Here is a 114,270-nt window from a genome sequence, read left to right on the forward strand (position 1 = left end):
CCGGCGGCTGTCCATCGTCTCCTTCCGCATCCGCCACGGCGCGCACGCCTATCTGCACCACAACTACGTCGTCGCCCTGCTCAACGACCTCTTCGGCATCCAGGCCCGCGGCGGCTGCTCCTGCGCCGGCCCCTACGGCCACCGGCTGCTGGCCATCGACGCGGTCACCTCCCACGCCCTGCTGGACGAGATCACCCGCGGCTGCGACGGCATCAAGCCCGGCTGGGTCCGCCTGAACTTCAACTACTTCATCAGCGACGCCGTGCGTGACTACCTCGTCGACGCGGTCGACCTGATCGCCACGCACGGCCACCGGCTCCTGCCCGACTACCGCTTCGATCCGCACACCGGACAGTGGCGCCACCACCACGGCCCCGCCGAACCCCCGCTGCGGCTGACGGACGTGCGCTTCGGCGCCGACGGGCCGATCATCGCCCCCGCCGTCCGCCGCCCGCACCTGGGCGAGGAGGCACTGGCCGATCAGCTGGAACAGGCCCGCGAGGCGCTGGTCGCCCGCCCCGGCCGTCTCGACGCCGGCCCGACCGGACTGCCCGCCGACTTCGAGCGCATGCGCTGGTTCCCGCTGCCGCCCGTCTGCCTGGAACAAACCCGGCCAGGGGCCGGTTGAGCCGAGCGAACACCCTGCCCGACGTCAGCAGTCCGCTGCGGCCAGAGGCACCTCGCGCCGCCCGCGCGAGGTGCCCCGGATGCGCGGCCTCAGCGGGTGCGCAGGACGGAGAGGGCGGCGTCCAGGTCGGCCGCGCGCGGGCGGTTGTGGGGCAGCTTGCCCAGCACGACCGCCATGCCGCACGTGTTGGTCAGGGCGGAGAAGACCAGACCGCCCGCCATGGCGGCCGAGATCAGCAGCAGGGCCGGATGCACCAGCAGGCCCAGGGCGAGACCGAGGAGGACCAGCGTGCCGACGGTGAAGCGCACCTGGCGCTCCATGCTCCAGGCGGAACGGGTCGCGCAGGCCGCGGGCGTGTGCAGGTCGTGTCCCTCGGCGGCCCAGGCACCGGTGCCGCCGGCCAGGGTCGCCGTGGCGATGCCCTCCTCGGCCAGCAGCTTGCAGGCGTTCTCGGAGCGGGCCCCGGAGGCGCACACGACGAGGACGTCGCCGCGCCCTGCGGCGTGCCGTATCTCCGGCAGCGCCCGCCGGACGTGGTCCAGCGGGATGTTCAGCGCCCCGGGGAGGTGACCGGAGGCGTACTCGGCGGGCGTGCGCACGTCGATGACGGTGAACTCCTGCAGCCGGGTGCGGGCCTGGTCGGGGCCGAGGGAGAGGGGGGAGGTGGGGTGGGTCATGACAGGTGTGATCCTTAATGGTCGACGCCGTCCCGAACCGGGACGTACAGTACCCCTAGGGGTATTTCTAGGAGTGATCGTGGAACTTGAACTCGAGGGTGCGGATCTCAAGGCCGTGCTGAACCGGCTGCGCCGCGCACAGGGTCAGATCTCCGGAGTGATCCGGATGATCGAGGAAGGCCGTGACTGCGAGGAGGTCGTCACCCAGCTCGCCGCCGCGTCCCGAGCGCTGGACCGCGCCGGTTTCGCGATCATCGCGACAGGGCTGCAGCAGTGCGTGACGGACATGGAGTCGGGGCGCAAGAACGGCGAGGACCCCGAGGCGATGCGCGCCCGCCTGGAGAAGCTGTTCCTGTCCCTGGCCTGAGGACGCCCGCCGCGCGGTCGCTCACAGCAGCCCGTCGACGAACATGAAGACCGCCACGGCCAGCAGCACCACCGCGAAGATCCGCTGGAGCGTATGCCCGGAGACCTTCGCGGACAGCCGCTTGCCGTCCCAGGCGCCCAGCACGGCGGCCGCGATGAACGGCCCGACGACCGTCCAGTCGAGGGTCTCGACCGTGCCGGCGCGCATCGACAGGGCGGCAAGCGAGTTGACGGTGATGACGAGCAGGCTGGTGCCCACGGCGTTGCGCATGCGCATCCCGAGCACCCCGACGAGTGCCGGAACGGCGAGGAAACCGCCGCCGACACCGAGGACGCCGGTGACCGCGCCGAGGCCGGCGCCGGCCGCCGCGGCCCGCCCGGGACGCACCGTCACGGTGCCTTCCGCGGCCGGCCGGGAGCGCAGCATGCGCACGGCGGCCACGCCCGCGACCACGGCGAACGCCGATGTCAGGACGGCCGCCGGGATACTGGAGGCGAGTGCGCCGCCCAGCATCGCCGGGCCGATCCCGGCCGCCGCGAACAGCAGTCCGGTGCGCCAGCGCACATGGCCGTCACGGGCGTGGGCGACGAGCGCGGTGACCGAGGTGATGGTGACGATGACCAGGCTGGCGGTCGTCGCCCCCACCGGACTGAAGCCCAGCAGATAGATCAGCGCGGGGACGGCCAGGACGCTCCCGCCGCCGCCGAGCGCGCCCAGCGCCAGGCCGATCACGGCTCCGGCGGCCAGGGCGAGGACGACCGCGCTCACGCTATCGTGCCGTTGCCGCCGCGGGCGTCCACCACCGGCAGCCCCGCCGCGACCCAGTCCCGCATCCCGCCGATCACGTCGACGGCCTCCGAACCGCGGGCCACGAGCAGTTCCGCGGCCTGCCGGGAGCGGTTGCCGGACCGGCAGATCACGATCAGGGGCCGGGCCTGCGCGCGGGAGGGCAGTCCCGCCCCGGCGGCCAGCGCGGACAGCGACAGATGCACGGCACGCGGCGCGTGCCCGGCCTGCCACTCGTACGGCTCCCGTACGTCCAGCAGTACGGCGTCGGCGCCACCGTCGCCGTGCCCGGTGCGTTGGGCGGCCACCTGCACGCTGACCCGGCCCGGACCGCCCCGGTCCCGTCGGAAGATGCTCATGTCGGTTTCTGGCTCCTGTTCTCGCCTGTGGTTCAAAAGTCCGGTACGCCGGTACGGCATCAGGGGGTCCGGACGGTGAGGCCCGCCTTGCCGGCGGCGTCGAAGGAGTCGTCGACGGCCACGACGTCCCGGCCCGCGGCGTCCAGCAGGGAGGCCGCGACGGCGGCGCGCATGCCGCCGGCGCAGTGCACCCACACCTCGCCGTCGGGGATCTCGGCGAGGCGGCGGGGCAGTGTGTGGACGGGGATGTGCACCGAGCCCTCGATGTACCCGTCGGACCGCTCCGACGCCCGGCGCACGTCCAGGACGACGACGTCGTCCCCGGCCCGTCCGGCGAGGTCGGCGAAGGTACCCCGTGCGAAGGCGGCCGGCTCTTCGCCCTCGCGCAGCCACTGGGCGGGGCCGCCGGTGGCCGCGGCCGCCGGACGGTCGATGCCCACCCGCACCAGCTCGCGCTGTGCGGCGGCGAGCTGCTCGGGCGACTCGGCGAGGAGGGTGACGGGCTTGCCCCAGGGGATCAGCCAGGCCAGGTAGGTGGCGAGCTGCCCCTCCGCCTCGAAGTTGAAGGAGCCGGCGACATGGCCCTGGGCGAAGGCGACTCGGTTGCGCAGGTCCACCACCCACTCCCCCGCGGCCAGCCGGGCGGCGATCTCGCCGGCGTCCGCGACGGCGGGCGGGGTCAGGTCGACCGGCGCCGGACCGGTGGCGTTGGCCGGTCCCATGTGCGTGTAGTAGGCGGGGACGTCGTCCAGGCCGGCCAGCAGGTCGGCGACGAAGGAGTCGACGTCCCGGGTCAGGGCCTCGTTGGACACCTTCTCCTTGCCGATGGTGGTGTCACCGCCCTCGGACTGCGTGGACGAGCAGAAGCTGCCGAATCCGTGGGTGGGCAGGACGGCCGTCTCGTCGGGCAGCTCGGCGGCCAGGCGGCGGGCGGAGGCGTGCTGCGCGCGGGCCAGGCCCTCGGTCAGCCGGGGCTCGACCAGGTCGGGCCGGCCGACGGTGCCGATCAGGAGCGAACCGCCGGTGAACACGGCGATCGCCGCGCCGTTCTCCTCCAGGACGTAGGAGGTGTGGTGCGGGGTGTGCCCGGGCGTGGCCAGCGCGCGCAGGGTCAGGCCGGCCTCGGCGTCGATCTCCGTCCGGTCGCCGTCGGCCACCGGCACCCGTGCGAAGGAGACTCGGGCGGCGGCGGGCACCAGGTAGGCGGCTCCGACGACCCGGGCCAGCTCGAGGCCGCCGGTGACGTAGTCGTTGTGCACGTGCGTCTCGACCACGTGCGAGATCCGCACCCCCCGTCGGGCCGCCGCGGCGATCACCTGGTCGATGTCGCGGGGTGGATCCACCACCACCGCGGTCCGCTCACCTCCCGCGAGATAGCTGCGGTTGCCGAGTCCGGCGACCTCGATCGTGTCGACGAAGAACACGAGGTACTCCCTTCCGGTGAAGATTTACCCCTGGGGGTATACCTACGACGGTAGCATGAGTACCCCGGGGGGTATTTTTGAGGGCAGGTAGACCCCAGTCATCACGACCCGAGTACCTCGCCCGTGCCCGGACACCCGTCCCGCGCCGCGCGAACGACGAGAAGAAACGGATCACCGCCATGCGCTACGACCGCACAGTCCGCCTCGACGCCGACTTCGCCACCGCCGTCGCCCGCACCCGTGAGGCGCTGGCCGAGCAGGGCTTCGGCATCCTCACCGAGATCGACGTCACCGCCACGCTCAAGGCCAAGCTGGACCACGACATGGAGGACTACGTGATCCTCGGCGCCTGCAACCCGCCCCTCGCGCACCGCGCCCTGGACACCGACCGCTCGATCGGGCTGCTGCTGCCCTGCAACGTGGTCGTCCGCCGTGACGGCGACGGCACCGTCGTCCAGGCCCTGGATCCGAACACGATGGTCGCCCTCACCGAACTCGACGCCCTGCGCCCGGTCGCCGAGGAGGCCACCCGCCGCCTCGACGCCGCACTCGCCGCACTCGCCGCGACGGACGGGCAGAACTGACCCCGCGCAGGGCGCGGGGTCAGGGGTTCCTCAGCCCACCACGGGCGGGGTGCTCGGCGACGACGGGGGAACGCCGGTGACCGAGGGGGCGGATGCGCCCGCACTCGGGCTCGTCGAGACCTCACCGGAGGCGGTAGGCATGGAACCGGGCCCGCCGGTCGGCGACGACGACGGCCCGTCGGTCACTGCGGGCGACGAGGTGGCGGCCGTCACCGACGGCGAGGCGCCGCGGGCCGGTCCGGTGGGCGTGGGTGACGCGGGCACCCTGCCGAGCGGCCTGAGGACCGCGTCGGTCACCAGACCCTGGCCGTCCGTCGTGAGCACCACGGGGTTTCCGGAGCCGAGCAGCCGGTCGCAGCCGAGGTTGGTGAACGTCTGGTTGGCGCGAGAGGCCAGGAAGCCGAAGAGGTTCGGTGCGGTGGCCGGGTCCGGCGAGGGCGCGGTCCGCAGGAGCGAGCGGTCCTTGAAGACGCGGTGGATGCCGGACGGCCCGGCGAAGAGCTTCCTGCAGTACGCGGCCCCGTTGCCGTCGTCGCCCGCTCCGACCGGGGGCATGTCGACTCCGGCCCGGTAGAGGTCGGTCTTGCGGACACTGGCGTGGCCGTCGACGAGCGTCATCGGGTCGTTCTGCGGGATCAGGGCGATCGGCGCCCGCTGACGGGCCGCGGCGGACAACTCGTCCAACGGCAACGCCGACGAGGCCCGGCCGTCGCTGGACTGGTCGGGCGCGGTGAAGGGCGTGCAGCCGAGCGCGGGGTCGATGAAGTGGGTCAGCAGCAGGTTGTCGCTGCCGTTGGTGAGGTCCGCGGGCTTCGCGCCCGCCCGGCGCAGGACCGCCCGGCTCGCGGCGTTGTTCTGGGCGGTGCGTCCACGGGCGTCGGCGAGGTAGTGGGTGACCACGTTGTCGCTGCCGTCCTGGTCCACGACCGAGAAGTCCCGCGTGGTCGGACAGGGCAGGCCGTCCCTGGCGGTCCCGAGTGGGGGAATCCTCAAGTGCTTCTGGGCCTTCTGCACGTCGGCGGCGCGGAAGAAGGCGGGTGCGTTGCAGTACGCGAACTGGCCGAAGGGGGAGCCCGGCGCGCCGTTGACGCACCTGCCCTGCGCGAGGCTGTCGGCGCGGCCGCTCGACTTCAGGGTGAGCTGGGCGGCGTTGAACCCGAACCATATGCCGACCGTCGAGCCCTTCGGCACCCTGGGCCGGACGGTCCTCGCGGCCGGCCTCGTCCCCCGGTCGATCACCAGCGGGTCGTAGACGGTCAGCTTGCCGTCCCTGGTCAGGATCGCGGCCTCGACGAAGGCCGCCTGGCCGGGATCGGCCTCGTGGCAGGGGCCCTGGCGCGGGTCCGTCGCGACGAGCCGGTAGGGCGTGGCCAGTCCTCGGGCGGTGAGGGGGTGCTCCGGAACCACCAGCGTGCAGTTCGGGTCCGGTTCTGCGGCCTGCGTCGACCGCGCGGCAGTTCCCCCGCCGGGCTGGTGCCGGTGGTGGCCGCCGGCCGCGAACACCGATCCGGCGACGACGGCCAGGATCATCGGCCCTCCGACGACGGCGAGCGACCACTTGGACCGCGCACGGCGCCGGGCGTGCTCGCGCCGTACGGTGTGCGGCGCCTGCGACTCGTTCCGGGGCACTGTTCTGCTCCTCACTGCGCTTCCCACCCGTGGGCCAGCGACGTTAACAGCGCGTACGTGGACAACTCACAGCTCTTTGCCAACGAAACGAACGTCCGGCACCGCGGCAGGCGGGTCACCGGCGACCTGAAGTCGCCGGTGAACAAGAAGGATTCAGTTGATGCCGTCCGGATCGGCTGTGACGCACGGCTGTGGAAGACGCGGCGAATTTGCGGTGGCCACGGCGCGCGGTACGCGTCAGGGCCGGCGCGAGCGGGCCGAGGACTCCGGTCGGAAAGCGCCTTCGCCCTGTCGGGTGGAGACGCGGTACAGCTCCTGCGAGGTGCTGATCAGTTCCTGGCGCTCCTCGGGCGAACCGACCATGGGCTGCGAGCCGTTGAGCGGGACCTGCGCGGTCTCGGGCAGGAACTTCACCGTCACCAGGCCGATCACCCCGGCCAGCATCAGGTAGTAGGCGGGCATCAGGTCGTCGCCGGTGACGTTGACCAGTGCTTCGGTGACGAGCGGGGTGGTGCCGCCGAACGCCGCGACCGCGATGTTGAAGCCTATGCCCATCGCCGCGTACCGGACGGCCGTCGGGAAGAGGGCGGGCAGAGTGGCGGCACTCGGCGCGGCGAAGCAGGCCAGCAGGGTGGAGAGGATCAGCACGCCGAGGATCGGCGGCCACGTTCCCGACATCTTGATCAGCTGGAAGGAAGGCACCGCGAGCACGATCATCGCGGCCGCCGAGACCCCGTAGACCGGACGCCTGCCGATCCGGTCGCTGAGGCGACCGATGAAGGTGATCAGCACGACGATCCACACCATGCCGGTCAGCACCAGCACGTCGGCGGAACTGCTGGACCGGTTGAGCGTCTCCGTCTGATACGTCGGCAGGAAACCGGTGACCATGTAGTTCGTGACGTTGTAGAGGAGCACCAGCCCCATGCAGATCAGCAGCGGCCGCCAGTGGCGGGTGACGATCGACTTCAGCTCGCTGCCCGCCGACTCCTGGGCGATGCTCCTGTCGTGCTCGTCCAGTTGCTGCTGGAACGCCGGCGACTCCTCCAGCTTGAGCCGCATGTAGAGGCCGATCACGCCCAGCGGGCCGGCGATCAGGAACGGCAGACGCCAGCCCCAGGCCAGCATCTGATCGTCGGTGAGCGCCAGGTTCAGCACGGTCACCAGCGCGGAACCGAGCGCGTAGCCCACGAAGGTGCCGAAATCCAGCCAGCTGGAGAGGAATCCGCGGCGCCGGTCCGGTGAGTACTCGGCCACGAACGTGGTGGCGCCGCCGTACTCGCCGCCGGTGGAGAAGCCCTGCACCATCCGGGCGACGAGCAGCAGGATCGGCGCGGCGATGCCGATCGTCGCGTAACTGGGGATGAGGCCGATGGCGAAGGTACCGATCGCCATCATGATCATCGTGGTGGCCAGGACCTTCTGCCGGCCCAGGCGGTCGCCGAGGGGGCCGAAGACGAGCCCGCCGAGGGGCCGGACGACGAACGCGGCCGCGAACGTGGCGAAGGAGGAGACGACCTGCGCGCCGGGAGAGGCGCCCGGGAAGAAGACCTTGCCGATGGTGGCGGCCAGGTAGCTGTAGACGCCGAAGTCGAACCACTCCATGCAGTTGCCGAGCGCCGAGGCGCCCACCGCGCGCCGCAGCAGCGGCGGCTCGACGACCTGGACGTCGTCGGCGCCGAAGGCGTGCTTCTTGCGCCGCAGCCGGCGCGTGAGTTCCTCGCGCACCTGCCGAGGCAGTTCCGCGACCGCCTTCGGCACCTGCGCCGGCCTCGGATCGGACGCTCCGTCGGGCACGGCCCCGGTCACGTTTCCACCCTCTTTCGACCACGTGCTGCTTCGCTGAGGCGAATTCTGCGGCAGGCGCGAGCCCGCCACACGCCAGGCTTCTGCCCGTGATCACTGAGGTCATACGTGTGAGATCGCCGCCCGGGGCGACTCCGCGCCCCGCCCTGGCGCACGGCAGTGGCGCAAAGGGCGGGTGCCGGATCGCGGGGAGTTCAGCCCCGGGGGCGTGGGTGCCGTCGTCGTGTACGACCGTCACCGGTCACGGCTTGCGGGCGAGACCCCCGTGCTCCGCGACGACCTCGGGGGCGGGTGAGCCGGGCTCGGGACGCCACTGGGTGACCGACACGACGCCGGGGTCGACGAGTTCCAGACCGTCGAAGAACCGGGTGATGTCCTCGACGGTGCGCAGGTTGTACGGGACGGCTCCGCTGTCGTTGTAGGCGTCCTGGGCCTCTTCGAAGACAGGGTCGATGCCGCGTGAGCCGTCGTTGACGCAGAGGTAACTGCCGGACGGCAGAGCGTCCATGAGCCGGCCGACGATGGCGCGGGCCTGGTCGTAGTCGGCGACGTGTCCGAGGATGTTGCTGAGGATGAGCGCGGTGGGGCGTTCGAAGTCCAGTGTCTCCGCGGCCGCCGCGAGGATGCGCTCCGGGTCCGTCACGTTCGCGTCGATGTAGGCCGTCGCGCCCTCGCGGGAGGAGTAGAGCAGGGCGCGGGCGTGGGCCAGGACCATGGGGTCGTTGTCGACGTAGACGATCCGCGCCTCGGGGGCGATCCCCTGGGCGACCTCGTGGGTGTTCTGGGCGGTCGGCAGGCCGGTGCCGACGTCCAGGAACTGCCGGATGCCCGCCTCGGACACCAGATGGGTGATGGTGCGGCGCAGGAAGGCCCGGCTGCTGCGGGCGATGGTGACGATGCCGGGGAAGACGGCGGTGTAGGCGTCGCCGGCCTCCTCGTCGACGGGGTAGTTGTCCTTGCCGCCGAGCCAGTAGTTCCAGATCCGTGCCGAGTGCGGGACCGACGTGTCGATCGTCTGGCTCAGTCTGTCGGGCGTCGCCCCGGGATCGGTCATCTGCCGGTCCGCCTTTCACCGCGTTGTGATCGAGTCACAGCACAACCTACGCCCCAACACGCCCCGATCGCCTTCGGGTTCGGCCTTTCCGACGGGCACGGTGGAGCCGGTGGTCACGAGGGCGCAACCAACCTTCCGTCCGTGTCAGTCGTCACCCATGACGACGTGTACCGCTTTCACTCGATTCCACCCTCGGCCAACCCCCCACAGTCCACGAAAGAGGCCGCATGCTCCGCATCCACTTCACGCCCGAGGACTTACAGAACATCCGGATCTCCCGTCGCCCCGATCCCCTGTGGGAACTGGTCTGCGCGACCTGCCGGCTGAGCACGCATCAGGGACCGCTGGAGTTCGGGGCCTGGCGCCGCTCCGTGCGTGAACGGCTGGCCGGCGACCCGATGTCGCAGCGCGCCGTGCTCGCCCTGCAGACGCTCGTCCCACCCGTCGGATACATCCCCGACTTCCTCACCCCGTCCTCCGTCCCCGAGGGAGGTCTGGCCGCGGCCCTGGAGGTGGTGGGGGCCACGCCTGCAAGGCGTCTGCGACACGAGTTGACCAGGCTGGGCACGGCGCGGCCGCTGCCCGCGTGGACCACGGCTCTCGGCCGGCCGGAAGGCCACGGCATGCGCTCCCTGGTGAAGGCGCTGGAGATCTCCTCCGGGGCGCTGCTCGGACCCCGCTGGCCGCACGTCCGCCGGGCCATCCACGACGAGATCGACGTGCGGTCCCGGATACTCCTCGACGGCGGCGTCCTGGCCCTGCTGGAGAGCCTGCGCCCGCACGCCCAGTGGAAGGCGCCCGTCCTGGAGGTGGACTACCCCACCCACCGCGACCTCCATCTGGAGGGCCGCGGCCTGCACCTCGTCCCGTCCTACTTCTGCTGGCGCCGGCCCACCGCCCTCGCCGATCCCGCCCTCGGCCCCGTCCTCGTCTATCCCGTCACTGCGCGGCCGCTCGACGTGACGGCCCTGCGCCACGGCGGTCTGGACCGCCTGCTGGGCCGCACCCGGGCCTCGGTCCTCACTGAGGTCGCCCGTGGACGCGCCCGCACCACCTCCGAAGTCGCCTCCGCCGTCGGCATCGCCCTGCCCAGCGCCAGCTACCAGCTCACCGTGCTGAGGGACGGAGGGCTGGTGGCGAGCCATCGCGAGGGGCAGTACGTCCGTCACTCGGTGACGCCCATGGGCCACCGGCTCCTGGACGGGGACGCGAACAGACTGCAGGAGACGGGCGTCGCCTCGGGTCTCGGCCGGTCTTGAGGACCGAGCCGCGGCCTTCGACGTTTCGAGCAGGTTCGAAAGGCTTCGGCCCGCCGGGGGGCCGGGCCATCATCACCGACGGGACGCGGCACGGCGGAACCCGTGCCGCGCACATCGCAGATCACACGGGGGAACCATGAGCCTGATCCGCGCACACCGCCTGGCCCGTCGCGCCGCGACGGCGGGCGTCACCCTTCTGACCGCCGCGGCCCTGGGGACCGCCGGAGCCACCGCGTCCAGCGCCGACACCGCGGCACCACAGACCCGGCAGATCGCCTCGTCGGTGCTCGGCAGCACCTACAAGATCACCCTGACGGCGGTGCGGTCGACGCAGGACGAGTACGCCGCTTCCGTGCGGATGCAGGTGTACACGCACACCACCGGCGCCTGGAAGGAGTCCGACCGGGTCACCGTGGGCGAGGCCGACGGCTGGTTCTGGTACCCGCTCACCGGGGACGGTGCCGTGTGCGAGTTCTCGACCGCGAGCACCGAGCCCGCGCCCGTCGCGGTCAGCCTGCTGGTCACACCGTCCCTCGGCTGCTCCGGCTCGGCGCACTACGTGGTGAAGCAGGGCAAGGTGTACGCCGGCTGAGGGGGGCCGGGGGGCGGCCGGTGCGCGGGGCGACCTCTCGTCCCGCGCACCGGCCGCCGCGGCTCAGGCGCCGGCGCTTGCGGGGCCGTAGAGCGCCGCGATGTCCTTCGACGCCGCCCAGCGGCTGTAGGTGGGCGACTGGGGCCAGCCCTCGGGCGAGTCCTGCCACTCCTCCTGCCGTCCGTGGGGCAGCAGATCGATGAGCGCGAACGTGTGGCTGAGCTGCTCGGTGCCCCGGCCGTCGGTGTGCCAGGTGCGGTGGACCCGGTCGCCGTCGCGCAGGAAGACGTTGACCGCGAAGCCGCCGCCGGGCGGGGCGCCGACGTCCGCGCCGAAGGGGCTGTCGGCGGTGGAGTACCAGGTCATACGGTTGCCGACGCGCCGTTTGTAGGCCAGTGCCTCCTCGATGGGGCCCTGGGTGACGACGACGAACCGGGCGTCGTAGGCGTCCAGGAACTCCAGGCGGGTGAACTGCGAGGTGAATCCGGTGCAGCCCGGGCACTGCCATTCCTGGCCGGCGAACCACATGTGGTGATAGACGATCAGTTGCCTCTTGCCGTCGAAGACGTCCGCCAGCCGGACCGGGCCCTCCTCGCCCCGCAGGACGTAGTCGGGCATCTCGACCATCGGCAGTCGCCGGCGCTCGGCGGCGATGGCGTCGAGTTCCCTGGTCGCCGCCTTCTCGCGGGCACGCAGTGCCTGCAGGCGGCGTTCCCATGTCGCGGCGTCGACGACCGGGGGCAGTGCTTGGGCTGTCATGGTTCCCTCACAGAACTCGTAGGCGCTCGTCCTCCAGGGCGGTAGACCCCTGTCGGCCGCGAAACTCATCGGCCGGCCGCACCACGGTTCTCCGATGCGGGGATCACTCCACCGGGTGTCCGGGGTCGATGTCGAGCGCCTCGCGCAGCCGCAGCAGCTGCCCCTCGGTCCGGCCGCCCCACGCCACGGGTTCCAGGACGAACCCGGTGTGGTCACCGTCCTCGACGCGGCGTACGACGCTGCCGACGAACCACGCCGCGGCGTCCTCCAGCAGGACCGTCCCGCCGTGGCCGCTCCGCCAGCGCACGCGGGCGAACTTGTCGGTCCGCGCGCCGCACTCCCCGCCGAACAGCTCGGCGAGGTCGTGCTGTTCGCGGTCGAGGAGGTGGACGGCGAGAAAGTCCGCGGCGCGGGCGACCTCGTAGGTGTGGTTGGCCGTGGACAACCACACCATGAACCGCACCGGCCGCATGGAGCACTGGGAGAAGAAGCCCACCAGGCATCCCGACCGCCGCCCCTCGGCGGCGGCCGTGACCACGCACATCTCCGGGTCGAGCCGGTCCGTGAACGCGTCGGCCCCGTCCACCTGCCATCACTCCCGTCCTGCGGTGCGGACTCTGCCCCACCAGCTCACCACACGTGTGCCCTGCCTTCCCGCCCCTTCACTTCCCGAAGCGGAGGGCGCCATACCCCCAGGCGGCAACTCACTTCCCTCAACTCTTACTTCACATCTTGACGGAAGTGGTCCGTACCTTTAGTTTCACCGGGCGACCCACCCCCCACGAAAGGGCGCCCGCCATGGCCAGACCCTTCCCCCTGCCCGCGTCCGCCGTCCTCGCGGTCACCGTCCTCACCCTCTCCGGCGGCCTGCTCGCCGCCTCCCCCGCGCAGGCCGCCACCGGCACCGTCACCGGCCTCGCCGGCAAGTGCCTGGACGTGGCCGGAGCCAACTCCGCGGACGGCACGGCCGTTCAGCTCTACGACTGCAACGGCACCGCCGCCCAGCAGTGGACCGTCGGCGGCGACGGCACCGTCCGCGCCCTCGGCAAGTGCCTGGACGTGACCGGCAATGCGACCGCGGACGGCGCCAAGGTGCAGCTGTGGACCTGTACCGGCGGCGCCAACCAGAAGTGGACGGTCACCGCCGCGCACGACATCGTCAACCCGCAGGCGAACAAGTGCCTGGACGTCACCGACAACTCCTCCGCCAACGGCGCCCGCGCCCAGATCTGGAGCTGCACGGGCGCGGCCAACCAGAAGTGGAACGCGCCCGCCTCCGACAACGGCGGCACCCCGTCCTCCCCCATGGCGGTGGCGCCGTACCTGTACAACGGCTGGGGCAGCCCGCCGAACCCGGCCACCATCACCGACGCGACCGGCGTGAAGTGGTTCACGCTCGCCTTCGTGCTCAGCAACGGCTACTGCAACCCGCAGTGGGACGGCGGCCGCCCGCTGACCGGCGGGGTCGACCAACAGACCGTGAACACCGTGCGGGCGGGCGGCGGTGACATCATCCCGTCGTTCGGCGGCTACAGCGGCAACAAGCTGGAGAGCTCCTGCTCCAGCGCGGGCGAACTCGCCGCCGCCTACCAGAAGGTGATCAACGCCTACGGGCTGAAGGCGATCGACATCGACATCGAGGCCGACGCCTACGGCAACCCCACCGTCCAGCAGCGCACGGTCGACGCGCTGAAGACCGTCAAGGCCGGCAACCCGGGCCTGAAGGTGTACATCACGATCGGCACCGGCCAGAGCGGCCCCGACACCAGCCTGATCAACCGGGCCGCCTCCTCGGGCCTCGCCGTCGACGCCTGGGCCATCATGCCCTTCGACTTCGGCGGCGCCGGCCAGAACATGGGCAACCTCACCGTCCGGGCCGCCGAGGGACTGAAGAACGCGCTGAGGAACGCCTACGGCTACAGCGACGACCAGGCCTACCGGGACATGGGCATCTCGTCCATGAACGGCGTGACCGACGACAACGAGACGGTCACCGTCGCGGACTTCCGCACCATCCTCGCCTACGCCCAGCAGCACCACCTGGCCCGTCTGACGTTCTGGTCGGCCAACCGCGACCGTCCGTGCACCGGCGGCCCGGCCGACAGTTGCTCCGGTGTCGGCCAGTCCGACTGGGACTACACCCGCGTCTTCGCGCAGTACACCGGCTGAGACCCACCCCCGGCTAGGAGAACCCATGCTTTCCCTACCGCGCCGTGGCAGATCCCTCGCCGCCGCACTCGTGGCCGTGACGGCCGCGTCCCTCCTCGGCACAGCGCCCGCGCAGGCTGCCGCCTCCGCCCTGCCCACCGGCTTCGCCACCGTCATGAACGCCGCGAGCGGCCGCTGCCTCGACGCCAAGGCCGCCGCCACCGCCAACGGCACCGCCGTCCAGCAGTACGCCTGCAACGGCACCAACGCCCAGCGGTGGAGCTTCACCACCACCGACAGCGGCTACGTACGGATCAACAACGCCAACGACACGGGCCAGGTCGTGGACGTGGCCGACGTCTCCACCGCCGACAACGCCCAGGTGCACCTGTGGAGTTACGGCGGCGGCGCCAACCAGCAGTGGCTGCCCGTGGCCGACGGGGGCGGCGCCTACCACTTCGTCAACCGCAACAGCGGCAAATGCCTGGACGACCCGAGCGCCTCGACCGCCGACAGCGTGCAGTTCGTGCAGTACAGCTGCAACGGCTCCGCCGCCCAGCGCTTCCAGGTCGTCCCCGTCGACCAGTCGACGGCCGCCCCCGACCTCGGTCCGAACGTCGTCGTCTTCGACCCCTCGATGTCGTCCTCGACGATCCAGAGCAGGCTGAACTCGATCTTCCAGCAGCAGGAGACCAACCAGTTCGGCTCCCAACGCTACGCGGTGCTGTTCAAGCCGGGCTCCTACGACGCCGACGTCAACGTCGGCTTCTACACCCAGGTGCTGGGCCTCGGCCTGTCCCCCGACGCGGTGACCGTCAACGGCGCGGTGCACGCCGAGGCCGACTGGTTCCAGGGCAACGCCACCCAGAACTTCTGGCGCGGTGCGGAGAACCTGTCGGTCAACCCGGCCGGCGGCAGGGACCGTTGGGCGGTCTCGCAGGCGGCGCCGTACCGCCGGATGCACCTTCGCGGCGGCCTCGCTCTCGACGACGGCGGCTGGTCCAGCGGCGGCCTGCTCGCCGACAGCAAGATCGACGGACAGGTGGACTCCGGCAGCCAGCAGCAGTGGCTGACCCGCAACTCCCAGCTCGGCAGCTGGACCGGCTCCAACTGGAACATGGTCTTCACCGGCAGCACGGGCGTCCCCTCCACCACCTTTCCCAGCCCGCCGTACACGACGGTCGCGCAGAGCCCGGTGACGCGCGAGAAGCCCTTCCTGTACGTCGACGGCAACGGCGCCTACCAGGTGTTCGTCCCGTCCGTGCGGTCCAACTCCACCGGCACCAGCTGGGCGGGCGGCAGCCCCTCGGGCTCCTCCCTGGCGCTCGACACCTTCTATGTCGTCAAGCCGGGCGCCACCGCCGCCCAGATCAACTCCGCACTCTCGGCGGGCAAGAACCTGCTCTTCACACCGGGCGTGTACCACCTCGACCAGACCTTGCAGGTCAACCGCGCCGACACGGTCGCCCTCGGCCTGGGCCTGGCCACCCTCGTCCCCGACAACGGCGTCACCGCGATGAAGGTCGCCGACGTCGACGGCGTGAAGATCGCGGGCCTGCTGTTCGACGCCGGGACCACCAACTCGCCCTCCCTGCTGGAGGTCGGGCCGGCCGGCTCCGCCGCCTCCCACGCGGCCGACCCGACCTCCCTGCACGACGTCTACTTCCGCGTCGGCGGCGCGGGCGTCGGCAAGGCCACCACCAGCCTGATCGTCAACAGCGACAACGTCATCGGCGACCACATGTGGATCTGGCGCGCCGACCACGGCAGCGGCGTCGGCTGGACCAGCAACACCGCGGACACCGGGCTGATCGTCAACGGTGACGACGTCACCATGTACGGCCTGTTCGTGGAGCACTTCCAGAAGTACCAGACCATCTGGAACGGCAACGGCGGCCGCACGTACTTCTTCCAGAACGAGATGCCGTACGACCCGCCCAGCCAGTCCGCCTGGATGAACGGCTCGACGCAGGGTTACGCCGCCTACAAGGTCGCCTCCGGTGTCACCAGCCACCAGGCCTACGGACTCGGCAGCTACTGCTACTTCAACGTCAACCCCTCCGTCGTCGCCGCCCACGCCATCGAGGCACCGAACACCTCCGGCGTCCGCTTCACCAGCATGGTGACCGTCTCCCTCGGCGGCACCGGAACCATCAGCCACGTCGTCAACAACACCGGAGGACCGTCCAACTCCGCCACCAACGTGGCCAACCTGACCAGCTACCCGTAGGAGTCGATGTGCGTCATCCCTTCTCCCGGTCGGGCAGGTCCTCGTCGGGGAGGTCCTCGTCGGGGAGGTCCGCGCTCTCCGCCGTCCTCGGCGCCCTGGCCCTGGCCGTCGCCCTGCCCGCCCAGGCGAACGCCGACGTGCTCACGCTGCTGCCGCAGAACGCCGACGGCCTGGAGCAGACCTTCTCCCCCGCCTACGACTACGACGGCGACGGCTGCTACGCCACGGCCGCCATCGGCGCGGACGGCACGATCAACCCCGGCCTGAAGCTCGGCGGCGACGTCAACGGGCACTGCCACGACTACGCCCAACTCGCCAACGCCAACACGTACTCACGCGAGAAGTGCAACAACGGCTGGTGTGCGGTGATGTACGCCAGCTACTTCGAGAAGGACCAGGCCACCCTGGGGCCCGCGGCCATCGGGCACCGCCACGACTGGGAGCACGTGGTGGTGTGGATCAACGACGACCAGGTGCGGTACGTGTCGGTCTCCCAGCACTCGGGCTACCAGGTCGCGGCCGCCTCGTCCGTCCGCTTCGACGGCACCCACCCGAAGATCGTCTACCACAAGGACGGTGTCTCCACCCACGACTTCCGCTTCGCCAACGGCAATGACGACCCGCCGGAGAACGTCACGGGCGGCTGGTTCTATCCGCGTCTGGTGGGCTGGAACGGCTATCCCGCCGGCTACCGGGACAAGCTGCTGAGCGCGGACTTCGGCGCCGCCACCATCAAGATCAAGGACGGCGACTTCCCGTACGCGCTGGCCCACTCCATGCCGTCCGGCATCCCCTTCGATCCCAACGCCTGATCCCGCCCGAGACGACCGCCGGTCCCCCAGGGACCGGCGGTCTTTTCGTGTCCTGAGGTCAGGATGTACTGGAGGTTGTTGAAGCGCTTCAACAACTCCATTAGCGGCCCAGGACGGTCAACGAGCCCGCCAGGGAGAAAGTTTCGCGGTGCTACGGCTCTTGTTTCGACAGAAACATGTCATTACCGTTCGCGGGCAGATGAAGCGCTTCGACGATCGCTTCGCCGATCCAGAACGGAATCGACCGAGTGTCAGACACACCGCCGTCGCCCACCACCGTGTCCAACCCCGTGATCCCCGGTTTCCACCCCGATCCCAGCGTCTGCCGGGTCGGCGAGGACTACTACCTCGCCTGCTCCAGCTTCGAGTACTTCCCCGGCGTGCCCGTCTTCCACAGCCGGGACCTGGTGCACTGGACGCAGATCGGCAACGCCCTGGACCGGCCGGGACAGCTGCGCCTGCCTGCGGACTCGCCCTCCTCGGGCGGCATCTACGCGCCCACCCTGCGCCACCACGACGGCCGGTTCTGGCTCATCGTCACCAACGTCAGCGCCGACGGCAATCTGCTGGTCACGGCCGACGATCCGGCAGGCCCCTGGTCCGATCCGGTTCTGCTGCCCGGCGTGCGGGGCATCGACCCGGACCTGGCCTGGGACGAGGACGGAACGTGCTGGTGCACGGTCGCCGGAGTCTCCCAGATCCGCCTCGACCCCCGCACCGGTGAGACCCTCGGCGCCGCGCGGCGGCTTTGGTCCGGCATGCCCGGCGCCAAGGCCCCGGAGGCGCCGCACCTGTACCGGATCGGCGACTGGTGGTACCTGCTCATCGCCGAGGGCGGCACCGAGCGCTGCCACGGTGTGTCCGTCGCCCGCGCGCGCACGCCCGAGGGCCCGTTCGAGCCCTGCCCGGCCAATCCGGTCCTCACCCACCGCGGCACCGACCGTCCCGTGCAGAACACCGGCCACGCCGACCTGGTCCAGGCGCCCGACGGCTCCTGGTGGATGGTGCTGCTCGGGGTGCGTCCCGGCGGCGGCACCCCCGGCTGGCACGTCCTGGGCCGCGAGACCTTCCTGACACCGGTGACCTGGGTGGACGACTGGCCGGTCGTCGGCGAGGTGACTCTCGACCTGCCCGCGCCCCCCTGGCCGCTCGTGCCCGGTCCGGCGGAGCCCGTGCGGGACGACTTCGGCCTCGGAGCACTACGGCCCCAGTGGATCTCCCTCCGGGACCGTCCGGCGGAGCACTGCACCACCACGGAGCGGTCCGGCTGGCTCACGCTGCACGCCCGGGGCGGCTCGCTCGACCAGCCGGACGTCGTCTTCGTCGGCCGCCGCCAGCAGCACCTGACCTGCGAGGCCCGCACCCTGATCGACGCGTCGCAGGGGCGCGGCGGGCTCGCGGTCCGGCTGGACGAGGAGCACCACTACGAGATCGAGGCGTCCGGGACGGAGGTACGGCTGCTCAGCCGCATCGGCCCGCTGCGCACCGTCGTGGCGTCCCGGGCGGTGCCCGCCGGGCCCGTGGTCCTCGCCGTCCGGGTCTTCGGCACCCCGCTGCGGGACGCCCGGACCGGGCCGGACGTCGTCACGCTCGGCGTCGAGGAGCCGGACGGCACGTTCACCGGGCTCGGCACCCTCGACGGGCGCTATCTGTCGACCGAGGTGGCCGGCGGCTTCACCGGCCGGGTCATCGGCATGTACGCCGCGGCCGGCACCGTCCACTTCGACTGGTTCGACTACGAGCCCCTCACCCCCTGACACCGGCCCGCCCCCCTCACTCGGCCCCTGTCCTCACCCTCCCCCCACGGGCGGAACTCCGCTCGGCCAACAGAGAAAGGTCGGAGATGAAGGGAACGAAAGACCCCGGTCACCGCAGCCGCGGACCAGGCCGTGTGCTCGCTCTGCTCCTGACCCTGGTCGCCGCCGTCGGGCTGACCGGCACGACCGCGCTCGCCGCACCGGGCCACGCCGGCACCTCCGCGGCGGCCACCGCACGGGTGCTCGGTCCGAAGGGCGTCGTCGCGGCGATGCAGCCCAGCTGGAACCTCGGCAACACCCTGGACGCCATCCCGGACGAGACCTCCTGGGGCAATCCGCCGGCCACGAAGGCCCTGTTCGACACCATCAGGGCCCAGGGCTTCCGCAGCGTCCGCCTCCCCGTCACCTGGAGCGGCCACCAGTCCGCCACCGCTCCCTACACGATCGACGCGGCCTGGCTGAGGCGAGTCCGGCAGGTCGTCGACTGGGCCCTGTCCGACGGCCTGTACGTGGTGATCAACGTCCACCACGACTCGTGGCAGTGGATATCCTCGATGCCGACCGACCACGACAACGTCCTGGCCCGCTTCAAGGCCACCTGGACCCAGGTCGCCGCCGAGTTCAGGGACTCGCCGCACACCCTGCTGTTCGAGAGCATCAACGAACCGCAGTTCAACAACGCCACGGACACCCAGGGCAGCCATTACCTCGACGAACTCGACACCACGTTCCACACGGTGGTGCGCCAGTCCGGCGGCAACAACGCGACGCGGCTGCTGGTGCTGCCCAGCCTGGGCTCCACGCCGTCCCAGGAGCGCATGGCCCCGCTGGCCGACGAGATCGGCTCGTTGAACGACCCCAACCTCGTGGCCACGGTGCACTATTACGGCTGGTATCCGTTCAGCGTCAACATCGCCGGCGGCACGCGGTTCGACGCCACCTCGCAGAAGGACATGACCGACACCTTCACGGCGATCGGCAACACGCTGATCGCCAAGGGCATCCCGGTGTACATGGGCGAGTACGGCCTCCTCGGCCACCCCGACTTCAACCACCCTGCGCGCGTCGAACAGGGCGAGGCTCTCAAGTACTTCGAGATGCTCGGGTACGAGGCCCGCACCACCGGTGTGACCACGGCCCTGTGGGACGCCTTCAACTTCCTGAACCGCACCACGCTGCAGTGGCGCGACCCCGACCTGATCGGCCAGATCAAGTCGGCCTGGACCACCCGCTCGGGCACCGCGTCCTCGGACCGGGTGTTCCTGGCGAAGTCGCAAGCGATCACGGCCAGGACCCTCACCCTGAACCCCAACGGCCTGACCTTCAAGGGCATGTGGCAGGGCGGCACGAAACTCGCCCAGGGCAGGGACTACACCGTCTCCGGCAACGAACTCACGCTGACGGCCTCCGCGCTGACCCGGCTGGCGGGCAACCGCGCCTACGGGACCAACGCGACCGTCGAGGCCCGGTTCTCCGCCGGGCTGCCCTGGAAGATCTACGTGACCACGTACGACGCACCGGCGCTGTCGGACGCGACCGGCACCACCGGCGGGCTGACCGTCCCGGCCCGGTTCAACGGTGACCTGCTGGCGACCATGGAGTCCACCTACGCCGACGGCAGCAACGCCGGGAACACAAGCTGGACGCCGTACCAGGAGTTCGACGTGGCCTTCTCGCCCGACTATCCAGGCAACGCGATCACCCTGAACGCCGACTACCTCAATGCTCTGCGCGACGGCGCGCAGGCGACGCTCACGTTCCATTTCTGGAGCGGAGCCACCGTCACGTACCACCTCACGAGGTCCGGAAGTTCGGTGACGGGCACCGTCGCCTGACGGCCGCCCCGGGTGCCGCACGGCCGGCACCCGGGGTTCCGGGCCGGCTCTTCGGCGGGGCCGATACTCTCGCTCACTCCGGGGCGGGTGCGGTCCGTCCCGGAGCGAGGACACGAGGTCAGGCGGCGCCGGTCACTCCGGGAGCGACGAAACGCCTGTGCAGCGGGGTGAACTCGCTCACGGGCGCGCCCGCGATCCCCGCCTTCTCGACCGCCGAGGCAAGCCGTTCGGCGAAGAAGGCCTGGAAGGCCTGCTCCGACTCCCACACGTCCAGCACGTGCAGTCCCGCCGCGTCGAACCAGGCGACGTGCAGTTCGGAGCCGGCCGGCGCGGCCTCCTCCCAGTTCACCGCGTCCCGCACCAGGTCGTACTGCTCCGGAGTGACCCCCGCCCACCTCATCGACAGCACCACAGCCATGCCCCACCCCTCTCGTCGTGTTGCGAGCTTGAGAATCGTCCCGCCCGAGGGCGCCGCCGACGTAGAGCGCACCGGGTCGCGCGGCGGCCCGCCCGCGTCCCCTCACGCCCTGCGCGCGGGCCTGCGAGCCTCGGCACGGACTGTTTCAATGGGCCTACAGCGGCGTTCCGCCGGGAGCGCCGTCCGACGCTCACCGAAGGACCGCCCATGGCTGACGATTTCGGCGTCGTGGTCAGCGCCGGGAGCCTGCGCCCCGGCGACGGGCGCGCGGTGCGCTTCCCGCATCGCTGGACGCCCGAGGGTGTGACCGTCGAGGCCGACTTCACCGGGGCGCACCTGCTGCATCTGGCAGCGGCGGGCTGTGTGCTCAACGACCTGTACCGCGAGGCGGCCGGACTGGGGATCACCCTCGACGGGGTGCGGGTCACCGCGTCCGGAGGGTTCGACACCGACCACTGGGCGTCGACCGGCATCGGTTACTCGGTGACGCTGGACTCGGCCGCCCCCGCCGCGGACCTGGACCGGCTGCTCGACGTCGTGGACGAGGTCGCCGAGATCCCCAGGGCGCTGCGCGCGGGCGCGTCCGTCGGCCGTCGTACGCGGTGAGGCGCACGGCACACAAAGAACTCGTATGGTCTAGACCAAGAAGTGGTTTGGTCTAGACCGAAGCATGGACGCGGCTGGGGCGGCGGCCCGAAGCTTGGGCTCTTCCCCCACCCCACCGGAGGCACACCGTGAGACGTCTTCGCGCATGTCTCGGCGCAGCCGCTGCCGTCGGACTCACCGCCGCAGGGGCCACGGCGCTCGTGGCGGGCAATGCCTCGGGCGCGACCACCGCGCTCAGCAACCGCTGGTACGCGGCCGCGCCCTATCTGATGCCCCTCGACAACGACCCGCCGGACCCGGCCGCCATCATGGACGCGACCGGCCTCAAGGCCTTCCAGCTCGCCTTCGTCCTCGCCCCCAACGGCGGCGGCTGCTCTCCCACTTGGGGCGGCACCGCCCCGGTCTCCTCGGACACCGCCGTCCGGTCCGTCATCGACACCGTCCGCGCCAAGGGCGGCGACGTGTCGATCTCCGTCGGCGGTTACGGCGGCACCAAGCTCGGGCAGACCTGCGCGGACCCGTCGGCCACCGCTGCCGCGTACCAGCAGGTCATCACCAAGTACGGTCTCCACGCGATCGACTTCGACCTGGAGGAGCCGGAGTACGAGAACACCGCGGCGATCAGGAACGAGATCGGGGCGGCCAAGATACTCTAGCAGAACAACCCCGGCCTGTACGTCTCCGTCACCACCGCCGGCACAGCCGACGGCACGGGCTGGTTCGGCAAGCAGATGCTGCTGGAGGCCAAGTCGCAGGGCTTCACGCCCGACAACTTCTCCATCATGCCGTTCGACGGCGGCTTCAGCGGAGCGGCCTCGCAGACGAGCGCGCTGACCAACTTCAACGCGATCCTCCAGTCGACGTTCGGCTGGGACCAGGCGACGGCCTACGCCCACGAGGGCTTCTCCGGCATGAACGGACGCAGCGACACCGGCGAGGTCTTCTCCCAGGCCGACTTCCAGACCGTCCTGGACTACGCCACCAGCCACAACATGGACCGGTTCACCTTCTGGTCCCTCAACCGCGACCGCCCGTGCACGCCGGTCGACAACGGCGGACGGACCTCGGGCACCTGCTCCAGCGTGGCCCAGAATCCGTGGGACTTCGCCAAGTACTCGGTCCGGTTCGCGGGGGCCACTCCGCCTTCCACCACCCCCACCCCGACGCCCACCCCCACGCCGACGCCGGCGGGGTGCAAGACCGCCTGGAGTCCCACCGCCGTCTACACCGCCGGTGACGAGGCCTCGTACAACCACCACAACTGGAAGGCCAAGTGGTGGACGCAGAACGAGACGCCGAGCGCCACCGACTGGGGTCCGTGGCAGGACGAAGGGGCCTGCTGACGCCCCTCATGCATCGCGGTCCGCGCTCCCCCGGGGGAGCGCGGACCTTTCCGTCCCCCGGCCCGTGCTTCCGTGCGCCCGCGCGTGTGGCCGAATGACTCGCCGGAATCGAACAACCGGTCCCCCGCTGGGTATCTCTTCAACACGGTTGATTGCAGGCGGTGTTGAGGGGGCGGACACTGTGGCACGCCGATCGAGCACGTCCGGGCCGACGTTCCGCGAGGTGCTTCCCGCTCTCGCGGTGGTCGTCCTGACGGTGTGCGCCCTGGCCGCCGCGCTCGCCGCGGGCTACCGCGCCGCCGGGATCGGCGTGCCCCTCGCCGGTGTCGTCATCCTGCTCCTGATCACCACGGTGGTGCTCCGGCGCAGGCGCCCCGGGATGCGACGCCGCCTCGGGTACTACACGCCGGACGAACTCCTCGAACTCGACACGCAGGGCCTTGCGTTGGCCGTCGCGCGCATGCTGCGCCGGGACGGGTGGCGGGTCCGCCTGCTGCCGGCCGCGGACCGGCCGCGCTTATGCGCCGAGGACCGTGGCGGCCGTCAACTGGACGTGGTCTTCCGGCCGGTGGCCGAACCCCTGCCCGACGAGGATCCGCCGCATCCGCACCGCCATCGCGGAGACACGCAGAAGCCCATTCAGCTGATCGTGCACCGGGGGAGCTTCCGGGCGCGGGACATCCAGTGGGCCCGCCGCCAGGGCAACACCCGCCTCCTCGACGGCACCGCCCTCAGACGCTGGGCCGAGGGCACGTACTTCGGCGAACTGTTCTTCCCCGGGTCGTGACCCGTCGCCGCGTCCGTTGTCGGTGGCCCGGCCTACAGTCGGCGTATGGCTATGTCACGCGAGGAAAGTGAAGCCTTTCTGGCCGAGCCGCATGTCGCCACCCTGGGCGTCGCGGCCGGCGACGGCCGCGGACCCCTGCTGGTCCCGATCTGGTACGCCTACGAACCCGGCGGGCTGCCGTGGATCCTCACCGGCGCGAACTCCCGGAAGATGCGGCTGATCGAAGCGGCGGGCCGCTTCAGCCTGCTGGTCCAGCGCACGTCGCCGACCACCCGGTACGTGTCGGTCGAAGGGCCGGTCGCCGGCGTGGCGGAGGGAAGCGGCGCGCTGCACCGGGAGATGGCCGGACGGTATCTGTCCGGCGAGGCACTCGACGCCTTCGCGACGTTCGCGGAGGCCGAGCTGGCCGATCACGTCGTGGTGCGGATGCGGCCGGAGCACTGGCTGAGCGCCGATCTCGGCGCGGTCGGCTGAGAGAAGACGCCGCGGCGGCCCGGGAACCCGTCGTGTCCCGGGCAGCCGCGGCGGAAACGACTGCGGTCAGCCCGCGGCCAGGAGCTCGAGGGTGTCGATCACGCGGTTCGAGAAGCCCCACTCGTTGTCGTACCAGGCGACGACCTTCACGTGACGGCCGTCGACCCGGGTGAGAGCCGAGTCGAAGATCGACGACGCCGGGTTGCCGGTGATGTCGGAGGAGACCAGCGGGTCCTCCGAGTACTCGAGGACGCCGGCGAGCGGGCCCTCGGCCGCCTTGCGGTACGCGGCCAGCACGTCCTCGCGCGTCACCTCGCGCGCCACCGTGGTGTTGAGCTCCACGATCGAGCCCACCGGGACGGGCACGCGGATCGAGTCGCCGGACAGCTTGCCGTCCAGGTTCGGCAGCACGAGGCCGATCGCCTTCGCCGCGCCCGTCGTGGTCGGCACGATGTTGACCCCGGCCGCCCGGGCCCGGCGGGCGTCGCGGTGCGGGCCGTCCTGCAGGTTCTGCTCCTGCGTGTAGGCGTGCACGGTCGTCATGAAGCCGTGCTCGATGCCGGCGAGCTCGTCCAGCACCGAGGCCAGCGGTGCCAGCGCGTTGGTGGTGCAGGAGGCGTTGGAGACGATCGTGTGCACGGCCGGGTCGTACGCGTCGGTGTTGACCCCGTACGCGAGCGTGACGTCGGCGCCGTCCGACGGCGCGCTGACCAGGACCTTCTTCGCGCCGGCGTCCAGGTGGGCGCGGGCGGCCTTCGCCGAGGTGAACCGGCCGGTGGCCTCCAGGACGATGTCCACGCCCAGTTCCGCCCACGGCAACTGCGCCGGCTCGCGCTCGGCGAGCACCGTGATGCGACGGCCGTCCACGACCAGGGTGTTCCCGTCGACGGTCACCGGGCGGCCGAGCCGGCCGGCCGTGGAGTCGAAGGCCAGCAGTCGCGCCAGCGCGGCGGGTTCCGTGAGGTCGTTGACGGCGACGATCTCCAGGCCGGTGTCGCGTTCCAGCAGCGCGCGCAGCACGTTGCGTCCGATGCGGCCGAATCCGTTGATGGCGATGCGAGTCATCAGCTGTGTCCCTTTCGTTCACCCCCAGGCTCGCTCGCCGCGGCGGCCGCTGACAGTGGCGCGATCGCCATGGTTCAAAAGGATCGCGCCAAGGCTCGGGGAGGCGCTGCGGGGCGGTCCCGGCTACTCGCCCTGGGCGAAGGTGCGCCGGTATTCGCTGGGTGTGGTGCCGAGGATGCGGTGGAAGTGCAGTCGCAGGTTCGCGCCGGTGCCCAGACCGACATCGGCGGCGATCTGCTCGACGCTGCGCTCGGACCGCTCCAGCAGGGCGCGGGCCATGTCGATGCGGGCCCGCATCACCCACTGCATGGGCGTGTATCCGGTCTCCTCCACGAAGCGGCGCGAGAACGTGCGTGGGGAGACCGCCGCCTGCCGTGCCAGGGTCTCCAGGGTGAGGGGCTCGTCGAGATGGTGCAGTGCCCACTCCCGGGTGGCGGCGAACCGCTCGCCCAGTGGTTCGGGCACGCTGCGCGGCACGTACTGCGCCTGACCGCCGCTGCGGTAGGGGGCCGCGACCAGGCGCCGGGCGGCGTGGTTCGACGCGGCGACTCCGAGGTCGCCGCGGAGGATGTGCAGGCACAGGTCGATGCCCGAGGCTGCACCGGCCGAGGTCAGGACGCTGCCCTCGTCCACGAACAGCACGTTCTCGTCGACGCGGACGAGCGGGTGCCCGGCCACCAGCGCGCGCGTGTAGTGCCAGTGGGTGGTGGCCCGCCGGCCGTCGAGCAGGCCGGTGGCCGCGAGCGCGAAGGCGCCCGTCGAGATCGCGGCCAGTCTCGCGCCCCGGGCGTGGGCGGCCCGCAGCGCCTCGACGACGGTCCGCGGCGGGTCCTCGCGGTCGGGGAAGCGGTAGCCGGGCACGAAGACGATGTCCGCCCACTCCAGCGCCTCCAGGCCGTGGGCGACGTGGTACGACAGCCCGTCGCCCCCGGTGACCAGGCCGGGCGCCGCGCCGCACAGCCGCACCTCGTACGGCATGCTCGCGCGCGTGGTGAACACCTGCGCCGGGATGCCGACGTCGAGCGGCTTGGCTCCTTCGAGCACGAGGACGGCGACACGGCGCAGACGGGAGGCTGACACCCGGACACGATACGCAACACACGACGTGCGGCCCGTACGAGGCCGTCCGGGCCGTGGAGGCGGGCGCGGTCCGCCCGGTGGTCAGCGCGTCCGTGCCGTGCGGGACCGCGAGGGCACCGAGCGCCTCGAGATCGTGGTCGTGCCGCCCGCGGCCGCGCGAGCCGGGGCGTCCGGCAGGGTGAAGGCGAAGACGGCGGTCACCGCCGCGAGGGCGGCCAGCACCAGATAGGCGTCCTGGTAGGCGCTGACGGGCGGGTGCGCGGCGGCGGCCGCGGGGGTGTTCAGCACCAGGGCCGTGATCACCATGGCCGGGGCGAGAGCGCCTCCGGTCTGCCGTACGACGGTGTTGAGCGTGGAGGCCTGTGCCAGGTCGCTCCGGTCGACGGTGGCGAGCGAGGCCACCGTCGTGGGCATGAAGACCCCGCCCATGGCGACGCCGAGCAGGAACATGTAGGCGCGGAAGGTCCACAGGCCGGTGTGCTCGTCGCAGGTGGCGAAGAGCAGCAGGACCAGGGCGACGCCGGTCAGGCCGCAGCCGACGATGATCCGGGGACCGACCCTCGCGTAGAGGATGCCGGCGACCTGCACGGTGAGCAGGACGCCGAAGGCCTCGGGGAAGGTGCTGGTGCCGGACTCCAGGGCGGTGCGGCCCTGTGCCTCCTGGAGGAAGAGCGGGCCGAGGAACATCGCGCCGAGGATCGGGACGAGACCGACGAGGTTGATCAGGTTGGTGTCCCGGAACAGCCGGTTGCCGAACAGGCGCAGCTTCAACAGCGGTGCCGGGGTGCGCAGTTGATGGACTGCGGCGGCCACGAGCAGGAGGGCGCCGACGACCAGGGAGGTGACCACGGCCGTGGAGGACCAGCCGCGGTTGGGGCCCTCGCAGACGCCGAACATCGTGGTCCCGAGTGCCGCGGCGCTCAGCAGCAGGCCGGGCAGGTCGAAGCGGGGCGGCCGGTGCCCGCGGTGCCCCGCGAGGAACAGCGCCCCGAACAGCACGGCGGGCAGTCCCACCGGCAGGTTGACGTAGAACACCCAGCGCCAGGAGAGGTGGTCCACCAGCAGGCCGCCGAGGATGGGAGCGGCGGCCGGGGCCATCTGCTGCGGGACGATCATGTAGCGGGCTATGCGGACCTGTTCGGCGGAGCTGAAGGTGGAGTAGAGCAGGGCGGCCGACGCCGGGAAGAGCACGCCGGCGGAGAGGCCCTGGACGGCGCGGGCGGCGACGAGTTGGGAGAGGTCGGCCGCCGCACCGCACAGCAGGGAGGAAGCGAGGAACGCGGTGAGGGCGGTGAGCAGGACGCGTTTGCCGCCGAAGCGTTCGACCAGCCAGGCGGAGGCGGGGATCGCCATGGCCAGGCAGACCGGGTAGACCACGACCACGCCGTCCAGGGCGGCCGTGGTGAGCCGGAACTGGCGGGCGATGGAGGGCAGCGCCACCGTGGTGATCGCTCCGTCGACGATGGCGATGAACGTCACGCTGACGCACATCACGGGGACGACGAGACGCTGGTCCAGACGGGCGGACAGGGCGGACAGACGGGTTCGGCGGGGGAACGACAGCACATGCTGAGCATACTCACTATGTGCGTGCTCATAGAATTGGGTTTTCCGGTGCAGCGTGGAACGGGGAGCGGCATGGCAGTACAGGGCAGCAGCGACGTCCTGATCGACGAGCTCTACGAGACGACCCACCAGCTGCGCAACTTCGTGGAGGCGCGACTGCGGACCGGCGGGGCCTCCGTCGCCCGGCTGCGCACCATGCGGATGCTCGCCCGTGCCGAACAGCCGCTGCGTATGCGGGACCTGAGTGAGATGACGGGCGTCGCGGCGCGGACCGTGACCAGCATCGTCGACGCGCTGGAGCGCGACGGCCTGGTCGAGCGCCTCCGCCATCCGCACGACCGCCGCGCGTTCCTGCTGCGGCTGACCGACGAGGGACTGCGCTGCCACCGCGAGGCCGAGGAGGTCGACCGCCGCGCCCTCGCGGAGGCGACGGCCGGGCTCGACGACGAGGACCGCGAGCGGATGCGCGCCCTGCTGGCGCGCATCCGCAGCGCGACCTCCTGACGCCGGCCCGCTTTGCGGCCCGGGTCAGCGTCTGCGGCCGCGCACGTTCCAGCCGCTGCCGACGCCCGCCAGGTGCAGGGCGAGCGCGGTGAGGCCGAGCAGCATCACGTTGGTGGACGTGAAGGTGTCGTTCGTCGAGATGTCCGCGGCGTTGATCAGGAAGGCGATGAAGAACAGGATCGCCGAGACGATGGCCAGCATGATGTGTGCGTCCTTTCGACCGGTGGGGCTCCCCCGCGGGATGTGAGGTCCGGATGCCCCCAACTCGGCCGTGCACACGGGGCGGACGCCTCGGCGACGGGTGCGACGGCGGTCGCGGTGCCTCAGTGGCCTCGCCCGCTCTCCAGGCGGTCGAGCACCGCCTGCGCCATGGCCGCCTCGCCCTTGGCGTTGGGGTGGGCGGGGGCCGCGGGCGAGGCCGGCCGCAGCGGCTCGATCCAGCGGTCGGCGGGCGCCGTGCACATGTCGTGGCCGCGGGTGGGGCCGTAGGTGTCGACGTACTCGGCACGGTTGAGCGCGGCCGTCAGACGGAGCATCAGGTTGAGACGCTTCTCCGTGTCGCGCAGGTAGGGGAAGTCCTTCGCGGCGAAGGGCACCGAGGGGTAGCAGCCGCTGCCGTCGTCGGGCAGGAGGTCGGGGTAGCCGACGACGACCACGCGTGCGTGCGGCGCCCGGTGGTGGACGGCCCGCAGCACCTGGGTGACCTTGGGGGCCGTTCTCAGGACGGCCAGCGCCAACTCGTCGTAGCCGGATGCCGCGTAGTGCGTCTGGCAGGGGTTGCCCGCGAGGTCCTGCGCGGCGAGCTGGGCGCAGGTGGCGATGATGGAGCCGAACCCGACGTCGTTGCCGCCTATCTGGACCGTCACCAGGTCGGTGTCCCGGTCCAGCGCGTCGAGCTGGGGCGGGTTGGTGCCCTGCGGCTTCCACATCTCCTCGGTGGTCGCCCCGGCGCAGCTCACGTCCTCGAGCTCGGTCGCCGTCCGCTGCGCCGCCACCAACGAGGGGTAGTTGTGGTCGGAGCGGGCGCAGTTGGCGTCCACCTGGGTCGGGATGAGCGGTCCCGAGGTGTAGGAGTCCCCCAGGGCCACGTACTGGCGCTCGTGTCCGCCGTGGGAGTCGTGCGCCACCGCCGGTGTGCCCGCGGCCAGGACCAGCGCACAGCCGCTGACCGCCGCCGCGGCCGCCCTCGCCCGTCGACGTCTTCGCGGCTCAGCGGCCGGGTGCGTGTCACGCGTCATGGAGAGCCTCCTCCTCGCGGCCGTCACGGCGGGGCGTACCCCGGTACGGCCGTCACCGGTTCAACTGCGCCTGTATACCCGCGAGTAGCGCATTCGGGCCAGAGCCGTACAACGACCAATTTCCGGTGACGGCTCGCGGAGCGAGGAGGAGTTCGCGAACGCGGGGATTGCTACCGGGAGTCGGCGGCGGCGATGCGGGTCGGCCTGCCCAGGGCCCAGAACAGCACGCCGAGGAGCATGAATCCGGCGAGCGGGACGGCCTCCGTCAGCAGGTACCGCCCGCGCTCGCCGTGCGTCCAGCCGTCCGGCGCGTAGGCGGAGCCGAACCACTGGTCGCCGGCGCCGGGGGCGATCAGCTGCACGGTGGCGAACAGGACGAGTGCGGTGAGCACCACGCTGATCGCGAGCGGGAAGGGCGCCCGGTAGGGGCGGTGCACGTCCGGGGCCTTGCGGCGCAGCACCGCGAGGGCGGGGAAGATGCCCAGGTAGCTGACGAGGGTGGTGGAGACGGCGAGGCCGAGGACGGCGCCGAAGAGCTTCGCGGCGCTGCCGTGGGTCAGCTCGTGGGCCAGGACCAGCACCAGGGTGGAGACCAGGCCGCTGAGGACGTTGACGCGGACCGGGGTGCCGAACCGGCTGGAGATGACACCGAGGAAGCGCGGGGCGGCGCCGTCGTAGCCGGAGACGGCGAGGGCCCGGTCGGAGCCCATGACCCAGGTGACCCCTGAGGACAGCACGGTGAGGATGAACATGATCGCGGCGAGGTCGCCGAGCAGGCTGCCGGCTCCGCTGAGGGTGGCGGTGCCGTCCGTGGCGACATGGCCGCCGTAAACGGTGAAGACCTGGCGGATCGCGTCGATGAACCCGCCGAGACCCGTGATGGCCTTGACCGGCAGGACGAGCAGGATGCCGAGGATCGGCAGGGCGTACAGCGCGATGGCGAGGCCGGCGCTGCGGAAGATGGCGAAGGGGACGTCCTTCTGGGCGTCGGTCATCTCGTCGCCTGCGGTGTTGGGCAGCTCGAAGCCGACGTAGTTGAACATCAACACGGGGACGAGGGCGACGAAGCCCGCGTACGACGGCGCGAAGTCGCCGAGGCCGAAGCCGTGCAGGCCGTGCTTCACGCCGTAGATGACGACGGTGACGGTGAACAGGCCGAGCAGGAGGAAGCGGCTCCAGGCGCCGATGGTGGGGATCCACTTGCCGATGTCGAAGGAGAGGATCGCGGCGAGCACGCCCACCCACACGAAGACGAGGGTGAAGGCGTAGAAGGCGGGGGTGCTCAGCTCCTTGCCGTCGTTGAAGAAGGTCGTGTACGCGGTGACGGCCGAGACGGAGAGGGTGCCGCCGAGCCAGACGGGGTTGGTGATCCAGTACAGGAAGTTGTTGACGGCGCCGGCCAGGCGGCCGAAGGCCCGGCTGGTCCAGATGTAGGGCCCGCCCTCGTCGGGGAACGCGGCACCGAGTTCGGCGGTCAGCAGCGCGGAGGGCACGAAGAACACGGCGGCCAGGACGATGAGCCAGGTGAATGCCTCGGCCCCGGACGCGGCCACCGTGCCGATGGTGTCGACGCCGACGATCGTGCACAGCAGAAAGAAGAGGATGTCGAAGCGGCCGAAGTGCTTGCGCAGTTTCTGGCGTTCCGTCTGCGCGGCTGCCGGCGTGCCGGCCGATTCGGGTGCTATGGGGCCAGCGGTCACCGGACGCTCCTGTGTGCTTGTGCCGGGGGCGAGATTTGGCCAATGATCCGTGGCACCCCAGGACCGCACAAGCGCGGCTGTACAAGTTTTGACCATTGCTTCGCCGTATCAATACGGCGGAAACCGCACGGAAACAGTGCGTGGAACGCCGCCTGTGGCGGGGTGTCGGTCAGCCCGGCAGGAGGTAGCGGGAGAGGCGCGCTTCGGCATCGGCCGCGTTGATGCCGAGGGCCCTGCCGATCGTCTCCGGCGCGAGCTCGTCGGCCCGGGCGGCGTAGGCGGCCTCCTGGCCGATGCGGCGGGCGAGGCGCTCCAGCGCGGCCACCGATTTCAGGGCGGCGACCGGCGCCTGGTCGGCGAGGACGGTCAGCCGCTCGTCCAGCCGCCGCAGCAGGTCGGTGACCTCCTCGGGCAGGGGTACCGTCTGCCGTTCGACAGCCCGGACGTGTGCACGCCATTCGTCGAAGGCCGGCGAGGTGTCGAGGTCGTCCAGCGGGTCGTCCGCGATCCATCGCGCGTCGAGGGGGTGACTCACGCCCCGCCAGCCGCACGCGCAGGCGGCGCGGAAGGCGGCCGCCCGGGGCCGGCCCAGTCGCCCGTCGTAGGCCCACAGCTCGCGGGTCTCACGGCCCGTGGCGCCACCGCCGATGTCGAAGGACACCGGCGCGGGCTCGGCGCCGTCCGCGAGGACCGCGCCCACGATGCCCTCGTGCGCGTCGCCGAACTCCTCGGTGCGCCACCCCACGGCCACTCCCCTTTCCCCTGGGGCCGCCCCGCGCCCCCGCTGGTCCGAGGATGCCGCAGGCCGTCCGCGCGCGTGCGGGGATTTGCGGCAACCGACCGGATCGCCGGGCCTCGCCGGCCGTCCGAAAAGGTGTCGTCAACTTTCCACGAGGTGACGGGGGTTGAGGGCGCCGCGCCGAGAGTGATTGACGATCTCCCGCTCGGGGCATCAGGACTGGACAGGGCCGGCCGCGCGCGAGGTGCCGCGGCCCCGGTGGGCGGACAGACCGCGGGGATACCGGATGCGCCTGGAGGGGATGTGATCCGCCATGCGTGCGCAGGGGCGTACCCATCGGCGTTCCGTACGAGTGGAGTACCTCCTGCCCGACGAGGCCGCGTCGGCCGGCCGGGCGCGGGGACTGACCTCGAGATTCCTCACCCACTCCCGTCATCGGGCGACGCGGGTCACGGCCGAGCGGATCGACGACGTGAAGCTCGTCGTGTCCGAGCTGGTCGCCAATGCCACCGAGCACGGCAAGAGCGGCTGCCGCCTGCGCCTGCAGATGACGGACGGCCAGGTGACCGTCGAGGTCTACGACGACAACCCGGTCGCGCCGCGAGTCCGTGCGTTCACCGCCGAGGGCGAGAGCGGGCGCGGCCTGGCCATCGTGCGCTGCCTCGCCCAGCGCCTGGACGTCCGATCGGTCACCGGCGGCGGCAAGCGCGTGCGCGCCGTCCTGGCCCTTCCCGCCTAGAGCCTGCCGTCTGGATCAGCTCGGCGTCGCCGGGCCCGGCACGCACATGTGCCGCGTCGTCGCCACTCGCCGGCTCGTCCCTTCGGCTCGCAGCCGCACGCTCCGGACTCCGCTCGGGTCGGCCATGACGCGTTGCCCTCAGCAGCCGGCCTGATCCGGACGACAGGCCCCGGCCGACGGAGACCGCCGCTCGGCGGTTTCGGCCGCGTGACCGGCCGCTCTGCGGCGCAGCGTGACCTCGGTGACTGCCCGGGGCATGAGGCAGCGGCTCAAGGGGTCGTACGACTGCGTCCGCCACGTGAAGTCACGCGGGCCACGCACCTGCCCCCGCTCTCCGGAGAGGTCACCCGTGCCCCGCGTGCAGATGGCTGTGGGACGCCTCGGGCGGGCACGGGGTGTCCTCGCCCCGGCGGTCGCGCCGCCAGTCGTGCACCGCGAGGGCGAGGGAGCACAGCACCGGCAGCACGCCGAGACCGACGGCGGTCGCCACGGCGAGGTGGTAGTCGTGCCCGCGCCCGCCCAGTACGACGTAGAACAGGCCGGGCAGCGCGGCCGTGCCGACGGCCCCGCCCAGCCGCTGCCCGGTCTGGAGCGCGCCGCCGGCCGCGCCCGCCATCCGCACCGGCACGTCCCGCAGGGTCATGGTGACGTTGGGCGAGATGACGCAGCCGCTGCCCAGACCGCCGACGAGCAGGACGGGCGGGGTGAGCCACACGGCCAGGCCCTTCGGTGCCAGCCACAGGATCAGCGCGGTCCCGCCGAGTCCCAGGGCCACACCGGCGAGTCCGCAGACGGTCAGCAGCCGGCCCAGCCGGTCCACCAGCCGCCCCGCCACCGCCGCGGCCAGCGCCGAGCCCAGGGCGAACGGCGTCACCGTGAGGCCCGACCGCAGCGGTGAGTAGTCGAGGCCGTTCTGGAAGAAGAGGGCGAAGACCAGCCACACACCGCTGAAGCCGACGAAGTAGAGGGTGGCGATGGCGGCGCCGACGGCGTAGCCGCGGGTCTCGGTCAGCAGCCGGGGGTCCAGCAGGGGCTGGCCCTCGCGGGCCGCGACCCGGCGTTCCCACCGGGCGAAGGCCACCAGCAGGGCGGGTCCCACGAGGAACAGCCACCACAGTCGTCGTACGCCGCCGGACTCGGCCAGCACCAGTGGCAGCATCAGCGCCAGGACTCCGCAGCCGAGGAGGGCGACGCCGCCGAGGTCGAGGCGTTCACGGCGGCCGGGGACCGCCCTGGGCAGCAGGCGGACGCCGAGCAGCAGGGCGATCGCGCCGACCGGGACATTGACGTAGAAGATCCAGCGCCAGCCCTGGGGGCCGTCGGCCAGCGTGAGGATGAGTCCGCCGACGACGGGGCCGACGGCGCTGGAGATGCCCACGGTCGCGCCGAACAGGCCGAAGGCGCGGCCGCGTTCGGCTCCGCGGAACATCTGCTGGATCAGTGCGGAGTTCTGCGGGGCCAGGCAGCCGGCGGCGACGCCCTGGGCGATGCGGGCGACGACCAGGAAGGTGATGGTGGGGGCGGCGCCGGCCGCGGCGCTGCACAGCACGAAGGCGGTGAGGGCCAGCAGGAAGATGCGGTGTCTGCCGAGCGCGTCGCCGATGCGCCCGGCGGTCACCAGGACCAGCGCGAAGGCGAGGGCGTAGCCGGAGACCACCCACTGGATGGCGGGCGCGCTCGCGTGCAGGTCGCGCTGCATGGACGGCAGGGCCACGGCGACGATCGTCACGTCCAGCAGGCTCATGAACCCCGCCACCAGGGTGACCCACAGGGCCTTCCACCGCCGGGGGTCGCTCCCGCCGTCCGCGTTCCTCGGCACGGTGCCTCCTTCGCCCGATCACCTACCCGATCCGGTGAGGGTTCCCGTATCCGCCGCGAATCATCGGCTTTCGGCCACGTGCTGCCGGTGCAGTTGATCCAAATTCATATTACTGAAACGTAACCTACCGAGGGGTACCCCCGGTAACACCGGCCTCGGTACCGTCCTGACACTTCGTCTAAGAACGGCGCGAGGTGCGGTGGGACGACCGCGCCCTCGTGCCGTCGGCACCTGCCCCACCAGGTCACCAGCCGCCGCCCGAGCCGCAGCCCGAGGCTCGGCCTCCCCCTGCCCCGGAGGCTCGTCATGCCCGTTTCCGCACGCCAGCTCGCCGTGGCCGTCACCACCGCCGCGTGCCTCGGCGCCACCGCCGTGCCCGCCGCGTCGGCGTCCCAGAACGACGCCGTCGTCTCCCGTGGTGTCACGATTCCGGAGTTCTACAACCCGCCCGCCGCCCTGCCGTCGGCCGACGGCGCACTCGTGCGCAGCGAACCGCTCCCCCTCGCGCTGAGCCTGCCGGGCGTCGACGGGCCGCTGCCGGGCACGGCGACCCGGCTGATGTACAAGTCGACGGACTCCACCGGCCGTCCCATGGCGGTCACCGGCGCCTACATCGAACCGGCCGCCGCCTGGAAGGGCGGCGGCGACCGGCCGCTGGTCGTCCTGGCGCCCGGCACCCTGGGGCAGGGCGACCAGTGCTCGGCCTCCCTCGGCCTCGAGCACCCACTGCTGCTCAACGGCCAGACGGTGTCGGTCGGTTACGAGGACCTGGCGGCCTACCGCCTGCTGTCCGAAGGCGTCGCCGTCGTCGTCACCGACTACGCCGGGCTCGGCGCCACCGACCGGCTGCACACCTACGTCAACCGGGTCGACGAGGCCCACGCCGTGCTCGACGCCGTCCGCGCGGCCCGCTCCCTGCCCACGGCGTCGATCACCGCGGCATCGCGGGTGGGCCTGTACGGCTACAGCCAGGGCGGCGGGGCGTCCGCGGCAGCCGCCGAACTGCAGCCCTCCTACGCCCCCGACGTCACCCTCTCCGGCACCTACGCGGGCGCCCCGCCGGCCGACCTGGTCCAGGTGACCAGGGCCATCGACGGCAGCGAACTCGCGGGCGCGCTCGGCTGGTCGGTCAACGGCTTCCTGCAGTCCGACCCGGCGCTGGTGCCGATCGCCGAAGCCCATCTCAACGCGGCCGGCCGGGCGGCCCTCAAGGACCTGTCGACGATGTGCGTGGGGGACGCGCTGTTCTCCTACGGCGGCGCGCACAGCACCAAGTGGACCACGGACGGCTCGTCCCTCAGCGACATCATCGCCTCGGAGCCGGCCCTGCGGAACTTCCTCGCCGACCAGCGCATCGGCACGATGCGGCCGGCCTCGCCGGTCCGGGTGGCCACCGGGACCAAGGACAACCTCGTCCCGCACGCCCAGGCACGCCGGCTCGCCGCCGACTGGTGCGCCAAGGGCGCCGACGTGACGTACAAGCCGGTCTCCCAGCTCGACCTGGGCAGCGCCCTGCTCAACCACGTCACCCCGCTGCTCACCGACCAGGGCGCCGCCATCTCCTGGCTGACCGACCGGCTCCAGGCCAAGCCCGCCACCTCCAACTGCGCGGACCTGCCGGGCCTTTCCTGACCCGCCCTAGGTCGTGTCTTCAATTGATCTTGCTTGGTGGATCATGGTCGGGTGATTCGTCGCCATGAACTGTCCGATGCGGAGTGGGAGTTCGTCCGACCGCTGTTGCCCGCGTCCCGACGGGGCCGGAAGCGGTTGGACGACCGAAGGGTCCTCAACGGGATCGTGTGGAAGTTCCGCACCGGTACGGCCTGGCGGGATGTGCCCGAGCGGTACGGGCCGTGGCAGACACTGCACACCCGATTCCGGCGCTGGGCCCTGGACGGAACCTTCGAGCGGATGCTGCGGACCGCGCAGGCCAGGGCGGACGCCGCTGGGGACATCGATTGGCTGGTGTCGGTTGACTCCACCGTCGTGCGAGCCCACCAGCATGCGGCGGGGGCCCGAAAAGGGGGCGCCGCAGCCCCGCGCTCGGACGCTCCCGGGGCGGCCTGACCAGCAAAATACACCTGGCCTGCGATGCCTTCGGGCGCCCGCTGGCCTTCGTCGTAACAGGCGGGAACACCAACGACTGCACACAGTTCACCGCCGTGATGGAGGCGATCCGCGTGCCCCGCACCGGAGTGGGGCGGCCCCGGGTGCGGCCCGCGCACATTCTGGGCGACAAGGGCTACAGCTCCCGCGCCATACGGACCTGGCTGCGCCCGGGGCATCCCACACACCATTCCCGAGCGGGCCGACCAGGTTCGCAACCGGCTCCGCCGCGGCAGCCGCGGCGGGCGTCCGCCGGCCTTCGACAAGCAGCTCTACAAGCGGCGCAACGTCGTGGAACGGTGCTTCAACCGTCTCAAGCAGTGGCGCGGCATCGCGACCCGCTACGACAAGACCGCCGAGTCCTACCAGGCAGCCGTCACCCTCGCCTCGCTCCTGATGTGGGCGTGACAATTGAAGACAACTCCTAGAGCTGTACGGCGCCGTGCGCGGCGCAGGCCTCGGTGGCCAGGCCGCCGGGGCCGGGGTCCGGGCGCAGCATCTGGGCGACCAACTCGGCCGTGGCCCGGTGCCAGGCGCCGCTGCGCCGGAGCATCGCGTGGTCCCCGCCCCGGACCGTCACCAGGCCGGCCGGCGTGCCCGCCGCCCGGGCCCGGCGCACGAAGTCCGCCGACTCGGCGGGCGCACACACCCGGTCGTGGTCGCCGTGCACGAGCACGATCCGCACGTCGCCGAGGTGGGCGACGGGGTCCGCGGGCGGGCACCAGGGCGCCAGGGCCAGCACGCCCCGCACCAGGGGGTGGGAGGCGGCGCGCAGGGCGGCCCTGGCTCCCATCGAGTGCCCGACGAGGACGACGCGCGCGGCCTCGGCCCGCTCCGCGATTTCGTCGAGGGCACGCAGGGCGTCGTCGGCCGGGTCGCCGGTGTTCCAGCCCCGGTGGCGGTAGCGGACCTGCCCCAGCAGGGCGTCCGGGGGTGCCGTCGCGGCGGCGGCGCGCAGCACCGGGTGCATGCGGAGCGCGGCCGGCTGCCAGGGGCGCACCGCGCGGCGGCTGACCTCCTGGCCGCCGTGCAGGGTCACGATCGCGGCGGAGACGGGCTGCTGCGGAGCGCGCCGCACGATCAGTGCGGACTCATTGCGTGGCACCCTCCCACCATGCCCCATCGCCCCGGGCCCCCGGCCACCCGGTGCCCGCACCTCCGCACGGCAGGGGGCGCACGCACAGGCCAGTGAGCCCTACATGCGCCCGCACCCCGGCGGGGAGGATGTGCCGTGTCGGCGGCCGCTCGGCCGGGACACCGCGTACCCGAGCTTCACCTCGTCGAGAAAGCAGGTCGGCTCCGTGCTGTTGCGTCTGCCCGAGTCCGTGTCCGAAGCGCAGGAGTGCGTCGCCGAGGGGGCGGTGCCCGTCGGCGGGGCCACCCTGGTGTGGGCGGGCTGGCAACGCGACGGCTTCCCCGAGCGGGCCATGTCCCTGCGCAACGTGCCGGAGGCCAACGGCGTCGAGCCTGGCAGGCTGGGCGCCGCCGTGGTGCTGAACCGGATCGACGAGCGGGTCCCGGAGGTACTCCGGCAGGCCGCCGCCCGGGTGGGGACCGGCGCCGTGCGCCGGACGGCCACCGTCGGGGGCAACATCGTCGGCAGCACGCTGCGCTGCCTGCTGCCCGCCGCCCTGGTGCTGGACGCCCGCGCGACGGTCCTGGAGCGGGACCGGGTCTTCGAGACCGATCTGGCCGAACTCCTCGCCAAGCAGCACCTGTTGCTCAGTCTTCACTGGCCGGAGCCGCTGGTCAGCGCCTACCGCAAGGTGGAGGGGGAGGCGGGCGGTCCCCCGCCGCTGGTCGTCGCGGCCGCGGTGCACGCGGGGCAGGAGGGACCGCCCCGAGTACGCGTCGCGGTGCGCGACGGCTACGACGTCCTCGCCGCCGAGATCGCCGGTGGCGACGGTGCCGGGCAGATTCTGGACCGCCTCCGGGAGACGGCCGTCGGCACGCTGCACGAGACGGGCTGGGAGATCGTGCGCGGTCACGTCGCCGAGCTGCTGGCGCGGCCGACGCCGTAGCGGCGGCGGCATACTGGGCCCATGCGTCTCGGGGTGGTCACCGCGATCCTCTACTGCGTGCAGTTCAGCCCGGAGTTGAACGACGCCGAGGTCGAGCGCATCGCGGACATGGTTCTGGAGCGGCCCTTCTACGACCTCACGGTCGAGGAGGAGTACGCCGGCATCGAGGCGGTGCTGGCCGCCCCGGACTGGGAGGACGACCTGTCCTGGCAGCCGCACGCCGAGGCGGCCGTCCGGGACTTCCTGCGACGGCTGCTCCAGCGCCTGGACGCGCTGCGGCCGTGGCGGGAACCGCCGTTCCGCACCCTGGAGTGGGAGCGCTGGGAGGAGTACCGCACGGGTCGGCTGCTGGCACACGTGCGGCTGTACCCGCCGCCCCAGGACCCGCTGTTCTCCCGTCTGCGGCCGGTGCCCGGGGACGAGCACGAGCTGCGGGCGACCCTGCTGCGGCTGCGCTCCGGCGACGAGGTCGCCCTGATCGCACCGCCGTCGTCGGGCACGGGGGACGCGGTGCTGATGGCCGTCGCCCCGCACCGACCCGCCCCGCAGGTCATCGAGGCGTTCGTCACCCACACCGGATACGCGCGCGAACGGGTGACCCCGGTGGTACGGCGGTGGTGGCGGCGTCCGGTCCTGCCCGCGGGCGTGCGGCCCGCCGGGTGAGCCCCGGCCCGCCCGTCAGTCGGCCGTCTTGCGGGCGAGGGCGTTGTTGTCGATGGAGTTGTGCACGCTGAAGCTGACGGCGTCCGAGCGGTAGCGGTCGTCCGACCACTCCACGGGGCGTCCCTCGCGGGTGGTGGTCACGCGGCGCACGCGCAGCAGCGGGCTGGTGCGGCGGATGCCGAGGAGTTCGGCGTCCTGCGCGCTCGCCGCGACGGCGTCGATGACGTGCTCGCCGTAGGCGAAGACCAGACCGGTGCTCTCGTAGAGCAGTTGGGTGACGGAGGCCGCGTCGGGGTCGACGGTCTCGACGGCGGGCGAGATCCAGTCGGCGTACACGGTCCGCTCCACCAGGACCGGCTCCCCGTCCAGCCCGCGCACCCGGAGCACGTGCAACACCGGTGTGCCTTCGCGCAGTTGGAGGCGGGCGGCGTCCTGGGCGGTGGCGGGCAGGTACGCCTGGGACACGACGTGGCCGGTCGCCTCGCGGCCCATCGCGCGGGCCCACTGGGCGAAGCTGCGCAGTTCGGCGAAGCTCTGGCTGCGGCGGCTGGCGAGGACGACCCGGCGGGCGCCCTGCCGGGAGCCGATGAGTCCCTCGGCCGTCAGCGCGGCGACGGCCTGGCGGACGGTGCCGCGTGAGACGCCGTAATGGGCGGCGAGCTCCGTCTCGGGGGGCAGCCTGCTCCCCACCGTGTACTGCTCGCGGTCGATCGCCCGCCGCAGTTCGTCGGCGATCTCCTCGTGTCGCGTCGCCACCGTGCCCCTCCGAGTCTGCCGCTGTGCACAGCGTGACCACCCTAAACGAGGCCGGCGGCGGATCGCGCTCTGCCCGAAGTGTGCAGGGAATGACAGGTCACAATTTCGCCACTGTTTACGAAGGCGTCACCACAGGAAGCCTTACTGAGGCCAACTTGTTCAGACAAGTTCTCAGTCTTTGTGCGTCCTCCCCTGCGCCCCTCCTGGAGTCCCCGTGTCCCAGCCGAGAACAGCCGCTCTGGCCTGCTCCCTCGCCGTCGTCGCCGCGCTCGCCCTGAGCGCCTGCGGCGCGGCACCCGACAACGCGTCGACCACCGCCGACGGCAAGAGCGCCGCCACCGCCACCTCCGCCGCCGACTTCGGCGGCCTGTCCAAGCTGGTGGCCGCGGCGAAGAAGGAGGGCACGCTGCACGCCATCGCGCTGCCCCGCGACTGGGCCGACTACGGCGCCCTCATCGACGGGTTCACCAAGAAGTACGGCATCAAGATCCAGGTGGAGAACCCCGACGGCTCCAGCCAGGACGAGATCAACGCCGTGACCTCCCGCAAGGGTCAGGACCGCGCCCCGGACGTCCTCGACCTCGGCTCCTCCTTCGCCCTCAGCGCCGCCCAGCAGGGCCTGCTGGCGCCGTACAAGGTGGCCTCCTACGCCGACATCCCGGCCGGCCAGAAGGACCCGCAGGCCCGCTGGTACAACGACTACGGCGGCTACATCTCCATCGGCTGCGACGCCAAGCGCGTCAAGACCTGCCCGACCACCTTCGCGGACCTTCTCAAGCCGCAGTACAAGGGCCAGGTCGCCCTCAACGGCAACCCGACCAAGTCCGGTTCGGCCTTCGGCGGCGTGTACGCGGCCGCGCTCGCCGGCGGCGGCTCCTTCGACGACATCCAGCCCGGCCTGGACTTCTTCGCCAAGCTGAAGAAGAACGGCAACTACACGCCCGTGGAGTCCACTCCGGCGACCGTCGAGAAGGGCGAGACGCCGATCAGCATCGACTGGGACTACCTCAACGCCGGCTACGCCGACGAGTTCAAGTCCAAGGGCGTCGACTGGAAGGTGGCGGTGCCCACCGACGGCAAGTTCTCCCAGTTCTACTCCCAGGCCGTCAACAAGGACGCCCCGCATCCGGCGGCCGCCCGCCTGTGGCAGGAGTACCTCTACAGCGCCGAGGGCCAGAACCTGTGGCTCAAGGGCTACGCCCGCCCGGCGCTGATGACGGCCATGGACAAGGCCGGCACCCTCGACAAGGAGGCCGCCGCCAAGCTTCCCGAGGTCTCCGGCACGCCCTCCTTCCCGACCGAGGCCCAGCAGTCCAAGGCCAAGACGGTCATCGCGCAGGGCTGGGCGAAGGCCGTCAGCGGATGACGGCGACCCTCACGGGCGTGGACGTGGCGCCGCCGGTCACCTCGGTGAAGCGGCGGCGCCGTGCCCCCGGCTGGCTGGCCGTCGTCCCGCTGCTCGTGTTCACCGCGATCGCCTTCGGGGTGCCGGCGATCGCCATGCTGGACGGCGCCTTCAGCGTCAAGGACCAGGCCACCGGCGTCAGTTCGTACAGCTCGGAGAACCTCACGACGTCGCTGCACGGCGCCTATCTGACCGCGCTGCTCGGCAGCGTCAAGCTGTCGGCCGTCTCCGCGGGCATCGGCACGGTGCTGGGGCTGCCGCTCGCCCAGGTCGTGGTGACCTCCCGGTTCCGGGCGCTGCGCGACGCCGTGCTCACCGCCTCCGGCGTGCTCGCCAACTTCGGCGGCATCCCGCTGGCCTTCGCCTTCGTCGCCACGCTCGGCAACGCCGGTGTGCTGACCCGGCACCTGGGCCTGGCGCAGGCGGGCTGGGACCTCTACAGCTTCTGGGGCCTGGTCGTCGTCTACCTGTACTTCCTGATCCCGCTGATGGTCCTCACCATCACCCCCGCTCTGGAGGGCCTGCGCTCCCAGTGGCGGGAGGCGGCGCAGAACAACGGGGCCACCTCCGTGCAGTACTGGCTGCACGTCGCCCTGCCCGTGCTGCTGCCGTCGCTGCTGGGCGGGTTCGTGCTCCTGTTCGGCAGCGCGTTCGCCGCCTACGCCACCGCCGCGGCGATGGTGGGCAGTTCGGTGCCGCTGGTGACGCTGCAGATCGCCGACGCCATCTCCGGCAACGTCCTGGTCGGCCAGGAGAACGTGGCCCTCGCCCTCAGCCTGGACATGGTCCTGGTCGCCGGCCTCGTCATGGCCGTGTACCTGCCCCTGCAACGACGGAGTGCGCGATGGCTCGCCTGAATCCGTGGCGGTGGGTCGTCCTCGGCCTGGCCGCGCTGTACTTCCTGGTGCCGCTGGCCTCCTCGGTGATCTTCACCGTGGACGTGCCCGGTCAGGGCGTCACCTTCGACGCCTACACGCAGATCGTCTCCACCGACGGCTTCGTCTCCAGCCTGCTGCTCTCGCTGGAACTGGCCCTCGCGACCATCGCGATCGTGCTGCTGCTCATGGTGCCCGCGATGGTGGCCCTGCGGCTCGGCGCGCCCCGGCTGCGGCCGGTGGTCGAGGTGCTCTGCCAACTGCCGCTGGTGGTCCCGCCGATCGCCTTCGTCGCCGGCATCTCCACCGTCCTGAAGTGGGGCCCGGACCATCTCTCCCGCACCCCGCTGTTCCAGACGTTCGTGGCGATCCAGAACCCCGGCTTCCCGTTCGTGCTGGTCATGGCGTACGTCGTGATGGCGCTGCCGTTCGTGCACCGGGCGCTGGACGCCGGGCTGCGCTCGATCGACGTGCGCACCCTCGTCGAGGCCGCCCGCAGCTGCGGCGCGAGCCGGCCGCAGGCCCTGCTGCGGACCGTGCTGCCCAACCTGCGCGGGGCGCTGCTCAACGCCGCCTTCCTCACCCTCGCACTGGTCCTCGGCGAGTTCACCGTGGCCCAGCTGCTGGGCTTCCAGCCGTTCGCCGTGTGGATCTACAGCGTCGGCGGCTCGCAGGCCCAGCTGTCCGTCGCCGTGTCCGTGCTCAGCCTGCTCGTCACATGGGCCCTGCTCCTCGCGCTCGCCGGTGTCGGCGGCCGCACCCGTACCGCTTCGTCCCGGGGATGAACCATGACCGCCACCACGCTTGAGAAGGCCGCCGTCGACAAGGCCGCCACCGTCGAATTCCGCGGTCTGCGCCGGGAGTTCGGGCCCACCGTGGCCCTGGACGGCCTCGACCTGACCGTGCGGCCCGGGGAGTTCCTGGCGCTGCTGGGCCCGTCCGGGTGCGGCAAGACCACCGCGCTGCGCATGCTCGCCGGGTTCGAACACCCCGACGCCGGTGAGGTGCTGGTCGACGGCAAGGACGTCACCGACGTGCCGGCCCACCGCCGCGATGCCGGGATGGTCTTCCAGTCGTACAGCCTCTTCCCGCATCTGAACGCGCTCGACAACGTCGCCTTCGGGCTGCGCATGCGCAAGGTGGGCGCCGCCGAACGCCGTTCCCGCGCGGCCGAGTTGCTGGAGCTGGTCGGTCTCGCAGACAAGGGCATCCGGTTCCCGCACCAGCTCTCCGGCGGCCAGCAGCAGCGCATCGCGCTCGCCCGCGCGCTCGCTCTGCGGCCCCGGGTCCTGCTGCTGGACGAGCCGCTGTCCGCACTGGACGCCAAGGTGCGCCTCACGCTGCGCGAGGAGATCCGCCGGCTGCAGCAGGAACTCGGCATCACCACCCTGTTCGTCACGCACGACCAGGAGGAGGCCCTGTCGATCGCCGACCGGGTCGCCGTGATGCACGCGGGCCGGCTCGAACAGTGCGCGGAACCCGCCGAGTTGTACGGGCGGCCCGCGACGGCGTTCGTCGCCGAGTTCGTGGGCACCATGAGCCGGATACCGGGGCACCTGGCCGGGGACACGGTCGAGGTCCTCGGGATGCGGCTGCCCGCGGAGGGGACCGTGCCGCAGGCGTCGGAGGTCGACGTCCTGGTGCGGCCCGAGGCGGTACGCGTCGAAGCCGACGCCACCGGCTCGGCGACCGTCATCGCGACCGCCTTCCTGGGCGCCGCCACCCGGCTGACCGTGCGCCTCGCCGACGGCACCGAGGTCAAGGCCGACCTGCCCACGCACGAGGCGGCCCCGCTGGGCGCGGGCGCCGCCGTCCGGGTGTCGCTGCCCGAGCGGCCGGTGCTGGTCGCCGAACGCGCACGTTGAGCACACCCGAAGCGCGCACGTTGAGGACACCCGACGCCGGCTCCCGGCACCTCCCCCACGCACGAAAGAAGAGACCGTGACCCGACCCCCGCTCCAGGCCGTCCTGTTCGACATGGACGGCACGCTCGTCGACACCGAGCGGCTGTGGTGGGAGGCGGTGCAGGAGGTCGCCACGGGCCTCGGCCGGCCGTTGACCGAGGCCGACCAGCCGGAGGTGCTCGGCCGGCCCGTCGAGCACACCGCCGACTGGCTGGGCCGGCTCACCGGCACGCCGGGGCTCGCCGGCCCGCTGCACCGCGAGTTCTCCGACCGCGTCCGCACCGGCATCGTGCCCCGCCCGGGCGCGCTCGCCCTGCTGGACGCCCTCGATCGCGACGGCGTCCCCACCGCCCTGGTCACCGCCTCACCGCGATCGGTCGCCGACAGCGTGCTGGCCGTGCTGGGCGCCGACCGGTTCCGGGTGTCGGTCACCGCCGACGACACCGCCAGCACCAAGCCCGCCCCCGACCCCTACCTCACCGCCTGCCGCGCCCTCGGCGTCGAACCGGCCCGCTGCGTGGCCGTCGAGGACACCCCCACCGGCGTCAGCTCCGCCGAGGCGGCGGGCTGTACCGTCCTCGCCGTGCCCTCGCTCGCGCCCATCGAGGCCGCGCCCGGGCGGACGGTCGTGGCCAGCCTGGAGGAGGTGACCACGGAACGGCTGCGCAGCCTGGTCCGGCCGCGGCTGCGCGTGCTCAGCTGGAACCTCTGGCACGGCGGCGCGAAGGTCGACGACCACCGTGCCAAGCAGCTCAAGGTCATCCTCGACACCGAGGCCGACGTGGTGGGCCTGCAGGAGACAGCGGGCACGGCGGCCCGGGAACTCGCCGAGGCGCTGGGCTGGCACCACCACCAGGCCGGCGAGAACCTCGGCATCATCAGCCGCCACCCCATCACGGCCCGCCTCGGCGACCCGGCCGTCGGCTTCTACGGCGCGGCCGGAGCGCGCATCCGCCTCGACGGCACGCGCGAGCTGGACGTGTGGACGGCCCACCTGCACTGCACGCCGTACGGGCCCTACGAGGCCGCCTTCGACGGGCTCTCGCCGGCCGAGCTGATCGCCCACGAGGACCTGCGGCTCGCCCAGATGCGGCAGGCCCTGCGGCAGATCGCCGAGGCGGCCGGCGCGACGACACCGGTCGTCCTCACCGGCGACTTCAACTGCCCTTCCCACCTGGACCGGACGGACGTCGCCTGGCCGGCGACCAGGGCGGCCGAGGAGGCCGGGCTGCGCGACTCCTACAGGGAGGCCCGTCCGGACCCGGAGCGCGACCCCGGCCACACCTGGTCGCCGATCCACCCGCGGCACGAGGACGACCCCGCGCTCCCGGAGCCGCAGGACCGGATCGACTACGTGCTGCACAACGGGCGCGGCCTCGGCGTCCTCGACGCGCGCACGGTCGTCACCGGCGTCCCGCGCGCCTGGCCCGACGTCGCCGGCAACGACTGGCCCTCGGACCACGCGGCGGTGCTCACGACGTTCGAGCTGAGCCCGCCGGACTGACCTGGGCCTGACGCCCGGACTCCGTCATCCGGCGGCGTTGTCGACCCGCATCCGCACCTGCTCCTCCAGCCGCTCCAGGCTGTGGTCGAGGGCCTCGCAGGCGGCCGCCTCACCCGGGTCGTGGGCGTCTTCGAAGAAGGACAGGTGCACGGTCACCTCGCTGGTGCCGGTGTCCATGCCGGCGACCTGGAGCCAGCCGGCGTAGCCGCCGTCCTCCCGGGTGCCCCACTCCAGGCGCATCTGGTCGGGGCGCGGCCGCAGGAGGGCGGGCGTGTCGCGGTCGCTGCCGTCCTCGTGGACGGTGACCGCCGGCGGGTCGTCGGGGCGGACGTGCAGCTCGCCCGGCAGCCAGCTGTCCAGCTGGCCGACGTTGGCCGCCTGGTCGAAGACGTGCTCCGGCAGGGCGGGCATCGTGCGGGAGCGTTCGTACTCGGTCATCACGCATCACCTCCGCGGTCATGGCACAGCATCACGACGCGTGCCCTTTTTGAGGTGATTGAACCCACGACCTCGGCATCGGCCGGCCAGGGCGGCCGAAAAGCTCCGGACCGGGCACCGGACGACAAGTTGTCTCCTTCGTAAGCCAGTTACCGCCGTCCGAACGGTCTTACGACGTCGATTCCCGTCCATCATCCGTCAGTCCCGGAGACTCGCGTCCCGCGCCCCGGCTCCGCGCCTACCTTCCGAGGACCGGGCGGGCCGTCGGTCCGTCGCAGCCGACAACGCATTCGAAGGGGTGGGCGCCATGGCGGGCGTGGAAGTGTCACTGAAGGAAATGATGGCCGGTGTCGAGGGATCGGTGGGGGCCGCGGTCGTCGACTACACCAGCGGGATGGCCCTGGGCACGCTGGGCGGCGGGAAGGACCTCGACCTGACGGTCGCGGCGGCCGGCAACACGGATGTGATCCGGGCCAAGGTGCGCACGATGGAGCAGCTGGGACTCAAGAGCGGGATCGAGGACATCCTGATCACGCTCGACCGGCAGTACCACCTGATCCGCCTCGTCGCGGGCCGCAACGGCAACGGCCTTTTCCTGTACCTCGTACTCGACAAGGAGCGCTCCAACCTGGCGATGGCCCGCCACCAGCTCAAGCGCGTCGAGGAACAACTCGAGGTCTAGATCCCTCCGCCGTCCGGGTGTCGTGCGCCCACGATGTGAAGACTTCTTCAACTCACCACATCAGCATGATCCCAATTCGTGCCTGCGCACGGCCCCGGGCGGCCAGGATCGGTTCCGAAGGGCAGCCGCGGCGGTGACCTCGGGGCCGCCGCCCCATGGCAACCGCACCCGACCCGGCAGGGAGAGAGCACTGATGCAGGTCCCCCTCTACCAGGCCAAGGCGGATTTCTTCCGCATGCTCGGGCATCCCGTGCGCATCCGGGTCCTGGAGCTGCTCCAACACGGTCCGGTCCCGGTACGGGACCTGCTGGCCGACATCGAGATCGAGCCGTCCAGCCTCTCCCAGCAGCTGGCCGTGCTGCGCCGCTCCGGGATCGTGGTGTCCATCCGGGAGGGCTCCACCGTCACCTACGCCCTCGCCGGCGGTGACGTCGCCGAACTGCTGCGCGCGGCCCGCCGGATCCTGACCGAGCTGCTCGCCGGGCAGAACGAGCTCCTCGCCGAGCTGCGGCAGGCCGACACCGCTCCCCCGCCGGTGTCCACGAGCGGCCGCCTGTGACGCCCGGCGGAGAAACCGCGACCGGCGTGTTGCGCCGCCCGAGTGGTGGATGCACGCGCTCGGCCGTAGCGTCGAATCCGGGACGGACGATGGTGGCTCGCGCTCGGGAGCGGTCATGCGCGGACAGGTAATCAGCACGGCGGTCGCACTCTTCTTCGCCGCGTCGCTCACGGCGGCGGCAGCGGCACCTCCGTCGGCGGCCCGGCCCGCGTCGGAGCCCGCCGCGCGGGCCGCACGGCCGGCTCCGGTGCTCGTCGACTGCTTCTGGCACGCGCGGGTCCGCCCGGCGAACTTCATGCTCGCCTGCGGGGACGGCAACAGCCGCCTGGCGTCGCTGCATTGGACGACGTGGGGCCGGGACGGGGCGAGGGCGCAGGGCGTGAACTGGGTCAACGACTGCAAGCCGTACTGCGCGGCCGGCCGGTTCCACGCCTATTCCGTGGTGGTACGCCTGGACCACGCGCGGCCCTGGAAGAAGCACCCTCGGCTGCGGCACTACACGCGCATGACCCTCGTGTACAACGCCGACCGGCCGCGCTCCTTCCCGCAGACCGTGGTCTATCCGCTGTGGGACTGATCCCTCTCCTCGCGTGAGCCCCGGTCCCCGGTGTCCAGCGGCGACCGGCCCTGGACGGACTCACCGGCGGTGAGGTGTTCCAGGACCTCGACCAGTTCCCTGCATGCCTGTTCCACCGAGCGCCTGGTGTGGAGCTGTTCGGTGATCACCGCCGACAGCAGGAGGGCGGTCAGGGCCATCGCGCCGTTGAAGGCCTGGAGCTTGACCATCACCTCGATGCGGGACATCCGCTCGAAGGGGCCGATCTGATCCGTGGCGGCGACCGTGGCCATGACGGAGGCCAGGGCGGCGCACAGCATGCTGCCGGCGAGCTGGAAGCGCAGCGCGGCCCAGATCACCAGCGGGTAGACGAGGAACAGCAGGCTGACGTCGCTCCGGGTGGCGAAGGGGATGACGCTGCCGGCGACGACGGCCAGACCCACGGCCTCCTTCCAGCGCGGTGTGCGCGGGAGCCGGTGCACCCGCCACAGCACCAGCAGGACGGGGGTGACGATCAGGACGCCCATGGCGTCGCCGACGTACCAGGTCGACCAGACGAGCCAGAAGCCGTCGGTGGCGAGCTTGCCGGTGAGGACCAGCAGACCGGCACCGGCCGTCGCGCTGACCAGCATGGCGGTCAGCGCCCCGAGGAACACCAGGGCGAAGCCGTCCCGCAGTCGGGCCAGGTCGGTGCGGAAGCCGACCCTGCGCAGCAGGTAGTAGGCGCACACGGGGGCGGCGGTGTTGCCTACCAGGGTGCCGATGACGGCGGGCTGGATCGGGCTGATCGACATGACGACCAGCAGGGCGCCCAGGGTGATGCCGGGCCAGAAGCGCACCCCGAACAGGAGCAGGCAGGCCACCGCGAGGCCGGTGGGCGGCCACACGGGAGTGACGACGGCGCCGTCCACGACCAGCTGCCGCATCAGCCCCAGCCGTCCGGCCGCGAAGTAGCAGGCGGCGACGGCCGTCACCTGGAGGGCGTAGCCGCCCCCTCGGCGCAGATCCTCGGTACCCACCACATCTGCCATCACACACCGGCCGGCCCGTCTCTGCGAGGCGAGCGCGTCTCCCGCCCGCTTAGGGCGCCTACGGTGGCGTCGCGACCCCGTCGTGGCCCACCACGAGTACCGCCGCGTCGTCCTCGTGGCCCACCCGCTCGGCGACCTTCATCACCGCGGCGGCGAGTGCGCCCGCCTCCATGCCGGCGACCGCGGCGAGGCCGGCGAGGCGGACCACCTGGTCGAGGCCGTCGTCGACGCTCAGCGAGGGCCCTTCGACCACGCCGTCGGTGAGCAGGACGAACACGCCGCCGGTGGTCAGTCGCGACCGGGTGACCGGGAAGTCGATGCCCGCCAGGACGCCCAGCGGCGGGCCGCCCTCGTCGTCGGCGACGCCGGAGCGGCCGTCGGCGGTGGCCCAGATGTGCGGGATGTGCCCGGCCCGGGCGCTCTCCAGGACGCCGGTGGTCGGGTCGAGCCGCATGAAGGTGCAGGTGGCGAAGAGGTCGGTGCCGAGGGACAGCAGCAGGTCGTTGGTCCGGGACAGCAGCTCTCCGGGCTCGCTGGTCACGGAGGCCAGCGCGCGCAGTCCGACCCGGACCTGGCCCATGAAGGCGGCGGCCTCGATGTTGTGGCCCTGGACGTCGCCGATGGACAGGCCGATCTGCCCGTCGGGCAGGGTGAAGACGTCGTACCAGTCGCCGCCGACGTTGAGCCCGTGGTAGGCGGGGGCGTAGCGGACGGCCAGGTGGAAGCCGCGGGCGAGGGGCAGGTCCCGGGGCAGCATGCCGCGCTGGAGGGCGATGGCCAGCTCGACGCGGGAACGCTGGACCTCGGCGAGCTCGCGCGCCTGGGCGGTGAGCGAACCGAGTCGGGCGAGCAGTTCGTCGCCGTCCTCCGCGTCGCGCATGGTGGGCATCGATCACTCCGGCGGGGCCATGGGCCGTGGCCCCTTCAGGGCGAAACCCCCGACTTCACATCTAAGAGGATGATAGCGACATACGGGGGTGGACCGACGGCCTTCCGTCGGTCCACCCCGGTGCACACCCGCCGCGTCAGCCGCCCAGGGCCGCCATGACCACGTCCTTCGCCTCGTCCTGCACCTGTGCGAGATGCTCGGGCCCGCGGAAGGACTCGGCGTAGATCTTGTACACGTCCTCCGTGCCGGAGGGCCGGGCCGCGAACCACGCGTTCTCGGTGGTCACCTTGATGCCGCCGATGGACGCGCCGTTGCCGGGCGCCTCGGTGAGCACCCCGGTGACCGCCTCCCCGGCGAGGGTGTCAGCGGTGACCTGCGCCGGGGAGAGCTTGCCCAGCAGCGCCTTCTCCTCCCGTGTCGCCGGGGCGTCGATGCGCGCGTAGGCGGGTTCGCCGAAGCGGTCCGTCATGGCGGCGTAGTGCTGCGAGGGCGTCTTCCCGGTGACCGCGGTGATCTCGGAGGCGAGCAGCGCCAGGATGATGCCGTCCTTGTCCGTGGTCCACACCGAGCCGTCCCGGCGCAGGAAGGACGCACCCGCCGACTCCTCCCCGCCGAAGCCGATGGAGCCGTCGACCAGCCCGTCCACGAACCACTTGAACCCGACGGGCACCTCCACCAGCCGTCGCCCCAGGTCGGCGGCGACTCGGTCGATCATGCCGGACGACACCAGGGTCTTGCCGATCCCCGCCTGCGCGGGCCACTGCTCCCGGTGGCTGTAGAGGTAGGAGATCGCGACGGCGAGGTAGTGGTTGGGGTTCATCAGGCCGGCGTCGGGGGTGACGATGCCGTGCCGGTCCGCGTCGGCGTCGTTGCCGGTCGCGATCTGGAAGCGGTCGCGCTGCTCGATGAGCGAGGCCATCGCGTAGGGCGAGGAGCAGTCCATGCGGATCTTGCCGTCCCAGTCCAGCGTCATGAACCGCCAGGTGGGGTCGGCAAGCGGGTTGACCACGGTCAGGTCGAGGCGGTGCTGCTCGGCGATGCGGCCCCAGTAGGCGACGGACGCCCCGCCGAGCGGGTCGGCGCCGATGCGGATGCCGGCGGAACGGACGGCGTCCAGGTCGAGGACGTTCGGCAGGTCGGCGACGTAGGCACCGAGGTAGTCGTGGCGCCGGGTGGTCTCGGCCGCCAGCGCCCGGGTGTACGGGATGCGGTTCACGTCCTTCAGACCGCCGGCGATGATCTCGTTGGCGCGGTCCTGGATCCAGGACGTGACGTCCGAGCCGGCCGGTCCGCCGCTGGGCGGGTTGTACTTGAAGCCGCCGTCGGCGGGCGGGTTGTGCGAGGGGGTGACCACCACGCCGTCGGCGAGGCCGGAGGTACGGCCGCGGTTGTGGGTGAGGATGGCGTGCGAGACGGCGGGGGTGGGCGTGTAGCCGTCGGCGCTGTCGATGAGCGCGGTGACGCCGTTGGCCGCGAACACCTCCAGGGCGGTGACCCGGGCCGGCTCGGACAGGGCGTGGGTGTCGGCGCCGAGGAAGAGCGGCCCGTCGGTGCCCTGCCCGGCGCGGTACTCGCAGATCGCCTGGCTGGTGGCGGCGATGTGGTCCTCGTTGAACGCGGTCGTCAGGGACGATCCGCGGTGCCCTGACGTGCCGAACGCGACCCGTTGCCCCGGGTCGGCCGGGTCCGGGTGCAGCGCGTAGTACGCGGTGACCAGCCGGGCGACGTCGACGAGGTCCTCGGGGCCGGCCGGGCGGCCCGCTCGCTCGTGCTGCATGTGCCCGCTCCTCCACATCGGTTGTCCAAACTGCTTGCCGCCCCATCTTCCCTCGTCGGGGCGGCTCGCAGCGAGAGCGGGTCAGTGCCCGGACCGGCCGAGCAGCGCGCAGACGAAGTTCTCCTGGACGGCGCGCAGCCGCTTCAACAGGTCCGGCTTCAGGGCCTCGTTGATCTGGGTGGTGACCGAGAAGGTCAGGGAGCGGCGGCCGTCCGGGGTGGCGGCGACGAGCTGGGTGTAGCCGGGGAAGTTGCCGGTGTGCCCGAGGACGACTCCGCACCGGGTGGTGTAGCGGAACAGGGCGAGTCCGGCGGAGTTGCGCCCGGGACCGGCGGGCTCGGAGGCGCCGTCGATCCAGTGCCGTTGCTGCCGTACGACGTCCGGCCCGTACAGGTGTCCGCCCGCGTAGCCGCGGATGAAGCGGGTCATGTCGGCGGGGGTGGAGATGATGCCTCCCGACGCCCAGGAGCCGGAGGCGCCGAGGAGTTCGCTGACGTCCTGCGGGGGCGCGGGCGGGGTCACGTCGTAGCCGTGCAGATAGGGCTCGGGAATGCGGTAGCCCTGGGGCAGACTGGTGTCGCGCAGGTGCAGGGGACGGTAGACGAGCTCGCGCAGGAGCTGTTCGTACGGGGTGCCGGTGGCGGCCTCCGCCATGAGGGCGACGGCGATGTTGTCGGAGTTGGAGTAGTGGTAGCGGCTTCCTGGGCGGAACTCCAGGGGCCGGTCGGCGACGAAGTCGAGCAGCCGCCGGGAGTCGAACCGGTGGTGCGGGTCGGCCGCGAGGATGTTGCGGAACGCGGGCGAGGCGGTGTAGTCGGGCAGACCGCTGGTGTGGGCGAGCAGCTGACGCAGCGTCACTGCGGCCCAGGCGCGCGGGAGTCGGGGCAGGCGTCGGCCGATCGTGTCGTCGAGGCGCAGCACGTGCCGGTCGACCAGGGTCAGCGCGACCGCGCCGCTGAAGGCCTTCGCCGTGCTGGCGATCCGCATGTGGTCGCCGGGACTCGGACGGCGGCCGGTGGCGAGGTCGGCGACGCCCGCCCGGATCACCCGGGTGTCCCGGTCCCGGCGCAGCACGGCGATGACGGCGGGCGGACCGCCGGGCTCGTGCGTGAGCTGCTCGGCCTGGCGCCACAGGTCGTCGTGGTGCGGGGCGGGGGTCACGGCGGTGCCGGTCGCGGCGGGACCGAGCGCCGTGACGCAGAGCGCGAGGCAGCCGGCGATCAGCAGGCGGGAACGGACGGTGAGGCGGCGGGGCATGGGCACTCCAGGCGGGGGCGGGACTGCGGTGCAGGCCCAGCCTCGCCGCTCGCCCCCGCCCCCGCCCCACGGCGCTGCTGCATCCGGCCGAACGACGCCCCGCCTGCCGTCACGCGCCGGCCGGGTACAGCTTCGTGACCTTGCCCTGCGGGGTGGCTACGAGGTAGCCGGTCTCGCCGTAGTCGTCGGTGAGGTAGACCCGGATCGAGGCGGGCTCGCCGAACAGGGTGCTCGGGGGCTCCACCAACAGGTAGGTCAGTGTCGGCTTGTCGACATGGAGCTTCTTCCGGGCGAGGGCGAGCAGGTCGGGCACCGCGTCCCAGTTGTAGTTCTTCAGGCTCACCGGGGTGTCGCCGCTCATCAGGGTGCCCTTGATGATGCTCTTCTCCACTCCGCCCCCGGAACGGTAGGTGTAGGAGTCGTAGCGCGTCCGGCTGCCCGGGACCATCGCGTCCGCCGACACGTACGTGGGGTAGACCTTGAAGTCGCCGAAGGTGTTTCTGCCCGTCTCGTCCTCGATGGCCTTCAGGGCCTTGCGGATGGCTGTGGGGGTGAGCATGCCGGTGCCGTCACGCGACGTCGCGTCCTGCGCCGCAGACGGCGACGGCGACGGCTTCGTGGGCGCCGCGCTCTGTCCCACCGTCGTGTGCCTGCTCGGTCCCGCGAAGCCCGAAGGGCTGTCGCCCTTGCCGTCGCCGGACAGGGCCACCCAGGTCACGCCGCCCACCAGCAGCGCACCGGCCGCGGCGGAGGCGATCAGGGCACGGCGCGAGCGCCCGGGGCGGGCCACGACGGTCTCCACCGGCGGCGGCGCCTTGGGCCGCGGAGGCGCGAGGGGGTAGGAGGTCGTGCCGGAACCGCCGGCGTCCTGCGCCACCGCGGCGAGCAGGGCGTCGATCGTCTCCGCGTCCGGCCGCGCCGCGGGGTCCCGCACCAGCACACGGTCCAGTACGGGCGTCAGCGGCCCGGCCTGCTTGGGCGGCGGCACCTCCTCGTGGAGTACGGCGGCCAGCGTGGCCAGGGTCGTTCCGCGCCGCAGCGGGTGGTGGCCCTCGACGGCCACGTACAGCATCATCGCCAGCGACCACAGGTCCGCCGCGGGACCGCCGTCGCCGCCCGTCACGCGTTCCGGGGCCATGTAGTCGGGGGTGCCGATGATGGAACCGGTGGCGGTCAGGGCGGTGGCCTCGCGGACGGCGGCGATCCCGAAGTCGGTGAGCACGGGGCGGCCGTCGGTGCGCAGCAGCACGTTGGCGGGTTTGACGTCGCGGTGCTGGACGCCCGCCGCGTGGGCGGCGCGCAGGGCGTCCAGCACCCCGCGGCCCATGCGGGCGGCCTCGGCGGGCGCCATGGGCCCGCGGGCCAGCCGGTCGGCGAGCGAGCCGCCCTCGACGAGCTCCATGACGATCCACGGATAGGTGCCCGGTCCGCCGTCGACGATGTGGTGGATCGTCACGACGTTCGGGTGCTGGACCCTCGCCAGGGCGCGGGCCTCGCGCAGCACCCGCTCGCGGAGCATGCGCGCGCTGTCCGGGTCGTACTCGGCGAGGTCGGGGTCCGCGGGGCGGACCTCCTTGACGGCCACGGCGCGATGCAGCAGCAGGTCACGGGCGCGCCAGACCGTGCCCATGCCGCCGCCACCGAGCCTGGTCTGCAACTCGAAGCGGTCGTCGACGATGCGTCTGCCGCTCTCCCCGTCGTTCATGGCGAGGAGCTTAAGGGACGCCTCGGACAGTCCGTGCCCCGCACCGGGGTCCGGTGCGGGGACGCGGGCGCCTGTCTGCTACTCGGCGCCGACCAGCGCTCTGACCTGGAACTCGTCGAAGGTGTCGGGCTCTTCGTGGCGTGCCATGACGGTGCCGAGCCAGCCGAGGACGAACCCTGCCGGGATCGAGACGATGCCCGGGTTCTGCAGCGGGAACCAGGCGAAGTCGGCGTCCGGGTAGAAGGAGGCCGGGGTCGAGGAGACGACCGGGGAGAAGACGACGAGGAGCACCGAGCACAGCAGGCCGCCGCAGAGGCTGAGCAGGGCGCCGGTCGCGTTGAAGCACCGCCAGAACAGGGTGTAGACGAGGGTGGGCAGGATGGCGGAGGCGGCGATGGCGAAGGCGAGGAACGCCAGGGTGGCGGTGTTGGCACCCCAGGACACCAGGGCCAGCAGCATGCCGAGGACGCCGATGACGACCGCGGAGAGGCGGGCGACGACGAGTTCCTCGGTCTGCTCCGCCCTGCCCTTGCGGACGACCTCGCCCCACAGGTCGTGGGCTAGGGAGGAGGCCGCGGCGAGGGTGAGGCCGGAGGCGACGGCGAGGAGGGTGACGAAGGCCAGGCAGGACAGCAGGGCCGTCAGGACCCCGCCGCCGAGCTGGTGCGCCAGGAGCAGGACGGCCGAGTCGCCCTTGCGGTCCGTCTGCTCGATGGTTCCGCGGCCCACGACGGCCGTGGCGCCCAGGCCGAGGATGCCGGCCGCGAGGCAGACGAAGCCGACCAGACCCATCGCCCAGACCACCGAGGAGCGCAGGACGCGTGGGGAGCGCGGGGCGAGCAGCCGCATCATGACGTGCGGGAGGGCGGCCAGGCCGAACACGATGGCGAGTTGCAGGCTGAAGAAGTCCAGCTTGCTGGTGGTGCTGGCGCCGTAGCGCAGGCCGGGTTGCAGGTAGCGGGTGCCGAGGCCGCTGTGGTCGGCGGCCGAGCCCAGCAGGGCGTCGAGGTTCCAGTGGAAGCGGTGCAGCACCATCACCGCCGTCACCGCGATCCCGGAGATGAGCATGACGGCCTTCACCATCTGGATGAACGTCGCTCCGGGCATGCCTCCGATCGCGGCGTACACGATCACGATGGTGCCGATCACCACCACGCACAAGGTGCGCGTGGTCGCGCTGGGTTCGCCGGTGAACTGTGTCAGCAGGGCCACGCTGCCGACCAGTTGGGCCACCAGATACAGGGTGGTGACGGCCAGGGTGCACAGGGACAGCGCGAGACGGACCGACCGCCGCCCCTGCGGCAGACGCAGCGCCAGGGTGTCGCCGAGGGTGAACCTGCCCGCGTTGTGCAGGGGTTCGGCGATCAGCAGCAGCACCGTCATCCAGGCGACCGCGGTGCCGCACAGGTAGAGGAGGCCGTCGTAGCCGGTCAGCGCGACCAGGCCGGTGCTGCCCAGGAGAGTGGCGGCGGAGATGTAGTCGCCGCACATCGCCAGTCCGTTGCGCAGCGGGGTCATCTCGCGGTTGCCGAGGTAGAACTCGCTGATCTCGTCGCGCTGCGGGGCGAGCAGCAGCGCGGTGAACAGGGTGACCACGACCACGCACAGGAAGAGCAGGAAGGTCAGCTGCAGACTGAACCGGTCCACGACGCCGGCGCCGCTCGTCACCATGTGCGGTACTCCTCGGTGCGCTGGCGGGGCACCGACGGGTGCCGGGCGGCGCGGCCCGGTGCGTCGGCGGGCGGCCGGTGGAACTGGGTGCGGAAACCGCGGGCGACCGGGTCGACGCGTGTGCGCATGCGCACGACGTAGCGCCGCGCGATGACGGCCATCAGGACGAACTGCCCGAGGCCGAGGGCGAGCCCGAGGGTCAGATGGCCGCTGAGAGAACTGTTCATGAGGTCCGGCGCGAAACTCGACAGCAGCACATACAGCAGGAAGCCGCCCACCCCGATAGCGGTCATCGCCACGCCGGAGCGGCGCTGCGCGCGCTTCAGGGCTTGAAACTCTGGATTGTCGGATATCGCCTGCCGTCGCAGTTCATCGGCAGCCGTGGGGGAAAATCGCGGGGGCGGTTCGAATCCTTCATGGTTCCTTGACACCAGAGCACCTTCTTCGCTGCTTCGGGCCGCGCACGCAATTCCGTCGAACATTCGAAAGACCAGCTCACCGAGCCAGAGAGGGAGACGGAAGAGGCATACTGGAATCGCTTCCCGTGCGGACATCGTGGGGGATCGGTGAATCCGGAACTGCCGCTTTCCGGATGCACGGGCGGGAGATCCAAGAGATCCCGGCCGGAAGCCGGAGTATGGCAGCGCCCTGATTGAGGAATCAACCGCACAGTGGGGTGATTTTCCGCGGGTGGCTCATTCGCGCACGCCGGGCGGTGGCATCTCGCCTCTTCGGCCAGCGAAAAGGAGGACGGGCTTTAATAGTCCATACCATTTCCGCGGGGAGGCTGGCTCAAATACTGCGCACGGCAGCGGAGTGCGGAACGGGTTCGGACGGTGCGGCCGGGGTCAGCCCATCAGTCCGGCCGCGAGCGTGGCCCCCAGTTCCCAGCAGGCCTCGATGTCGGCCTTGCCGGGCGCGCCGGTCACGGTCACGGGCGCGGCGGTACGTCGCCAGCCGAGGCCCGTGGTGATGGTGTCGATGGCGCGGAGGGCGCCGGTGACGTCACTGCCGCCGTGCACGTAGCAGCCGTAGGACCTGCCCTGGGTGGCGTCCAGGCACGGGTAGTAGATCTGGTCGAAGAAGTGCTTGAGGGCCCCGGACATGTACCCGATGTTGGCCGGGGTCCCCAGCAGACACGCGTCGGCGGCCAGCACGTCCGCCGCGGAGGCGGACAGCGCCGGCCGCCGTACCACGTCGACGCCCTCGATCTCCGGTGCGGTGGCACCGGAGACGACGGCCTCCAGCATGGCCTGGCAGTTCGGCGAGGGCGTGTGGTGCACGATCAGCAGGGTGGGCACATCCCGCACCCTGCCCTCTGGCGCCGCACCCGCGCAAGCGCGGGCGGGTCACCCGCGCTCGCGCGTCCTCACCGTTGCCGCAGGAAGGTGCGCTTCGAGCGGGCCAGCACGACCAGGCCCGCGATCAGCAGGACGGTGCCGGCCGCGGCGGGCCACAGGCTCGTGCCGGTCTCGGCCAGGTTGCCCTGGACCGCCTGGGGTTCGGTCTGTCCCGCGGCCGCCGCGTCGCTCCCGCCGGAGGCCTGGGACTGCGCGGAATCGCCGCCCGAGCCGCCGGAGCCGCCGCCGTTGTCCGCCGGGGCGCTGTTCGCCGGTGCGGCCGAGGCGCTCTTGGAGGACGAGGACTTCCCGTAGACCTTGGGCACGGAGGTGCTGGACACGCTCGGCTTCTCGCCGCCCGGCTGTTCGGTCTGCGGCGCGGCGGTCGTGGGCTGCGACGCCCCACCGGAGCCGCCCTGGTCGCCGCCGCCCGAACCACCGTTGCCCGAACCGCCGTTGTCGCCCGCCCCCTTGCCGTCGTTGCCCTTGCCGTCGTTCCCCGTGCCGGGGTCCTGCGTGGGCTGCGCGGTCGGCTCCTGCGAAGGCGTGGCGGAGGGAGCGTCGGTCGGCTGCGCGGACGGCGACTCGGTCGCGCCCCCGCCGGAACCGCCGTTGTCGCCCGAGCCGCCGTTGCCGCCGTTGTCACCGCCGCCGTTGCCGCCCGTGTCACCGGAACCGCCCGAGCCGCCCGGGTCCTCACCGGTGCCGGCGCCGCAGTTCCGACCGTCGTTGATGCAGGAGACCATCTCCTTCATCAGGCCCGCGTCGAAGACGTTGATGAAGTCACCGTGGTCGGTCACCGGCTTGTGCAGGTTCTCGGGGAAGGAGTCCACCGCGAACAGCGGGGTGGTCCGGCCGCCGTCCTGCAGGCTCGGCGCCTTGACGTCGTAGACGATGCGCTGGACGAGCTGCGGGATGGCCTCGAAGCCGTTGGGGCAGGCGCCCGAGGCGTCGGCGAAGGCCACATGGGTACGGTGGTTGGCGCTGTCGATGTTGCGGCCGTCCCAGCAGCTCTGGAAGCGGAAGGTGCGCACCACGTCACTGCCCTGCGGGCACAGCGGGTACTTGTCCTTCAGCTGCCGGTCCTCGAAGCCGGTGCAGCTCCAGGAGGCGTTGGCGTTGGCCGGCCCGTTGACGAAGGCCTTGGCGTCGCCGGTGATGATGCGCAGCAGGCGGGGCATCTCCGCGACCTTGCTGCGCGGGCTGCCGATGAAGGTCATGGTGACCTGCTTGGGCGTGACGATCTGCCCGGCGTTGCCCTCGGTGCCGCCGCCCGGCTTGTCCGCGTCCTGCTCCTGGGTGCCGTTCTGCAGACGCAGCACGGGCCAGTAGTACGTGGACTTGTCGCCCTTGTTCTCGCAGCTGGTATCGGCTTTCGCCAGGTCGTCGTCGCTGGCGAAGGCGGTGTTGGACTGGTTGCCGATGTAGTCGTGGAAGTGGTGGGCGCCGTTGCTGACGCCGGGGGCGACGATCACGTTGTCCGAGTTGCGCAGGCCGTTGGCGTTGACCCCGCAGCTGGTGGTGAAGGTGCCCTTGGAGGCGAAGGAACTCAGGTCCGGGGCCGGGGTGTTGGGCTGGACGGAGTTGATGTCCTGGTAGTCGGCGGCGACCGGACCGTTGCCGGCCTGGCCGCCGTTGCCCGTCTGCTGGCCTCCCTGCGGCTGGCCGCTCGGGGAACTCCCGTTGTTCTGGCCGTTGTTCTGGCCTCCGCCCTGGGAGTCGCCCGCGTTCTGGCCGCCGTCCTGGCCGTTCCACGTGCGCATCGAGCAGTCCGCCATCGCGTCGAGCCCGTCGGACTTCCCGCCCGCCTGGTCCATCGCGGCGCCGATGCTGTCGAGGGTCTGCCCCCGCTGCTCCTCCAGCGGCTTCATGACCTTGTCGTCGGTGTAGCCGCTGTCCTGGCGCTGCTGCGGCGTCGCCGCCTGCAACTGCTGGTAGGCCTGCGCTATTTGCTGGTCCAGCGCGGCCAGGTCCTTGTCGACGTCCGGCCTGGCCTTGTCGGGCACCTCGGTCAGCTTGCTGCCGACGTCGGGGCAGTCGATCGTGCCGCCGGCGGCACTGAACGTTGATCCCTGCTGGGCCCCCGAGTCCTCCGTCGCCGAGGCGTAGACGTTGGCCGCGATCAGTCCTCCGCCGCCCAGCATCAGGGCCATGGCCGCGAAGGTGGCCCGGCGTGGGCCTGTCGGGCGTCTGCGCGAGTTGCGTCCCACGAGTGTTCTCCTACTGCTTTCGGCGGTCGGCATGGAAATCCCTCGCCCCATACGGATGACGCCGCCCGAGTGTTCAACCGCCTGAGGGATTCATAGAAACCTCTCAGACGTTGTTCGACCCGCCGGCCGTACGGGGTGCCGATTGCGGACGTCCGGACCGGGAACCCGGGAGGGGCCGTCCGCATCGACACGTCTGGAGAGCGCCATGAGTCTCTTGCGCATGACCGGCCGTCCCCTGCTCGCCTCGATGTTCGTGGCAGGCGGCCTGAACAGCCTGCGGGCCCCCGAGGAAGTCGCCCCGGCCGCCGAGCCGGTGGTGCGGCCGGTCACGGAGCGTGTCTCGGCGCTGCCGGACCGCACCGACCAGCTCGTACGGCTGAGCGGTGCCGTCCAGGTGGTGGGGGGCGTCCTGCTGGGCCTGGGCCGACTGCCCCGGCTGTCCTCGCTGGCCATCGCGGCCACGCTGGTACCCACGACGCTGGCGGGCCACCGCTTCTGGGAGGCCGAGGACCCAGCCGACCGGGCGCAGCAGCGCATCCACTTCCTGAAGAACCTGTCCATGCTGGGCGGTCTGCTGATCGCCGCCGACGACACCGCCGGCGCCCCGTCCCTGCTGTGGCGCGGCCGGCACGCCGCGCGGGACGTGCGCCGGGAAGCGCACCTGGTGCGGCGTACCGCCCGTGCCACCGCCCGTCCGGCGGCCGTCGCCGGCACTCTGCGGGCCAAGCTGCCCCGCTGACGGGCGGGAGGCCCGGTCAGGCCCCGCGAGTTCCGCGACCTCGGCCGCGGTCAGCGTCCTGCCGTACACACGGAAGTCGTCGACCGCGGCCTTCAGGTACGGGTCGTCGTACGGGGACCTGCCGATGTACGAGGCCCGGATGTGGTTGCCGAAGTACCGCGGCTCCACGGTGATCCCTGTGTTCCGGCCGGCCTCCCGGCCGTCGACGTACAGCACGGCCGTGCCGGCGCCGTAGGCGACCGCGACGTGCACCCAGCGGTCGGTGGGCAGCGGGTCGGCGTCGATACGCTGTTCGGCTCCGCCGCCGCCCGCGGTGATCGCGTACCGCAGGGTTCCGGCGTCGCTGCACGGGGTCAGGAACATGGAGACCTCCGCATGCCGAAGACGCGGGGCGAAGGCGTCCCGTCCTCCACCCGCTCGACATATCGGCCGTTGGACGACAGGCTGTGCAGGCTCTCCCCGCTGGAGAAATGACCGGGAGTGTCAACAGTTCCGAACGGGACGGCTGTTGTCCGGTGCGAGGGGTACGGCGTCCGGGGCGCACCGTGGCGGAAGGGTGTGCCCCGGACGACGTCAGGCGACGACCTCCTGCGCGTAGGGCACCAGTCGCACCGGACCCACCAGGCCGTGGTCCTGACGGGCCGTCGTGCCGAAGACCGCCGGCTGCGCCACCCGCAGCCGGTTGATCAGCGGGGTCGCGACCTCGACCTCGATGACGTTTTCACCGGCCCGCAGGTACCGGCCGACGTCGACGACGGGGTGCAGCCGGTCGACCGGGGGCACGAGCGTGCCGTTCACGGTCACCCGGCAGGTGTCGCTGACCTGGCCGAGTTCCAGTACGGCGCCGTAGGACGAACTCCACTGCCGCGGCAGGGCGATCGTGGTGCGGTACCGGCCGATGCCCGCGGAGTCGGCCAGCTCGGGGATCCGCGACCAGGGGGCGAGGGCGTCCAGGGTCACCGTGCGCCGGACGTGTTCGGTGCGCGTCGGGGCGGAGCCGGGGGTCCAGTCGTCCACGTCGAGCTGCCACCGGCTCGGGACGATCGGGTCGGGAACGGCCGGGAGCGTGCTGGTGACCGTGCGCCCCTGGGACAGCCGCGTGGTGTACGTGCCCGCGGCGCCGGCCCGCACGGTCAGGCCGCGTTCGGTGAACAGCACGGTGTCGGCGTCGGAGGTGACGGCGTGCGGGCGGTCGCCGTCGCGGTCGCCGAACAGCCCCGGCCGTCCGAGTGCCACGATCATCGTCTCGCCCGGCTGGAGCGTGACCCGCACGGTGACGTCGTCGCCGTCCTCGGTGTAGCGGGCCAGCCGCACGACCTGGCCCGTCCACGCGTCGAGGAGGTACGGCACCGACTTCCTCCCCCGGGTGCGGCGCAGGGTCACGTCGTGGTCGATCGCGGCCACCGGCGGCTTGACGGTCTCGGCGTGCTTGCCGTTGCACAGGTAGTAGAAGTCCGCCTCCGCGGTGGCCCGGTGGGCGTTGAGGAGGGTGGAGGAGGTGGCGTACCGGACGTCGGGGCTGACGCCGAGCCCGGCGAGGGCGTCGCCGACCGCGGTCTTGTCGGTGATCCGGGTGACGTGCGGCAGGGCGAGCAACTCGTCGATGACGTTTTGCAGTTGGGCCGTCTCCCCGTCGCCGGGGACGCCGGGGGTGAGGGCCTGGTCGAAGGCGCCGAGCAGGACCATGGGCAGTCCCTGCCGGGCGAGAGCGAGCAGTTTGCGGGCGTCGGCGAGGGCGAGCGTGGGCGTGGAGCCGTAGAAGAAGTCGCCCTCGACGAACAGCGCCTTGTAGGCGGGCCCGTCCGGGGCGAGGCGGCCGTCGGACACGGTGGCGCCGGGCAGGTCCAGCAGGGGGCCGCTGAGGAACTGGTGGGTCCAGCCCTGTGGGATGCCGGTCGAGGTGAACCAGGAGGCGCCGATGCCGGTGGCTGTGTAGCCGGTCTGCCGGAAGACGGCCACGTCCGCCCTGGCCGTGCCGGCCTGGAGCACCCCGTGCACGCGGCCGAGGTAACCGGAGATGTCCTCGATGTGGTTCCAGGTGGGCTGCCGGGGTCCCCAGGACTCGCCGTAGCCGGGTGTGCCGTTGTAGGGGCTGAACGCCGCGAAGCCGGGCCAGCTCACCTGCGGGGCGGTGGCGTAGGAGAAGCCGTGCACGACGGTCTGGTTGACGCCGGCCGCGTACGCGCCGCCCATGGTGCGCAGGAAGCGGTCCCAGGTCGTGCTGTAGGCCGAGCCGTTGTAGGCGCCCGCCTCGCAGGACAGCACGGTCCGGCCGGCCATGTCGCGGCCGCCGGCCAGGCAGCGGAAGTCGTCCAGGTTCTTGAAGCCGAGGGACTCCCCCTCGGGGATGTCCAGGAGTGCCGCCGAGGCGATGGCGTCGGTCTGCAGGCCGTAGGGCTGCGACCGCAGGGTCATGTCCAGCGAGTGCGCCCAGTCCCGCAGGGCGCCCAGGTGGTGGCGGTCGAAGAGGCCGGAGACGGTCTCCCAGAAGTCGTGCCGGATCTGCCGCGTCAGCTGGGCGTCGAAGGCGAAGACCTGGTTGCTCTTGTCGAGGACGAGCGCCGGGAGGTACGGCAGCAGTTCTCGGCCGGTGTGCTCCGCGAAGGCGTCGGGCAGGCGCGAGGTCCAGGTCAGTCCGTCGGTCTCCAGTTCCACGGAGTCCTCGAAGAAGGAACCGCCCGCGGCCTTCAGGAGCAGCCGCAGGTCACGGGTCAGCATGTCGTCCCAGTGGCCGGTGACGGCGGCGGTGCCGGCCGGGCTGAAGTGGTCGACCACGTAGGCGGCGGGCGCGGTGTGCGGGCCGGACTCGGGCTGCTGGCCCGAGCCGCGCTGCCAGTAGGAGATCAGGACCCAGTCGCCGTCGGCGGGCGCGGTCCAGGTCAGGACGTCGTCGGCGACGGTCGCGGTGAGGTCGCGGACCGTCGACGGGTCGAGGCCGGTCTCCTTGCGGGTGGAGTTCGCCGGCGCGACACGGGCGGCCTGGACGGCGAGGAGCCGCTGGCGCGTGACGCCGGAGGCGGGGGCGTGCGCGGGCGGCGGGACCGGGCCCCGGTAGGTCGCTCCGGCAGCCAACGACACCCGTCCGTAGGCGAGTTCCTGGGCGGCGGACTCGTCGTCGGGGCCGACGCCGGGGACGGCCACGGGCCAGCTCGGGCCCAGGGTGAGGTCGACGGTGAGGCCGCGTCGCGCGGCCCGGCGCAGCGCCGCCTCCACACCGTCGAGCCACGGTCTGCTGCCCCACCCGTGATGCTCGGTGTCGAGGACGGACTTGTCCTTGATGCTGTGGTGCACCCCCGCGATCTCCACGCCGCCGAAGCCGGCGTCGGCGATCTGGTCGATCTCGCGGGCGATCTCGTCCGGGTCGACGAGGCCGTCCGGCCACCACCATCGGAACCGGGGACGCACGGAACGCGCGGGCCGGGCGAACCAGTCGGCGTCCGGCCTCCGTTCGGCACCGGCGGGCAGCGCGGCCGCGGCGGGCGCCACGGTACCGAGAGCGGCCACGGCCCCGACGGCGAGGCCGGTGGCGAGGACCGTGCGGCGTGACATCCCGCCGGGCGAGACGAGTTCGTGCATGGCTGTGCCCCTGGAGTCGAGGGATTGAATCGTTTCAAACCAATGTAAACGCCGGAACGTTAGGTCGCGCCCTCGTCCAAGGTCAAGAGGTCGGCGGCAGGGAATCCCGAGCAGCGCGACCGGACACATGCCGCGCTGTCTCGCGTGCGGGGCCGCACCTCCAGCCAGAACTCCGTGCGCCGGAGCCGGACTTCGAGCAGCGCCGCGTCACCCGCGTCCACCGCCCGCGCCCCGCCGCACCGTTCACCCCGCCTCACCACGACGACCTGCCCGACTCTCCCCTTTCACCTGGCGGCCTCCTAGCCTTGCGCGCGGCCTGGAAGCGTTCCGGGTCCTCGTTCCGTCACCGAGAGGCGACTCACGCACACAAGCCCGGCATCCACGCCCCTCGGCTGTACAACGCCCTGAAACAGCCGTGGAAGACCCAGGCGACGGTCCGCCGGATCGTCGACACCGTCTACGGCACCGGCCCCTCGGGTCTGCCCGGCAACGACGACCTGGGCACCATGTCCGCCTGATACGTCCTCTCCGCCCTCGGCGTCCATCCGCAGACGCCGGGCACCGCGGCCCTCCTGCTGGGCGCTCCGGTCTTCCCGGCCGCGGTGGTGGACCGGCCGGGCCGCGCGGACCTCGCGATCACCGCGCCGGAGGCGGACGCCATGCACCCGTACATCGACGCCGTACGGCTGGACGGGCACCCGCTGCGACAGTCGTGGACGCACGGCGGCCTCCCGCGCACCGGCGGCCGGCTCGACTTCCGGCTGTCCGAGCAGCCGAACAGCGAGTGGGGCACGGCCCCCGGCACACTGCCGGAGTGAGCAGCTCCGGGAGCTGAGAACGAGGCACGGGCGGCCGCCGTGAACGTCGGGGACGACGACGGCCGCCCGTCACGCACGGCGGCTTCCGGGTTGGCCGCATCAGGGCGGGGTGGGAGGGCACGCGCCGACGAAACCGGTTACGCCCAGGGGTGGTTGGGGAGCGCGCGGTCACTGTCGGGGAGGTCGTCACGGCTCGTACGCGCGTTCCCTACGATGATCGGATGACCAGTGACACCGGCGTCGACGAAGACGTGCGCGCGACCGTCGTGCCCGAGGCCACCGCATGGGCCGAGCGGCTGCGGCGGTTCGGCTACCTGGCCCTTCCCCGCACCGACACCCGCGAGCGTCTCGTGCCGCCCTTCCCCCGGCCGAGAAGGCGGGCGGGCGCCGTGGCGGGCTGGCTGGGGCCGGTCCTCGTCGCCGTCTTCGCCGGGGTGCTCCGCTTCCGGCGGCTCGGGCAGCCCCGCGCGGTCGTCTTCGACGAGACGTTCTACGCCAAGGACGCCTGGTCGATGCTGCGCTTCGGCTACGAAGGGACCTGGCCGGACCGCAAGGTCACCGATCCGCACCTGCTGGCCCATCCCCCGGTGATCCCGCTCTCCGACACCGCCTCCTTCGTCGCGCACCCGCCGATGGGCAAGTGGGTGATCGCCCTCGGGGAGGAGCTGTTCGGGCTGGGCCCGTTCGGCTGGCGGTTCATGACGGCGCTGCTCGGCACCCTGTCGGTGCTCATGCTGTGCCGCATCGGACGCCGGCTGTTCCGGTCGACGGCACTGGGCTGTCTGGCCGGAGCGCTGATGGCGATCGACGGCCTGCACTTCGTGATGAGCCGTACCGCGCTGCTCGACATCGTCGTCATGTTCTTCGCGCTGGCGGCGTTCGGCTCTCTGCTGATCGACCGCGACCGGTCCCGGGCCCGGCTCGCGGCCGCGCTGCCGCCGCGCGCGGACGGTTCGGCCGGACCCGATCACGACACGGGTACGTACACGCGCCTGGGGCTGCGCCCGTGGCGGCTCGCGGCCGGCGTGTTCCTGGGGCTGGCGGCCGCCGGCAAGTGGAACGGCCTGTACTTCCTGGTGTTCTTCACCGCTCTGACCGTGCTGTGGGACGTCGGCGCACGCCGGGTCGCCGGCGCGGGCCGCCCGTACGGCGCGGTGCTGCGCCGGGACCTCGGCTGGTCGGTGCTGTCGCTGGTACCGGTCGCCTTGGTGACGTATCTGGCGACCTGGACGGGATGGTTCCTGTCCGACAAGGGCTATGCCCGGCACTGGGCGGACGGCCGCGGCGGCCCCTGGTCGTGGGTCCCGGCCCCGCTGCGCAGCCTGTGGCACTACGAGTACCTGGTCTACCAGTTCAACGTGAACCTGCACTCGCCGCACAAGTACCAGTCGAATCCGTGGAGTTGGCTGGTCCTCGGCCGGCCCGTGTCGTTCTACTACGAGACACCGCAGCCGGGGCGGGAGGGCTGTCACGGCACCTCCCCCTGTTCCCAGGAGATCCTCGCGCTGGGCACCCCGCTGCTGTGGTGGACGGCCTGCGCCGCGCTGGTCTACCTGCTCTTCCGGTGGGCGTTGCGCCGCGACTGGCGGGCGGGAGCCGTACTGTGCGCGGTGGCGGCCGGCTATCTGCCGTGGTTCGGGTTCCAGGACCGGACGATCTTCTCCTTCTACGCCGTGGCGTTCGTGCCCTATCTATGCCTGGCCGTCGCGATGCTGGTCGGCGCGCTGCTCGGGCCGCCGGGGGCGCGCGAGGGACGGCGCTTGGTGGGCGCGGTGTCCGCGGGGGCCCTGGTCCTGCTCATCGCCTGGAGCTTCATCTACTTCTTCCCCCTGTACGCGGGCCGGGCGATCCCCTACGCCGACTGGCACGCGCGGATGTGGCTGGACACCTGGATCTGACGGCCGTACGGCACCTCACAGGGCGTCCAAGTCCCCCGTCGTGCGCCCGAGATACGTGACCGGGCCGGGGTCGGGCACCGCGATCTCATGGAAGCCCATGCGGTCGTAGAAGGCCCGGGCCGGCGTGTTGGCCGTGACCATGGAGAGGTGGACCGCCGCCACGCCCCGGTCCCGCAGCGCCCGCAGGAAGGCCCGCATCAGCGCACGGCCGTGGCCGCGCCCCTGCCGGTCGGGGAGCAGGTCGATGTGCAGGTGGGCCGGGTAGGCGGCCACTTCGGGGACGATCATCCGCTCGGGGTGGTGCAGCAGCAGGACGATCGCCTCGTCGGGGGTCTTCGGCGGCCCGGCGGGCTCCGGGTGGCGGTCCGCCACGAGGGGGAGCCACTTGGCGCGGAACTCCGCAACGAAGCGCGGGGTGTCGGCGGTGCCGAGGATGTAGCCGACCGCCTGCCCGTGCCCGTCGTCGAGGACGAACGCCAGCTCGGGTTCGAGATGGACGTACGGCGCCGCGAACGTCGCCGGGAAGATCGAGGGGTCCTCGTACACGCCCCGGCTGTCCTGGCCGACGTGGGCGGTGCGGACGCAGATGTCGTCGAGGGCCGCACGGTCCTCGGGCCGATAGGGGCGGACGGCTGGAGTCGTCGAGGTCATCGCCCTATCCTGACCACTTGGGAGCGCTCCCACAAGGCCGTGGCACTTGGACATGTCCGCTCGGGCGACACCGTGCCGGCCGCAGCCGACCGGTTTCCCCGCCGTCCACGGCGTGCCCCTCAGCCATGATCGTCGCCTCCGCGGCAGCCGCATTCCGGCCACGCCGACGTCGCCGCCGGCCCGCCACCGGGAGGTCGGTCGCACGAAAGGTCCCGTCGGAAGCGCCCGGTACGGATATCCGGGACACGGGTGTCGGGGGTAAATTCCCTGGTCGGAGCAGGCCGGGGTGGCTTCCCGTGCGCCAGGCCCAGTCCCCCGTGCCGCCTCTCTCCCTTCCGTCGCCGATTCCACACCGTCCGCCCGGGTGCGCCCGAGGCCCCTGGTGGCGCATTCTTGCTGTGTCATCCGCTGGGCGGCACGGACGAGGAAGGGCCGATGACTGGGAGCGCGGAGGACGCACAACAGACGTCCGGGCAGCTGGCCGCGCTGCTGATCGACGCCTCGGCAGAGGCGATCAGCGTGGCCGGCGGCCATTCCGGGGGCGTCTACCTGCGCTCCGGCACGCCCGGACTGCTCCGGCTGGCGGTCCTCGCCGGACTGCCCGGGCCGCTGTTCCGGCCCTGGTGGCGGATGCACGTCGACCGGCCGTTCCCGGTGGCCGACGCCTACCGGCTCGGCGTACAGGTCGTGCTGCCGAACGCCACCGAGACGATGCGCCGCTATCCGCAGTTCGCCGCGGGGCTGCCGTTCCAGTTCGGCTCGCTGTACGTCCCGGTGGTGGGCGGGGGGACCACCTACGGTGTGCTGACCGTGCTGCGTCCCTCCGCCGCCGACGCCGCCGAGCTGATGCATCACCGCGACCGCATGATGACGCTGGCCGAGGAATTGGGCGCGGCTCTGCTGCGGCTGGAGAAAGGCCGCGGCGGCCCGCCTCTGGCCTGGGACGGCGAGCCCCTGAGCACACGGCCGCCCGGCACCCGCCCCCCGGCCGGGCGGGCCGGGGGGTTCGCCTGGGATCCGGTGACCGACGTGGTGACCGTCGACGAACGGCTGCCCGCGCTCCTCGGGGTGCCGGCCGAGGGATTCGGCCCCGGGGTGCACGCGCTCGCCGCGGCCGTGGCCCCGGCCGACCCGTCACAGGTACTGGCCGCGCTGCGGGAGACGGCCGCCGGCAGACCGCCGCCGCTGCCGCTGTACGTGCGGGCCGAGGACGAGGCGCTGCGGCTGGTGGAGCTGTGGAGCCCGTACGCCGCGCCCTCCCTGCCCGGCACACCGTCGGGCGCCCACCCCGTCCGGGGCTTCGTCGTCGATCCGGGCCCCGGAGCTGCGGCCGACGCGGCGGCCGACCTGCTGCCGGACGGCATCCTGTGCCTGGACCGGCTGGGCGTGATCCACTACGCCAACCCGCGCGCCGCGCAGCTCCTGCACCGCCCCCGCGCCGAGCTGCTCGGCCGCTCGCTGTGGGAGGGCGTGCCCTGGCTGAACCAGCCGACCTGCGAGGACCACCTGCGCGGTGCCCTGCTCTCCCCGGAGCCCGTGCGCTTCCACGTGGCCCGCCCGGCCGGCGGCGCCGGGCCACCGCGGCAGGACGGGGCCGACGGGGCGCTCTACGAGGGCGCCTGGCTCGATGTGTGCGTCTTCCCGGGGCCCGACGTCCTGGCGTGCACCTTCCGCCCGGCGAGCCGGGTCGCCGAGGCCGCCGGGCTGCCTCCGCCGCCCGAGCCGGACGAGTCGGTCCCCGAGGCGGCGCCCCGCGCCGCGTCGCTGGCTCCGCTGTACCGGCCTATCGTGCTGGCCATCGCGCTCACCGAGGCGGTCACGGCGCGCCAGGTGGCGGCCGTGGTCATGCGGGAGCTGCTGCCCGCGTTCGGCGGCCGCCGCCTCGCCATCTACCTGCTGCAGGACCGGCATCTGTACCTCGCCTGGGAGTCCGGCTTCCCCAAGGGGTTCCTGACCCCCTTCGAGGGGGTGACACTGGACGCCCATCTGCCCGGTGTGGAGACGCTGACCAGCGGCCGGCCGCTGTTCTTCGACTCGATGCAGCAGCTGACGGACGCCTACCCCGGCATCCCGCTGGACGCCACGCGCGGAGCGCGCGCCTTCCTGCCGCTGATCGCCTCCGGCCGGCCGGTGGGCTCCTGCATCCTGGGCTTCGACGTCCCGCGCACCTTCAGCACCGAGGAGCGCGCGGTGCTCACCGCGCTGGCCGGACTGATCGCCCACGCCATGGAGAAGGCGCAGCGCTACGAGAGCGAGGCCGCGCTGGCCCGCGGGCTGCAGCAGGCCCTCCTGCCCCGGCGGCTGTCCGTCCACCCGCAGGTGGACACCGCCGGACGGTATCTGCCGGGCACCCAGGGCATGGAGGTGGGCGGCGACTGGTACGACGTCGTGGAGGCCGGTGACGGTCTGGCGCTGGTGATCGGCGACGTGCAGGGGCACGGGGTGTCGGCGGCGGCGACCATGGGGCAACTGCGCAGCGCGGTGCGGGCGTTCGCCCTCGGCGACCGGCCGCCCGACGAGGTGCTGAGCGGCATCAACCACCTGCTCATCGACCTCGACCCGGGCCAGTTCGCGAGCTGCTGCTACATCCGGCTGGACCCGGTCTCGGGACGGGCCCGGGCCGCGAACGCCGGGCACCCGCCGCCGCTGCTGCGCCGCCCGGACGGTCACACGGACGTCGTGGACCTGCCCGGCGGTGTCGTGCTCGGGGTGGACCCACAGGCCCGCTACCCGGTCACCGAGCTGCTCATCGAGCCGGGCGCCGTGCTCGCGCTGTACACGGACGGACTCGTGGAACGGCCCGGCGTGGACATCGACGACGGCATCACCGCCCTGCGCGTGGCCCTGGCGAGAGCGGGGGCCTCGGCCGCGCGTCCGGGCCGGCGGCCGCTCGCCGGGGTCGCCGACCGGCTCACCGCCAAGGCCCGGCACACCGCCGACCGGCCCGACGACATCGCCCTGCTCCTGGCCACGCGGCGGGTCGCGGCGCGCAACAGCCGACGAGGCGCCCGACCGCTGGCGCCGCCGAACTGACGAACCCCGGCCTCCCCGACCATCACGGCGGCAACCCGCGCGGCACGCCGGTGAGACCGCTTTCCGCCCGAACGAGGCTTTGTCACCGTCTGTGACGCCTCTCGCCTCCTGGGGCCCGGCAGTGTAGACATGGGCACATGGTCCGACTTCCGGACCGCTCCGGGACCCGGTCCACCCGGCGTCCCGGCGGTCCCCGTGCCCGGCACGTGGCCGACCATGCCCGCACGACGCACAGACGGCGGACCCGCGGCGCGGCCCTCCACCCGGGCGGGCGCACCGACCCCGAGGAGCCGCGGCGAATTGGCAGACTGCGCTCGGCGCTGACCGGGCGGAGCGTGGCCGGGCAGGTGTTCGTCCTGCAGGTCGTGATCGTGCTGCTGCTGGTGGTCGCCGCGGTGGTCTCGCTGTACCTGCAGGTACGGCACGACAGCACCCAGGAGGCCCGCAGACGGTCGGTCGCGGTCGCCCAGGCGTTCGCCAACGCGCCGGGCACCCGCGAGGCACTGAGCAGCCCCCGGCCCACGGCGATCCTTCAGCCGCGGGCGGAGGCGGCCCGCAAGGCGACCGGTGTCGACTTCATCGTCGTCATGAACACGGACGGCATCCGCTACACGCACCCCAAGCCGAACCGGATCGGCAAGAAGTTCGTGGGCACCATCGGGCCCGCGCTGGCCGGCAAGACCGTGGTCGAGGAGATCAACGGCACGATCGGACGGCTGGACCAGGCGGTGGTGCCGATCACCGCGCCCGACGGCAAGGTCGTGGGCCTGGTGTCGGCCGGCGTCACCACCCACAACATCGGCGGCGCCGCCAACCGGCAGCTGCCGCTCGTCCTGCTGGCCGCGGCCGTGGGCCTCGCGCTGGCCACGGGCGGCACGGCGCTGGTGAGCAGACGTCTGCTGCGGCAGACGCACGGGCTCGGGCCGCACGAGATGACCCGGATGTACGAACACCACGACGCCGTGCTGCACGCCGTGCGCGAGGGCGTGCTCATCGCCACGGGCGAGGGACGGCTGCTGCTCGCCAACGACGAGGCGCACCGGCTGCTCGACCTGCCGGAGGACGCCGAGGGCCGGCACGTCCTGGAGCTGGGCCTGCCCGCGGACACCGCCGACCTGCTGGCCTCCGGCCGTGTCGCGACGGACGAGGTGCACCTGGTCAAGGACCGCCTGCTGGCGGTCAACCAGCGCCCCACCGACGTCGAGGGCGGGCCGCCGGGCAGTGTCGCCACCCTGCGCGACTCCACCGAGCTGCGCGCCCTGTCCGGCCGGGCGGAGGCGGCCCGTGAGCGCCTGGAGATGCTGTACGACGCCGGTGTGGGCATCGGCACCAGTCTGGACGTCACCCGCACCGCGCAGGAGCTCGCGGCGCTGGCCGTGCCCCGGTTCGCGGACTTCGCGACGGTCGACCTGTTCGACGCGGTGCTCGGCGGCGGCCAGCCGGAGGCGGTGACGCCGCTGCGCCGTACCGCGGTGAGCGGGATCCGCGAGGACGCGCCGCTGTATCCGGTGGGCCGGCAGATCAGGTTCGTCGAGACCTCGCCGCAGGCCCGCAGCCTGCGCTCCGAGCAGCCCGTGCTGGAACCGGACCTCGACCTGGCGCCGGGCTGGCACGCTCAGGACCTCGAGCGGACGGCGCAGGTCGTGGAGTACGGCATCCACTCGCTGATCACGGTGCCGCTGCGCGCCGGGGCACTGGTGCTGGGTGTGGTCAGCTTCTGGCGCTCGGAGAAGCCCAAGCCGTTCGACCTCGAGGAGCTGGCCCTCGCCGAGGAGCTGGTGGCCCGCGCCGCGGTCTCCATCGACAACGCGCGCCGCTACACGCGCGAGCACAGCATGGCCGTGACGCTGCAGCGCAGTCTGCTCCCGCGCCGGCTGCCCGAGCAGTCGGCGCTGGACATCGCCTACCGGTATCTGCCCGCGCAGGCCGGGGTGGGCGGCGACTGGTTCGACGTGCTGCCGCTGTCGGGCGCGCGGGTCGCGCTCGTGGTGGGCGATGTCGTGGGGCACGGGCTGCACGCCGCGGCCACGATGGGCCGGCTGCGCACGGCGGTGCACAACTTCTCCGCGCTGGACCTGCCGCCCGACGAACTGATCGCGCTCCTGGACGAGCTGGTCGCCCGCATAGACCAGGACGAGGCGGCCCACGACGGCAGCGCCCCGGTCACCGGCGCGACCTGTCTGTACGCGATCTACGACCCGGTGGCCCGGACCTGCACCGTCGCCCGAGCGGGCCACCCGCCGCCGGCCCTGGTCCGGCCGGACGGCAGTGTCACGTTCCCCGACGTGCCCGCCGGTCCGCCGCTCGGGCTGAGCGGTCTGCCGTTCGAGACGGCCGAGCTGGAGCTGGAGGAGGGCAGCCGGCTCGTGCTGTACACCGACGGGCTGGTCGAGGACCGGGACCGGGACATCGACGAGGGACTGGACCTGCTGAGGGACGCTCTGGAGCGGGCGGGCAAGTCGCCGGAGGAGACCTGCCGGTCCGTGCTCGAGGCGCTGCTGCCGTCCAGGCCGAGCGACGACGTCGCACTGATCGTCGCCCGGACCCGGGCCCTGCCCGCCGACCGCGTCGCCGAGTGGGACGTACCAGGGGAACCGGCGGCCGTCGCCGGGGTGCGGGCCGCGCTGACCCGGCAGCTGGAGCTGTGGGGGCTGGAGGAGCTGGGGTTCAGCTCCGAACTCATCCTGAGCGAGCTGGTGACCAACGCGATCCGCTACGGCGCCGATCCCATCCACGTGCGCGTGCTGTTCGACCGCACCCTGATCTGCGAGGTCTTCGACGGCAGCAGCACCTCGCCGCACCTGCGGTACGCGGCGATGACGGACGAGGGCGGCCGGGGGCTGTTCCTGGTGGCCCAGCTCGCCGAGCGCTGGGGCACGCGGTACACGCCGGCGGGCAAGGTCATCTGGGCCGAGCAGCCGCTGCCCTGACGGGACGGGCTTCGTCGTTCCCTACGAAGTTCCCCCCGTTTCCCGCGAACTTCTCCGCAGTGGGTGTCACTCGCGACCAGGTTCTGATAGGAAACCTTCCTATCAGAGTGAAGCACGGCCAACTCCCCACCCCCCACTCCCCCTTGGAGCACCCGTGACAGACGCTTCCGACGGCACCGCCGTCCACACCTCGCGCCGTACGCTCCTCGCCCTGTTCGGCGCCTCCCTGGCCGCGACCCCGCTGCTGCTGCGCCCCTCCCACGCCTCGGCGGCCCCGGCGGCCGCGGGCTGCGTGGGGCTGGACGACCCCGCCAAGAAGGAGATCGCCATGCAGCTGGTGTCGAGCGCGGAGAACTCCTCGCTCGACTGGAAGGCGCAGTACAAGTACATCGAGGACATCGGCGACGGGCGCGGCTACACCGCCGGCATCATCGGCTTCTGCTCGGGCACCGGCGACATGCTCGACCTCGTCCAGCTCTACACCGACCGCAAGCCCGGCAACGTCCTGGCCAAGTACCTGCCCGCCCTGCGCGACGTGAACGGCTCCGACTCCCACGACGGCCTCGACCCGAACTTCCCCAAGGACTGGCGCAAGGCGGCCCAGGACAGCGCGTTCCAGCAGGCGCAGAACGACGAGCGGGACCGGGTGTACTTCAACCCGGCCGTCAAGCAGGGCAAGGCGGACGGGATCGGCACGCTGGGGCAGTTCGCGTACTACGACGCCATCGTCATGCACGGCGACGGCGACGACCCGACCAGCTTCCGCAACATACGCAAGCGCGCCCTGAACAAGGCGAAGCCGCCGACGCAGGGCGGCGACGAGACGGCGTGGCTCAACGCCTTCCTGGACGCCCGGGTGTGGGCGATGAAGCAGGAGGAGGCCCACAGCGACACCACGCGGGTCGACACCGAGCAGCGTGCCTTCCTGCGCAAGGGCAACCTGTGCCTGAACACGCCGCTGGACTGGAAGGTCTACGGCGACAGCTACCACATCGGCTGACACCGCCGGAGGGACTCTGTGGGCTCATAAGCCCGGCTTATGAGCCCATAGACCGGACCCGCGTACCGACTTAGGCTTGCCTTAGCTTAGGCTTCCTGTTCGAGTCGATCTTTTTCGCCGCTCGAAGGGAACCTGATCATGCCCCGCCCCCTGCGGGTAGCCATCGTCGGTGCCGGCCCCGCCGGGATCTACGCCGCCGACGCGTTGCTCAAGTCCGACGTGGCCGCCGAGCCCGGTGTGTCCATCGACCTCTTCGAGCGCATGCCCGCGCCGTTCGGGCTGATCCGCTACGGCGTCGCCCCCGACCACCCCCGCATCAAGGGCATCGTCACGGCCCTGCACCAGGTGCTCGACAAGCCGCAGGTCCGGCTGTTCGGCAACGTCGACTACCCGAACGACATCAGCCTCGACGACCTGCGCGCCTTCTACGACGCCGTGATCTTCTCCACGGGCGCGACCGCCGACCGCGAGCTGCGCATCCCCGGCATCGACCTCGACGGCTCCTACGGCGCCGCCGACTTCGTGTCGTGGTACGACGGCCACCCGGACGTGCCGCGCACCTGGCCCCTGGAGGCCGAGAAGGTCGCCGTGCTCGGCGTCGGCAACGTCGCCCTCGACGTGGCCCGCATCCTCGCCAAGACGGCCGACGAGCTGCTGCCGACGGAGATCCCCCCGAACGTCCATGAGGGCCTGAAGGCCAACAAGGCGCTGGAGATCCATGTGTTCGGCCGCCGCGGCCCGGCGCAGGCGAAGTTCTCGCCGATGGAGCTGCGCGAGCTGGACCACTCCCCCACCATCGAGGTCGTCGTCGACCCCGAGGACATCGACTACGACGCGGGCTCGATCGAGACCCGGCGCGGCAACAAGCAGGCCGACATGGTCGCCAAGACCCTGGAGAACTGGGCGATCCGCGATGTCGGCGACCGCCCGCACAAGCTGTTCCTGCACTTCTTCGAGTCGCCCGTCGAGGTCCTCGGCGAGGACGGCAAGGTCGTCGGGCTGCGCACCGAGCGCACCGCCCTGGACGGCACGGGCAACGTCAAGGGCACCGGCGAGTTCAAGGACTGGGACGTCACCGCCGTCTACCGCGCGGTCGGCTACCTGTCCGACAAGCTCCCCAAGCTGCCCTGGGACATCGACTCGGGCACGGTCCCCGACCAGGGCGGCCGGGTCGTCCAGGAGTCCGGCGAGCACCTGCAGTCGACGTACGTCACCGGCTGGATCCGCCGCGGTCCGGTGGGCCTGATCGGCCACACCAAGGGCGACGCCAACGAAACGGTGGCCAACCTGCTGGCCGACTACGCGGGCGGGCGTCTGCAGACCCCCGCCGCGCCGGAGCCGGCGGCCGTGGAGGCGTTCCTCGCCGACCGGAACGTCCGTTTCACCACCTGGGAGGGCTGGTACAAGCTGGACGCCGCCGAGAAGGCGCTGGGCGAGCCGCAGGGCCGCGAGCGCGTGAAGATCGTCGAGCGCGAGGACATGCTCCGCGAGAGCGGCGCCTGACATCACGGAAGCCGGTGGGGTCACGCGGACGAACGGCGTGACCCCACCGGCTTCGGCGTGTCCGGTGTGTGAACCGGCCCGTTCGCCGGCGTCCGCGGAACCTCCGCCGCCGAGGGAGCGTTCTTACCGGTGCGCGTACGACCACGGGGGCCGTACCGACACACGGGGGTGGGCGTGGCTCGGGTGCTGGTCATCGGTGGCGGGATCGCGGGCGCGGCGACGGCTCTGGCACTGCACAGGGCGGGGCTGGACGCCCGGGTGTACGAGGCGCACCCGGACTCGGCCGAGGACCTGGGCGCCTTCCTGACCCTGGCGAGCAACGGAATGCGCGCACTGGCGGCGCTGGACGCCTCCGCCGCGGTGACCGCCCTCGGCTTCCCGCTGACCTCGATGAGGGTCCTGGACGACGCCGGCACACAGGTGGCGCAGGTGCCGCTCGGCGAGGCGGCCGACCCGCTCCTGCGCTACCGCTGCCTGCGCCGCGGCGACCTCGGCTCGGCGCTGCAGGCGGAGGCGGTGCGCCGCGGCGTCACCGTCCGGCACGGCGCACGACTGGTCTCCGTCGAGGAGGACACCAACGGCGTCACCGCCCGCTTCGCCGACGGCACTTCGGCGAGCGGCGACCTACTGATCGGCGCCGACGGCCTGAACTCGGCCGTCCGCGCGGCGATCGCGCCCGCCGTCCGGCCGCGCTACGCGGGCCAGCAGGTCTACTACGGCCGCACGAGCGTGGCGGGACTGCCCGACGGGGACGCCCGCATCACGATGGTCCGCGGCAGCGCGGCGGCCTTCGGCTTCGCGGTCTCACCGGAGGGCGAGACGTACTGGTTCGCGCGCGTGAGCGGCGCCCCGCTGCCCGCCGGGGAGATCGGCGACGGCACCTGCGCCGGATGGCGCGAGTCCCTCCTTCCGCTGCTGCGCAAGGACGACACCCCCGCGGCCGACATCGTCGCGGCCACCGGCGACGGCGTCCTGGTCACCCAGGCGACCGAGATCCCGTCCGGCAGTCCCTGGCGCTCGGGCCGCGTGCTGCTCGTCGGCGACGCCGCGCACGCGGCCTCCCCGGCCACCGGCCAGGGCGCGTCCATGGCGCTGGAGGACGCGGTGGTCCTCGCAAAGTCCCTGCGCGACCTCCCCGGCACGGACGCGGCCCTCGCCCGCTACGAGGACCTGCGCCGGCCGCGGGTGGAGCACAACATCACCGTCAGCGGCAACATCTCCCGAGGGGTGAACTCCCCGTCCCCGGCCGGCCGCGGCGCCGCGCCCTCACGCCCCGGCGAGGAGGAACTCGCGCATCTGCTGGACTGGACGGCCGACCTGAGCGCACGGCCCTGAAACCCCCTCAGCCTGTTACCGTCCCCGGGTGTTCACCCTCACGGAACCCCCCTTCTTCACTCGTCTGCGCGAGGCGCGGCGGGTCCTCGTCGCCGGCGCGGGCGGCGGATTCGACGTGTACGCCGGGCTGCCGCTGGCCCTCGCACTGCGGTCGGCGGGCAAGGAGGTCCATCTGGCCAACCTCTCCTTCGCCGACCTGTACGGCCTCGACCTGGACGTGTGGCTGGAGGCGGACGTGGCGGCCGTGCGGCCCGACACCCCGGCGCGCGGCGACTACTTCCCGGAGCGCACCCTCGCGCGCTGGCTCGACGAGCAGGGGCTGCCGGCCACGGTGTACGCGTTCCCGCAGACGGGCGTGCAGCCGTTGCGCGCCGCCTACCGCGCGCTCGTGGAACACCTGGGCGGAGTGGACGCCGTGGTGCTGGTGGACGGCGGAACCGACATCCTGATGCGGGGCGACGAGCACGGACTGGGCACGCCGGAAGAGGACATGGCGAGCCTGGCCGCCGTGCACGGCATGAACGAGATACCCCAACGGCTCGTGGCCTGCCTGGGGTTCGGGGTGGACGCCCACCACGGCGTCAACCACTCCCTGGTGCTGGAGAACCTGGCCGCGCTGGACCGCGACGGCGGCTATCTCGGCGCGTTCTCCCTGCCTCGTGAGAGTCGCGAAGGAGCGCTCTACCTCGACGCGGTGGCCCACGCCCAGCGCGCCACGCCCGATCACCCGAGCATCGTCAACGGCTCCGTCGCGGCCGCGGTGCGCGGCGACTTCGGCGACGTCCGCTTCACGCAACGGACCAAGGACAGCGAGCTGTTCATCAATCCGCTGATGTCCCTGTACTTCTGTGCGGACGCCGTCGCCCTGGCCCGCCGCAACCTCTATCTCGACCGGCTGGAGGACACCGCGCTGATGCGTCAGATCAGCACCGCCGTCGCGGAGTTCCGCGACGGACTGGCGCGTCAGCGGCCACCGCGGGCATATCCCCACTGAGCACGACCGGGCAACCGGACGACGCGATTTCGATGAACCGGCCACACAATTCGCCCCCGTCGCATACGCTCCAGATTCTTCACGAAACATGCACACAGGGGGGAACTTCTCCATGCGTATACGTCTTGTCGCCGCGACCGCCACCGCCGCGGGCACGCTCGCCGTTCTGGCCGCCGTCCCGGCGCACGCCACCGAGTACCAGTCCGCGCTGAAGATCAAGGGCGTCCAGTACGACGCGCCGGGCCGGGACTCCAACAGCTGCTCCACCGGCAACACGGACGAGGAGTACCTGACGCTGAAGAACTACTCGTCCCGCACGACCGTGAACCTCAAGGGGTACGTGGTCAAGGACAAGGCGGGCAACAAGTTCACGTTCACCCGCAACCACTACCTCCAGCCCGGCGACTACGTGAAGCTCCGGGGCGGCAGGGGCACCGACTCGGACGCGCGCAACGTCGTGTACCGCAACAACTGCAACTTCATGTGGAACAACGACAAGGACACGATCTACGTGTACAAGCCCTCGGGCAGCGGCGCCGACTCGCACGCGTACACCAAGAGCGGCAACGACGGCGACGGCAACGGGTACATCACGTTCCACGGGTGAGGGCGAAGGAGCGGGCGAGCAGCACCCGCCCGCTCGCGCCGGTGAACAGCAGCCCGGCGACCCTGCGGACGAGCGCTGCCGCGGGACCGGAGGACCAGTCGACGCCCGTGGCCCGGCAGGCCGGTACGAGCGTCAGGGCGGCCCCGGTCCCCGGGGGCGAGCAGGGCCGGGCGGGTGCGGTCGAGGTCGTCCTCCGCCAGGGCGCCCAGCACCCCGACGCCGAGGGCGAGAGCCCACACGCCGAGGGCCTGGGCGTCGAGGCGGTTCGTGCTCCAGGGGACGAAGCCGGACCAGAGGCCGGGGCGGGTCAGCAGGCCCGCCCCGATGCCCAGCCAGGACGAGCCGAGCACGGCGAGCGCCGGCTTCGACCAGCCGGGCAGCGGCGCGGTCCGCGCGGGCAGCGGCGTCGCGGCGACCAGGTGCTGCCACGCGAGCAGGGCGACGGCGGCGACCGCCAGGAGTCCCGTCGTCAGCAGCCGGCCCAGGCTGAACAGGACGGGGACGAGGGAACCGCCCTTGGCGATGGAGAGGTCGCCGGCGTGCAGCACGCTCACTCCGAACAGGCCGACCAGCACGACCGCCGGCCGACACAGCAGGGTTCGCGCCTCCTGCCACAGGCGGGCCCGGTGGACCGTGAACAGCGCCGGGGGCGGTGCCGAGCATGGCGGCGCCGACGAGTCCCTGGCTGAGCGAGTCCGGCGAGGGCCAGGCACCGAAGACGTGCCCGGTACTCGACGGGCACGAACTCCGGGTCGTCGAACCACCCCCGCAGGGCGGCGCGGCCGGCGTCGGTACGCCCGCGGTCGTGGACGAGCGCGAAGAAGGCGACCGTCCACAGCAGGGGCAGCACCCGCTGCGCGACCGCGACCACGCTCAGCGGCACTCCGCGGCCGGTGAATCCCGACAGGAACATGTCCCACTCGCGCGCCGTGCGTCGAGGCCCAGGTCAGGTTCATGATCCGGTCGACGACGGCCGCGGCCGCCTGCAGCAGCAGGCGAACAGCGCGAAGTGGCACGCGGCCGAGCCGAGCAGGGCGTACGGCCGCGGTGCGCCGGAGGCGGCAGTCTGCTGCGCACGGCCAGGGCGGCCACGCTCGCGATCTCGCGGCGGCGTGTCGGGATGGCGGCGCGTGCGGAACAGGACCCGCCCCTAAGCGGATGGTGGGCGGGTCCTGTTCGCGGCGCCATTGTGGCCGGGCCGGTGCCGCCGGGGGACGTGTGAAGCACCGGTGCCTGACGTGGACCGCGCGCACCCCGAGTGCGTGGCCCGCGTCCCGAGTGCCCGACCCCGCATGATCTCGGCCGAGCGGCGCAGAGATACTGGTGTCCGCACATGCCCCCGCCCTCAGATGGACTCATGCGCACTTCCCCGACCGCACGCCCCACTCCCTCGACCACCCTGTGGCTGGCCCGTGGCCGGCACACCGGCCCCGACGCGGCAGACGTCGTACGCCGCACCCTCCAGCGGCTCAAGAGCGACGAGGTCCTCGACGACCACATGGAGGTGCCCCAGGCCGACGGCGACGCGCGACAGGTCTTCGAGGCACGCTGGAAGGTCGCCGGGACGGTGACCGTGCGCGCCCGGCTGACGCTTGCCCCGCCCGCCGAGGACGGGCGCGACTGGGTGCTGGCGGCGGAGGCGGAAACCGCCTGGGACCAGGGCTGGCCCTCGCCCGCCACGATGTTCTGGCCCGACGATCCGGACGTCGCCTGGGACCACGAGCCCGGCACCGGACGGCGGTTCCGCGAGGCCGCTCATCTGCCGGCGGACGACGACAAGGAGATCCGGCGGCTGCTGAGGAGCTCGGTGCGCGGCGGCTGGAGCGTCAACTTCGTCGTGCACGAGGCGATGACACCGGACGAGCGCGGCCGGCGTCCGATCGCCCCCTTCCTGCCGCCCTCTCTGCGTCACCGCGTCCTGGAGCACCGCGCCGCACCGGAGCAACTACGCATCGTCAACCGCGCACTGCGCGAGTTCGGTGTGCAGGTCCCGCGCGGCGGTGCCGTCGTGCTGCCGCCGGACCCCGCGCCCGAGGGGTTCGAGGCGGACGACTTCTCGATCCGTACCGTCTTCCTCGACGGCTCGCGCCCGGACGAGCTCGCCGACGCGCTGATCCGTTACGCCGCGCTGCCCCAGCCGCTGCCGCAGGACGCGGAACAGGCCGTCGCCGATCTGCGCGACGAGTGGCGGCTGATGACGCTGGAGGAGCAGCTCGACCACGAGCGCAGGCTCGTCGCCATGTACGCGGAGGCCCTGGAGGCCATGACGAAGTCGCGGGACCTGTACCGCGAGGCCGCCGAGCGCGCGCACGAGGCGCTGGCCGTCTACCGGGAGGCCGGTGTCGAGATCCCCGCACAGCCGCAGCCTCCCGCGACCCCGCCGGCCGGCTCCCCCCTGCAGCAGCTCACCCGGACCTTCGAGCGCCTGAAGTTCTCGGCCAGGGCACTGCGGCCCGCGGCCGGCGGCGACCGCGAGGCCGGGGAACCGGCCGGGGACGGCACGGACGAGCGGCCCCGGCCCACGGACGGCTGACCCGCGTCGCCTCCCGGGACGCACGTGTCAGCCGGCGCAGGCTGGATACGCGGTCTGGACGGCATCCGAGCGCGTCCCGGAAGGTCCCTCGCCATGGGCAGCAACCACAGCCTCCGGGCTGGACAGGGCACCACCAGCGGTCCCCACCGGTCCCCCGTCACGCTGCGGGTCAACGGCAAACCGCACACCCTCACCGTCGACCACCGGCGCGTCCTGCTGGACGTGCTGCGCGAGGACCTCGGCCTGTTCGGCGCCAAGAAGGGCTGCGACCACGGCCAGTGCGGCGCCTGCACCGTCCTGGTGGACGGCCGCCGCGTCAACGGCTGCCTGCTGCTCGCCGTGACCCTGGACGACCGCGACGTCACGACCGTCGAGGGGCTCGCCGACGACGGGGAGGAGCCGCACCCGCTGCAGCGGGCCTTCCTCGACCGCGACGCCTTCCAGTGCGGGTACTGCACCCCCGGGCAGCTGTGCTCCGCCGTCGGCATGCTCGCCGAGGCCGAGGCCGGGCACCCGTCCCGCGTCACCGACCCCGGCACCCCCTCCGGCGAGCCCGTCCCCCTCGGCCGGGAGGAGATCCGCGAGCGACTCAGCGGCAACCTGTGCCGCTGCGGCGCCTATCCACGGATCGTCGACGCCGTCGAGGACGTGATCCCGTGAAGTCCTTCGCCTACGTACGGCCCTCCAGCGTCGAGGAGGCCACCGCCGCGTTCGCCTCCCTGCCCGGCGCCCGCTACCTCGGCGGCGGCACCAACCTCGTCGACCTGATGAAGCTCGGCGTCGAACGGCCCGCCGCCCTCGTCGACGTCGGCCGCCTCCCCCTGGACACGGTGGAGGACCTGTCCGACGGCTCGCTGCGCGTGGGAGCCCTCGTCCGCAACAGCGACCTCGCCGCCCACCCTGTCGTCCGCGACCGGTACCCCGCCCTGTCCCAGGCCCTGCTCGCGGGCGCCTCCGGGCAGCTGCGCAACGCCGCCACCACGGGCGGCAACCTGCTGCAGCGCACCCGCTGCCCCTACTTCCAGGACGTGACCAAGCCGTGCAACAAGCGCGAGCCGGGCAGCGGCTGCGGCGCGCGGGACGGCGTCCACCGCGACCACGCGGTCCTCGGGCACTCCGAGGCCTGCATCGCCACCCACCCGTCGGACATGGCCGTCGCGCTGGCCGCGCTCGACGCGCGGGTCGAGCTGTACGGTCCCGAGGGCGCGCGGGACGTGTCCGCCGCCGACTTCCACCGGCTGCCCGGCGACCGTCCCGAGCGGGACACCGAGATCCGCCCCGGTGAGCTGATCACCGGGGTGCTGCTGCCGGGGTCCACGGCCGGGCTGCCGTCCCTGTACCGCAAGGCACGCGACCGGGCCTCGTACGCCTTCGCCCTGGCCTCCGTGGCCGCGGTGCTGGACGTGGCGGACGGCGTCGTCGCCCGGGCCGGGATCGCGTTCGGGGCGCTGGCCCACCGGCCCTGGCGGGCCCGCACGGCCGAGGAGGCGCTGGTCGGCGCGGCGCCCACCGTGGCCGCCTTCGAACACGCCGTCGACCTCGAACTGTCCGCCGCCCGGCCGCTGCGGGACAACGCCTACAAGGTGCCGCTCGCCCGTTCGCTCGCCCTGGACGTCCTGGGCCGGCTCGCCGAGCCCGCCAGGTCCTGAACACCGGTATCCGAGGAGACCTCATGGTCCGCACCGCCGCCGTGGGCGCACCGGCCGAGCGCCGGGAAGGCCGGGAGAAGGTCACCGGCACCGCCCGCTACGCCGCCGAACACGTCCACCCCGGCCGCGCCCACGCCTGGCCGGTGCCGGCCGCGATCGCGCGGGGCACGGTGACCGCCGTCGACACCGCCGCCGCCCTGGAACAGCCGGGCGTCCTGACCGTCCTCACCCACGAGAACGCGCCCCGCCTGACCGAACCGGACGATCCGGTGCTCGCGGTGCTGCAGAACCCGCGGGTGCCGCACCACGGCTGGTTCGTGGCCCTCGTGGTGGCCGAGACCCTGGAGGCGGCCCGGGCCGGCGCCGCCGCGGTCCGGGTCTCGTACGACACCCAGGACCACGACGTCACGCTCAGCGAGACGCATCCCGGCGTCTACGTCCCCGAGAAGGCCAACGGCGGCTACCCGGCGAGCCGCGAACACGGCGACCCTGAGGGCGCGTTCGGCTCCTCGGCCGTCCGCGTCGACGTCCGCTACCGGGTGCCGCCGCTGCACAACCACCCCATGGAGCCGCACACGAGCACCGCCCTGTGGGACGGGGACCGGCTGACCGTGCACACCTCCAGCCAGGGCTCGAACGCCGTCCGTGCCACGCTGGCCGCCCTCTTCGACCTTCCCGAGGAGCGGGTCACCGTCGTCGCCGAGCACGTGGGCGGCGGTTTCGGCTCCAAGGGCACTCCGCGCCCCGACGTGGTGCTCGCCGCGATGGCGGCACGGCGGACCGGCCGCCCGGTCACCGTGGCGCTGCCGCGCCGGTACCTGCCGGCCGTGGTCGGGCACCGGGCACCCACGCTGCACCGGCTGCACCTCGGCGCGCGCGCCGACGGCAGGCTCACCTCCCTGATCCACGAGGTCACCACCCACACCTCCCGGATCAAGGAGTTCGTCGAGCAGGCGGCCGTGCCCGCACGGATCATGTACGCCGCGCCGGGCAGCCGCACCCTGCACCGCGTGGCGCCCCTGGACGTGCCCACGCCGTCGTGGATGCGGGCGCCGGGCGAGGCCCCCGGGATGTACGCGCTGGAGTCCGCGATGGACGAGCTGGCCTGCGAACTCGGCATGGACCCGGTGGAGTTGAGAATCGTCAACGAGCCGGAGACGGAGCCCGACAGCGGCAAGCCGTTCAGCAGCAGGCATCTCGTCGAGTGCCTGCGCGAGGGCGCCCGCCGCTTCGACTGGGCGCGCCGCGACCCGCGCCCGCGCTCACGCCGCGCGGGTCCGCTGCTCCTCGGCACGGGCGTGGCCGCCGCCGTCTACCCGGTCCTCATGCAGCCGTCAACGGCTACGGCACGGGCGCTGCCCGACGGGACGTTCCTGGTGCGGATCAACGCCACCGACATCGGCACCGGTTCGCGCACCATGCTCGCACAGGTCGCGGCCGACGCCCTCGGCGTGGGACTCGAACGGGTCCGCACCGAGGTCGGCAGCAGCGAGCTGCCCCCGGCCTCCCTGGCCGGCGGCTCGTCCGGCACGGCCTCCTGGGGCTGGGCGGTGCACGACGCGTGTGCCCGGCTGGCGGCGGACCTGCGCGAGCAGGCCGGGCCACTGCCCGCCGAGGGCCTGGAGGCGCGCGCCGACACCGCGGGACGGGCCGACGCGGAGAGCCGCTGGGCCCGGCACGCCTTCGGGGCGCACTTCGCCGAGGTGGCCGTCGACACCGTGACGGGCGAGGTCCGGGTGAGCCGGCTGCTCGGGGTGTACGCCGCCGGGCACATCCTCAACGCCCGTACCGCGCGCTCCCAGTTCGTCGGCGGCATGACGATGGGCCTGGGCATGGCGCTGACCGAGGGCAGCACCGTGGACGCGGCCTTCGGCGACTTCGCCGAGTCCGACCTGGCGTCGTACCACGTGCCCGCGCACGCCGACGTGCCCGACATCGAGGCGCACTGGATCGACGAGGACGATCCCCACCTCAACCCCATGGGGAGCAAGGGCATCGGGGAGATCGGCATCGTCGGAACGGCCGCCGCCATCGGCAACGCCGTCCATCACGCCACGGGCGTGCGGCTGCGCGAACTGCCGCTCACACCGGACCGGGTGCTGCGCGCGGCCGCGTCGGGCCGACCGTAGTCAGCCGGTCCGGCGCGGTCGCAGTCGCCCCGGCGCGCTCACTCCGCCCGGCGGACCGGCTCCAGCGGCCGCACCGCGGCATCGAGCAGCGGCGACTGGGAGGAGGCCGGCCGTACGCCCAGCGCCATGAGGGCCGTCAGGCAGGCGCAGACGGCGGCCAGGCCGACGACCCAGCTCGGCGCGAGCGTGAGGCCGAGCGCCCGGGACAACTGGTCCGAGCGGAAGCGTCCTTCGTACAGCTGGCCCGCGGCCAGCACCGCCGGCACCACGACGGCCACCGCGAGCACGGCGAACCTGGGCCGCAGGATCAGCAGTGCGGCGACCACCGCGCACAGGGCGGAAACGCCGAGCGCGATGCCGTACGTGCGCGGTGTCACGTCGTCGCGGTGGACGGGGAACCAGAGCATCGCGCACAGCAGGAGCGCGGTGGCGGCGGCGAAGGCCGGCCAGGCGTGGCGCGCGGCGGGCCGGGGCGGTGTGCGGGTGAACCGGCGCGGTGTCCCGCTCTCATGGGGCGTGTCCGGTATCTCGGGATCGGGGCCGGGCGGCGCGCCGTCCGTGTCGGCTTCCGGCGCGTCCCGCGGTTCCGCCTCGGGCAGGGCGGCCTGCGCGTCGCGTTCCTGGCTCAGGCGGCCGAAGAGTTCGACCAGTTCCTCCACCGGCCGCGCGGTGGCGGCCACGCGTGCCGCCTCCTGCCCGCAGTGGGGGTTGGACCGGCGTGCGGTGCAGCACCGCCATCAGCCGGGTCACCTCCTCCACCGGGCGGGACCCGGCGGCGGCGCGGATCGCCTCGTCGGCGCTGTCGGGATCGCGTGGCGGCCGGGTCAGGAGGGCGACCAGGCGGGTGACGTCCTCCACGGAGCGGTCGGTGCCGACCGCGCGCAGGGCGTCGACCGTGGCCTGCGGGGACTGCTCCAGGAGGGTGATCAGATGGGCGACCTCCTTCAGTGGCCGGTCGGCGACCGCGGCGTGCACCAGAGCGCCGACCGGGTCGCTGTGGGGGGCGGCTATGGAGGTGCCGTTGGGTTCGGGGGACGACGAGCGGATGCTCATGTGCGCTGCTCCATGTGAGAGAGGGCGCTACGTGCAACTACCACCCGTCACCACCGCACCGTGTCACTCGGGTGACCCGGGGGTGCGGCCGCGCGGTGCCACGGGTAGGGCGGCAGGACGTACGAAGGCCGGATACGGGAATCCGTCCAGTGGCGGGCCGCTCGGCGCGCCGGACGGAGGAAGATCCGTGGATACGACCACGACCGTGATCGTCATCGCCGCGGTCGTCGCGGCACTCGTGCTCGCGGCGGCCGTCGCCGTGCTGGTCCGCCTGGTGCGGACGCGGCGCGATCTGAGCAGAGCGGGCCTGCCGACCGGGCCGCGCTGGGTTTTCTGGGGAGCCGTCCTCTACTTCGTCCTGCCCGTCGACCTGTTGCCCGACCCCGTCTATCTGGACGACATCGGCGTCCTTCTCCTCGCCCTGCATCATCTGCGTGCGCCACTTCGCGGGATCTATGGCCACAAATCCCCCTTGACTACGCAGAGTAAGGAAACCAATCACCCGTTCGATTCGTATAAGTGACTGGAAGGGCAAGGCAGTCGGCGGACCGGCGCCGTCCCGGAGGGGGGACGGCCCGGTCGGCGCAGCACCGACGAGGGAGACACGATGCAACCGTTCGCGCTCAACTACGCACGTCCGGCGGTGGAGTTGGAGGCCACGACTCCGTACGCCTACGACGGCGCGCTGCAGTTGAACGTGCTCATGGACGGCCGGGTCGCCGCGAGCGACCTCGCTCTGTTGAGGGAACTGGGGACCACGACCTCGACGGCCGGTTCCAAGACTCACTTCGACGACTGAACGCGGAACCGCCCACGATGACCGTCCTGATCCTGACCTGTGAAGAGGATGTGACCGCCGACATGGTGGTGGTGCACCTCCACGCGTCCGGGGTCCCGGTGGTCCGCCTGGACCCGGCGGACCTCCCGGGCGGTGTCGCGCTGTCGGGCGAATATGTGCACGGGGCCTTCCGCGGACACCTGCAGTCCGCGGGCCGGCTGGTGAGCATCGCCGGCCTGCGCTCCATCTGGGTGCGCAGGCCCGGCGCCCCGGCCGCGCGTGCTCCGCAGTCCTCCGGCTGGCTGACCGAGGAGTCCGCACAGGCGCTGTACGGCATGCTCCGCGGCAGCGGGGCCCGTTGGATGAACCATCCGGACGCGGCCCGGCAGGCCCGCCACAAGCCGTGGCAGCTGCGGCTGGCCCAGGACTGCGGGCTGCCCGTGCCGGCCACTTTGATCACGACGTTCCCGCAGGCCGCGCGGGAGTTCGCGGAGCGCTTCCCGGACCTGGTGGTCAAGCCGGTCTCCGGAGCGCACCCGCAGGATCCGCCCCGGGCGGTGCCGACCAGCAGGGTGGCACCGGACACGGACTTCTCCGCCGTCGCCTTCGGGCCCACCCTGCTGCAGCGGCGCGTCGCCAAACGGGCGGACATCCGGCTGACGGTGGTGGGCGGGCGGATGCTGGCGGCCCGCAAGGAGACGCCCGCGGACGGCGACCCGGACGCGGTGGACGTGCGCTTCACGCCGGGGGACGTGCCGTGGCGGGCCACCGAGGTGCCGCCGCGCGTCGCGGACGCCGTCCGCTCCTACCTCAACCGGGCGCAACTGGCCTACGGAGCGTTCGACTTCGCCGAGGACGCCGACGGGACGTGGTGGTTCCTGGAGTGCAACCAGTCGGGACAGTTCGGCTTCGTCGAGGTGGAGACGGGCCAGCCGATCGCCCGTACCGTCGCGGAGTGGCTCGCCCGGCCCGGCCCGGAGTCGGGCGACCGGGTCGACGACGCCGACGCATCGGTGTGTTGACGGGTGGTCAGTGGGGCAGCGAGCCGGGCAGCAGCGCCGTCCGCTGCCATCCCGCACCCGGCGAGGCGGGCCGCTCGGGCGTCAGTCCCGCGCCGAAGGACGACAACGGCCGCATCGCGTACTCCAGTTCGCGGCTGACGCGCTCGGCCTCCCTGCGGGTCTGAAGGGGGATGTCGCCGCGTTCGGCGACGAGCCGGTCGTAGATGGGGGAATCCTGAAACACCCTCGACGCGCCTTTCGTATGCCGGCCCATAGGTATGGGCACAGTTGTCGAGTGTAAGCGCCACGGCAGACCACGGTGTGAAATCCCCGGAGCACCCGACCACGGCCCTCGGGCCGGGCCGGCGGTCAGGCTCCCGTGGTGGAGCCCGGGCGGACGATCATCAGCACGGTCACGGCGGCCCACATCAGGTTGAACACCCCGGTGAACATGGCCAGTCGCACGGTGACCGGCCGCTCGACGGGCCGCCCCGCGTCCAGTTCCGCGAGGAGTTCGTCCTGGCGGGGCAGCACGAAGGCGATCAGCAGGCCGGCCGCGACGGCGGTCAGGGTGAGGGACGCCATGAGCCATCCGCTGCCCAGGACGCCCATCGCGGCCGCGGTGGCGAGCCCGAGCGCGGGCACGGCGACCGCGATGCCGGAGTAGACCCGGCAGATGCGGTGCAGCAGCCGGACCGTGTGCACCGCCTCCCCGTCGGCCCGGCGGGCCGCAGGCGGGAACATGCTCGCGGCGACGGCCACCGGCCCCACGGCCACGATGGCGGCCAGGACATGGAGGGTGAGCAGCAGCTTGGTCATCGGGGGCCTTTCGAAGGAGTGCGGGGGCCGGGTCCGCGCTCACGCTAAGGATCTTCAGGTCCGCACCACAGAGGCTGAATCGACAGCTTCCAACGGGTTCTCGCCAAGACCGTCGCCAGTGGTTTCCAGTCGGTGCCCAGGTCAAGGCCGCGGCGGGAATCCGCCTAGGGTGGCCTCCATGCACTCCGTCGCGATCCTCGCACTCGACCAGGTGGTGCCGTTCGACCTGGCGGCCCCTATGCAGGTCTTCGACTGGGCCCGGCTGCCGGACGGCCGCCGCCCCTACCGGGTGCGGGTGTGCGCCCAGTCGCCGGAGGTGCTCGGGGACGGTCTGGTGCTGCGGGTGGACCGCGGGCTGGAGGCGCTGGCGGAGGCCGACACGATCATCGTGCCGGGCCGGGCGCCGGGAGCCGGGCCGACACCCGAGCCGGTGCTGGCGGCACTGCGCCGGGCGGCAGCCGCGGGCACCCGCGTCGCGTCGGTGTGCGCCGGCGCGTTCGTGCTGGCGGAGGCGGGCCTGCTGGACGGCCTGCGGGCCACCACGCACTGGATGGCGGCCGGCGATCTCGCGCGCCTCCACCCCGAGGTGAAGGTCGAGCCGGACGTGCTCTATGTCGACAACGGCCAGATCCTCACCTCGGCCGGCGCCGCGGCGGCACTGGACCTGTGCCTGCACATGATCCGCCGGGACCTCGGCTCGGCGGTGGCCGCGGACGCGGCCCGCAGGTGTGTGATGCCCCTCGAACGGGAGGGCGGGCAGGCCCAGTTCATCGTCCACGAGCAGCCGCCGGTGCCGCGCGGCTCGACCCTGGAGCCGGTCCTGGAGTGGATCGAGGACCACCTCGCGGGCGAGATCACCCTGGGCGCGATGGCGGCGCGTTGCGGCATGAGCGAGCGCACCTTCAGCCGGCGCTTCCGGGAGCAGACGGGCACGACGCCGCTGCAGTGGCTGTTGCGGGCCCGGGTGCGGCGGGCCCAGTACCTGCTGGAGAACAGCGACCGTCCGATCGAACGGATCGCGCAGCAGGCGGGGTTCGGCTCACCGACGGCGTTCCGTGAGCGGTTCCGGCGGGTGGTCGGCACCACTCCGCAGGCGTACCGCGCCGCGTTCCACGGGCGCGCGGCCCTCGCGGGCGTACGGTCCTGAGGCGGCCGGGCTCCGTCAGGCGGCCCGCGAGACGCAGTCGTCGCCGCAGGCGGTCTTCGTCCCCGTCCGGCGCGCCGCGCTCAGCAGGGCGTCGGCCCGCTCGATCGCGTCCCGCACGTCCGTGGCCCCGGTCATGGCGCACAGCCTGCGGCTGACGTCCGCCAGTTCCTTCGTCGTACGCGGTGTGCTGCGTTCGGCCTGCGCGATGCGCAGCGACGCGTAGCGGGTGAGCAGCGATCTGACGGCCTTCGGGTCCGCACTGAGCACGAAAACGCCCCTTCTCTCGGTTTTCGCCTCGTGTTCCCGGGCAGAGCGGCCTCAATCCCATCCACCGTCACTCGCATCACAATTGACGCAATATCGCCCTCGATCCGATTCCCCGGCCTCCCTGGGTCGTTGTACGCAGAGCAACACTCTCGGCACGAAGGGTGACCATCATGGACGGATCCGGCCGCCTCCTCTGCGCTCTGTACCTCGCCACCGGCGGCGGGCTCGCCTGCACCACGGCCCTCGAGTACCGCGGCGGCGGTCCGCTGTGGGCCGTGTTCCTGTGCGCCGCCGCGACCGTGGTACCGGTGATCGCGGTCGTACGGGAGACGCTCATCGGCGAACTGCGCACGGCCGCCGACGGGCGGGGCCGGCCAGCGCGGTCGGCCGCCGACGAGATCGTCCGCGAGAAGCTGGAGGCGGCGTGCTGCGAACGCTGGTGGACGAGCCTGGGCACCGCCCACGACGCGGTCTGCCCGCACCGGGTGCCGCGCAGCAGCGCCGCCTGAGACGGGCGGCGCCGCCGCGGGTCAGGCGACCTGACCGCCGTGCAGCCGCGTGTACGCCCCGCCCCGGCGCAGGAGTTCCTCGTGCGTCCCGGTCTCCAGGATGCGGCCCTCACCCATCACGACGATCCGGTCCGCGCCGCGCACCGTGGACAGCCGGTGCGCCACCACGAACGTGGTCCGGCCGCGCAGCAGCCGGACCAGCGCCTGCTGGACCAGGGCTTCCGAGCGGGTGTCCAGCGCCGAGGTCGCCTCGTCCAGGATCAGCACCCGCGGATCGCGGATCAGGGCCCGGGCGATGGCGAGGCGCTGGCGCTGACCGCCCGACAGCCGGGCCCCGCGTTCCCCGACGAGGGTGTCGAGGCCCTGCGGCAGGCGGTCGACGAACTCCAGCGCGTTGGCGTCGCGCAGCGCCGCGCGCACGCTCTGTTCGTCGGCGTCGTCCATGCCGTAGGCGACGTTCTGGCGGATCGTGCCGTCGAAGAGGATCGACTCCTGCGGTACGACCGACACGAAGCGCCGGTAGGTGCGCAGGTCGAGGGTGTTCATGTCGGTGCCGTCGAGCAGGAGCCGGCCGGTGGTCGGCCGGATGAAGCCGATGACGAGGTTGAGCACGGTGGACTTGCCGGCCCCGGACGCGCCGACCAGGGCGACGGTCTCGCCCGGCCGGACGGACAGGCCGAAGTCCCGTACGGCGGGCCGCTCGCCTTCCTCGTAGGCGTGCGAGACGTTCTCGAAGACGACGGCACCGCGCACCGCCGTCACCTCCGCCCTGCCCTCGTTGTCCTCCAGTTCGGGCGCCTGCAGCACCTCGCCGACCGAACGCACCGACTCCAGGCCCTTGGTGATGACGGGGGCCAGGCCCGCCAGCGTCGTCGTGGAGTTGGTGAGCGTGGTGAGGAAGGCGCTGAGCATCACGACGTCGCCCGGGGTGACGCCCCAGACGTCGTAGTACGACACCAGCGCGGCGCCCGCGAGGACGAGCACGCCGACCACGTTGAGGACGACCCAGGCCAGCGAGCCGAAGCGGCCGTTGACGAGGTCCAGGCGCATCCCGGAGGTCAGGAGCCTGCTCAGGATGCCGTCCATGCGGTGCAGCGCCTTGCCCTCCAGACCGTGGGCGCGGGTGACCGGGATGAGGCGGGTCATCTCCGAGACCCGGGAGGAGAGGGTCTCGACCTCGTGCCGGAAGCGCTCGTTGTGGGTGCGCAGGCGGGCCCGCAGCCGGGCCACCACGAGCGCGGCGGCCGGGACGACGACCACGAAGACGGGGACGAACTCCGGTGTGCGCACGGCGATGATGACCAGTCCGCCGGTCAGGACCGTGAGGGCACCGAGTCCCGTCTCGGCGGTCTGCTGCACCATCTGCTCGACCGTCTCGACGTCCCGGACGACCTTGGCCTGCAGCACGCCGGCGCTGACGCGGGAGTGGTAGCCGATGGACAGCTGCTGCATACGGGTGCACAGCGCCGAGCGCAGCGCGGTGCCCATGCGGCGGACGCTGCCGTACAGCAGGCGGACGTAGAGGACGTGCAGCGGATAGTTGATCACCAGGATGAACAGGATGATCCCGGTGCTGAGCAGGAGGTGTTCGATCGGCTGGTGCTGGACGACCGTGTCGATGATGGACGCCGTGATCAGGGGCAGCAGCCAGACGGGGCTGTGTTTGACGGTGAACACGCCGAGCGCCGCCCACAGACGGCGGCGGTCGGCGCGGAAGAGGTAGCCGAGGGTGCGGACGGGGCGTTCGTCGCGGTAGCGGTGGTCGAGGGGTCTTTCCGACGACGACGCCATCGGCGGGGGTCCTCCGGGGTGACGGGGTGTCAGACGGCGTCGAGCCGGGCGAGTTCCTCCGAGCTCAGTTCCAGGTCGGCGGCGGCGAGGGAGTCGAGGATCGTCTCCGGGCGGCTGGCGCCCGGGATGGGCACGACGACCGGCGACTTGGCGAGCATCCACGCCAGGCACACGCGCTGCGGGCTCACCCCGTGCGCGTCGGCGACGCGGGCGAACGGCGCGTACGCGGAGCCCAGTTCACTCGCCCGGGAGATGCCGCCGAGCGGGCTCCAGGGCAGGAAGGCGATGCCGAGCTCGTCGCACAGGTCCAGCTCGGGCTCGCTGGAGCGGAACGCCGGGGAGAACTGGTTCTGTACGGAGACCAGCCGCCCGCCGAGGATCTCCTGGGCCTGCCTGATCTGCTGGGGGTCGGCGTTGGAGATGCCCGCCATGCGGATCTTGCCCTCGTCCAGCAGGTCGCGGATCGCGCCGACGGACTCGGCGTAGGGCACCCTCGGGTCGGGGCGGTGGAACTGGTAGAGCCCGATGGCCTCGACGCCCAGCCGGCGCAGGGACGCCTCGCAGGCCTCCTTGAGGTACCGCGGGCTGCCGTCGAGGGTCCAACTGCCGTCGCCGGGCCGCAGATGGCCGCCCTTGGTGGCGACCAGGACGTCCTTGCCCCGGTCGTGGGAGGTGAGGGCCTTGGCGATCAGGGTCTCGTTGTGGCCGACCTCGTGGGCGTCGCGGTGGTAGGCGTCCGCGGTGTCGATCAGGGTGACACCGGCGTCCAGGGCGGCGTGGAGGGTGGCGAGGGAGCGCGCCTCGTCCGGCCGGCCCTCGATCGACATGGGCATCGCGCCCAGCCCGATCGCGCTGACTTCTACGTCCCCGATGCGGCGGGTGTGCATGTGGTCGTGACCTCTTTCGCCTGGGCGTGGGGGGTACCGGAACTCCTCCAGCCTGGACCGCCCGCGGGTCAGAGGTCCAATAGAGGAACGAGAACGGATTCAGCAGCCCGGGCACTGAATCAGGGCGTCCGCCGGCGCGGTTGCGCGAGGCGTCGGTCGGTGTGCGACCCTCACTGCCGGACGGCCGCCGCGAAGGGCGGCTCGGCGGAGAGGCGGCGGCATGCGCATCGGACTGCTCGGTACCGGCCCCTGGGCGGCCATGGCACACGCGCCCGCCCTCGGCGCACATCCCGGAGTGGACTTCGCCGGGGTGTGGGGGCGCCGCCCGTCGGCCGCGAAGGAACTCGCCGACCGGTTCGGCACGCGTGCCTACGACGACGTCGACGCGCTGTTCGCCGAGGTGGACGCCGTGGCCGTGGCACTGCCGCCGGCCGTCCAGGCGGACCTCGCGGTGCGCGCGGCGCGGGCGGGCCGTCATCTGCTGCTGGACAAGCCGCTGTCGACGACGGTGGAGCAGGGGCGGGCCGTGGTGGACGCCGTGCGGGAGTCGGGGGTGGCGTCGGTGGTCTTCTTCACCACCCGGTTCCAGACGCAGCCCGCGGCGTGGATCACCGAACAGGCCGGTGCGCGGGGCTGGTTCACCGGGCGCGCGCAGTGGCTGGGGGCGCTGTTCGGCCACGACAGCGGCAGCCCGTTCGCCGACTCGCCGTGGCGGCGGGAGAAGGGCGCGCTGTGGGACGTGGGCCCGCACGCGCTCTCCGTGCTGCTGCCGGTCCTCGGCGACGCCCGCGTGGTGACGGCCGCGGCACCCGGCCCAGGCGACACCGTGCACCTGGTCCTCGCCCACGCCGACGGCGCGTCCAGCACCCTCACGCTCAGCCTCTCGGCGCCGCCCGCGGCGGCGGGAGCCGCCGTCGAACTGCGTGGCGAGCCGGGCGTGGCCGTACTGCCCACCAGTGACGAAGACGCCGTCACCGCTCTGGCCCACGCCGCCGACGCCCTGCTGACGGCCGTCGGCACCGGGCGGCCGCACGCCTGCGACGCGGCGTTCGGGCTGCGGGTCACGGAGATCCTGGCCGAGGCCGAGGCCCTGCTGGAGGGCCGCACCGGCTGAGGCGGCGCGGCGGCCCGCCCCCTGCCCCGCTCCTCCGGCATGCGCGCACCGGCCCGACGTAGGAGCGTGGTGGTGTGAAGACCGTCGAGCCGGCGCGCCGGGACCGTGGCCGGCGCGGCTGGCTGCGGGGGGCGCCGCCGCCGTGGTGGGTGAGGGCCCTGCCGGTCGTCCTGATCGCGGGCGTGTGCACGGCGACGCTGATCAGCCCCGACCCGCTCGACATCGGTTTCCTGCTGGGCGCGATCCCGCCGCTGGCCGTTCTCTCATACGGCCCCTGGGCGACCGCGCTCCTCGGTGTGGCCGTGGTCGCCGTGCTCAACGTGCCGGCATTCCACCTGGACAGCCCCGGCAACACCGACCTGCTGACCATCGTCTTCGTGGCGGTGCTGAGCGTGTTCGTCTCGTACGTGCGCAGTCACCGCGACGCCCAGCTGGACCTGGAGAGCACGGTCGCCGAGGCGGCGCAGCGCGCGGTCGTGCCGCCGCTGCCGGAGCGCGTCGGCGCGGTGCGCTGCGCCGGCCTGTACCGGGCCGCGCAGCGGGGGACCCTGGTCGGCGGCGACTTCTTCGACGTGCGCGAGGGGCCCTACGGCGTACGGGCCGTGCTCGGCGACGTGCAGGGGCACGGGCTGTCGGCGATCTCCACGGTGGCCTCCCTGCTGGGGGCTTTCCGGGAGGCGGTCCTGGACCAGCCGGACCTGGAGTCGGTCGCCGCCCGGCTCGACCGCAGGCTGGTGACGGACTCCGCGTCGTCGCGGTACCCCGAACTGTTCGCGACCGCCGTGCTGCTGGAGTTCTCCCGCGACGCGCGCTCGGTGCGGCTGGTCTCCTGCGGGCATCCGGCGCCCCTGCTGCTGCGCGGCCGGGAGGCCACCGAGGTCGAGCTGACCGCCTGTCTGCCGCTCGGGCTCGGTCTGCCCGACGGGGGCCCGCCCGCCGGGCTCACCCTGCGGCTGGAGCCCGGGCACAGTCTGTTCCTGGCGTCGGACGGCGTCAGTGAGGCACGGGACGGCGACGGCGCCTTCTACCCGCTGCCCGACCGCCTCCCGGCACTGGCCGACAGCGACCCCGGCGTGCTGGCCGAGCGGGTCTGGACGGATCTTCTGCGTCACTGCCCGGCCGTCGTGGACGATGTGACGATGCTGGTCCTCACGCCCGCGTCACCGGACGGCCGCTGACGTCGTCCTGGGCGGCGGCCTGCTCCTGGTCGCCCTCGGCGTCGATGTGCGGCAGGATCCGGTCGAGCCAGCGCGGTGTCCACCAGGCCCGCGGCCCCAGCAGCGTCATCACGGCCGGCACCATCAGCAGCCGCACCACGGTCGCGTCGATCAGCACGCTCACCGCGAGGCCCAGTCCGAGCATCTTGACGACGATGTTGTCGCTGACGATGAAGGCCGCGAAGACGCTCACCATGATCAGGGCCGCGCAGGTGATCACCCGGGCGGTGATCTCGAGGGCGTGGGCGACAGACGCCTTGGCGTCCCCGGTGCGCAGCCAGGCCTCGTGGACGCGGGAGAGCAGGAAGATCTCGTAGTCCATACTCAGCCCGAAGATGATGGCGAACATCATCATCGGCACATAGCTCTCGATGGGCACCTTGCCGTTGACGCCCAGCGCGGGCCCGCCCCAGCCCCACTGGAAGACGGCCACCACGACGCCGTACGAGGCCCCGATCGACAGGACGTTCAGGACGGCCGCCTTCACCGCGACGAGCAGACCGCGGAAGACGGCCAGGATGATCAGGAAGGCCAGCCCGACGACGACGGCGATGATCAGCGGCAGCCGGCTGGCGACGATGTCGCGGAAGTCGACCTGGGCCGCCGTGGTGCCGGTGACATAGCCCTTGGCGGAGGTGCCGGAGACGGCGTCGGGGAGGGTGTGGTGGACCAGCCGGTTGGACAGGTCCGTGGTGGTGGCGCTCTGCGGGGACTCCTTGGAGTACACCGTGCCGACCAGGACGTCTCCGTCCTTGGTGGGCGTGAGCTGGGTGACCGTGGAAGCTCCGGAGACGCCGTCCAGGGTCTTCTGCGCCTGGGAGGACAGGCCGGAGCGCTGGGAGGAGGGGACGGTGCTCTGATCGATGACGACGGTGAGCGGGCCGTTGGAGCCGGGCCCGAAGGCGTCGGTCATCAGGTCGTAGGCGCGCCGGTCGGTGAAGGACGTGGGGTCGGCGCCGTCGCCGATGTGCCCGAGCTGGAGGGACAGCACCGGGATGGCGAGGACGACGACGGTCGCCACGCCGACCGCCAGGAACTGCCAAGGCCGGCGCTCCACGCGCTGCGCGTAGCGGTGCCAGGTGCCATGCGGTGTGGCGCCTGGCTCGACATCGGTCTCGGCGACGGGCCGGCGCACGTGGTAGCGGTCGATGCGTGAGCCCAGCAGCCCGAGCAGGGCGGGGACCAGGGTCAGCGCCGCGGTGACGGCCGAGACGACCGTGACGGCGGCGGCCAGGCCGAGTTTGCCGATGAAACTCACGTCGGAGGCGTACAGGCCGCCCAGCGCGATGATCACGGTGCAGCCGGAGACGAGGACGGCCCGTCCGCTGGTGGCCGTGGCGTGTCCGGCGGCGCGCACCGGGTCGGCACCGTTCATGAGGTTCTGGCGGTGCCGGGTGACCAGGAACAGGGCGTAGTCGATGCCCACGCCGATACCGATCATCGTGGCCAGGGTCGGCGAGACGGTGGCGAACTCGAACGCCGCGGCCAGCAGGCCCAGGCAGGCGAGGCCGCCGACCGCGCCGACCAGCGCGGTCAGCAGCGGCAGGCCGGCGGCGATCACGCTGCCGAAGCCGATGAGGAGCACGACGATCGCGACGCCGAAGCCGATCAGCTCGCTCACCCGGTCGTCGGGTGCGGGCCGGGCCAGCTCGCCGAGCGGGCCGCCGTACTCGACCTGCGCCCCGGCCGAGCGCAGCGGCTGCACCGCCTTGTCCACGCCGTTCAGGTAGCTGGCGCCGAGGGTGGAGGGCTGGGTGTCGAAGCGGACGGTGATGTAGGCCGTCTTCCCGTCCGAGGACAGCGGGCCGACCTTGGACGCGGGGGTGGACAGCGGGTTCTGCGCGGACAGCACGTGCGGCAGCTTCTGCAGGTCGCCGACGGTGCTCGACATCTGCGAGCCGAGGGCGTTCAACGACTTGTCGCCGTCGTGCAGGACGATCTGGCTGCTGTAGCCACCCGCCGCGGGATCGTGCTTCTTCAGGACGTTCAGGCCCTGCTGGGACTGGACTCCCGGGAGGGAGAAGTTGTCGGAGAAGCCGCCGCCCACGGTCCGGTTGAGGACCTGCAGGACGACCAGGGCGACCAGCCACGCCACGATCACGATCAGGAAATGCCGGGCGCACCACTCCCCCAGCCGCCGCAGGACGCCTCCGCGGGCGGTTCCCGTTCTCCCCGTCGTGGTATGCGTCGGTGGCATGGCCTGGTCTCTCCCGTCGGCCAGACAATCGTCCTCATCATTAGACGCCCGCCCCGTCACTCCGGCATCTCGGGTCTCCTTCCGGATGCAGACGGGGCCGGGGCGTTGAATGGTGATATCGGAACCGGGTACAGCACCGGGACCGCGCAACAGCCCCGGACACGAGGAGCAGAGATCATGTCGATGTCACAGCCCGACGCGTCCGCGTCGTCCGAGGACCGCGTCACCCCGGACGCCCTGCTCCACACCCGCACCGGCACCGAGGTCTCGCCGGAGGACCTCGTCCTCGCGGCAGGCAAGGACATCACGCCCCGCAGCCTGGAATGGGCCAGGCGCAAGCTGGAGAGCGAGGGCGACGCCGCCATGGAGAAGCTGCTGCCCTAGCCGGGACCGACTATCGGGTCAGCCCTCCTGCGGCAGGCAGTGGACCGGGACCCGATGGACCAGGTTGTTGGCGAACCCGCCCCGGTTCCAGGGCTGCCGGAGCGGCTGGGTGTGGCCTTCGGCGTCGGTGGCCCGGGCGCTGAGTTCGTGCTCGCCCTCGGCGGCCGTCCACACGAGGTGCCAGCGGCGCCACGCCCACGGCCTGCCGTCGTCCGGGTCCAGCTCGGCCTCCTGCCAGGTGCGCCCCGCGTCCGTGCTGACCTCGACGCGGGTCACCGGCGCCCGTCCCGACCAGGCGCGCCCTTCCAGCGGGACCGGGCCGGGCCGCACCACCCTGGCCCGGGACATGAAGTCGGGGAAGCCGGGCGGGACGAGCAGCGCGCGCGGCACGATCCGGGTGACCGGCTCGCCGTCCTCGCCGGACTCCTGGCGCAGCCGGTAGGCGACCGCCTGCTGGAAGCCGGTGAACGGCGCGTCGGTGACGGTGACTTCGCGCAGCCACTTCACGTGCGCCATGCCGTACCAGCCGGGCACGATCAGCCGCAGCGGGCGGCCGTGCTGCGGCGGCAGCGGGGCTCCGTTCATCGCGTGGGCGACCAGCACCTCGGGCTCGGAGCCCGTGGCCACGTCGAGCGGCAGGGACCGCTGGTAGTCCTGTTCGACCCCGCGCTCCACGCCGTGGTCGGCGCCGGTGAAGACCACGTCCACGGCGCCCGCGTCCACTCCCGCCTCGGCGAGCAGCAGCCGCAGCGGTACGCCGGTCCACTCGGCGGTGCCGACCGCCTCGACCAGCCAGGGCTGGCTGACCGGGCGGGGCGTCAGCAGAGCGCGGCCGTTGCCCGCGCACTCCAGCGTCACCCGGGTGGTGACCTGAGGAAAGGCCTTCAGGTCGGCCAGGTCCAGCCGCAGCGGCCGGCGGACGCGGCCCGCGACGGTCAACTGCCAGGCCGTGTCGTCGGGCACGTAGGGGATGTCGTAGTGGGTCAGCACGTAGTGCAGACCGGGCGGGGTGACGTCGTAGCGGAGCGCCTCCAGCGGCAGACCGTGGTTGCGGGTGGCCAGCGCCAGTTCGTCCCGGCCGATGCCCTCGTCGGGGGCGGCCAGCCGGGCGGGGCTGCTTGTGTCGGCGAGTCGATGGCCCATGGGCGCATTCTCGCGCTCGCCGGGCGGATCGGCACCTCCTCGGATGCCGGCGGGCAACTGCCGGACGGTCGAGCGGGGTTCGGATCGATCAATGGACATCCGTTGACCGTTCGCCCTTTCTAAGAGGGCCTTCGGACTGACAGACTTCCGAGGGTGCCCGACTTCGACATACTCGTCATCGGATCCGGCCCGGGCGGCCAGAAGGCCGCCATCGCCGCGGCCAAGCTCGGCCGCCGGGTCGCCGTCGTCGACCGCCCCGACATGGTCGGCGGGGTCTCCATCCACACCGGCACCATCCCCTCGAAGACCCTGCGCGAGGCGGTGCTGTACCTGACCGGTCTGACCCAGCGGGATCTGTACGGGCAGAGCTACCGGGTCAAGGAGGACATCACCGTCGCCGACCTGACCGCCCGCACCCAGCACGTCGTGGGCCGCGAGGTCGACGTCATCCGCAGCCAGCTCTCCCGCAACCAGGTCGACCTCTTCGCGGGCACGGGACGGTTCGTCGACCCGCACACCGTCGCGCTGCGGGAGGTGACCGGCAACGAACGCCTGCTCAGTGCGGAGAACATCATCATCGCCACCGGCACCCGGCCGGCGCGGCCGGACAGCGTCGAGTTCGACGGCCGTACGATCATGGACTCCGACAACGTCCTGGAGCTCGAACGCGTCCCGCGTTCCATGGTCATCGTGGGCGCCGGGGTGATCGGCATGGAGTACGCCTCCATGTTCGCCGCGCTCGGCAGCAAGGTGACGGTGGTGGAGAAGCGGGCCGGGATGCTCGACATGTGCGACGTCGAGATCATCGAAGCGCTCAAGTACCACCTGCGGGACCTCGCCGTGACCTTCCGGTTCGGCGAGACCGTCGCCGCGGTGGAACGGCACGCGCGCGGCACGCTCACCGTCCTGGAGAGCGGCAAGAAGATCCCCGCCGACGCCGTGATGTACTCGGCCGGCCGGCAGGGCCTGACCGACGAACTCGACCTCGACAAGGCCGGGTTGACCGCCGACCGGCGCGGCCGGATCACGGTCGACGAGCACTACCGCACCGAGGTGCCGCACATCTACGCCGTCGGTGACGTCATCGGCTTCCCCGCACTCGCGGCCACGTCGATGGAGCAGGGCCGTTCGGCCGCCTACCACGCCTGCGGGGAGCCGGTCGGGCAGATGGCCGGCCTGCAGCCCATCGGCATCTACACGATTCCCGAGATCAGCTTCGTGGGCCGGACCGAGGACCAGCTCACCGAGGACAGCGTGCCGTTCGAGGTGGGCATCTCCCGCTACCGCGAACTGGCCCGCGGCCAGATCATCGGCGACTCGCACGGCATGCTGAAGCTGCTCGTCTCCCCCGAGGACCGCAGACTGCTCGGCGTGCACTGCTTCGGCACCGGCGCCACCGAGCTGATCCACATCGGGCAGACCGTGATGGGCTGCGGCGGCACCGTGGACTATCTGATCGACGCGGTGTTCAACTACCCGACGCTGGCGGAGTCCTACAAGGTCGCCGCTCTGGACGCCACCAACCGGCTGCGGCAGATCGATCACATCGGCGACTGAGCGCCAAATCGGCGGCCGTCGGCTCCGGGTCAGCCGCCCGGCAGCTCCGTGTCGTCCTCGACGACGTGGACGGCGGCCTCCTCGGCGCCGGCGGCCCCACCGTCGATGCCCACGTCGGAGGCGATGGTCTCCTTGGTGGTGTCGGGGTGGGCGCCCTCGTCGGGGGCTACCAGCCGGCCCGCGCGGTCCGTGCCTGCCTCGGGGTCGAGCGGTTCGCCCTCGCCGCCGGGGAGGTCGCCGATCTCGTCGCCGGGCGGCGCCGTCACGTCGGGGACCTCCTCGGCGAGCCGCTGGTCGAGGCTCTCGCCGTCGTGCTGCTCGGCCGCGGTCGTGCCGTGCTTGTCGACGCCCAGCGGCTTCTCCGGCGGGGAGTAGCCCTCGTCGAGGACGGTGTCGTAGTCGCGTTCGTCGAGGGCGTCCTGCAGGTCGAGCGGCGCCGCGTCCTCCTGCTCCTCGTTGGTTCCGGTGGGCTGGTAGGCGTCGTCGGCCATCGGGTCGGTCCCCATGAGTACCTCCTGGCGCACTGCGGCGGATCGCTTCGTACGGTGTCCTGATCCGCGTTTCCCGTTGTGCGCCGTCCAACCTCCCCGGTCCCGTGCGGCTCATGAGATTACCCATTGGTCAATCTTGAAAGCTCAAAGTGTGGGGCTATCATCACTCGCACACACGCTGTGACTACCCGGCGACGCACTGGCCGGGCGCGATCCACCACGCCTTTCGCCTGCCCCTGCCCCGAGGTCAACCCCCGCCGGGCAGAGGCTGGTTCACCACCCCCCACCTCCCTTACGTCGTCGGGGCCGGGCCGGCCTCGCGTCGCGCAATACGGAAAGCAGCGCAACCATGAGCATCAACAGGGGCAGAGGGCTGCAGGCCAATGCCCTCGGTACGTTCGACACGGTGGTGATGGCCGTCGCGGGCAGCGCCCCGGCGTACTCCATCGCCGCCACCACGGCGGTCCTCGTCGGCGCGGTCGGGCTCGCCAGCCCGGCCGCGCTGTTGTACTGCGCGATACCCATGCTGGGCATCGCCCTCGCCTTCAGCTACCTCAGCCGTATCGACGTCAACGCGGGCGCCAGCTACTCCTGGGTGGGCCGCACGCTCCATCCGTTCCTGGGCTTCATCAGCGGCTGGGCGCTGGTGATCTCGGCGACCATCTTCATGGTCGCGGGATCGCTGCCGGCCGGTTCGATGACCCTCGCCCTGTTCGACTCCGGGCTGGCCGACAACACGGCGCTGTCCACGGTCGTCGGAGCCGCCTGGTTCGTGATCATGCTGCTGGTGGTGCTGGGCGGCGCCCGGCTCACCGTGCGCGCGCAGCTCGTCATGTCCGGCGTGGAGCTGGTCATTCTGGCGCTGTTCGCGGTCCTCGCCTTCTTCCACACCGGCAACGCCCGCGCCTTCGACTGGTCCTGGCTGGGCTTCTCCCACTTCGACGGGGTGGCGGGCTTCGCCTCGGGCGCGCTCGTCGCCGCCTTCTACTACTGGGGCTGGGACGTCACCAGCAACCTGAGCGAGGAGACCCGCAACAGCCGTCGTACAACGGGACTCGCGGGCCTGATCGGGGTCGGCATCGTCTTCCTGCTGTTCGAGGTGTTCACCATCGCGGTGAACGTCATCCTGTCGTCGAAGCAGATCGAGGACAACGACGCGAACGTGCTGGGCGTGCTCGGCGAGGAGGTCTGGCCGGGCTGGGGCGGCAAGCTGCTGATCGTGGCGGTGATGCTGTCGACCATCGCCACGCTGGAGACCACCCTCATCCAGGTCACGCGCTCGCTGTTCGCCATGGGTCGCGACCGCACGATGCCCTCCGCCCTGGGCAAGGTCCACCGCACCTGGAACACCCCGTGGGTGGCGATCGCCGTGGTCGGCGGGGTGGCGCTGGCGATGTTCATCGCGTCCAACGCCCTCGGCTCCGTGGGGCAGATCCTCGGCGACGCGATCTCGGCGATCGGTCTGCAGATCGCCGTGTACTACGGCCTCGCGGGCCTGGCCGTGGTGGTCGCGTACCGCAAGATGCTGCTGAAGTCGGTGGGCAACTTCGTGCTCGGCGGTCTGTGGCCGCTGTTCGGCGCCCTGTTCATGTTCTGGATCTTCGTCGAGTCGCTGGGCGAGCTCGACCCCGCGGCGATCGCGATCGGCATCGGCGGCCTGGCCGTCGGTCTCGTGCCGATGCTCTGGTACTGGAAACAGGGCAGCGACTACTACCGGCCGGCCCGGCTGGACGCCAGCCGCACGGTGGAGTCGGAGTACGTGCCCGAGGACCTGGCGGTGGCGAGCAACCATGCCTACGAGGGTCTCCCGACCGACTTCTGAGGGAGACTCCCCCGATGGCGCGCGACCGTTTCGCCCCCGACTTCGACCCCGACTGCGGCGACGCCGCCCTCAGCAACGCCTCGCACGACATCGTCATCGGCCGCTGGCAGGGCCTCAGGGACCTGCTGCGGACCACCGGCCCCGAGTGGCTCGCCCGCGGCCACCGGGTCCGCACGCTCGCCCAGGCCTGCGCGAGCAGTTCGACCGCGGAGACCTGGGTGGCCGCCGAGCCGTACAGCGCGGACGCGCTGGTGCTGCGGGCGGCGACGGAGACGGCCCGGGCGTTCAACGTGGCCATCGCCGCGGGCCGGGGCGCGCCGATCGACCAGCACCGCATCGACACCGCGGTGACGGCGTGCCTGCAGGCGGCGGAGGCCTATCTGGACGATCCGACGCCGTGGATCTCGCTGATCTCCGTGGCACGGCTGTACCCGCAAGGGGTGCGCCGGCAGGAACTGGCCCGCTGGTGGGACGAGTTGCACCAGCGTGACCCGTACAGCGTGGAGGGCCACCTGCAGGTCCTGCACTACTACTCGGCCCGCTGGCACGGCAGCCACGGTCTGATGTACGACTTCGCCCGCGACGCCGCCGGAGTGGCGCCGCCGGGCTGCGCGCTGCCGGTGCTCGTGCAGTACGCGCGCGTGGAGGAGTACCGCTTCGCCCTGGACGCCGGTCACAGCGGCCGCAGTGCGGTGGGTCTGGGGCAGCACTGGAACAACGACGGTGCGGTCGGTGACGTGCGGCGCACCTGGCAGCGCTGGATCATGGGGCGGGTCGAGAGCGAGATCGCCCCGGGCGAGCTGCGCGACTTCAACTACCTTGCGCACGCGGCCTGTCTGGCCGGCGACAGGGAGGTCGCGGGGCCGTTGATGCGGATGCTGGGCCGGCGGGCGACGCGCACGCCCTGGTCGTACACCGGGGACGCGGAGCAGCAGTTCGTCAAGTGGCGCAAGGAGCTGCGGCTGCGCGGCTGAGGTGCGGCGGGTCTACTCGGCGGGCTGCTCGGCCGGCCGGGCCAGGCCCGCCGTCCACTTCTCCTCGATGCGGCCGAACTTCCACACCAGCAGGGCGACGATCCAGGTGGCGAAGAAGAGGCCGACGATCACGAACCCCACGACGTTGAGGTCGACTCCGGCGACCCGGTCCCAGAAGGGGCCGTGCAGGCCGAGTTTCTGGGCGAGCAGGCCGAGGAGTTCGACGGTGCCGATGAGCAGGGCGACGGCGACCGACAGGCCGGTGATGGTGAGGTTGTAGTAGACCTTGCGGACCGGCTTGGAGAAGGCCCAGCCGTAGGCGAAGTTCATGAACGAGCCGTCGATGGTGTCGAGCAGCGACATGCCGGCGGCGAACAGCACGGGCAGGCACAGGATGGCGTACCAGGGCAGGCCCGAGGCCGCGCCCGAGCCGGCCAGCACGAGCAGCGCGATCTCGGTGGCGGTGTCGAAGCCGAGGCCGAAGAGCAGTCCGAGCGGGTACATCTGCCACGACTTGGTGATCGACTTCATGACGCGGCCCAGCAGCCGGTTCATGAAGCCCCGTTTGTCGAGCTGTTCTTCGAGGGCGGCCTCGTCGAAGTGGCCGGAGCGCATCTGGCGGAAGACCTTCCAGATGCCGGCCAGGATGACGAGGTTGATGGCCGCGATGATGTAGAGGAAGGTCCCGGAGACGGTCGTGCCGATCACTGCGGTGACGTCGTGCAGATGCGAACCGCCGTCGCGGACCGGTCCGGCGACCGCCTTGATCCCGAAGGACAGCAGCAGCGCCAGGACGAAGACGACGCTGGAGTGGCCGAGGGAGAACCAGAAGCCCACCGACAAGGGCCGCTTGCCCTCGCCCATGAGCTTGCGGGTGGTGTTGTCGATGGCGGCGATGTGGTCGGCGTCGAAGGCGTGCCGCATCCCCAGGGTGTAGGCGGTGACGCCGATGCCGATGCCGAAGGACTTCTCACCGATGCTGTAGTGCTCGGGCGCGACGATCCCGACGAGCGTGAACCAGCCGATGACGTGCAGGGCGATCACGAAGGCGGCCATGCCGCCGACCCTGGTCCACTCCTCGCGGGTCATGGAGGTGCGGACGCGGTGCCAGGTCATACGGGTGGTTCTCTCTTCCGGGTGCAGGGCGGTCGCGGCGGGCAACCTGATGCCATCCTTCCGTACTTGCACATTCATTGCAGTAAAGCCCGCGGCAGATCTTCACCATGGGCGGGGAAAGGGTCCGGGCGACTATGGCAGCGGCGGGGAGACACCCGGCGCCGTCTCACAGCGTGCGGCGTCGGACCAGCACGCCCAGGACCAGCAGGCCCGGCAGCAGGGGCAGCCACCCGATCGGGAGGCGGTAGCCGAGGACGACGGAGGCGGCCGCGGGGGCCGGGGCGCCTGCGGCGGTGAGGGCGAGGGCGAGGGCGAGGGCCGCGTCGAGGGAGCCGAGGCCGCCGGGGGTGGGCCGCAGGGCGGCAGCGCCGCTCGCGGCGAGGTAGGGCAGCGCCACCCGGTCCGCGGCCGGCGGCAGGGCGACGGCCCGGGTGACGGCGACGAGGACGAGCGCGTGCAGCGCGACGAAGGCCGACGAGCCACAGCGCCGCCGCCCGGGCCGGCCGGGTGTGCAGGGCCCGCAGGTCCGCCGGCACGGCCGCGAGCGCCGGACGGCACCGGCGCCACAGCACCGCACCCGCCACGCACAGGACCACCGCGACGGCGACCGCACCCGCCGCGGGCACCGGCGGCATCCGCAGGACGCCGGGGCAGCCGGCGGCGACGGCGACGAGCAGGACGCCGGGGCAACCGGCGGCGACGGCGACGAGCAGGACGCCGCGGACCACGGCGCCGGCCGCGGCCTTCACGGCGAGGGCCGCGGCGGAGCGGGCGGGCGTCAGTCCGCAGCGCATGAGGAAGCGCAGGCCGACCGTGGCGGCGCCGATGCCCGCGGGCAGCGACTGGCCGGCGGCGGTCGCGGCGAACTGCGCGGCCACCAGCGGGCCCGCGGGCAGGCGCCGCCGCACCGCGCCCTGCTGGGCCAGTGCCGCGCAGACCCAGGTCGCGCCGGCGGCCAGGGCGCCCGCCAGCAGCCAGCGCTGATCGGCCACGGCCAGCCGGACGGCGCCCGTGCGCAGCACCGGCCAGTACCGGTGGACGGCATAGCCGACGGCCACCACCACGGCGGCGGTGAGAGCGGTGCCAGTAGGCGTGCCGGCGGCCGGCCGCGAGGGTGACCTGCTCGGACGTCATGCGGGGCCGCCCTTCCGCACCACGGGGGATTCTTCGCGGACGGGCACAGACCGACCCAAAGTGCCCGACCGTCCCTGTCCGGTACGGCCGGGCGCCTGACGCCCTCCCCCGACGTTGTCAGCGGCGGTGCGGGCTGCGGTGCGGCGGCTGCTCGGGCGCCGGGCGGGCCGGCGGCTGCGGAACCGTGCGCAGGACGGGGGTGTCCGTACGGACCGTCACCGGGGTCCCGTGGTGGCGGATGGTCAGGGGCGGACCGGACAGCAGGGTGTACGTGGCCTTCTCGGGTCCGATCTCCACGCGCAGCCGGCGGCCGAGGAGCTGGAGGTTGAAGGCGAGCCGGCTCAGCCGTTCCGGCAGCCAGGGGGCGAAACTCAGTCCGTCGCCATGGTGGCGCAGTCCGCCGAACCCGGCGACCAGGGCCGTCCAGGTCCCGGCCAGCGAGGCGATGTGCAGCCCGTCGCGGGTGTTGTGCTCCAGGTCCTGCAGGTCCATCAGCGCGGCCTCGCCCGTGTAGTCGTAGGCGAGCTCCAGATGACCGGCCCGGGCGGCGACGACGGCCTGCACACACGCGGACAGGGAGGAGTCGCGCACGGTCAGCGGCTCGTAGTAGGCGAAGTTGCGCGCCAGGTGCTCCGCGTCGAAGAAGCCCGCGCAGGTGTACATCGCCAGGACCAGGTCGGCCTGCTTGACGACCTGCTTGCGGTAGAGGTCGAAGTACGGGAAGTGCAGCATCAGCGGGTACTGGTCCGGGCGGGTGCCGGCGAAGTCCCAGCGCTGGTGGCGGGTGAAGCCCTCGTGCTGCTCGTGCACGCCGAGTTCGCGGTTGTACGGGATGTACATCGCCTCGGCCGCGTCCCGCCAGGCCGCGCTCTCCTCGTCGTCGACGCCGAGCTGCGCGGCACGGTCCGGGTGGCGCTCGCAGACCTCCGCCGCGGCCAGCAGGTTCGCGCGGGCCATGAGGTTGGTGTACGTGTTGTCGTCGGCGATCGCACTGTACTCGTCGGGGCCGGTGACGCCGTCGATGTGGAAGTCGCCGCGGTGGTCGTGGTGGCCGAGGGAGCGCCAGAGCCTGGCCGTCTCCACCAACAGCTCGACGCCCGCCTCCCGCTCGAACCGCTCGTCGCCGGTGGAGGCCGTGTAGCGCACGACCGCGTCGGCGACCGCCGCGTTCACATGGAAGGCCGCCGTGCCGGCCGGCCAGTACGCCGAGCACTCCGAGCCCTCGATGGTGCGCCAGGGGAACGCCGCGCCGCGCAGGCCGAGTTGGGCGCTCCGCTCCCGCGCGGCGTCCAGAGTGCTGTGCCGCCAGCGCAGCGCCTCGGCAACGGACTCGGGCGCGGTGTAGGTGAGCAGCGGCAGCACGAAGGCCTCGGTGTCCCAGAAGGCGTGGCCGTCGTAGCCGGACCCGGTCAGGCCCTTGGCGGGGATCGCGCGCTGTTCGGCGCGGGCGCCGGCCTGCAGTACGTGGAAGAGGGCGAAGCGGACGGCCTGCTGGATCTCCTCGTCGCCGCCCACCTCGACGTCGGCGCGCGCCCAGAAGTCGTCGAGGGTGGTCTGCTGCTCCTCGGCCAGACCGGCCCAGCCGCCGACGCTCGCGGCGGCCAGCGCCGCCTCGACCTGATCGCTCATCGCCGGCTTGGAGCGGGTGCCGGACCAGCCGTGGGCGACCAGCTTCTCCACGCGCAGCCGCTCGCCGGGTTCCAGGACGGAGGTGACGGTGAGCCGGGCGACGTCCTCGTTGCTCTCGCTGCTCGTGCTCGTGCCCTCGGGGCCTTCGACCACGTGGTCGGCGGCCACCGCCACCCGCAGACCGCTGCGCCGGGTGCGGTGCACGAGCCGCAGCCGCCGGCCCGCGGCGAAGTCCTCCTCCGGCTCCAGCGGCGACTGCAGCGCCTTGGCGGCCCGCGGGTCGCCCTTGGTCTCGGGCAGCGTCTCGTTGGCGACGAGCTCCGACTGGATGACGACACGCGTCCGTGCCTTGACGGGCTCCACCTCGTAGGAGACGGCGGCGATCGCGCGCTGGGTGAGGGAGACGAGCCGGGAGGAGCGCACCCGTATCGCCGTCCCCGCCGGGGAGATCCATTCGCAGACCCGCTCCAGCACCCCCCGGCGCAGGTCGAGGGTGCGCTCGTGGGAGACGAGGCGGCCGTAGCGCAGGTCGAAGGGCTCGTCGTCGACGAGCAGCCGCAGCACCTTGCCGTTGGTGACGTTGATGACCGTCTGGCCGGACTCGGGATAGCCGTAGCCGGCCTCCGCGTAGGGCAGCGGGTGCAGTTCGTGGACGCCGCCGAGGTAGGAGCCGGGCAGTCCGTGCGGTTCGCCCTCGTCGAGGTTGCCGCGCCAGCCCACATGGCCGTTGGACAGGGCGAAGACCGACTCGCTCTGGGCCAGGACGTCGAGGTTCAGGGCCGTCTCGCGCACGCACCACGGTTCCACGGTGTACGAACGGTCGCTGATCACTCCTGCCCTCCCAGCTCCGCGAGGTCCTTCACGACGACGTCCGCGCCGTGCTTGTACAGCGCCTCGGTCTGGCCGACGCGGTCGACGCCGACGACGTATCCGAAGTGACCGGAGCGACCGGCGTCCATGCCGGCCAGCGCGTCCTCGAAGACGGCGGCCCGCTTCGGGTCGACGCCCAGGTCGCGGGCGGCGGCGAGGAAGGTGTCGGGCCGCGGCTTGCCCGGCAGCTTGCGCTCGGCCGCGACGACGCCGTCGATGCGTACGTCGAAGAGGTGCTCGGCGTCGATGGAGCGCAGCACGTCGAGGGTGTTGGCGCTGGAGGAGACGATCGCGGTGCGCAGGCCCCGCTTGCGTACCGCGTCGATGTAGCGCAGCGTGCCGTCGTAGGCCTCCACGCCCTCGGTGCGGATCCGCTGCAGGAGCAGGACGTTCTTGCGGTTGCCGACGCCGTTGACCGTCTGGGCGTCGGGTGGGTCGTCGGGGCTGCCCTCGGGCAGTTCGATGCCGCGGGAGGCGAGGAAGGTGCGCACGCCGTCGGCGCGCGGGCGGCCGTCGACGTACTCGTCGTAGTCGGCGGAGGAGTCGAACGGCCGGAAGTCCTCGCCGTCGCGTTCGCGCAGGAACTCGTCGAACGTCTCCTTCCAGGCGGCCGCGTGCACCACCGCGGTCCTGGTCACCACACCGTCGAGGTCGAAGAGGCAGGCCTGGATGTCTTCGGGGAGTCCGAGCAGCGTCATACAGGACACCGTTCCCCATAACGACGACTCCAGTGGGTGGCCCGCACCACACCGGCGGCAAAATCTTGTCGGCCGGCCCGCTGATCCCCGCCCCGGCGCGAATGGCACACTCGGGTTGTGCCGCTGACCTTCGACGACCTCCTCCTCCGCGCCCGCGCCCTGAGCAGGGGCGACCGGCGCGCGATCCTCGGCATCACGGGCAGTCCCGGTGCCGGCAAGACGACGCTCGCCGAGACCCTGGTGCGGGAGCTGAACGGGGCGGGCGAGCCGTGGGTGGCGCACGTCCCGATGGACGGCTTCCATCTCGCCGACGTCGAGCTGGACCGGCTGGGCCTGCGCGACCGCAAGGGCGCGCCCGCCACCTTCGACGCGGCCGGGTACGCCGCCCTGCTGCGGCGGCTGCGCGAGACGGACCCGGAGGCGGCCGGCGACATGGTGTACGCGCCGGGCTTCGAGCGGGTGCTGGAGCAGCCGGTCGCGGGGGCCATACCGGTGCCGCCGACGGCCCGGCTGGTGGTGACGGAGGGGAACTACCTGCTGCTGGACGGCGGCGCGTGGCCGCGGGTGCGGCGGCAGCTGGACGAGGTGTGGTTCTGCGAACTCGACGAGCGGGAGCGGCTGCGGCGGCTGATCACCCGGCACGAGGAGTTCGGCAAGGGGCACGAGGACGCGGTCGCCTGGGTGATGCGCAGCGACCAGCCCAACGCCGAGCTGGTCGCCGCGACCCGGGACCGGGCGGATGTGGTGGTGCCGGCGAGCGTGCTGGAGCGCCGCTCGCCGCTGGGCGTCACCGACTGACCGCGCGCAGCGCCAGCAGGGGCTCCCCCCTGTCGTCGTCCGGTCCGATGACGGCCGTGAACTGCCCCGTGGTGAGGGTGAGTTCCTCGCCGTTCCGCTCCACCGACACCGTGAGAGGAGCCTCGGAGCCGTAGCGGACGGCGAAGACGTGCAGGTCGTCCGGGGTGCCTGCGACCGGGCCGGCCTCCAGGGCCGTGGAACTGACCAGGTGCCGCCAACCCTCGTCCGGGTTGCCGTAGCCGCGTGGGTCGGCCGCGAGCGCGAACGCGGCCTGTTCCTGGAGGAGTTCGGCGCGGGCGTCGAAGTGCTCGGTACCGGTGGCCCGCGGGTGGGTCAGACGCAGGGTGCCCGCCGAGGCGACCGTGCCGGCGGCGGTGCGCCGCACCCGGTCGCCGTCGTCCTCGGCGTACGGCAGCCCGGCCAGCAGGTACGGCGTCCCGCCGAGGCGTTCGACGGCCACCGTGGTCCACAGCGTCTCGCCGTCGGTGACGTACAGGGACCGCACGTGCCGCAGGACGTGGTCGCGGCCGACGACCGGCTTGGTGACCAGCTTGGCCGTCAGGCCATCCGCCCTGAGGTCGCGGACGCGGACCTCGCCCATGGGGCGGCACATCAGGAAGCCGTCGGTGACGGGGCCGAAGCCGTGCTGACGGCCGACGGCGGCGGCCAGATAGTAGGTGCCGGCCGCCTCCACGACGGCCGGGGTCATGTGGTCGTCGAAGGCCACCGAGACGGTACCGGCGCGCAGTTGGTGCCGGGCCGGCGTCGGGCTCGGCTCGCGGTGCCAGCGCGTGGTGTCCTGGATCTGCCAGACCAGCATCCAGGCGAAGTGACCGTCGACGCCGCCGTCGGGCTTGCACGCGTACCGGGCCCAGCGGCTGTCCCCGCGGTAGCGGCCCAGGTCGGAGCCGACGCGGGCACCGAAGTACCGCAGGCCCAGGACGGATTCGAAGGCGGAGTGCTGCTCGCTGTAGCGGGGGCCGCCGTTGTCGAAGCCGCCGCCGGTGAGCCGGGCGTCGATGTAGCGGGCGAGCGCGTCGCCGTCCTCGGCGAACATCTCCTCGCCGCTGACCCGGTGGGCCTGGGCGAGGAAGGACAGGGAGATCGGGCCGTAGTTGTTGTCGTAGGCGCCGCCGTGCTCCGGGGGCAGCAGGGCGCCCCGGTCGCGGACGCGGTGGGCGCGGATCTCGCCGGTGTACAGCTCCAGCGCCCGGGCGCGCACCGACTCGCGCTCGGCGTCCGGCAGATGGCGAGCCAGCATCAGGCCGCCGACCACGCATCCGATGGCCTGGTTGCCGGCCTCCTGCGGGTTGAAGAAGGTCGCCTCGGTCAGCCACCGCCAGTAGCCCTGGGCCAACTCCAGCAGCGCGGCCCGCTGTTCGTCGTCGACCAGGCCCTCGGCGCTGTCGAGGACGTTGACGGCCTGGAGCAGCGCCCACACCGTGCTGGGCCAGTCGCCGATGGGGTGGGCGCCCGCCTCGAGGACGTAACGGGCGTACGGCAGACCGGTATGGCGGGCACGCAGGTTCGGGTAGCCGGGGTTGTCCTCGACGTAGACCCGCTCGCGCAGATGGAAGGCGAGGCTGCGGCGCACCGCTTCCGGCATCCGCGGGTCCTTGCCGCGCTGCCAGGCGAACGCGAGCAGGGAGGTGATGCCCAGCGAGGTGTCGCCGATGTCGTCGACGCAGTCGGGGTGTTCGAGGTTGCCCTCGGGCGTGATGCGCCGCAGGGCCTGCTCGACGACGTCGGCGAGGACGGCGTCGTACGCCTCCGGGCTGTCGGGCAGGTCGTGCAGCGGTCCGCGCTGGTGCGTGAGGTGCACGGGGATCAGTCCTTCATGCCTGAGGTGATCGCGCGCAGGGCGACGGTCAGTGTGTGCGGGCCACGTCCACCGATGTAGACGCGGTTCCCGGTCGTCGCGTCGGTACCGCCCACCACGGTGTGGTCCTGCCCGGGGTCATAGCGCAGTACGCCGCTCCGGTCCGGCCCGGCGAGCGGTTCACCCGTCTCGACGGCGGCCTCGACCCGGATCTCGTCGTCGCCGACGCGGTAGGTCAACGGCTCGGTCGTCAGGCACCAGCTTCCGTCACCGAGCGGTACGGCGCCCTGCGGCTCGCCGCCCGGCCGGAAGGTCAGTTCGAGGGCCCAGGGCACCGGCGGGCCGCTGATGTCGATCCACAGGTCGGCCCCGTCCTCCCGCAGGTCCACCTGCACGCGGGTCGTGTGGGAGACCTCGTCCCGGGGCCGGTCCGGGAAGGCCATCGCGGCCGAGAAGCGTCCCTCGTCCGCCATCCGGTAGGCGCCGTCGTCCCGCCGGCGGTCGGACGGCAGCGGCTGGTAGTAGGCGGCCGAGAGGGTTTGGGTGAGCAGGTAGCGGCCGTCGGCGAGCCGTTGCATGTCGGCGGCGCGGAACGGGCCCAGGTCGAAGAACCCCCTTGAGAGGCGGACCGCGTCGAGGACGGCGGCACCGGCGAACAGGCGCAGAAAGGTGGGGTTGCAGGCGAGGCCCGAGCGGATGCGCCGGTGCTCGGGCACGTCGGAGCCGCCGTACACCACCGTGTGGGCGGTGGCCGAAGCGCATGTGGCGAGGCGTGCGGTGGGGAGGTACCGGTCGCGCGGGAGCTGCTCCGCGTCCGGGGCCGGCAGGGCGCGGCACAGATCCGGGGTGAGGAGGGTCTGGGCGAGCAGGTCGGGGTCGTGGATGCCGTCGGCGGCCGCCAGGCGGGCAGCGCGGGCGAAGTCGCCCCGGCCGGTGCGGATCGCGAGCAGCCGGTAGTGCGGCAGGTAGGGCCACAGCGCGAACGACTGCCTCTGGTCCTGGCGGCGCGAGTGGACGGTCTCCACCGTGCCGTCCGGCCTGATCAGGTCCAGGGTCGCGGTGAGGTTGCGTTCGACGGCGTCCACCAGGTCGGTACGCCCGAGCACCTCGGCCAGCAACAGCAGCGCCGGGTTGGTCACGATGGACGCGTAGACGGCGCTGCGTTCCGAGTACAGGCCGTCGGCGTCGATGTCGACGCCCTCGGCGAGCCACCCCTCGGCGCGGACGAGCAGCCGGTCGTCGGGGAACGATCGGTGCAGCCGGGCCAGCGCCGCGGACAGCTCCCAGCGGTGGTTGGGGGTGTGCACGCCACCGGCCAGGAGGCTTTCGGTGGCGGCGCCGGCGATCTCGGCGAGCGCCGCCGTGACGTCGGCCAGTTCGGGCCCCGCGCCCGCGGCGAGGACGTGCGCGTCGCACACGTCGTTGACGGTGAACGCGGAGTCCGGCGGCGACTGCACGTTGTCGCCGCCCGCGAAGAGGCCGGACGCCGTCTGCGCGGACCGCAGGGCACGGAGGTGGGTCAGCGCG

At 72.3% G+C, this 114,270-nt stretch carries 100 protein-coding genes and 4 pseudogenes (2 of these 104 cut by a window edge); 55 read left to right on the forward strand and 49 right to left on the reverse strand.

Going from position 1 to position 114,270, the window contains the following annotated elements; translation table 11 throughout:
- Positions 1-628: the 3' end of an aminotransferase class V-fold PLP-dependent enzyme gene (locus LN251_RS39280; RefSeq protein ID WP_458248929.1), read on the forward strand. The gene continues 1,094 nt to the left of window position 1, outside the view; 628 of the gene's 1,722 nt are visible here — the last part of the coding sequence; the start codon falls outside the window, past its left edge; it ends in the stop codon at positions 626-628.
- An 89-nt stretch (positions 629-717) separates the two neighbouring features.
- Here the strand turns inward: LN251_RS39280 and LN251_RS39285 are convergent, their stop codons facing one another.
- Positions 718-1,305, reverse strand: coding sequence for a rhodanese-like domain-containing protein (locus LN251_RS39285; protein ID WP_458248930.1), 588 nt, complete (start codon positions 1,303-1,305; stop codon positions 718-720).
- Positions 1,306-1,384: 79 nt separating this feature from the next.
- On the opposite strand from LN251_RS39285, the gene LN251_RS39290 reads away from it, so the two are divergent.
- Positions 1,385-1,672, forward strand: a complete 288-nt coding sequence (locus tag LN251_RS39290) for a metal-sensitive transcriptional regulator (protein ID WP_058921210.1) — start codon at positions 1,385-1,387, stop codon at positions 1,670-1,672.
- A 21-nt stretch (positions 1,673-1,693) separates the two neighbouring features.
- On the opposite strand, the gene LN251_RS39295 is transcribed toward LN251_RS39290, so the two are convergent.
- From LN251_RS39295 to LN251_RS39305, 3 genes are read right to left on the reverse strand one after another with little or no spacing between them, the layout of a single operon-like run.
- Positions 1,694-2,440: a sulfite exporter TauE/SafE family protein gene (locus LN251_RS39295; protein WP_458248931.1), complete on the reverse strand. Its 747-nt coding sequence runs from the start codon at positions 2,438-2,440 to the stop codon at positions 1,694-1,696.
- A complete protein-coding gene (locus tag LN251_RS39300) occupies positions 2,437-2,817 on the reverse strand; it encodes a rhodanese-like domain-containing protein (protein ID WP_458248932.1) in 381 nt (126 codons plus the stop codon). Before LN251_RS39300 ends, LN251_RS39295 begins: the two co-directional genes overlap by 4 nt.
- A 59-nt stretch (positions 2,818-2,876) precedes the next feature.
- Positions 2,877-4,241, reverse strand: coding sequence for a rhodanese-like domain-containing protein (locus tag LN251_RS39305; RefSeq protein WP_458248933.1), 1,365 nt, complete (start codon positions 4,239-4,241; stop codon positions 2,877-2,879).
- Positions 4,242-4,420: 179 nt separating this feature from the next.
- On the opposite strand from LN251_RS39305, the gene LN251_RS39310 reads away from it, so the two are divergent.
- Positions 4,421-4,825 carry a DUF302 domain-containing protein gene (locus tag LN251_RS39310; RefSeq protein ID WP_058921214.1) on the forward strand — a complete coding sequence of 135 codons (405 nt, stop codon included), beginning with the start codon at positions 4,421-4,423 and terminating at the stop codon, positions 4,823-4,825.
- Positions 4,826-4,855: 30 nt separating this feature from the next.
- On the opposite strand, the gene LN251_RS39315 is transcribed toward LN251_RS39310, so the two are convergent.
- The 3 genes from LN251_RS39315 to LN251_RS39325 all read right to left on the reverse strand — a co-directional run bounded on the left by LN251_RS39315 (position 4,856) and on the right by LN251_RS39325 (position 9,314).
- A complete protein-coding gene (locus tag LN251_RS39315) occupies positions 4,856-6,454 on the reverse strand; it encodes a hypothetical protein (RefSeq protein WP_458248934.1) in 1,599 nt (532 codons plus the stop codon).
- 237 nt (positions 6,455-6,691) lie between these two features.
- The gene (locus LN251_RS39320) at positions 6,692-8,263 is read right to left on the reverse strand and encodes an MFS transporter (RefSeq protein WP_458248935.1); all 1,572 of its coding nucleotides are present in this window, start codon (positions 8,261-8,263) and stop codon (positions 6,692-6,694) included.
- Positions 8,264-8,501: 238 nt separating this feature from the next.
- Positions 8,502-9,314 (reverse strand): SAM-dependent methyltransferase, encoded by an 813-nt coding sequence (locus tag LN251_RS39325; protein WP_458248936.1) that lies wholly within the window; start codon positions 9,312-9,314, stop codon positions 8,502-8,504.
- Positions 9,315-9,541: 227 nt separating this feature from the next.
- On the opposite strand from LN251_RS39325, the gene LN251_RS39330 reads away from it, so the two are divergent.
- Positions 9,542-10,573 carry an ArsR/SmtB family transcription factor gene (locus LN251_RS39330; RefSeq protein ID WP_458248937.1) on the forward strand — a complete coding sequence of 344 codons (1,032 nt, stop codon included), beginning with the start codon at positions 9,542-9,544 and terminating at the stop codon, positions 10,571-10,573.
- Between the two features lie 136 nt (positions 10,574-10,709).
- Complete coding sequence (locus LN251_RS39335; RefSeq protein ID WP_458248938.1) at positions 10,710-11,165, forward strand: hypothetical protein; 456 nt, start codon at positions 10,710-10,712, stop codon at positions 11,163-11,165.
- A 63-nt stretch (positions 11,166-11,228) separates the two neighbouring features.
- Here the strand turns inward: LN251_RS39335 and LN251_RS39340 are convergent, their stop codons facing one another.
- Both LN251_RS39340 and LN251_RS39345 read right to left on the reverse strand, forming a co-directional pair.
- Positions 11,229-11,924 (reverse strand): DUF899 domain-containing protein, encoded by a 696-nt coding sequence (locus LN251_RS39340; protein ID WP_458248939.1) that lies wholly within the window; start codon positions 11,922-11,924, stop codon positions 11,229-11,231.
- Between the two features lie 103 nt (positions 11,925-12,027).
- Complete coding sequence (locus LN251_RS39345) at positions 12,028-12,510, reverse strand: flavin reductase family protein (RefSeq protein WP_458248940.1); 483 nt, start codon at positions 12,508-12,510, stop codon at positions 12,028-12,030.
- A gap of 212 nt (positions 12,511-12,722) precedes the next feature.
- Here LN251_RS39345 and LN251_RS39350 point away from each other — a divergent pair, with 212 nt between their 5' ends.
- The 5 genes from LN251_RS39350 to LN251_RS39370 all read left to right on the forward strand — a co-directional run bounded on the left by LN251_RS39350 (position 12,723) and on the right by LN251_RS39370 (position 20,706).
- Positions 12,723-14,093: a lectin gene (locus tag LN251_RS39350; RefSeq protein ID WP_458248941.1), complete on the forward strand. Its 1,371-nt coding sequence runs from the start codon at positions 12,723-12,725 to the stop codon at positions 14,091-14,093.
- A 25-nt stretch (positions 14,094-14,118) separates the two neighbouring features.
- A complete protein-coding gene (locus tag LN251_RS39355; protein WP_458248942.1) occupies positions 14,119-16,302 on the forward strand; it encodes an RICIN domain-containing protein in 2,184 nt (727 codons plus the stop codon).
- Between the two features lie 95 nt (positions 16,303-16,397).
- Entirely contained in the window at positions 16,398-17,114 is a 717-nt protein-coding gene (locus tag LN251_RS39360) for an NPP1 family protein (protein WP_458249524.1), read from the forward strand.
- Between the two features lie 248 nt (positions 17,115-17,362).
- Positions 17,363-18,871 carry a glycoside hydrolase family 43 protein gene (locus tag LN251_RS39365; protein ID WP_458248943.1) on the forward strand — a complete coding sequence of 503 codons (1,509 nt, stop codon included), beginning with the start codon at positions 17,363-17,365 and terminating at the stop codon, positions 18,869-18,871.
- Between the two features lie 86 nt (positions 18,872-18,957).
- The gene (locus LN251_RS39370; RefSeq protein WP_458248944.1) at positions 18,958-20,706 is read left to right on the forward strand and encodes a cellulase family glycosylhydrolase; all 1,749 of its coding nucleotides are present in this window, start codon (positions 18,958-18,960) and stop codon (positions 20,704-20,706) included.
- 118 nt (positions 20,707-20,824) lie between these two features.
- Here LN251_RS39370 and LN251_RS39375 read toward each other — a convergent pair whose 3' ends face one another.
- On the reverse strand, positions 20,825-21,124 hold the full coding sequence (locus LN251_RS39375; protein WP_058921227.1) for a hypothetical protein: 300 nt from the start codon (positions 21,122-21,124) through the stop codon (positions 20,825-20,827).
- A gap of 207 nt (positions 21,125-21,331) precedes the next feature.
- On the opposite strand from LN251_RS39375, the gene LN251_RS39380 reads away from it, so the two are divergent.
- From LN251_RS39380 to LN251_RS39395, 4 genes and pseudogenes are all read left to right on the forward strand, one after another.
- On the forward strand, positions 21,332-21,730 hold the full coding sequence (locus LN251_RS39380; protein ID WP_458248945.1) for an OsmC family protein: 399 nt from the start codon (positions 21,332-21,334) through the stop codon (positions 21,728-21,730).
- Positions 21,731-21,858: 128 nt separating this feature from the next.
- Positions 21,859-23,073: pseudogene (locus LN251_RS39385) on the forward strand (chitinase).
- A 181-nt stretch (positions 23,074-23,254) separates the two neighbouring features.
- Positions 23,255-23,860, forward strand: coding sequence for a hypothetical protein (locus tag LN251_RS39390; RefSeq protein ID WP_458248946.1), 606 nt, complete (start codon positions 23,255-23,257; stop codon positions 23,858-23,860).
- A 45-nt stretch (positions 23,861-23,905) separates the two neighbouring features.
- Positions 23,906-24,334, forward strand: a complete 429-nt coding sequence (locus tag LN251_RS39395; RefSeq protein ID WP_458248947.1) for a pyridoxamine 5'-phosphate oxidase family protein — start codon at positions 23,906-23,908, stop codon at positions 24,332-24,334.
- Positions 24,335-24,400: 66 nt separating this feature from the next.
- On the opposite strand, the gene gap is transcribed toward LN251_RS39395, so the two are convergent.
- From gap to LN251_RS39410, 3 genes are all read right to left on the reverse strand, one after another.
- Entirely contained in the window at positions 24,401-25,399 is a 999-nt protein-coding gene (gene gap, locus LN251_RS39400; RefSeq protein ID WP_458248948.1) for a type I glyceraldehyde-3-phosphate dehydrogenase, read from the reverse strand.
- 123 nt (positions 25,400-25,522) lie between these two features.
- Positions 25,523-26,479, reverse strand: a complete 957-nt coding sequence (locus LN251_RS39405) for a GlxA family transcriptional regulator (RefSeq protein ID WP_458248949.1) — start codon at positions 26,477-26,479, stop codon at positions 25,523-25,525.
- Between the two features lie 81 nt (positions 26,480-26,560).
- Positions 26,561-27,970 carry a DHA2 family efflux MFS transporter permease subunit gene (locus tag LN251_RS39410; protein ID WP_458249525.1) on the reverse strand — a complete coding sequence of 470 codons (1,410 nt, stop codon included), beginning with the start codon at positions 27,968-27,970 and terminating at the stop codon, positions 26,561-26,563.
- Positions 27,971-28,117: 147 nt separating this feature from the next.
- Here LN251_RS39410 and LN251_RS39415 point away from each other — a divergent pair, with 147 nt between their 5' ends.
- A complete protein-coding gene (locus LN251_RS39415) occupies positions 28,118-28,549 on the forward strand; it encodes a MarR family winged helix-turn-helix transcriptional regulator (RefSeq protein WP_458248950.1) in 432 nt (143 codons plus the stop codon).
- Between the two features lie 24 nt (positions 28,550-28,573).
- Here LN251_RS39415 and LN251_RS39420 read toward each other — a convergent pair whose 3' ends face one another.
- The 4 genes from LN251_RS39420 to LN251_RS39435 all read right to left on the reverse strand — a co-directional run bounded on the left by LN251_RS39420 (position 28,574) and on the right by LN251_RS39435 (position 32,232).
- Positions 28,574-28,750, reverse strand: a complete 177-nt coding sequence (locus LN251_RS39420) for a hypothetical protein (protein ID WP_351563848.1) — start codon at positions 28,748-28,750, stop codon at positions 28,574-28,576.
- A gap of 122 nt (positions 28,751-28,872) precedes the next feature.
- Positions 28,873-29,787, reverse strand: a complete 915-nt coding sequence (locus LN251_RS39425) for an SGNH/GDSL hydrolase family protein (RefSeq protein ID WP_458248951.1) — start codon at positions 29,785-29,787, stop codon at positions 28,873-28,875.
- A gap of 170 nt (positions 29,788-29,957) precedes the next feature.
- Positions 29,958-31,487, reverse strand: a complete 1,530-nt coding sequence (locus tag LN251_RS39430; protein ID WP_458248952.1) for an APC family permease — start codon at positions 31,485-31,487, stop codon at positions 29,958-29,960.
- A 169-nt stretch (positions 31,488-31,656) separates the two neighbouring features.
- Positions 31,657-32,232: a hypothetical protein gene (locus LN251_RS39435; RefSeq protein WP_458248953.1), complete on the reverse strand. Its 576-nt coding sequence runs from the start codon at positions 32,230-32,232 to the stop codon at positions 31,657-31,659.
- Between the two features lie 307 nt (positions 32,233-32,539).
- Between LN251_RS39435 and LN251_RS39440 the strand changes: the two genes are divergently transcribed.
- Positions 32,540-32,965: an ATP-binding protein gene (locus LN251_RS39440; RefSeq protein ID WP_458248954.1), complete on the forward strand. Its 426-nt coding sequence runs from the start codon at positions 32,540-32,542 to the stop codon at positions 32,963-32,965.
- Positions 32,966-33,308: 343 nt separating this feature from the next.
- Here LN251_RS39440 and LN251_RS39445 read toward each other — a convergent pair whose 3' ends face one another.
- Entirely contained in the window at positions 33,309-34,784 is a 1,476-nt protein-coding gene (locus LN251_RS39445; RefSeq protein WP_458248955.1) for an MFS transporter, read from the reverse strand.
- Positions 34,785-35,090: 306 nt separating this feature from the next.
- Here LN251_RS39445 and LN251_RS39450 point away from each other — a divergent pair, with 306 nt between their 5' ends.
- Together LN251_RS39450 and LN251_RS39455 are read left to right on the forward strand one after the other, a co-directional pair.
- The gene (locus tag LN251_RS39450; protein WP_458248956.1) at positions 35,091-36,416 is read left to right on the forward strand and encodes a lipase family protein; all 1,326 of its coding nucleotides are present in this window, start codon (positions 35,091-35,093) and stop codon (positions 36,414-36,416) included.
- Positions 36,417-36,470: 54 nt separating this feature from the next.
- Positions 36,471-37,298: pseudogene (locus LN251_RS39455) on the forward strand (IS5 family transposase).
- 16 nt (positions 37,299-37,314) lie between these two features.
- Here the strand turns inward: LN251_RS39455 and LN251_RS39460 are convergent.
- Positions 37,315-37,995, reverse strand: a complete 681-nt coding sequence (locus tag LN251_RS39460) for an alpha/beta fold hydrolase (RefSeq protein ID WP_458248957.1) — start codon at positions 37,993-37,995, stop codon at positions 37,315-37,317.
- A 196-nt stretch (positions 37,996-38,191) separates the two neighbouring features.
- Between LN251_RS39460 and LN251_RS39465 the strand changes: the two genes are divergently transcribed.
- Together LN251_RS39465 and LN251_RS39470 are read left to right on the forward strand one after the other, a co-directional pair.
- On the forward strand, positions 38,192-38,911 hold the full coding sequence (locus LN251_RS39465) for an FAD binding domain-containing protein (protein ID WP_458248958.1): 720 nt from the start codon (positions 38,192-38,194) through the stop codon (positions 38,909-38,911).
- 21 nt (positions 38,912-38,932) lie between these two features.
- Positions 38,933-39,574 carry a hypothetical protein gene (locus LN251_RS39470; RefSeq protein ID WP_458248959.1) on the forward strand — a complete coding sequence of 214 codons (642 nt, stop codon included), beginning with the start codon at positions 38,933-38,935 and terminating at the stop codon, positions 39,572-39,574.
- A 15-nt stretch (positions 39,575-39,589) separates the two neighbouring features.
- Here LN251_RS39470 and LN251_RS39475 read toward each other — a convergent pair whose 3' ends face one another.
- A complete protein-coding gene (locus tag LN251_RS39475) occupies positions 39,590-40,330 on the reverse strand; it encodes a GntR family transcriptional regulator (protein WP_458248960.1) in 741 nt (246 codons plus the stop codon).
- A 214-nt stretch (positions 40,331-40,544) separates the two neighbouring features.
- On the opposite strand from LN251_RS39475, the gene LN251_RS39480 reads away from it, so the two are divergent.
- The 5 genes from LN251_RS39480 (at position 40,545) to LN251_RS39500 (ending at position 46,018) form a co-directional block, all read left to right on the forward strand.
- On the forward strand, positions 40,545-41,696 hold the full coding sequence (locus tag LN251_RS39480) for an ABC transporter substrate-binding protein (RefSeq protein WP_458248961.1): 1,152 nt from the start codon (positions 40,545-40,547) through the stop codon (positions 41,694-41,696).
- A complete protein-coding gene (locus LN251_RS39485; RefSeq protein WP_458248962.1) occupies positions 41,693-42,592 on the forward strand; it encodes an ABC transporter permease in 900 nt (299 codons plus the stop codon). The genes LN251_RS39480 and LN251_RS39485 overlap by 4 nt, the downstream gene beginning before the upstream one ends.
- Positions 42,580-43,395 carry an ABC transporter permease gene (locus LN251_RS39490; protein WP_458248963.1) on the forward strand — a complete coding sequence of 272 codons (816 nt, stop codon included), beginning with the start codon at positions 42,580-42,582 and terminating at the stop codon, positions 43,393-43,395. The genes LN251_RS39485 and LN251_RS39490 overlap by 13 nt, the downstream gene beginning before the upstream one ends.
- A gap of 3 nt (positions 43,396-43,398) precedes the next feature.
- The gene (locus LN251_RS39495) at positions 43,399-44,475 is read left to right on the forward strand and encodes an ABC transporter ATP-binding protein (protein ID WP_458248964.1); all 1,077 of its coding nucleotides are present in this window, start codon (positions 43,399-43,401) and stop codon (positions 44,473-44,475) included.
- A 76-nt stretch (positions 44,476-44,551) separates the two neighbouring features.
- A complete protein-coding gene (locus LN251_RS39500; RefSeq protein ID WP_458248965.1) occupies positions 44,552-46,018 on the forward strand; it encodes an HAD-IA family hydrolase in 1,467 nt (488 codons plus the stop codon).
- A 24-nt stretch (positions 46,019-46,042) separates the two neighbouring features.
- On the opposite strand, the gene LN251_RS39505 is transcribed toward LN251_RS39500, so the two are convergent.
- A complete protein-coding gene (locus LN251_RS39505) occupies positions 46,043-46,456 on the reverse strand; it encodes an SRPBCC family protein (RefSeq protein WP_458248966.1) in 414 nt (137 codons plus the stop codon).
- A gap of 307 nt (positions 46,457-46,763) precedes the next feature.
- On the opposite strand from LN251_RS39505, the gene LN251_RS39510 reads away from it, so the two are divergent.
- From LN251_RS39510 to LN251_RS39520, 3 genes are all read left to right on the forward strand, one after another.
- Positions 46,764-47,138, forward strand: coding sequence for a hypothetical protein (locus LN251_RS39510; protein ID WP_458248967.1), 375 nt, complete (start codon positions 46,764-46,766; stop codon positions 47,136-47,138).
- Positions 47,139-47,331: 193 nt separating this feature from the next.
- On the forward strand, positions 47,332-47,697 hold the full coding sequence (locus LN251_RS39515) for an ArsR/SmtB family transcription factor (protein WP_458248968.1): 366 nt from the start codon (positions 47,332-47,334) through the stop codon (positions 47,695-47,697).
- Positions 47,698-47,812: 115 nt separating this feature from the next.
- Positions 47,813-48,274 (forward strand): hypothetical protein, encoded by a 462-nt coding sequence (locus LN251_RS39520; RefSeq protein WP_458248969.1) that lies wholly within the window; start codon positions 47,813-47,815, stop codon positions 48,272-48,274.
- Here LN251_RS39520 and LN251_RS39525 read toward each other — a convergent pair.
- The 9 genes from LN251_RS39525 to LN251_RS39565 form a co-directional block, all read right to left on the reverse strand.
- Complete coding sequence (locus LN251_RS39525; RefSeq protein ID WP_458248970.1) at positions 48,256-49,284, reverse strand: MASE1 domain-containing protein; 1,029 nt, start codon at positions 49,282-49,284, stop codon at positions 48,256-48,258. The two genes, LN251_RS39520 and LN251_RS39525, sit on opposite strands and share 19 nt — an antisense overlap.
- A gap of 58 nt (positions 49,285-49,342) precedes the next feature.
- Complete coding sequence (locus tag LN251_RS39530) at positions 49,343-50,173, reverse strand: PP2C family protein-serine/threonine phosphatase (RefSeq protein ID WP_458248971.1); 831 nt, start codon at positions 50,171-50,173, stop codon at positions 49,343-49,345.
- Between the two features lie 136 nt (positions 50,174-50,309).
- On the reverse strand, positions 50,310-51,950 hold the full coding sequence (gene pgm / locus LN251_RS39535) for a phosphoglucomutase (alpha-D-glucose-1,6-bisphosphate-dependent) (protein WP_458248972.1): 1,641 nt from the start codon (positions 51,948-51,950) through the stop codon (positions 50,310-50,312).
- An 81-nt stretch (positions 51,951-52,031) separates the two neighbouring features.
- Positions 52,032-53,207 carry a serine hydrolase domain-containing protein gene (locus tag LN251_RS39540; RefSeq protein ID WP_458248973.1) on the reverse strand — a complete coding sequence of 392 codons (1,176 nt, stop codon included), beginning with the start codon at positions 53,205-53,207 and terminating at the stop codon, positions 52,032-52,034.
- Between the two features lie 109 nt (positions 53,208-53,316).
- On the reverse strand, positions 53,317-54,912 hold the full coding sequence (locus LN251_RS39545) for a serine/threonine-protein kinase (protein WP_458248974.1): 1,596 nt from the start codon (positions 54,910-54,912) through the stop codon (positions 53,317-53,319).
- 78 nt (positions 54,913-54,990) lie between these two features.
- The gene (locus LN251_RS39550; protein ID WP_458248975.1) at positions 54,991-56,583 is read right to left on the reverse strand and encodes a sodium/solute symporter; all 1,593 of its coding nucleotides are present in this window, start codon (positions 56,581-56,583) and stop codon (positions 54,991-54,993) included.
- Positions 56,577-56,951 carry a DUF485 domain-containing protein gene (locus tag LN251_RS39555; RefSeq protein WP_458249526.1) on the reverse strand — a complete coding sequence of 125 codons (375 nt, stop codon included), beginning with the start codon at positions 56,949-56,951 and terminating at the stop codon, positions 56,577-56,579. Before LN251_RS39555 ends, LN251_RS39550 begins: the two co-directional genes overlap by 7 nt.
- A gap of 480 nt (positions 56,952-57,431) precedes the next feature.
- Complete coding sequence (locus LN251_RS39560; RefSeq protein ID WP_458248976.1) at positions 57,432-57,884, reverse strand: flavodoxin family protein; 453 nt, start codon at positions 57,882-57,884, stop codon at positions 57,432-57,434.
- A 68-nt stretch (positions 57,885-57,952) separates the two neighbouring features.
- A complete protein-coding gene (locus LN251_RS39565; protein WP_458249527.1) occupies positions 57,953-60,076 on the reverse strand; it encodes a DUF1996 domain-containing protein in 2,124 nt (707 codons plus the stop codon).
- A gap of 262 nt (positions 60,077-60,338) precedes the next feature.
- On the opposite strand from LN251_RS39565, the gene LN251_RS39570 reads away from it, so the two are divergent.
- Complete coding sequence (locus tag LN251_RS39570; protein ID WP_458248977.1) at positions 60,339-60,872, forward strand: DoxX family membrane protein; 534 nt, start codon at positions 60,339-60,341, stop codon at positions 60,870-60,872.
- A gap of 45 nt (positions 60,873-60,917) precedes the next feature.
- Here LN251_RS39570 and LN251_RS39575 read toward each other — a convergent pair.
- Positions 60,918-61,235: pseudogene (locus LN251_RS39575) on the reverse strand (LamG domain-containing protein); the annotation flags it as partial.
- 210 nt (positions 61,236-61,445) lie between these two features.
- Positions 61,446-64,448 (reverse strand): glycosyl hydrolase, encoded by a 3,003-nt coding sequence (locus tag LN251_RS39580; protein ID WP_458248978.1) that lies wholly within the window; start codon positions 64,446-64,448, stop codon positions 61,446-61,448.
- A gap of 305 nt (positions 64,449-64,753) precedes the next feature.
- On the opposite strand from LN251_RS39580, the pseudogene LN251_RS39585 reads away from it, so the two are divergent.
- A pseudogene (locus tag LN251_RS39585) lies at positions 64,754-65,266 on the forward strand (glycoside hydrolase domain-containing protein).
- Between the two features lie 221 nt (positions 65,267-65,487).
- Positions 65,488-67,164: a dolichyl-phosphate-mannose--protein mannosyltransferase gene (locus tag LN251_RS39590; protein WP_458248979.1), complete on the forward strand. Its 1,677-nt coding sequence runs from the start codon at positions 65,488-65,490 to the stop codon at positions 67,162-67,164.
- Between the two features lie 15 nt (positions 67,165-67,179).
- Here the strand turns inward: LN251_RS39590 and LN251_RS39595 are convergent, their stop codons facing one another.
- Positions 67,180-67,815: a GNAT family N-acetyltransferase gene (locus tag LN251_RS39595; protein WP_458248980.1), complete on the reverse strand. Its 636-nt coding sequence runs from the start codon at positions 67,813-67,815 to the stop codon at positions 67,180-67,182.
- A gap of 435 nt (positions 67,816-68,250) precedes the next feature.
- Between LN251_RS39595 and LN251_RS39600 the strand changes: the two genes are divergently transcribed.
- From LN251_RS39600 to LN251_RS39630, 7 genes are all read left to right on the forward strand, one after another.
- Positions 68,251-70,848, forward strand: coding sequence for a SpoIIE family protein phosphatase (locus LN251_RS39600; protein WP_458248981.1), 2,598 nt, complete (start codon positions 68,251-68,253; stop codon positions 70,846-70,848).
- Between the two features lie 137 nt (positions 70,849-70,985).
- Positions 70,986-73,778 (forward strand): SpoIIE family protein phosphatase, encoded by a 2,793-nt coding sequence (locus tag LN251_RS39605; protein ID WP_458248982.1) that lies wholly within the window; start codon positions 70,986-70,988, stop codon positions 73,776-73,778.
- Positions 73,779-73,932: 154 nt separating this feature from the next.
- Positions 73,933-74,778 carry a chitosanase gene (locus tag LN251_RS39610; RefSeq protein ID WP_458248983.1) on the forward strand — a complete coding sequence of 282 codons (846 nt, stop codon included), beginning with the start codon at positions 73,933-73,935 and terminating at the stop codon, positions 74,776-74,778.
- Between the two features lie 138 nt (positions 74,779-74,916).
- Positions 74,917-76,281: an FAD-dependent oxidoreductase gene (locus LN251_RS39615; RefSeq protein ID WP_458248984.1), complete on the forward strand. Its 1,365-nt coding sequence runs from the start codon at positions 74,917-74,919 to the stop codon at positions 76,279-76,281.
- A gap of 174 nt (positions 76,282-76,455) precedes the next feature.
- Positions 76,456-77,616: an FAD-dependent monooxygenase gene (locus LN251_RS39620; RefSeq protein ID WP_458248985.1), complete on the forward strand. Its 1,161-nt coding sequence runs from the start codon at positions 76,456-76,458 to the stop codon at positions 77,614-77,616.
- A 28-nt stretch (positions 77,617-77,644) separates the two neighbouring features.
- A complete protein-coding gene (locus tag LN251_RS39625) occupies positions 77,645-78,610 on the forward strand; it encodes a DUF1152 domain-containing protein (protein WP_458248986.1) in 966 nt (321 codons plus the stop codon).
- A 112-nt stretch (positions 78,611-78,722) separates the two neighbouring features.
- Complete coding sequence (locus LN251_RS39630) at positions 78,723-79,217, forward strand: lamin tail domain-containing protein (protein ID WP_385237184.1); 495 nt, start codon at positions 78,723-78,725, stop codon at positions 79,215-79,217.
- On the opposite strand, the gene LN251_RS39635 is transcribed toward LN251_RS39630, so the two are convergent.
- Positions 79,118-79,792, reverse strand: coding sequence for a hypothetical protein (locus LN251_RS39635; RefSeq protein WP_458248987.1), 675 nt, complete (start codon positions 79,790-79,792; stop codon positions 79,118-79,120). The genes LN251_RS39630 and LN251_RS39635 overlap by 100 nt on opposite strands.
- A 782-nt stretch (positions 79,793-80,574) precedes the next feature.
- Between LN251_RS39635 and LN251_RS39640 the strand changes: the two genes are divergently transcribed.
- The 4 genes from LN251_RS39640 to LN251_RS39655 all read left to right on the forward strand — a co-directional run bounded on the left by LN251_RS39640 (position 80,575) and on the right by LN251_RS39655 (position 85,528).
- Positions 80,575-81,750: a hypothetical protein gene (locus LN251_RS39640; RefSeq protein ID WP_458248988.1), complete on the forward strand. Its 1,176-nt coding sequence runs from the start codon at positions 80,575-80,577 to the stop codon at positions 81,748-81,750.
- A gap of 93 nt (positions 81,751-81,843) precedes the next feature.
- Complete coding sequence (locus LN251_RS39645) at positions 81,844-82,410, forward strand: (2Fe-2S)-binding protein (RefSeq protein ID WP_458248989.1); 567 nt, start codon at positions 81,844-81,846, stop codon at positions 82,408-82,410.
- Positions 82,407-83,399 carry an FAD binding domain-containing protein gene (locus LN251_RS39650; RefSeq protein ID WP_458248990.1) on the forward strand — a complete coding sequence of 331 codons (993 nt, stop codon included), beginning with the start codon at positions 82,407-82,409 and terminating at the stop codon, positions 83,397-83,399. Before LN251_RS39645 ends, LN251_RS39650 begins: the two co-directional genes overlap by 4 nt.
- A 23-nt stretch (positions 83,400-83,422) precedes the next feature.
- The gene (locus LN251_RS39655) at positions 83,423-85,528 is read left to right on the forward strand and encodes a xanthine dehydrogenase family protein molybdopterin-binding subunit (protein ID WP_458248991.1); all 2,106 of its coding nucleotides are present in this window, start codon (positions 83,423-83,425) and stop codon (positions 85,526-85,528) included.
- 38 nt (positions 85,529-85,566) lie between these two features.
- Here the strand turns inward: LN251_RS39655 and LN251_RS39660 are convergent, their stop codons facing one another.
- On the reverse strand, positions 85,567-86,208 hold the full coding sequence (locus LN251_RS39660; RefSeq protein WP_458248992.1) for a hypothetical protein: 642 nt from the start codon (positions 86,206-86,208) through the stop codon (positions 85,567-85,569).
- A gap of 560 nt (positions 86,209-86,768) precedes the next feature.
- Between LN251_RS39660 and LN251_RS39665 the strand changes: the two genes are divergently transcribed.
- From LN251_RS39665 to tgmB, 3 genes are all read left to right on the forward strand, one after another.
- Positions 86,769-87,104, forward strand: a complete 336-nt coding sequence (locus LN251_RS39665) for a DUF1232 domain-containing protein (protein ID WP_458248993.1) — start codon at positions 86,769-86,771, stop codon at positions 87,102-87,104.
- Between the two features lie 84 nt (positions 87,105-87,188).
- Positions 87,189-87,380 (forward strand): putative ATP-grasp-modified RiPP, encoded by a 192-nt coding sequence (gene tgmA, locus LN251_RS39670; RefSeq protein ID WP_058921277.1) that lies wholly within the window; start codon positions 87,189-87,191, stop codon positions 87,378-87,380.
- 17 nt (positions 87,381-87,397) lie between these two features.
- On the forward strand, positions 87,398-88,381 hold the full coding sequence (gene tgmB, locus LN251_RS39675) for an ATP-grasp ribosomal peptide maturase (protein WP_458248994.1): 984 nt from the start codon (positions 87,398-87,400) through the stop codon (positions 88,379-88,381).
- A 7-nt stretch (positions 88,382-88,388) separates the two neighbouring features.
- Here the strand turns inward: tgmB and LN251_RS39680 are convergent, their stop codons facing one another.
- Positions 88,389-88,604 (reverse strand): hypothetical protein, encoded by a 216-nt coding sequence (locus LN251_RS39680; RefSeq protein ID WP_249836352.1) that lies wholly within the window; start codon positions 88,602-88,604, stop codon positions 88,389-88,391.
- Positions 88,605-88,729: 125 nt separating this feature from the next.
- Positions 88,730-89,179, reverse strand: a complete 450-nt coding sequence (locus LN251_RS39685) for a DUF2269 family protein (protein ID WP_458248995.1) — start codon at positions 89,177-89,179, stop codon at positions 88,730-88,732.
- A gap of 178 nt (positions 89,180-89,357) precedes the next feature.
- Between LN251_RS39685 and LN251_RS39690 the strand changes: the two genes are divergently transcribed.
- Positions 89,358-90,326, forward strand: coding sequence for a GlxA family transcriptional regulator (locus LN251_RS39690; RefSeq protein ID WP_458248996.1), 969 nt, complete (start codon positions 89,358-89,360; stop codon positions 90,324-90,326).
- A gap of 15 nt (positions 90,327-90,341) precedes the next feature.
- Here the strand turns inward: LN251_RS39690 and LN251_RS39695 are convergent, their stop codons facing one another.
- Entirely contained in the window at positions 90,342-90,593 is a 252-nt protein-coding gene (locus LN251_RS39695) for a DUF5133 domain-containing protein (protein WP_458248997.1), read from the reverse strand.
- A 170-nt stretch (positions 90,594-90,763) separates the two neighbouring features.
- Between LN251_RS39695 and LN251_RS39700 the strand changes: the two genes are divergently transcribed.
- Entirely contained in the window at positions 90,764-91,102 is a 339-nt protein-coding gene (locus LN251_RS39700) for a hypothetical protein (protein WP_458248998.1), read from the forward strand.
- A 21-nt stretch (positions 91,103-91,123) separates the two neighbouring features.
- Here LN251_RS39700 and LN251_RS39705 read toward each other — a convergent pair whose 3' ends face one another.
- Both LN251_RS39705 and LN251_RS39710 read right to left on the reverse strand, forming a co-directional pair.
- Positions 91,124-92,893: an ABC transporter ATP-binding protein gene (locus tag LN251_RS39705; RefSeq protein WP_458248999.1), complete on the reverse strand. Its 1,770-nt coding sequence runs from the start codon at positions 92,891-92,893 to the stop codon at positions 91,124-91,126.
- A 29-nt stretch (positions 92,894-92,922) separates the two neighbouring features.
- On the reverse strand, positions 92,923-93,780 hold the full coding sequence (locus tag LN251_RS39710; RefSeq protein ID WP_458249000.1) for an aldo/keto reductase: 858 nt from the start codon (positions 93,778-93,780) through the stop codon (positions 92,923-92,925).
- Between the two features lie 220 nt (positions 93,781-94,000).
- Here LN251_RS39710 and LN251_RS39715 point away from each other — a divergent pair, with 220 nt between their 5' ends.
- On the forward strand, positions 94,001-94,894 hold the full coding sequence (locus LN251_RS39715; RefSeq protein WP_458249001.1) for a Gfo/Idh/MocA family protein: 894 nt from the start codon (positions 94,001-94,003) through the stop codon (positions 94,892-94,894).
- A gap of 74 nt (positions 94,895-94,968) precedes the next feature.
- Entirely contained in the window at positions 94,969-96,072 is a 1,104-nt protein-coding gene (locus tag LN251_RS39720; protein ID WP_458249002.1) for a PP2C family protein-serine/threonine phosphatase, read from the forward strand.
- Here the strand turns inward: LN251_RS39720 and LN251_RS39725 are convergent.
- A complete protein-coding gene (locus tag LN251_RS39725) occupies positions 96,044-98,308 on the reverse strand; it encodes an MMPL family transporter (protein ID WP_458249003.1) in 2,265 nt (754 codons plus the stop codon). The two genes, LN251_RS39720 and LN251_RS39725, sit on opposite strands and share 29 nt — an antisense overlap.
- A gap of 177 nt (positions 98,309-98,485) precedes the next feature.
- Between LN251_RS39725 and LN251_RS39730 the strand changes: the two genes are divergently transcribed.
- Positions 98,486-98,692: a hypothetical protein gene (locus LN251_RS39730; RefSeq protein WP_458249004.1), complete on the forward strand. Its 207-nt coding sequence runs from the start codon at positions 98,486-98,488 to the stop codon at positions 98,690-98,692.
- Between the two features lie 18 nt (positions 98,693-98,710).
- Here the strand turns inward: LN251_RS39730 and LN251_RS39735 are convergent, their stop codons facing one another.
- Positions 98,711-99,835, reverse strand: a complete 1,125-nt coding sequence (locus tag LN251_RS39735) for a sulfite oxidase (protein ID WP_458249005.1) — start codon at positions 99,833-99,835, stop codon at positions 98,711-98,713.
- A gap of 153 nt (positions 99,836-99,988) precedes the next feature.
- Here LN251_RS39735 and sthA point away from each other — a divergent pair, with 153 nt between their 5' ends.
- Positions 99,989-101,392, forward strand: coding sequence for a Si-specific NAD(P)(+) transhydrogenase (sthA, locus tag LN251_RS39740; RefSeq protein WP_458249006.1), 1,404 nt, complete (start codon positions 99,989-99,991; stop codon positions 101,390-101,392).
- A 29-nt stretch (positions 101,393-101,421) separates the two neighbouring features.
- Here the strand turns inward: sthA and LN251_RS39745 are convergent, their stop codons facing one another.
- A complete protein-coding gene (locus LN251_RS39745) occupies positions 101,422-101,898 on the reverse strand; it encodes a DUF5709 domain-containing protein (protein WP_458249007.1) in 477 nt (158 codons plus the stop codon).
- A gap of 334 nt (positions 101,899-102,232) precedes the next feature.
- On the opposite strand from LN251_RS39745, the gene LN251_RS39750 reads away from it, so the two are divergent.
- Together LN251_RS39750 and LN251_RS39755 are read left to right on the forward strand one after the other, a co-directional pair.
- Positions 102,233-103,705, forward strand: a complete 1,473-nt coding sequence (locus LN251_RS39750; RefSeq protein WP_458249008.1) for an APC family permease — start codon at positions 102,233-102,235, stop codon at positions 103,703-103,705.
- A 14-nt stretch (positions 103,706-103,719) separates the two neighbouring features.
- Positions 103,720-104,679 carry a hypothetical protein gene (locus LN251_RS39755; protein WP_458249009.1) on the forward strand — a complete coding sequence of 320 codons (960 nt, stop codon included), beginning with the start codon at positions 103,720-103,722 and terminating at the stop codon, positions 104,677-104,679.
- A gap of 12 nt (positions 104,680-104,691) precedes the next feature.
- Here LN251_RS39755 and nicT read toward each other — a convergent pair whose 3' ends face one another.
- Positions 104,692-105,795, reverse strand: coding sequence for a Nickel transporter NicT (gene nicT, locus LN251_RS39760; protein WP_458249010.1), 1,104 nt, complete (start codon positions 105,793-105,795; stop codon positions 104,692-104,694).
- Positions 105,796-105,961: 166 nt separating this feature from the next.
- The gene (locus LN251_RS39765) at positions 105,962-106,255 is read right to left on the reverse strand and encodes a hypothetical protein (protein WP_458249528.1); all 294 of its coding nucleotides are present in this window, start codon (positions 106,253-106,255) and stop codon (positions 105,962-105,964) included.
- Here LN251_RS39765 and LN251_RS39770 point away from each other — a divergent pair.
- The gene (locus LN251_RS39770) at positions 106,227-106,913 is read left to right on the forward strand and encodes a hypothetical protein (RefSeq protein WP_458249554.1); all 687 of its coding nucleotides are present in this window, start codon (positions 106,227-106,229) and stop codon (positions 106,911-106,913) included. The two genes, LN251_RS39765 and LN251_RS39770, sit on opposite strands and share 29 nt — an antisense overlap.
- A 133-nt stretch (positions 106,914-107,046) precedes the next feature.
- On the opposite strand, the gene LN251_RS39775 is transcribed toward LN251_RS39770, so the two are convergent.
- Together LN251_RS39775 and LN251_RS39780 are read right to left on the reverse strand one after the other, a co-directional pair.
- Positions 107,047-109,389 carry a glycoside hydrolase family 65 protein gene (locus LN251_RS39775; protein ID WP_458249011.1) on the reverse strand — a complete coding sequence of 781 codons (2,343 nt, stop codon included), beginning with the start codon at positions 109,387-109,389 and terminating at the stop codon, positions 107,047-107,049.
- A complete protein-coding gene (locus tag LN251_RS39780; RefSeq protein ID WP_403962133.1) occupies positions 109,386-110,126 on the reverse strand; it encodes an HAD family hydrolase in 741 nt (246 codons plus the stop codon). Before LN251_RS39780 ends, LN251_RS39775 begins: the two co-directional genes overlap by 4 nt.
- A gap of 117 nt (positions 110,127-110,243) precedes the next feature.
- On the opposite strand from LN251_RS39780, the gene LN251_RS39785 reads away from it, so the two are divergent.
- Positions 110,244-110,924, forward strand: coding sequence for a nucleoside/nucleotide kinase family protein (locus LN251_RS39785; RefSeq protein ID WP_458249012.1), 681 nt, complete (start codon positions 110,244-110,246; stop codon positions 110,922-110,924).
- Here LN251_RS39785 and LN251_RS39790 read toward each other — a convergent pair.
- Together LN251_RS39790 and LN251_RS39795 are read right to left on the reverse strand one after the other, a co-directional pair.
- The gene (locus tag LN251_RS39790; protein ID WP_458249013.1) at positions 110,914-112,746 is read right to left on the reverse strand and encodes a hypothetical protein; all 1,833 of its coding nucleotides are present in this window, start codon (positions 112,744-112,746) and stop codon (positions 110,914-110,916) included. The genes LN251_RS39785 and LN251_RS39790 overlap by 11 nt on opposite strands.
- 5 nt (positions 112,747-112,751) lie before the next feature.
- Positions 112,752-114,270: the 3' portion of a hypothetical protein gene (locus LN251_RS39795; RefSeq protein ID WP_458249014.1), read on the reverse strand. It continues 182 nt past the right edge of the window; only the last 1,519 of its 1,701 coding nucleotides appear in the window; its start codon lies beyond the right edge, outside the window — the gene reads right to left on this strand; it ends in the stop codon at positions 112,752-112,754.

It is taken from the genome of Streptomyces sp. MAI_2237, from assembly GCF_054189285.1.

Coding starts and splice junctions, on each gene's coding strand:
- LN251_RS39735 (WP_458249005.1), bottom strand. CDS start 99,835: ATGGGCCATCGACTCGCCGACACAAGCAGCCCCGCCCGGCTGGCCGCC.
- LN251_RS39605 (WP_458248982.1), top strand. CDS start 70,986: ATGGTCCGACTTCCGGACCGCTCCGGGACCCGGTCCACCCGGCGTCCC.
- LN251_RS39615 (WP_458248984.1), top strand. CDS start 74,917: ATGCCCCGCCCCCTGCGGGTAGCCATCGTCGGTGCCGGCCCCGCCGGG.
- LN251_RS39570 (WP_458248977.1), top strand. CDS start 60,339: ATGAGTCTCTTGCGCATGACCGGCCGTCCCCTGCTCGCCTCGATGTTC.
- LN251_RS39655 (WP_458248991.1), top strand. CDS start 83,423: ATGGTCCGCACCGCCGCCGTGGGCGCACCGGCCGAGCGCCGGGAAGGC.
- LN251_RS39490 (WP_458248963.1), top strand. CDS start 42,580: ATGGCTCGCCTGAATCCGTGGCGGTGGGTCGTCCTCGGCCTGGCCGCG.
- LN251_RS39540 (WP_458248973.1), bottom strand. CDS start 53,207: ATGCCCCGCCGCCTCACCGTCCGTTCCCGCCTGCTGATCGCCGGCTGC.
- LN251_RS39595 (WP_458248980.1), bottom strand. CDS start 67,815: ATGACCTCGACGACTCCAGCCGTCCGCCCCTATCGGCCCGAGGACCGT.
- LN251_RS39525 (WP_458248970.1), bottom strand. CDS start 49,284: ATGGCAGATGTGGTGGGTACCGAGGATCTGCGCCGAGGGGGCGGCTAC.
- LN251_RS39440 (WP_458248954.1), top strand. CDS start 32,540: ATGCGTGCGCAGGGGCGTACCCATCGGCGTTCCGTACGAGTGGAGTAC.
- LN251_RS39745 (WP_458249007.1), bottom strand. CDS start 101,898: ATGGGGACCGACCCGATGGCCGACGACGCCTACCAGCCCACCGGAACC.
- LN251_RS39590 (WP_458248979.1), top strand. CDS start 65,488: ATGACCAGTGACACCGGCGTCGACGAAGACGTGCGCGCGACCGTCGTG.
- LN251_RS39510 (WP_458248967.1), top strand. CDS start 46,764: ATGGCGGGCGTGGAAGTGTCACTGAAGGAAATGATGGCCGGTGTCGAG.
- LN251_RS39565 (WP_458249527.1), bottom strand. CDS start 60,076: ATGGCCCTGATGCTGGGCGGCGGAGGACTGATCGCGGCCAACGTCTAC.
- tgmA (WP_058921277.1), top strand. CDS start 87,189: ATGCAACCGTTCGCGCTCAACTACGCACGTCCGGCGGTGGAGTTGGAG.
- LN251_RS39750 (WP_458249008.1), top strand. CDS start 102,233: ATGAGCATCAACAGGGGCAGAGGGCTGCAGGCCAATGCCCTCGGTACG.
- LN251_RS39370 (WP_458248944.1), top strand. CDS start 18,958: ATGAAGGGAACGAAAGACCCCGGTCACCGCAGCCGCGGACCAGGCCGT.
- LN251_RS39310 (WP_058921214.1), top strand. CDS start 4,421: ATGCGCTACGACCGCACAGTCCGCCTCGACGCCGACTTCGCCACCGCC.
- LN251_RS39515 (WP_458248968.1), top strand. CDS start 47,332: ATGCAGGTCCCCCTCTACCAGGCCAAGGCGGATTTCTTCCGCATGCTC.
- LN251_RS39715 (WP_458249001.1), top strand. CDS start 94,001: ATGCGCATCGGACTGCTCGGTACCGGCCCCTGGGCGGCCATGGCACAC.
- LN251_RS39780 (WP_403962133.1), bottom strand. CDS start 110,126: ATGACGCTGCTCGGACTCCCCGAAGACATCCAGGCCTGCCTCTTCGAC.
- LN251_RS39700 (WP_458248998.1), top strand. CDS start 90,764: ATGGACGGATCCGGCCGCCTCCTCTGCGCTCTGTACCTCGCCACCGGC.
- LN251_RS39350 (WP_458248941.1), top strand. CDS start 12,723: ATGGCCAGACCCTTCCCCCTGCCCGCGTCCGCCGTCCTCGCGGTCACC.
- LN251_RS39580 (WP_458248978.1), bottom strand. CDS start 64,448: ATGCACGAACTCGTCTCGCCCGGCGGGATGTCACGCCGCACGGTCCTC.
- LN251_RS39710 (WP_458249000.1), bottom strand. CDS start 93,780: ATGCACACCCGCCGCATCGGGGACGTAGAAGTCAGCGCGATCGGGCTG.
- LN251_RS39505 (WP_458248966.1), bottom strand. CDS start 46,456: ATGACCGAGTACGAACGCTCCCGCACGATGCCCGCCCTGCCGGAGCAC.
- LN251_RS39520 (WP_458248969.1), top strand. CDS start 47,813: ATGCGCGGACAGGTAATCAGCACGGCGGTCGCACTCTTCTTCGCCGCG.
- LN251_RS39705 (WP_458248999.1), bottom strand. CDS start 92,893: ATGGCGTCGTCGTCGGAAAGACCCCTCGACCACCGCTACCGCGACGAA.
- LN251_RS39335 (WP_458248938.1), top strand. CDS start 10,710: ATGAGCCTGATCCGCGCACACCGCCTGGCCCGTCGCGCCGCGACGGCG.
- pgm (WP_458248972.1), bottom strand. CDS start 51,950: ATGCAGCACGAGCGAGCGGGCCGCCCGGCCGGCCCCGAGGACCTCGTC.
- LN251_RS39730 (WP_458249004.1), top strand. CDS start 98,486: ATGTCGATGTCACAGCCCGACGCGTCCGCGTCGTCCGAGGACCGCGTC.
- LN251_RS39325 (WP_458248936.1), bottom strand. CDS start 9,314: ATGACCGATCCCGGGGCGACGCCCGACAGACTGAGCCAGACGATCGAC.
- LN251_RS39415 (WP_458248950.1), top strand. CDS start 28,118: ATGGCAGTACAGGGCAGCAGCGACGTCCTGATCGACGAGCTCTACGAG.
- LN251_RS39375 (WP_058921227.1), bottom strand. CDS start 21,124: ATGGCTGTGGTGCTGTCGATGAGGTGGGCGGGGGTCACTCCGGAGCAG.
- LN251_RS39395 (WP_458248947.1), top strand. CDS start 23,906: ATGGCTATGTCACGCGAGGAAAGTGAAGCCTTTCTGGCCGAGCCGCAT.
- LN251_RS39410 (WP_458249525.1), bottom strand. CDS start 27,970: ATGTGCGTCAGCGTGACGTTCATCGCCATCGTCGACGGAGCGATCACC.
- LN251_RS39470 (WP_458248959.1), top strand. CDS start 38,933: ATGCGTCTCGGGGTGGTCACCGCGATCCTCTACTGCGTGCAGTTCAGC.
- LN251_RS39425 (WP_458248951.1), bottom strand. CDS start 29,787: ATGACGCGTGACACGCACCCGGCCGCTGAGCCGCGAAGACGTCGACGG.
- LN251_RS39420 (WP_351563848.1), bottom strand. CDS start 28,750: ATGCTGGCCATCGTCTCGGCGATCCTGTTCTTCATCGCCTTCCTGATC.
- LN251_RS39685 (WP_458248995.1), bottom strand. CDS start 89,179: ATGACCAAGCTGCTGCTCACCCTCCATGTCCTGGCCGCCATCGTGGCC.
- LN251_RS39380 (WP_458248945.1), top strand. CDS start 21,332: ATGGCTGACGATTTCGGCGTCGTGGTCAGCGCCGGGAGCCTGCGCCCC.
- LN251_RS39630 (WP_385237184.1), top strand. CDS start 78,723: ATGCGTATACGTCTTGTCGCCGCGACCGCCACCGCCGCGGGCACGCTC.
- LN251_RS39495 (WP_458248964.1), top strand. CDS start 43,399: ATGACCGCCACCACGCTTGAGAAGGCCGCCGTCGACAAGGCCGCCACC.
- tgmB (WP_458248994.1), top strand. CDS start 87,398: ATGACCGTCCTGATCCTGACCTGTGAAGAGGATGTGACCGCCGACATG.
- nicT (WP_458249010.1), bottom strand. CDS start 105,795: ATGACCTGGCACCGCGTCCGCACCTCCATGACCCGCGAGGAGTGGACC.
- LN251_RS39545 (WP_458248974.1), bottom strand. CDS start 54,912: ATGAACGACGGGGAGAGCGGCAGACGCATCGTCGACGACCGCTTCGAG.
- LN251_RS39340 (WP_458248939.1), bottom strand. CDS start 11,924: ATGACAGCCCAAGCACTGCCCCCGGTCGTCGACGCCGCGACATGGGAA.
- LN251_RS39600 (WP_458248981.1), top strand. CDS start 68,251: ATGACTGGGAGCGCGGAGGACGCACAACAGACGTCCGGGCAGCTGGCC.
- LN251_RS39725 (WP_458249003.1), bottom strand. CDS start 98,308: ATGCCACCGACGCATACCACGACGGGGAGAACGGGAACCGCCCGCGGA.
- LN251_RS39355 (WP_458248942.1), top strand. CDS start 14,119: ATGCTTTCCCTACCGCGCCGTGGCAGATCCCTCGCCGCCGCACTCGTG.
- LN251_RS39300 (WP_458248932.1), bottom strand. CDS start 2,817: ATGAGCATCTTCCGACGGGACCGGGGCGGTCCGGGCCGGGTCAGCGTG.
- LN251_RS39645 (WP_458248989.1), top strand. CDS start 81,844: ATGGGCAGCAACCACAGCCTCCGGGCTGGACAGGGCACCACCAGCGGT.
- LN251_RS39755 (WP_458249009.1), top strand. CDS start 103,720: ATGGCGCGCGACCGTTTCGCCCCCGACTTCGACCCCGACTGCGGCGAC.
- gap (WP_458248948.1), bottom strand. CDS start 25,399: ATGACTCGCATCGCCATCAACGGATTCGGCCGCATCGGACGCAACGTG.
- LN251_RS39690 (WP_458248996.1), top strand. CDS start 89,358: ATGCACTCCGTCGCGATCCTCGCACTCGACCAGGTGGTGCCGTTCGAC.
- LN251_RS39640 (WP_458248988.1), top strand. CDS start 80,575: ATGCGCACTTCCCCGACCGCACGCCCCACTCCCTCGACCACCCTGTGG.
- LN251_RS39550 (WP_458248975.1), bottom strand. CDS start 56,583: ATGGTGACGAGCGGCGCCGGCGTCGTGGACCGGTTCAGTCTGCAGCTG.
- LN251_RS39330 (WP_458248937.1), top strand. CDS start 9,542: ATGCTCCGCATCCACTTCACGCCCGAGGACTTACAGAACATCCGGATC.
- LN251_RS39485 (WP_458248962.1), top strand. CDS start 41,693: ATGACGGCGACCCTCACGGGCGTGGACGTGGCGCCGCCGGTCACCTCG.
- LN251_RS39450 (WP_458248956.1), top strand. CDS start 35,091: ATGCCCGTTTCCGCACGCCAGCTCGCCGTGGCCGTCACCACCGCCGCG.
- LN251_RS39285 (WP_458248930.1), bottom strand. CDS start 1,305: ATGACCCACCCCACCTCCCCCCTCTCCCTCGGCCCCGACCAGGCCCGC.
- LN251_RS39530 (WP_458248971.1), bottom strand. CDS start 50,173: ATGCCCACCATGCGCGACGCGGAGGACGGCGACGAACTGCTCGCCCGA.